The following is a 114989-nucleotide window of genomic DNA, read 5'->3' on the forward strand; positions in this document are numbered from 1 at the left end:
AACAGCGTGGCAGAGCTCACCATCGAGCACATATCCTCGAGACTTCGTGATGAAGCGGATGGAAAATTACAGGAGACGGCTGGCTACACGCGCAGGCGCATGCACAAGGAAACCACCGCCGACTAGGCGGTTTAGTTCAACAGTGTTTATACGGACAGCAACGCCCGCATATCAATTAATAATACTGACAGCAGTAATCATATCCTAACGGCATGATGCGCAAGAACTTTCTCATGCCAGTGTCCGTATAACAACCCCCCAATAATGGGGGCACCGTTACCGGCGTCGCTTCGTAGCGGTTGCGTAGACCTCGCTGTCGCGGCGCGCACCGACGGCGATGATGAGAACCTCGACTCTTTTACCGTCGACGTGGTAAACGATACGGATATCCTGGGTGCGGATGCGACGGTAGCCGCCGAGTTGATCGCGAAGTGCTGAACCTGCTTTGTCCGGCTCACCGTTCATGATGCGTTGTTCGATCACTTTGAGGGCGACTCTTGCCTTGGCCGGTCCAAGAGCCTCCAGGTCCTCAGTGACTTCTGGATGATAGATAACCGTCCAAGCCAATTATTTTCCCTCACCGCCGAATTTCTTTACCATTTCGTCGTGTGTGATCGCCTTGCTGCGATCGAAGTCGCGCATTCGCTTTATCGCGATGATCTCGATGCGCAGGTCCTCAACCTCTTCGATCAGCGCTTCGTAGGCATCAACCGGAAGCAGTACCGCGGCCGGTGCGTTGTTACGCATCACGACAAACTTGTCTTGCTTGCCCTTCTCCAGCTTGGTGAAAATCTCTTTCGCAGACCGGCTGACTTCTGTCACAGAAATAGCCTGATCTACTCTTTCAAGTAGAGAACTCATGTTCATTCCCCAGGTCCAGTTCGGCTTAAGCCCCTCAAGCAGGGAATTATCATACTTTTCTCTGTTTTATGTCAAGAAACAATCAAGGCCTCAGTCCGAGGGGCAGCGGGTAAACCGCGCTTCCTCAGCCTAACCGCCCCCCGCCGTTTCCCTTTAACCAGAAAGCGGTCTCGTGACGCGCGCCATTGACCAGTAGGTTAGCGGTGTCAATTACACGCGACAGTGGTTGAGACGTGGTTTGCAGCCGACCGGGGTTGCCGGTGACTCAGTATTCGCCCATGGCGGACACTCTCGCGACAGTATCAGCGACGAGTTCCGCGCGGCAGGAGTGACTTTTTATCCGGCGAAAAAAGCGGACTGGATTACCGGCTGGAACATCATGCGCCGTCTCCTACAGGACGCGGGTAGACCCGACGTTCCCGGTCTATACATCGCGCGGCACTGCGAGTATTTCTGGTCCACGGTGCCGTATCTGGGCAGAGACTTGAAACAGGTTGAGGATGTAGATTCGCGCGGCCCGGATCATGCGGCAGATTCGGTTCGGTACGGATGCCTTCGCGAGGCGCGGGAAATGTTGAGAGTGGAATCGGGTGGGGTGTAAGCCCGAAGCGACTTGAAATTCCATTCCTAAGTCATTACAACCATTAATAATCTAAGAATCGTGTTTAATAAAAAACTATACAATGCGATAGTTCAATAGGTTGCGCTCTCAATATGACCGATGTTTTCGAAGACTGGACAATCACTGAAGAAGGGGGACAATTGCGCCATTGACATCCCTGAGAGCGTTTTATGGGCAGGAAGAAACTCGTAGTGCCGATCAAACCAGCAGGCAACGAGAGCACGGTGCGCAAGAACCTGCTCCAAACCGACGTACCCTCCTACAGTCTTGCAGAAGCAATACGAGTCCCACAGGCCATTGCGGACAGCTATGGCAAAAATCCCACGAAGCCGCTACGTGTGGCGGAAGGGATGAACCTCTCTCCAGGTTCCAGTTTCTTCCGGGTGCTGACTGGCACAGCCATCGCCTACGGACTTACTGAAGGCGGTTACAACTCAGATGTAATTGCAATCACACCGCTGGGACGGCGGATCGTTGCGCCCACCAAGGAAGGGGACGATCTGGCTGCGAAACGAGAGGCGCTTATGCGGCCGCGCATCATCCGGGATTTTCTTACCCGGTATAACGAGAGTCGCCTGCCAACGGCAGCAATCGGAAAGAACGTATTAGAAGAACTCGGGGTTCCTGCCGACCGCGCTCCAGCCGTATTCGAACTAATAGTGGACACTGCCCGCAGTCTCGGCGTCCTGCGGGAGTTGAAGGGGCAGGCCTACGTGGATCTCGGGATGGACGGCAGTGCGCCGCCCGCCAAGATCGTAGGCGAAGGGAAAGTCATTGAAGATGACGACACCGTGGAGGCAACAGGCGCGGTGACACCTGCCGCTACCCCAGACGGCACGAGAGAAGGAACTGAACCTGCACGTAGGCGCACTGGAAGGGTCTTCATAACACATGGCAAGAATAAGGACATCGTCAGTCAGCTGAAGGACCTCCTAGCCTTCGGCGGCTTCACGCCGGTGGTGGCCATCGAGCAAGAAACGGTTTCCAAGCCCGTCCCCGACAAGGTGCTGGATGACATGCGCTCTTGCGATGCGGCGATCATTCACGTCGGGACGGACTTGAAGCTGTTGGACAGCGCTGGAAAGGAACACAAGATGCTCAATCAAAATGTCCTGATCGAGATCGGCGCAGCAATGGCGTTGTATGGCCGCAAGTTCATCTTGCTGGTCGAGAACGGAGCCACATTGCCGTCCAACCTTCAGGGCCTCTATGAAGTGCGGTACGAGGGTGAGAAACTGGATTACGAGTCGACGATGAAGCTGCTGAAAGCGTTCGCCGATTTTAGAGGATAGATCAATGCGAAACGATCATAAGGAAAAGAGGGCAGCGCAGCTTTGCTAGAGGTTCCCCGTAACTCGACGTCCAAAACCGATTTACGCTCGACACAATGCTACGTGTGGTCGACTCCACATCGACCACAGCCCTCTTCTATTTCTTAGCTTAGCCCAGGAAACCACGATGGCATATAACCCTCTTCTACTAAGCGCTTACTCTTCGCTTACTCGAAAGCGATGCAGATCCAGTTAGTCTTGTAAGTCAATGATTTTATGGTGGGCCCGGTGGGACTCGAACCCACGACCAAAGGATTATGAGTCCTCTGCTCTAACCGGCTGAGCTACAGGCCCGTTTGAAAACAGCTGCGGCACAAAAAAGGCCGGGTGAAGAACCCGGCCATTTTATGTCCCCTCGCGGGGAATTGCTGGTTAATTATTATCCAGAAAACTGCGCAAGCGCTCGGAGCGCGAAGGATGACGCAGTTTACGCAAGGCCTTCGCCTCGATCTGGCGAATGCGTTCGCGGGTGACATCGAACTGCTTGCCGACTTCTTCCAGCGTGTGGTCGGTATTCATCTCGATGCCGAAGCGCATGCGCAGCACCTTGGCTTCGCGCGGCGTCAGCGTATCCAGCACTTCCTTGGTGGCGTCGCGCAGGCTCGTATAGATCGCCGCGTCCGAAGGTGCCATGGTCGCCTGGTCTTCGATGAAATCGCCCAGGTGCGAATCGTCGTCGTCGCCGATCGGCGTTTCCATCGAAATCGGTTCCTTGGAGATCTTCAGGATCTTGCGGATTTTCTCCTCGGGCATCTCCATCTTGACCGCCAGCGTCGCCGGGTCCGGCTCCTGCCCGGTCTCCTGGAGTATCTGGCGCGAGATACGATTCATCTTGTTGATGGTCTCGATCATATGCACCGGAATGCGGATGGTGCGAGCCTGGTCGGCGATCGAACGCGTGATGGCCTGGCGGATCCACCACGTCGCATAGGTGGAAAATTTGTAGCCCCGGCGATACTCGAACTTGTCGACCGCTTTCATCAGACCGATGTTGCCTTCCTGGATCAGGTCGAGAAATTGCAGGCCGCGGTTGGTGTATTTCTTGGCAATGGAGATCACCAGGCGCAAATTGGCCTCGGTCATTTCACGTTTGGCGCGGCGCGCCTTGGCCTCGCCAGTGGACATCTGACGATTGATTTCCTTCAGGTCCTTGACCGGAATGCCAACGCGCTTCTGCAAGTCGATCAGTGCCTGCTGCTGCTCGAGGATTGCCGGCGCAAAACGCGAAAGGACTTCGCTATAAGGTTTGCGTCCGCCGACTTCGCGTCCGACCCAGTTCAGATCTTCCTCGTTGCCCGGAAAGGTCTTGATGAAATACGCGCGCGGCATTGCCGACTTCTCCACACACAATTCCATGATCGCGCGTTCGTACGAACGCACTTCTTCCACCAGACCGCGCAGGCCGTCGCACAAGGCTTCCACCTGCTTGGCGGAAAAACGGATGAACATGAGCTCGGCGGAAATTTCCTCCTGGGTCTTGAGATAAGACCGGCTGCGCGATCCGTTCTTGGCCAGCGCCTTGATCATCTTGTTGTACAGCACGCGGATCTTGGCGAAGCGTTCGAGCGAGTCGGCCTTCAGTTGCAGCATTGCCGCGTTTTGCACTGCGGCGCCGTCGTCGTCTTCGCCTTCCTCGGTTCCGAGGTCTTCCTCGAGCTCTTCTTCGGAGATTTCCTCGGCGAGCGCTTCTTCCGGCGCGTTCGGATCGATCAGGCCATCGACGACCTCATCGATGCGCATTTCTTCGCGTTCGATTTTTTCGGCGAGGGTCAGGATCTCGGCAATAGTCGTAGGACAGGCGGAGATCGCCTGGATCATGTGCTTCAAACCGTCTTCGATGCGCTTGGCGATCTCGATTTCGCCTTCGCGAGTCAGCAGTTCCACGGAGCCCATCTCGCGCATGTACATGCGAACCGGGTCGGTGGTGCGTCCGAACTCGGAGTCGACGGTGGACAGTGCCTGCTCGGCTTCTTCGACCACGTCTTCGTCCGGAACGATGGCCGGCGTGGTTTCGTTCATCAACAGGGTTTCCGCGTCCGGCGCTTCGTCGTAAACCTGGATGCCCATGTCGTTGATCATGCTGATGATGTTCTCGATCTGCTCGGCATCCAGCATGTCGTCCGGCAGATGATCGTTGATCTCGGCATAGGTCAGATAGCCGCGCTCCTTGCCGAGGACGATCAGGTTTTTCAGGCGCATGCGCCGGGCTTCAGCATCGATCGGCTGCTGAACCTGCACCTGCTCCTTGCTCTGTTCCTTGCGTCTTTCCCTAGCCATTTTCCTTATTCCCTCGAAAACAACCGCTTATGAACAGCCGGACAAAAAAGAACCGCGCATTATACCGGAGTCATCCGGGCGTTTCATTCGCGGCGCCCTGCTGAAGGCGGCGAAATTGTTCCTTTTCCTCGGACGTCCAGCTCTGCCGTTTGCTCTTTTCCAGCAACAACGTGATTCGCACGTGGCGAAAACGTTCGACCAGCCTCTCCCAGGCGCCGACAAATTCGGCCTGCAACGCCTCTTGATCCAGTTTTTCCCACTTCAAGCTGCCCACCTCGATCTCATGGGCAAGAAGCTCGAACTCGCCACCGCGAAAATGCTCGGCCACGCTACGTACATTGTTCTGGCTGACACAAAGCTCAAGCACTTTCGTCAGCAACACAACCTCGGACTGCGGGAGTTCACTAGAGGCAAGATCGGCGTTTTCACGAAGCCGGTCCGAATCCGCCAACGCCGCGAGAGAGGGCTGGAACGCGAGCATTTCCACCAGCGCTCGAATCAGGGAGGGCTTGATCGACTCACGCCGTTCAGTCGCGCGGGCGCGTGCTACTCCTTTGATTTCAAAACTGCGGTCGAGTTCGGCCTCGGACACGCCGGCCAGCTCGGCAATCTGCTTGCGCAACATCAGGGACAGCATGGGCGCAGGCACCTGTTTGACCAGCGGCTTGGTCTCCTGCAAGAACTTTGCCCGACCCTCCGCCGTGCGCATGTCGACGTGCGAGGTCAGTTCCTGCACCAGAAACTCCGACAGCGGCGGCGCCGCTTCGAGCAGGTTTCCGAAGGCTTGCTTGCCGTGAGCGCGCACGAAGCTGTCCGGATCATGCTCGGGTGGCAGAAAAAGAAAGCGCACCTGCTTTCCATCCTGCAATTGCGCCAGGCTGTTTTCCAATGCACGCCAGGCGGCACGCCGTCCCGCTGCGTCGCCATCGAAGCAGTAAATGACGTTGTCGGTCTGTCGAAGCAGTTTCTGCACCTGCCAGGGTGTTGTCGCCGTGCCGAGAGTCGCCACTGCGTAGCCGATGTCGTATTGGGCCAGCGCCACTACGTCCATATAACCTTCGACCACCACCACGCGCTCCGCGTCGCGTATTGCGCCTCTCGCCTGAAACAGTCCGTAAAGTTCGCGCCCCTTCTCGAAAAGCGGCGTTTCCGGTGAATTGAGATATTTCGGTTCGCCCTGGTCGATCACCCGTCCGCCGAAGCCGATGATCGCGCCACGCTGGTTGTGGATCGGAAACATGATGCGGTCGCGGAAGCGGTCGTAGCGCCGGCCTTCTTCGCTTGCGATCACCAGCCCGGCCTCAGTCAGCGATTTCGACTGGTATTCGGGGAAAACCGCTTCCAGGTTTTGCCATCCGTCCGGCGCGTAGCCCAGGCCATAACGCGCGGCGATTTCGCCGGTCAATCCGCGGTTCTTCAGATAGGCGACGGCTTTGTCGGATGACTTGAGCTGCGCTTTATAAAACTGGGCTGCTTTGAGCGTGACTTCCGTCAGGTCTTCGGCAGTCTCTGCCTTTTCCTTGCGCTGCGGATCCGGTGTCTGCTCGGGAACGACCATGCCGACACGGCCCGCCAGATCCCTGACTGCGTCGACAAAGCCCATGCCCTGATGCTCCATCAGAAAACTAATGGCGGTGCCGTGCGCTCCGCAACCGAAGCAGTGGTAAAACTGCTTGGTCTGGCTGACAGTGAACGACGGCGATTTTTCGCTATGGAACGGGCAACGGGCAGCGTAGTTGGAGCCGGCACGCTTGAGCGGGACATAAGACTCGACCACGTCCACGATGTCCACCCGGTTGAGAAGGTCCTGAATAAACGACTGCGGAATCATGCGTCGGGATATCTCGCGGTCAGTTCCTACTGGTTTCAGGCCCGGCCGCCGTCAGCAGGACATCCGGCAGCTTTCGAAGAATTATAGGTCAGTTTCCATGAATTTCCGGGAAAGCCGATCTTCCTTCACAAAGCCGCTTTTGTCCTCTGCGAGAACGGGTTAACGCCGGAAATACGAGTCGGGATTGCCGCCTCCGCTAGCCGGAAAGCCTGGTTTTCACCAGCGCGGACACCTTGCCCATGTCCGCGCGACCGGCCAGCCTGGGTTTCAACAATGCCATCACCTTGCCCATATCGGCCATGAGCTTGGCACCGCTGCTCGAAATGGCCTCGGTCACCGCCGCATCGACTTCGGCAGCCGACATCGCTGCAGGCATGTAGCCCTGGAGTACGGTGATCTCGAACTGCTCTTTGTCCGCGAGATCCTGGCGACCGCCCTTCTCGAATTGCTCGATGGAATCGCGCCGCTGCTTGATCATCTTCTCGATGATCGCCAGGACGTCGGTATCGGCCAATTCGATGCGCTCATCCACCTCACGTTGTTTGAGCGCGGCCAGCAGCAGGCGAATTGCCGACAACCGCGGCGCGTCTTTGGCGCGCATCGCGGTCTTCATGTCTTCAACGATCTGGGCTCTTAGAAGCATGGGAGTTGATATGGGGGTGAATTCCAGAAAAGCAAAACGGTGAATGGCATCCCATTCACCGTCTGAATCTTGAACTGCTGCCGGCTCAGTAAAGCTTCGGCGGAAGCAACTGGCTGCGAAGGCGCTTATGGTGGCGCTTGACCGCGGCCGCCAGCTTGCGTTTGCGCTCGGACGTGGGCTTTTCGTAGAATTCGCGCGCCCGCAACTCAGTCAGCAGACCGGTTTTTTCCACCGTGCGCTTGAAACGGCGCATCGCCACTTCGAACGGCTCATTTTCCTTGACACGAATCGTCGGCATAAAAAATACTGTCCTGGGAAGGTCGACAAAAACGAAGGGCCGAATTCTAGCAATAATCCCCTGATTTGCAAACACAAGCGGGAAGTCGCGTGGATTCCGTATCATGCACGGTCAGCGAATCCCCTTCCGAATCACCAGGCAAGCCCTAAAACTCAAGAACTTATGCTAGTCCTCGGCATCGAGACGTCTTGCGATGAAACCGGCGTTGCCCTGTTCGATACCCGGGCAGGCCTGCTTGGCCATACGCTCTTTTCGCAGGTCGCCATGCACGCGGAGTACGGCGGGGTGGTGCCGGAACTGGCTTCCCGCGATCACGTCCGCCGGCTGCTGCCGCTGATCCGCCAATTGCTCGGGCAAACCGGCCGAGCGCTGAACGATATCGATGGGATCGCTTATACCCAGGGACCGGGACTGGCCGGTGCCTTGCTGGTCGGAGCAAGCGTGGCGGCGAGCCTTGGTTTCGCCCTCGGCGTCCCGGTAATCGGACTGCATCATCTGGAAGGACATCTGCTGTCGCCATTGCTCACGACCCCGGCGCCTCATTTCCCTTTCGTGGCGTTGCTGGTTTCCGGCGGTCATACCCAGCTCATGAAGGTTGGCGCAGTCGGCGACTATGAATTGCTGGGAGAGACCGTCGACGACGCAGCGGGCGAAGCTTTCGACAAAACCGCAAAGCTGCTCGGCTTGCCCTACCCCGGCGGGCCAGCCCTCGCCGAACTTGCCGATTCCGGAAATCCGAAACGATTCAAATTGCCCCGACCCATGATTGCCAGCGGCGATCTGAATTTCAGCTTCTCGGGATTGAAGACCGCTGCGTTGACGCTTGCGAGCCGCGAGGACGCGACCGCACAAAACAAAGCCGATATCGCCGCTGCGTTTCAAAATGCAATCGTCGACGTGCTCGTGGCCAAATCGACCGATGCCGTATCGCGTACCGGACTGGACCAGTTGGTGGTGGCCGGCGGCGTTGGCGCCAACCGACGCCTGCGGGAGGCATTGGGCGCAAAGGCTGCATCGGAGGGATTCGAGGTGTTCTATCCGCCACTGGATTTGTGCACAGACAATGGCGCGATGATCGCCTATGCCGGCGCGCAGCGACTCGAGTCCGGCGTCAGCAAGTCTCGCGGCTTCTCGGTGCATCCGCGCTGGGAGCTGGAAGAACTCAGGCGCCCCGAGAAAGCCTGATGCGGCTTTCGGTGCCATTCATCAGACGCTCGATATTGCCGCGGTGACGCCAGAGCAGCAGCGCGGTCATGGCCAGCACCATCCAGACGAAGGGTCCCCAGCCGAGAAAATAAAGCGTCGCGACCGGTGCGGCCAGCGCAGCCACGATCGACGCCAGCGACGAATAGCGCGACGCCAGCACGGTCAACAGCCAGACCAGTAGCACGACGCCTGCAATGCGCCCATCCAGCGCCAGCAAGATGCCTGCGGCAGTCGACACGCCTTTGCCGCCCTTGAAGCGGAAATACACCGGAAACAAATGACCGATGAAAGCGGCGAATGCCACTGCAGCCAGCGTGATCTCACCCACCTCAAACTCCGGCGCCAATCGCCGTGCCAACCATAGCGCGATCGCCCCTTTGGCGGCGTCACCGATCAAGGTGAGCACAGCCGCAGCCTTTTTTCCGGTCCGCAATACGTTGGTTGCCCCGGGGTTGCCGGAGCCGTAAGTGTGCGGATCCGGGAGACCGAAACACCGGCTGACGACGACCGCGAACGAAATCGACCCGATCAGGTAAGCCACGACGACGAATACGATGGGCGCCATTGGAATCATTCTCCCCTGTTATCCCCGCGGATGATGCTTGGCATGCAACTGCTTGAGCCTTTCGCGCGCTACATGCGTGTAGATCTGTGTCGTGGAGATATCCGCATGACCTAGCAGCATTTGCACAACCCGCAAGTCGGCGCCGTGATTGAGTAGATGCGTGGCGAAGGCATGACGCAACGTATGCGGCGATATCCCCTTCCGGATGCCCGCCCGGTCGGCGTAGCGCCGGATCAGATACCAGAACGCCTGCCTCGTCATCGATGCCCCGCGCGAGGTGATGAATAACGCATCCGCCTGCCTGCCAGCAAGAATTTCGGGACGCGCGTTGTCCATGTAGCGCCGGATCCAAGTCAGCGCCTCCTCACCCACCGGAACCAGTCGTTCCTTGCTCCCCTTGCCAACGACTCGCACCACGCCCATGTCCTGGCTAAGCTGGGCAACCTGCATCGTCACCAGTTCGGACACCCGCAGCCCGCTGGCATAGAGCGCTTCCAGCATGGATTTGTCACGCAACCCGAGAGGCGTTTCGACATTCGGCGCGGCCAGCAGCCCATCGACATCTTCCTCGGTCAGTATCTTGGGCAGGCTGCGCGGCAGTTTCGGAGATTCCACCTGCAGCGTCGGGTCCCCTTGAATTCGATTCTCCCTGAGCAAAAACCGGTAGAACCGTTTGAGGCTGGACAACAAACGAGCCGCCGAGCGCGGCCTGGCCTTGCGCTGAAATTTGTAAGCCAGGTAGTCGAGAAGATCCACGCGCTGTGCTTGCAGCAGGGTCTTGCCACGATCCGCGGACAGCCATGCGGAGAAAAGCCGCAAGTCGCGCCGATAGCTCTCGAGCGTATTGCGCGACAGGCCGTCTTCGAGCCAGAGTGCATCGCAAAATTCGTCGAGCAAGGCCTCGTTCGTCGGCATCAGTAGGCGCCTGGATTTTCGTGATGCAGCAACCAGCGCTTGACGTCGATTGCAGCGCCGCGGCGGGCATTCATGAAGCCACCGATGCCCTGGCTGCCGACTACTCGGTGGCAGGGGATCAGGATTGGGATGTGATTCGCGCCGCAGGCTGTGCCGACCGGGCGCGGAGCCGAACCGACCCGCTTGGCTACCTGCAGATAGGAGAGCACAGCCCCCACGGGAATGGAGCGGACGGCCTTCCAGACCCTGGTCTGAAAATCGGTACCGTCGTAGTCGAAAGGCAGATCGAAATCGAAATTCGGCTCGTTGAGATACGCCTTAAGCTGCCGGCACACTTCTTTGGCGAACGGCGTCTGCGGCTTGAGCGGTGCCGCACCGCGCGGAAGATACTCGATGCGGACAAGTCGCTCGCCGATGGTACACACGCCGATCACTGCGAACGGTGCCTCGATCTTCGCCTGCCAGGATTCCAGCAGCGTATTCATGATTTGCGCAGTTTCTGCATCGCCACCACCGCAATCACCAAAAGCACAGCAGAGATTCGTTGTTCTGGTGCAGGCATTGTAGCAATGCGATGAGACGAGCAGGGAGTGGTCCGACTTGGCTATACTTTGCATTCGACAGACGCATCCGAGACAAAACAAGCCGGACGACTCAAGTGACTGATCTCGATCAATCGAAGGTTTCCACCTGCAGTTTCGAAGCAACGCAATTGCACGTGGGCGAACGCCTCCAGTTGGAGTTGGTCGCCGACAGTTCACGCAGCCATTACTACACGACCCTGATCGGATTCGTGCCCGGACACAGCGTATTGATACGCACGCCACTGGCTCAAAATCTGCCGATTCCGGTACCCGAGGGGGCAGCCGTTCTGGTCCGGGCTTTCTCGGGTCGCCATGCCTTTACCCTGGAGTCCAGGGTTGATCGCGTCTGCCGCTCGCCCTATCCTTACATCCATCTCGCCTATCCGGCTCAGGTGCAACAGACGCTGATCCGGGGCGCATTGCGTGTACGCGTCGCATTGCCGGGTACCACCTCGAACTCGCCCGGACAGGTCGATGCGCCGCCACGTGCAGTAACGCTTTCCGACCTCAGCGTCTCCGGAGCACAGTTGGACACAGGGCTCAGTCTCGGGGAGTTGGGAGAGAGGTTCGTGCTCACATTCAAATTCGTGGTCCAGCCCAACAACTACGAGGTAAAGCTGACAACGCCCGCGCAGATCCAGAGCGTACGCAAGATCAGAAAGGGAAATACCCCGGAAGAGATGTTCTCGCTTGGGGTGCGCTTCAACAAGCTGCACGCCACCGAAGGATTGCTGTTGCAGAGTTACATCCAGCAGGTATTGCTGTCGGATCGATCGCGCGTGGTTTAGGCGCCTGCCAAAAAAATAAGACGGCACCGGGCCGCCTTATTTTTTCATTCAGAAACCATTCTCTTACTCGCCTTCCGCCACCTTTTCGGTTTCGAGCTTTTCGCGGATACGCGCCGATTTGCCGGAGCGATCGCGCAGGTAGTAAAGCTTGGCGCGGCGCACGTCGCCGCGGCGCTTGAGTTCGATACTCGCGATCAGCGGAGAGTAGGTCTGGAAAGTCCGCTCCACCCCTTCACCCGACGACATCTTGCGTACGATAAACGAGGAATTGAGCCCCCGATTGCGTATTGCAATCACCACGCCCTCGTAGGCCTGGACGCGCTTGCGGTCGCCTTCCACTACGTTCACGTTGACTATCACGGTATCGCCCGGCGCAAAGTCGGGAATGTTTTTCCCGAGGCGGGCGATTTCTTCCTGCTCGATTTTCTGTATGAGATTCATTTGATCAGCTCCTGCGTTTCCTTCGATTCCAATTTGTATTCTTCCAACAAGTCCAACTGTTCGGCGCTCAGGGGCAAGTTGGCCAGCAAATCTGGGCGCCTGCGCCAGGTCCGCCCCAGCGACTGCTTCATGCGCCACCTCGCAATCTGCGCGTGGTGCCCCGACAACAAGACTGCCGGCACCGAATCACTTTCGTATACCTCCGGCCGGGTATATTGCGGGCAATCCAGCAATCCGTTCACAAAGGAATCCTGCTGCACCGACTCGGCATCGTTCAAAACGCCCGGAATACGCCTGATCAGAGCATCCATCAGCACCATTGCCGGCAACTCTCCACCCGACAGCACATAGTCGCCGATCGAAATCTGCTCTTCGATCTCGGCGTCCAACAGACGCTCGTCGACACCCTCGTATCGCCCCGCCAGCAAAACCAATCCCTCGTACTTGCCCAGTTGTTCGACAACCTGCTGCGTCAGTGGTCTGCCCTGAGGCGACAGATAGACTGTCCGGGTACGCTTCACGCCGCAGCTGACTTGTCGCTGCCGTGCCGCGCGCAACGCCTTTGCCAGCGGCTCCGCCATCATCACCATGCCCGGACCGCCGCCGTAAGGCCTGTCGTCCACGCTGCGATACGCGTTGCTGCTGAAATCCCGGGGATTCCACAACACCAATTCGTAGTGGCCGCTGCTCCGCGCGCGTTGTGTAATACCGCTGCCGGTCAGCGCGTCGAACATTTCGGGGAACAACGTGACTACGTCGAGATGCATCATCGCCGCAGGCGGATCAATTCAGTTCCCAATCTACTACCAGCTGCCGGGCCTTCAAATCCACGTTGACGATTACGTCCTGGATGAATGGGACCAGCAATTCCTTGTCGCCCTGCACTACTACGAGCACTGTATTGGCGCCCGTTTCGAGAATCTTTGCCACAAGTCCGAGCTTGGATGCATTCCGGTCGCTGACTTCCATTCCGAGAAGGTCGTTCCAGTAAAACTCACCCGCTCGATTTTCCGGCATGGCGGTGCGAGGAACAGCGACATCCCTTCCTCTTAACTCTGCGGCCGCATCGCGGTCGGTGAATCCGTCCAGCCTGGCAACGACCATTGATCCGTGCACCGCCGATTCCGCAATGCGATGCTGCTGCCATTGCCCTTCTGCGCCCAGCCACCACTCCGGGTAGTCGAGCAGTCCGTCGATTGCCTGCGTAAACGGCTGGATCTTGATCCAGCCCTTGAGACCGTGCGGGGCGCGTACGCGCCCCATCACCACCATTGTTTCAGGACTTGGACAACTCACCGAACTGCTTGACCAGACGTGCAGCAGTGTCCGAGAGCTTGGCGCCCTTGCCCTGCCAATAAGTAAGACGATCCATCTGTATGCGCAGCGTCTCCTGGCCTTCCGGAGCTTTGGGGTTATAGAAACCGACACGTTCGATGAAACGGCCATCGCGAGGGTTGCGCGAATCCGCCACGACCATGTTGAAGAACGGGCGCTTCTTGGCGCCACCACGCGAAAGTCGAATAACGACCATGTGCTATACCCTCAAAAGCGAAGCGCGCGATTTTACGCCCGTTTTCGCCGAGTCCGCAAGGTAAATGGGGGAATTGGGACAGACTATCCGGGATCAACCATGATGCGGTTAAAACATTCACGAACAACGCGACAACATGCCAAAGGTCATGTATTTTTTCAATTATGTCAATTAGTTGGAAGAAGTCGCCGCAGATTTGCCGACAACGAATCGACCATCCAGGAACTCCACCACGACTTTGACCAGATCGTCCTCCCGCCCTTCGAAAAAATGCTGCGCGTCCGGAACAACGACCTGATCGGATCCCTGGACTTTCTGAATTTGTTTTCTGCGCTCGTAGGCTCCAACCTGGGTGATCTCCCAGTCCTTGCTGCCGAACACGTCCAGCACCGGAATCTTGATACGGAACATCTCTTCAAGGCCGTTGATGATGCCAATGAACACCCAGGCTTTTATGGGGGTGGAATTCGCATGAATCAGATACTGATTCGCCATCGTCGCGCCGAGACTGTGAGACACGATCGCGATTTTGTCGAACCCCTTGTCCTGCAAAAACTTGGCGGCCAGTGAGTAGCGCTCTTCGGCATCGGGGTAGATCGGAAGGTAGTCGCCGACCTTCGCCCCTGGCCCCAGTACCGGCAATTGGATCGCCAGCGTGGTGTAGCCTTGCTCCGCCAGTTTGACACGCAATGCGCCATAGAGCTCGAAGTCGGGATTCCATCCTCGACCGTGGCCGATGATCACCGCACCACGCGGCTTTTCGGCCTGCGTATAGATCGCAAGAAAATCGTGGCCGCTTTTCTGTTTGATCCAAACCACGTCGCCGACGAGAACGGCCGGCACGATCTGATCCGACCATCGTTTCTCGCGCTCGTAGTCCGGCTGCTGCGCATGGACCGTCGCTGTAAACAGGACGGCGAGGAAGAAAGCTGCAAATAAGCGCATGCGGGGCACCTTAGAATGTTTGGCCCGGAATTAGACGAAGGGTCTGCGGACTCTACCCGGGTGTTCCTGACTTACGTTAAGACTGCTCGATCGCGCGGACGTTCCTGGCCTGTCAGCGCAAACCGGGAAATCCACCTTTGACCGAGCGCATCATTTTCTGCAATCCGCCCTTGCCTATCATTTTCATCATTTTCTGCATCTGCTCGAACTGATTGAGCAGGCGGTTGACTTCCTGCACCGTTACGCCGGATCCCGTCGCGATGCGGCGCTTGCGGGAGGCCTTGATGATCTCCGGCCTTGCACGTTCCTGAAGTGTCATGGAGTCGATAATCCCGACCGTGCGGCTTATCACACGGTCATCCACGGCGCCTCCCTGAGCCGCTTGTGCCAATTGCGTAGGCAGTTTGTCGATCAGCGCATTCAGGCCGCCCATCTTTTTCATCTGCCGCATCTGGTTCCGGAAATCATCGAGATCGAAGCCTTTTCCGGTCTTGACCTTCTTGGCCAGCTTCTCGGCTTCATCGAGATCGACACTCCGGCGCGCTTCCTCCACCAGCGCCAACACATCCCCCATACCCAGGATGCGCGCCGACAACCGCTCGGGATAAAACGGTTCCAGGCCTGATAGCTTCTCCGATACGCCGACAAATTTGATCGGCCGACCGGTTACCTGACGCACCGACAGCGCCGCGCCGCCGCGCGCATCGCCATCGAGCTTGGTAAGAATGACACCTGTCAACGGCAAGGCTTCCGAAAAAACCTTCGCCACATTGACCGCATCCTGACCCTGCATCGCATCTACCACGAATAATGTTTCGACCGGATCCAGCACTTCGTGCAATCGACGGATCTCCTGCATCATCGCTTCGTCGATGGCCAGGCGACCAGCGGTGTCCACGATCAGCACGTCGTGATAGTGCTTGCGTGCGTAATCCAGTGCGGCGAGCGCTATGTCTTCGGGCTTTTGTGTTGCAGTCGACGCAAACGCGTCAACGCCGACCTGGCGCGCCAGGGTTGCCAGTTGATCGATCGCGGCCGGGCGATACACGTCGCAACTCACTAGCAACACCTTTTTCTTCTGCTCCTCAAGCAGCTTCGCCAGTTTGCCGGCGGTTGTCGTCTTGCCCGCGCCTTGCAGACCCGCCATGAGGATGACCGCGGGCGGAACTGTTGCGAGATTGAGCGCGTCGTTGCGACTGCCCATCAATTCGGTGAGTTCGTGATGGACGACACCGACCAGCGCCTGACCTGGCGTGAGGCTTCCGAGCACCTCCTCTCCAATCGCCTTGTCCTTGATCCGGGCGATGAAATCTTTCACCACCGGAAGCGCGACATCGGCCTCCAGCAACGCAACGCGGACCTCGCGCAGTGCGTCCTGGATATTTGCCTCGGTCAGGCGTGCCTGACCGCGCAGCGTCTTGACGACACCGGCCAGCCGGCTGGTAAGGCTATCGAGCACGCGTGATGATCCCGGAATGTGATTCGGATGCGGATGTTGTAAACTTGGCCACGAGTTTCTCGCCGTGTTCTCGCCGCCCGATGAGCGACATTCTACTTCATCTCCTGGTCAGTCTCGGTTATGTGGGTCTGGCAATTTTCCTATGGCGCGCAGCGCTCACGCCAGCCGATGCGCGGCCGCGGGCATCGTGGGCGCACGCGGCGCTGATCGTGCCGCTGGCCTTGCATGCCGTGTTGCTAGCCCGCGCTGCTTTCGCCGGTGGTGGGCTGTATCTCGGTGTCGGGAATGCCGTTTCAGTGATCATCTGGCTGACGGTGCTCATCTACTGGACGGGCAGCTTCTTCTACAGGCTGGAAGGACTTCAGGTTCTGGTCGTGCCTACTGCAGCGGCACTCTCCCTGCTTCCGCTGGCGTTCCCGCCAGTGCATCCGCTGACCAATACCCACTTGGCCGCGTTCAAGGCCCACCTGGTCATATCGCTGCTGGCGTACAGTCTGTTCACTATTGCTTCATTGCACGTCCTGATGATGGCGATCATGGAGCGACGCCTGCATCGCGGCAACCTTCCGCAGTTCATGCAAAGTCTCCCGCCGCTGCTCACGATGGAACAGATTCTGTTCCAAATCATCTTTGCGGGCTTTGTTCTGCTCACTCTTACGCTGGCCAGCGGCATTCTCTTTTCGGAAGAACTGTTTGGCAAACCCATGCAATTCACTCAAAAGACGGTATTCGGCATTTTGTCCTGGATTATTTTCGGCGCCCTGTTGGCTGGACGTGCGCTCTACGGATGGCGTGGCCGCGTGGCTATGCGCTGGACCCTGGCAGGTTTCCTTTCACTCTTTCTCGCCTATATCGGCAGCAAGTTTGTTCTCTAAATATTACTGCAGCGCTAGCATCGCCGAAGTCTCGCTGCCGCTCGCTTGACACTGCGGTTTTCGCTCCCGATACTGATTTCATATCTACAAGCCGGTGGTGACCGCACTTGGATGAAATTCCTCTCTCTACGCTGCTGATCTCACTGATCGTACTCCTCGTCGTATCCGCATTCTTCTCGATTTCCGAAACCAGCATGATGGCGCTCAATCGCTATCGCCTGAGGCATCTGACCAAGACCGGTCATCGGGGCGCACGCCTTGCTTCGCAGCTTCTTGCCCGGGTGGACAGACTGCTTGGGGTGGTATTGCTCGGCAATACGCTGGTTAATGCGGGCGCTACGACACTTGCCACCGTTATCGCTATTCGCCTGTTCGGCGGGGGCGAGTTGGTGCTGTCGCTGAGCACTGCCACCGTGGCTTTCTTGCTGCTCGTGTTCAGCGAAATCACGCCCAAGGTCATTGGGGCGACGCGACCGGAGACGATCGCTTTTCCCGCAGGTTACATTCTGGCTCCATTGCTCAAACTCGCTTACCCGGTCACTTGGTTCGTCAACCTGTTCGTGCGCGGACTGTTATGGCTGCTGCGCTTGCAGCCGCATTCGAACCAAGCGCATACGTTGAGCATGGAGGAATTGCGCACCCTGATTCTGGAAGGCGGCAATTTTCTGCCGCAAAAGCATCAAAACATTCTGCTGAACCTGTTCGATCTGGAATCGATCACCGTGGAAGACGCGATGACGCCGCGCAATCAGATCGAAGCGGTCGACATCGAATCGTTGCCGGATGAGATCCGCCGCCAGATTGCGACCAGTAACCATACCCGGCTGCCCGTCTACCGCGAACGCCTGGACGACATCATCGGCATCGTGCATGTGCGCAAGGTGCTGAATCTTTCTGAAGGGGAAAACATCAACGCGCAAACCCTTACCGAAGTGCTGCGCGAACCCTACTTCATTCCCATTGGAACGCCGTTGTTGACGCAACTTCAGAATTTCCAGGAACAGCAAGATCGCATGGGTCTCGTTGTGGACGAATACGGAGAACTCAAGGGCTTGCTGACCCTGGAGGACATTCTTGAAGAGATCATCGGAGAATTCACGACCCAATCGCCGCTGCAAACGGGCCGATTCCGGCGGATGGAGGACGGCAGCATCATTGTCGAGGGCGGAACCCTGCTCCGGGACATGAATCGCAAGCTGGGTTACAAATTTCCCCTGGACGGTCCCAAGACCTTGAATGGGCTGATTCTGGAGCACTTTCAGGACATTCCCGAGCCAGGCACCAGCTTGAAACTCGCCGGCTACCCACTTGACGTCCTCCAGATCCAGGATCGCGTGATCAAATCCGTACGCATGCTTCCGCCCGATAAAGACTAAAAATCAGGGCTATTTATCAGATACTTCCATCTTTACTTTAACGACTGGCCAGTGCATTATTCGAGCTGATTAGTGGTCCTTCAAAGTGGCCACTAAACGAAATAGTGACGTGACGAGGTAACGCTATGGCTACCGCAGCGGCAACAAGGGATAGGGTCAAGGAATACACCTTTCTCTGGGAAGGCAAGGACAAGGCCGGCAAGCTGGTCAGAGGCGACATGCGAGCCGGTGGCGAACATGTGGTCCTGTCCCAGCTGCGCCGGCAAGGTATTGCGGTTCTCAAGGTCAAACGCAAGAGAGGGGGCATTGGCGGCAAGGTAACGCAAAAAGACATTACTCTGTTTACCCGCCAACTGGCCACCATGATGAAGGCCGGCGTACCACTGCTCCAGTCGTTCGACATCGTCGGCAAGGGCCACTCCAATCCTGCAGTCGGAAAGTTGCTCATGGATATCAAGAACGAAGTCGAAACGGGCAATAGTCTGAACGTTGCCTTTCGCAAATATCCACTGTATTTCGACGCTTTGTACTGCAACCTTGTGGGTGCTGGCGAGCAGGCCGGTATACTTGACAGCCTGCTCGATCGCCTGGCCACCTACAAAGAAAAGATCCTGGCGATCAAGGGCAAAATCAAGGCGGCGCTGTTCTACCCGATTTCGATCATCGTGGTGGCCTTCATCATCACGGCGATCATTATGATTTTCGTGATTCCGGCATTCAAGGATCTGTTCTCCAGTTTCGGCGCCAATCTTCCGGCACCGACCCTGTTCGTGATGGCGATCTCGGACTTCTTTGTCCAGTGGTGGTGGGCCATCTTTGGTGGCGTCGGGTTCGGTGTGTGGTTTTTCTTCTACACATGGAAACGATCAGTGAAGATGCAAAATGCATTGGATCGATGGTTCCTGAAGATACCCATATTTGGCCCGCTAATCCGCAAAGCCACGATTGCCCGCTGGACGCGAACTCTGTCGACCATGTTCGCAGCCGGCGTACCACTGGTGGAGGCGCTGGATTCGGTCGCGGGCGCTGCCGGCAATTACGTCTACTACGTGGCAACCAAGAAAATTCAGCAAGAGGTCAGCGCGGGTATAAGCCTGACCGTCGCGATGACCAATACCAATGTGTTCCCGAACATGGTTCTGCAGATGGTGTCCATCGGTGAAGAATCCGGCTCGCTGGACGGAATGCTGGGCAAGGTTGCCGACTTCTTCGAACAGGAAGTCGACGACGCCGTGGACGCGCTTTCCAGCCTGATGGAGCCGATGATCATGGTCGTGCTGGGGGTATTGATCGGTGGGATGGTCATCGCCATGTACCTTCCGATCTTCAAGATGGGTCAAGCGGTATAAATTTTTCGCTCATATGGTCGCGCGCCCGATGATCTCGGGCGCTTTTTTTATCGGCGGGAGTTGACACGTAGGGCGCGCAAATCCTCAGTTATGTCGCTCATCCAGGTACTGCAGAATCAAGCCGTGACGCTCGCCGCAGTATGCGGGCTGGTGGGGCTCATCGTCGGCAGTTTCCTCAACGTCGTCATCCATCGGCTACCAAAAATGCTGGAGCGGGACTGGGACGGCCAGGCGGCGGATCTGCTCGAACAGAAAGACCTGGTTGAAGTGGCGAAGAAACTGCGCGTCGGCAACGCGCAGCGCTACAACCTGATGACGCCGGCTTCGAATTGCCCACACTGCGGTCATAGTATCCGGGCCTACGAGAACATACCCATCGTCAGCTATGTATTCCTGCGCGGGCGCTGCGCGTCGTGCAAGTCGCCGATAAGCATCCGCTACCCCATCGTCGAGGCGATAAGCGGCATCCTTTCCGCATATATAGGCTGGCGATTCGGATTGACACTGGCGATGGCGGGGGCCCTTGTCTTCGCCTGGGCTCTCATCGCGCTCACCGTAATCGATATCGATACTCAGCTGCTGCCGGACGACATCACGCTGCCGTTGCTGTGGTTGGGCCTGCTTGTCAACCTGAACAACGGTTTTACGCCGCTCTCGTCAGCCGTGATCGGCGCGATCGCGGGCTATCTTTCACTCTGGGCAGTGTATTGGCTGTTCAAACTCACCACCGGGAAGGAAGGCATGGGCTACGGCGATTTCAAACTGCTTGGCGCTATAGGCGCCTGGCTCGGATGGAAGATGTTGCCCATCGTGATATTGCTGTCCTCGCTGGTGGGCGCAGTCGTCGGCATCGCTTTGATCGTATTCACTCGGCACGGCCGCAATACGCCAATTCCATTTGGACCCTATCTTGCCGCCGCCGGACTGATTGCCTTGTTCTGGGGCGAAACGATCAACCGGACCTACTTGCAGCTGTTCTGAGCATGGTGTTCGCTGTCGGCCTGACTGGTGGAATCGGCTCGGGCAAGACGACTGTAGCTGAATTGTTTGTGTTATACGGAGCCGGATTGGTGGACACGGATAAGATCTCCCGTCGCCTGACTGCACCGGGCCAGCCGGCGATCGCAGAGATTGCCCGCAGGTTCGGGCCGCGGTTTGTCGCTGCGGACGGCAGCCTAGACAGGGCGCAGATGCGCAATCTTGTATTCGCAGACCCGTCAGCCCGGAAAGATCTGGAAGCGATTCTGCATCCCTTGATTCGGCAGGAGAGCACAAGGCAGATCCGGGAGTCGACAGCACCGTACGTCATCGTCGTGGTACCGCTGCTGTTCGAAACCGGCACCTATCGGCGCGGGATGGGCCGCATACTGGTGGTGGATTGCCAACCGGAAATCCAGGTTTCCAGGGTGATGGCGCGAAGCGGACTTTCGCGTGATCGGGTCCTTTCAATCATTGCCTCACAGGTTTCCAGACAGGAGCGACTGCGCAGGGCCGACGACGTTATTCACAATGATGGCGACCTCGATGCGCTGCAAGCACAGGTGGTCCCGCTGCATCTTCGATATCTCGGGCTTGCGACAAGTGGCTGATCCACATTGGTTCGAAGAGCCAACAGCGGCCAGCGGCTTTATTTTTCTGGTCTTTTCGGCAATACTTGCCCCAACTCCGGTGGCCGCCCCCACATTGTGATCAGCTACGAGTTCCCGCTCAACGAGAGGATTCGCACCCTGCTGCGCCTGGAGGATTTGTACCAGCGCGCGCAGTACTTCGCCTTGAAAAACGACCCCGAAGAACACCATGTCGCGCTTACGTCGTTGTTCGAGATTCTCGATGTCGGCGGCCGGGCCGATCTCAAATCGGAGTTGATGCAGGTACTCGAGCGACAGAAGCAGCACCTCGATGCCCTGCGCAATAATCCGGCGATTTCCCAGGAAGCGCTGGCTACGGTACTGGCCGAGATCGAGAAGGCGGTTTCCGATCTGTTCCTTTCGTCCGGAAAGACCGGCCAGGAACTGCGCGAGAACGAATGGCTGATGGGGATCAAACAACGTTCCGCGATTCCGGGAGGTGTCTGCGAGTTCGATCTGCCCTCCTATCATTTCTGGCTTAACCAGAGCGCCGAGGTGCGCCGCCTCGATCTTGACGAATGGCTGGCCCCGTTCCTGCCGATCCGCAACGGCGTGCAGATCATACTGAAGCTGCTCAGGGAGAGCGGCAAGACCACCAGTCGTGTAGCGCATCAAGGCGTGTATCAACAGACAATGGCAGGAAGGCTCGCGCAGATGCTCCGCATTCGACTCGATAGCAATTACGATTGCGTCCCCGAGATCAGCGCCAACAAATATGCACTCAATGTACGCTTCACGACTGCGATCGGCACGCAGCGTCGTACCAGTATCGACGACGTCAACTTCGAGCTTACCTTCTGCAACTTGTGATGCCAACCGCCTTCAAGGAAGCGCGCAAGGGGCATTGCCCACAATGTAACGCCACAATACGGTGGAGCACCGACAATCCCTATCGACCTTTCTGTTCTGAACGCTGCAAACTCATCGACTTCGGTCAGTGGGCCACTGGCTCCTACCGCATTCCCCAGGAAAAGCCGGATACCGGCCAGACCGACGACGAGGAGCTATAACCCTATCCCCACTCCCACGCGCCTCGCACCATGGCGACACCATGTGCCCCGCATCTGCGCGCCGCATCGAGATTTACAGCCCGCATTCCTCCAAGAGCGAATACCGGCAAAGAATAGTCCCGAACCAGATCTGCGAATTTATTCCATCCGATTTCTGGCGAGCCGGCGTGGCCGGGCGTGAAATGAACCGGGCCGAGCAGCACGAAGTCCAGTGCTAACTCACGCGCCCTTTCTAATTCGACAGTGTCGTGGCATGAGGCGCTGCACCACTCGACTTCAGGGCGTGATTTTGCAGCCATCAACTCGCGTGACGGCAAGTGTAACCCCGCGCCGAGCATCGTTGCGAGTTGAACATCGCTATTAACCACTACGATGCCGCCAACTGCGCGCACCTCCCGCATGACTTGCGCTGCGAAAATCTTGCGGGCAGCGGGATCTAGATTTTTCTCCCTGACTTGCACCAACCGTAATCCGCGCTCGAGCGCGAGGCGAAGTTGCGCCAGAGCCACATCGATACCCGATTCCCATGCGCGAGTAATTCCCAGACTGGTGGGCAAGGACAATGCCTTAAGAACTGGGGCATTGGCCGGAAGCATGGGTGAAACCATAATTTCGGTACTTCGCTGCCAGGAAAGGGCCTGTCTCTCGTGGGGATGCGGTTCTCCGCGCCAGCGCACCACGCGGTGAAAATGCAACCGTACCGTTGCATGCGGATAGGGATAGACACGAGTAATCCAGGGGTAGGCGAGCTCGACGTCAATACCGAGCTCTTCGCGTAATTCTCGATCGAGCGCATGGGTGATCGGCTCACCTGACTCGACCTTGCCACCAGGAAATTCCCAATACCCTGCATAGACTTTGCCGGGCGGACGTTGTGCCAGAAGGAAGCTACCATCGGGGCGCTCAATTACTGCGGCCGCGACATCCAGCACGCGTTGCATCATGGGATAGCCAATGGCCGATCAGGATGTTTTGCGAGAGGGGCCGGATGTTATTCCATGGCGACCCGCCCAGTCGCGCGCAAAATGCCAGGCGACACGGCCGCTACGCGAACCGCGCGTCAGCGCCCATTGCAGTGCCTCGTTGCGGGCTTTGGCGCCCCTCTCCCGCTCCGGAACTCCCAGCTCGCCGAGCCAATAGTCGACGATAGTCAGGTATTCATCCTGGTCGAAGGGATAGAAGGATACCCACAGACCGAAACGTTCCGACAGGGATATTTTTTCCTCCACCGTTTCCCCCGGATGGATCTCCTCGCCAAAATACTTGGTCTCCAGATTTTCCTGCATGAATTCGGGCATCAGGTGGCGTCTGTTGGACGTCGCATAGATAAGCAGATTTTCCGAAGTTGCAGAAATCGATCCGTCCAAAATCACCTTCAACGCCTTGTATCCCGGCTCGTCGGCATCGAACGAGAGGTCGTCGCAAAACAAAATGAATTTGTGTGGAACATCGGCAATCAGATCGACGATGTCGGGAAGATCCACCAGATCCTGCTTGTCCACTTCGATCAGGCGCAAGCCCTTCGACGAAAATTTGTTCAGCAGCGCCTTTACCAGTGATGACTTCCCCGTACCGCGCGCACCGGTCAGCAAAACGTTGTTGGCCGTAAGTCCTTCGATGAATTGGCGGGTGTTCTGCTCGATCAGCTTTATCTGATCGTCTATCCCCTGCAGGTCCGATAGTCGAATCTTGTGCGGATGCGCCACCGATTGAAGAAAACCCGCGTTTCCACGCTTGCGCCAGCGGTAGGCCAGACCTTTCTTCCAGTCGAGCGCCGAGCGTGCCTGCGGTAGGGTTGCTTCAAAGCGCCCGAGCACCTGCTCGACGCGACTGATCAGACGTTCAAGGTCGCTGCTCATCGATGGTTAACTGCGATAATCGGCGTTGATACTCACATAGTCATGGGAAAGATCGCAGGTCCAGACCGTGCCGGATGAAGCGCCGCGGTTCAATCCTACCCGTACGGTGATCTCATCCTGCTTCATCACGCGCTGGCCGTCTTCCTCGCGGTAGCTTGGGGCGCGTCCTCCGGACTTCGCCACCATTACATCGCCAAGATGGAGGTCCACTTTCGAAACGTCGAGGTCATCGATCCCGGCATAGCCAATAGCCGCAAGAATGCGCCCGAGATTCGGGTCGGAAGCAAAGAATGCCGTTTTGACCAGAGGCGAATGGGCGATGGCATAGCCGACTTTCCGACATTCGGTTTCATTCATTCCTCCTTCGATGTGGATGGTAATAAACTTGGTCGCACCCTCTCCATCTCGGACGAGCGCTTGCGCAAGTACAGATGCAACCTCGGTTACCGCGTCGAGGAATAACTTGAATTCAACGGAGTCAGATTTGGAGATTTCCGGAGCCCCGCCTTGTCCGGTGGCAGCTACGATCAAGGCATCATTCGTAGAAGTGTCGCCATCCACGGTCACGCAGTTGAAAGTCCGGTCTGCTGCATATGTGGTCGCTTGCTGCAGCAGCTTCTGTTCCACCAACGCGTCCGTGGCGATGAATCCGAGCATCGTCGCCATGTTGGGACGAATCATTCCCGAACCCTTTGCGATACCAGTGACTGCAATCGAATGGCCGCCGATGTCGACTCGCGTGGAACACGCCTTTGCCATTGTGTCGGTAGTCATGATGGCGATCGCGGCGTCAGCCCAGTTGTTTTCACCGAGCCCGGCAATGCAACGCGGCAGCCCGGCAGCAATGCGATCGACCGGCAGCGGTTCCATGATGACGCCCGTGGAAAAGGGTAATACCTGCTCCGGTCCGCAATCGAGCAACTTCGACACGTCGGCGCATGTCTGCTTTGCCCGTGCAAAGCCATCTTCGCCGGTGCCGGCATTGGCGCAACCCGTATTCACTATCAGCGCGCGGATGCTGCCGCCCTGCAAATGCGCCTTGGCCACGATAACGGGCGCGGCGCAAAATCGGTTACGTGTAAAGACGCCGGCGACTCTCGTTCCAGCCGCAAGCGTCATCAGCAACAAATCCTTGCGATCGGCTTTGCTTACTCCGGCCTCGGTTACGCCGAGTCGAACTCCTTTGATCGCCAGCAGCGCGGACGGATCGGGGGCTATGAGATTTACCGCCATTCGAAAGTCTCTGCGCTTCTTTTCATGAGGCAAGTAGTGTCCGCGCGTATGGCTCCGAAATCAGCCGAGCTTGCCGTGGCATTGTTTGTATTTCTTCCCGGAACCGCAGGGGCATGGATCGTTACGCCCTACCTTCTGACCGCGAACGAAGGGCTGCACTTTCACATCGGCGTTCGCCTTCTCGAGCGCTTCGTCATGATCGGTGTTCTGGTGATACTGCACATTTTTTAGTTCCGTCTGTTGCTGCTTTTCGACCACCGCCTGCACCTCTTCCGCCGTGGGGATCTGCACGATCATCAATTGACGGGTTACTTCCGTGCGTACGGTATCCAGCATCAGCGAGAACAACTCGAAGGCTTCACGCTTGTACTCCTGCTTCGGGTTTTTCTGTGCATAGCCGCGCAGATGAATGCCTTGCCGCAAATGATCGAGCGCCGCCAAATGCTCGCGCCAGTGGCTGTCGAGGAAATTGAGCATTATGTCCCGCTCGTATTCGCGCACCCTTTTTTGATCATCCACGCGGGAAAATTTTTCCTCGTAATGTGCATTAGCGGTCTCGATGATGCGAGCACGCAGATGTTCCTCATCGAGATTCTCTTCCTGCTTGAGCCACTCCTGAAGTGGAAGTCGCAGACCGAACTCACCGGCAAGGGTTTTCTCCAGGGCGGGCACGTCCCATTGCTCCTCGACGCTGCCCAGCGGAATATGCTGCGAGGTCAGCGCGTCAACCGTTCCTTCGCGCATCGAGCGGATCGTGTCGGAGATATCCGTCGCTTCCAGCAATTCGTTGCGCTGCTGATAGATGACCTTGCGCTGATCGTTTGCGACGTCGTCGTATTCGAGCAACTGCTTGCGGATATCGAAGTTGCGTGCTTCCACTTTTCTCTGCGCGTTCTCAATTGCACGCGTAACCCAGGGGTGCTCGATCGCCTCGCCCTCGGGCATCTTGAGGCGATCCATGATGGCTGCCACGCGATCCGAGGCAAAAATGCGCAGCAATGGGTCTTCGAGGGAAAGATAGAAACGACTCGAGCCCGGGTCCCCTTGGCGCCCGGATCGGCCTCGCAACTGGTTATCGACGCGCCGGGATTCGTGGCGTTCGGTTCCGACAATATGAAGCCCCCCCGCACGAATGACCTGCTCGTGCAGCTTTTGCCACTGGGCACGCATCTCGGACACTCGCGCATCTTTGTCCTGATCCGAAATGGTCGAATCATTGCGGATCTTGTTGATGTCGGGCTCCGGATTTCCACCCAGCACAATGTCGGTACCCCTACCTGCCATGTTCGTCGCGATAGTGACCATTTTTGGTCTGCCTGCCTGGGCAATAATCTCTGCCTCGCGTGCGTGTTGTTTCGCGTTCAGAACCTGATGCGCCAGCTTCTCTTTCTCAAGCAACTTGGCCAGCAGCTCGGAATTCTCGATCGAAGTCGTGCCGACCAGAACCGGCTGGCCGCTCTGATGGCAAGCTCTGATGTCGTTGATCACCGCGTTGTATTTCTCCTGCGCAGTGCGGTAGACCTGATCGAGGCGGTCTTCGCGGATCATCGGCATGTGTGTCGGCATGATGACTGTTTCCAGCCCGTAGATCTGCTGGAATTCGTAGGCTTCGGTATCCGCCGTTCCGGTCATTCCCGCAAGCTTGCGGTACATGCGGAAATAATTCTGGTAGGTAATCGAGGCTAACGTTTGATTTTCCCGTTGTATGCGCACGCCTTCCTTGGCCTCTATCGCCTGGTGTAGTCCATCCGACCAACGACGTCCAGGCGTCAAACGGCCGGTAAATTCGTCGACAATGACGATCTCATCATTTTGCGCCACGTAGTGCTGGTCGCGATGGAACAGTGAGTTTGCGCGCAGTGCCGCGTACAAGTGATGCATCAGATTGATGTTGGCCGCGTCGTAGAGGCTGCCGTTTTCTGGCAATAAACCGGCGCGAGTCATCAGTTCTTCGGCGCGCTCGTGGCCGACTTCCGTGAGCAACACCTGGTGGGCTTTTTCGTCCACGGTGAAATCGCCCGGGCCATTTTCCTCTTTGACGCGGGTCAAGTTCGGCACGATTTCGTTCATGCGGTAGTACAGTTCGGTACTGTCTTCGGCTTGGCCGGAGATGATCAGCGGTGTTCTCGCCTCATCGATCAGAATCGAGTCCACCTCGTCGACGATCGCAAAAGACAATCCACGCTGTACACGTTCGGATGCCTGAAACACCATGTTGTCACGCAAATAATCGAATCCGAACTCGCTATTGGTGCCGTAAGTGATGTCGGCGGCATAGGCCTGCTGCTTCAGACCATGCTCCATTTGCGAGAGGTTCACACCAACGGACAAGCCGAGAAAACGATATAACCTCCCCATCCATTCCGCGTCACGACTTGCGAGGTAATCGTTGACCGTCACGACATGCACGCCCTTTTCTGCAAGCGTGTTCAGATAGGCCGGCAACGTGGCAACGAGCGTCTTTCCTTCTCCCGTGCGCATTTCCGCGATTTTGCCGTTATGGAGCGCAAGGCCGCCCAGCAGCTGCTCGTCGAAATGACGCATGTTCAGAACACGCCGGCTGGCTTCCCGCACGGTTGCGAATGCGTCGACCAGCAGATCATCCAGCGTTTGACCGTTGCTTGCGCGCTGCCGGAGGACTTCCGTGCGTGCGCGCAAATCCGTGTCGCTCAGCTTTTGCATCTGTGGCTCGAGCGCATTGATGGCATGCACTGCATGCGAATACATCCGCAACAGACGATCGTTGCGACTACCGAATATTTTTTTTAGAAGACTATTGATCATTGCTCTGGATGTCCTTAAAGCAAGAGGGGTGGGGACGCCTGCCCCCACCCCTCTGCTGGAATGCTAGTATGTTTCAGTTCAGCCCGGCACCTGAAGGAAGCGAGCGGGATTCTGTGGCGCTCCCCATTGACGCACTTCGAAGTGCAGATGCGTCCCTGTCGAACGGCCAGTGTTACCGACCTCGGCAATCTTCTGACCACGCAGCACCACGTCTCCGACCTTCGCGATGAGCTTCGATGCGTGAGCGTAGCGTGTAATCAAGCCGTTGCCATGATCTATCTCTATCATATTACCATACTGAGGATGAGGGTCCGCGTAGACCACTACACCTCCGGCGGCAGCGGTGATCGCCGCACCTTCTGCGGCCATGAAATCCATGCCTTCATGAAACGCATTCCATCCGGTGAACGGATCGATACGCCACCCAAAATTGGAAGAGTACCATCCGGTAGACACTGGCAGTTGCGTCGGCAGCAACTGCTTTTTTGCGTGAGATAATGTCATCATCGATTCAAGCACGCCAAGCTTGTCGGTGCGGTCGTCGACCTGAATGGCAAGATGATCCACCTTGTCGACCAGTTCGCTCATTGAAAGCTCTTGGGGAGGAATCGAAGAAACCGCACCACCCCGCCCCGGAACCTGATCGAACATGAACTCTTGCGGCTTGATGCCCGCGAGTTTTGTCAGGCGCTCCCCAAGCGTGTCTAGGCGCAGTAACTTGGCTTGCATCTCGCCAAGCCTGGCCGCCATGGTATTGAGGCTCTCACGCAGATACGACTGAGTCTTCCGCGTTTGTTCGGCCTGCACTGCTTCCAGCAACGACTGGAGGTAAGGGCTCTGATTGGTCACCGCATAGCGCAGCGAGAAATAGTTGAGCATTACGGCAAGGGATACAATCATCAGGCACATGAGCAACCCCAGAAATACAACCTGGGGCGTACTCAGCGTGAAGCTGCGCGCCTGTGACAATTTGTTGGAAACCAGAATAATATTCATCCGTTCCCCCTTACTAGACCTTCGTATTGACCAGCCCTATGTCCGAGAAACGCGTCGGCTTGCTAATCGACACACTTCCTGAATTGCAGGCCCTTAATCGGGAAATTCGGCAACTGGTGGCCCTGCAAAGCATTTTGGCGAAAGTACTGCCCGACAATCTGGCCCCTTTTGTGACTGTGGCTTCGATGAATGCCGGTGAATTGAACCTGTTCGCTGATAACGGCCCGGTCGCCGCCAAGTTAAGGCAGATGACCCCGCGAATGCTGACCTCTTTGCGACAGCGGGGATATGAGATTACTGGAATTCGCCTACAAGTGCAAGTAGGTATCCGCGATAACCCATTGCCACAAAAACAGATTTCCCTCAGTATCGAGGCTCGCAACGTGATTGACTCGCTAACAGATCGTCTAGACGCTTCCCCTTTGAAGTCGGCACTAAAACGTCTTAGCCGTCAGGGCTCATAGCTTAGATGGCGATCGCAAACCGCTCCAGGGCCAATAAAGATAGAAATATCAATATGATCAGATTCGCGCAGCAAGAAGGATGACCGCAGCACTAGCTCGAACCGGATTTCTCAAACGGTCTGCATTTGCAACCTGAGGAAGGCGGGCGCCTCCTCTGGCTTGAGGAAAGTGACGAACTCCCAGGACGATGCGTCTTCTATCAATTGTCGCAATAACCCGTTGTTGAGGGCGTGGCCTGACTTGTAGGCTGAATAGGCGCCTATGACCGGATGTCCGAGCAGGTAGAGGTCGCCAATCGCATCCAGTGCCTTATGCTTCACGAATTCGTCCTCGTAACGCAATCCGTCCGCGTTGAGCACCCGGTACTCGTCCATCACGATCGCATTATCGAGGCTACCGCCAAGGGCCAATCCCTGCGAACGCATGTTCTCGACGTCCTGCATGAATCCGAAAGTTCTCGCCCGGCTCACTTCTTTTACATACGACGTGTGCTCGAAGTCGACAATCACCCGCTTGTTGGAATGCGCGAATACCGGATGCCTGAAATCGATGCTGAAGTCCACGCGAAACCCGTTGTAGGGCTCGAATTTGACCCACTTGTCTCCCTGCTTTACTTCGACCGGTTTCTTGATGCGGATGAACTTCTTGGCAGCGGGTTGCTCCTCGATACCCGCCGACTGCAACAGGAATACGAAAGGAGACGCCGAGCCGTCCATGATGGGAACCTCACCCGAGGTCAAGTCGACGTAGACATTGTCGATGCCAAGTCCGGCCAGCGCCGACATCAGATGTTCTACCGTCTGCACGCGCGCGCCATCCCGTTCGAGACACGACGACAGTCGCGTATCGCCCACAGCATAAGGATCGGCCTTGATGTCCACGACAGGATTCAAATCCACACGCCGGAAAATGATGCCGCTGTTCGGCGCCGCCGGACGCAATGTCAGATAGACCTTCTCTCCGGTATGCAGGCCTACTCCGGTGGCACGAACGATATTCTTCAGCGTGCGTTGTTTGATCATGTCATTCGCTCAGGTAGTGCAAGGAATTGAGCCCTCATTACTGCTTTCTAAATTAAATATAAATGATTGATTAGATTACCATAGAGGCATTGTATTGCGCCAGCACAAAAAGATTGCTGTGACGCAGCAAGCAGTATGGCTTCCCTCAATCTAGTCAGCCTGTTTGCGCAAGAACGCCGGGATGTCGAGCATATCCACCCCCGACTGCTTCATCGCCTCGACAGCGGCATCACGTGAGCGCCGGCGCATAACTGCCGGAGTTTCTAGATCCCCGTAGTTCACATCGATAGACGTGGCATCGGTCCCGGTTTTCACCATGGTCAACGGCTTTTGCTGATGACGGTTGACCGCCCCACCCAAACCCGTAGCCACCATGGTCACTCGCAAACGATCTTCCATTCCCTCATCGATCACAGTACCGACAATCACGGTCGCATCTTCAGCGGTGAAACCTTTGATGGTATTCATCACTTCATGCACTTCTTTCATCTTGAGGCTGGAACTGGCGGTGATGTTCACAAGGACACCGCGTGCTCCTGCAAGATTGACATCTTCCAGCAACGGACTGGCCACAGCCTGCTCGGCCGCGGAATGGGCCCGATCGAGTCCCGCAGCCACCGCCGAACCCATCATCGCCATACCCATCTCCGACATCACGGTGCGCACGTCGGCAAAGTCCACATTGACCAGGCCGGGGCACTTGATCACTTCGGCGATACCGGCAACGGCGCCGTGCAAGACGGTGTTTGCCGCCTTGAATGCGTCGAGCATGCTGACGTCCTCGCCTAGAACCTGCATCAGCTTGTCGTTCGGAATCACGATCAGCGAATCGACGTGGCGGCAAAGTTCCTCTAGTCCCTGCTGAGCAATCTTCTGGCGTTTGCCTTCGAAGGCAAAAGGTTTGGTCACCACTGCGACAGTCAAAATTCCAAGCTCGCGTGCGGCCTCTGCAACGATCGGTGCAGCGCCGGTACCGGTACCGCCTCCCATGCCTGCCGTAAGAAACAACATGTCGGCACCTTCTATCAACTCGATGATGCGCTCACGGTCTTCCATCGCCGCTTCCCGACCGATATCCGGGTTCGCGCCCGCCCCCAGACCTTTGGTCACATTCGGTCCGAGTTGCAACAGCGTTTTGGACTTGTTGCGCTTCAGCGCTTGCGAGTCGGTGTTGGCGCAAATGAACTCCACGCCATCCACGCCTTCGTTGATCATATGATCGACCGCATTGCCGCCGCAGCCGCCGACACCGACTACCTTGATCACTGCTTCTTGAGGTTGTGTATCCACGATCTCGAACATCAGTCGCCTCCTGTGTAAATAGTTATGAACCGTTAAAAACCAAACTCCCTTGAATACCGCTTCCTAAAAATTGGTCTCGAACCATTTCCTCATGCGGCCGACGATCTGCTTGAAAGATCCGCTCTGCATCTTTTCGATCTGTTGCCGCTGATGCTGGCTGAATCCCGCCATCAACAGCCCTACGCCTGTTGAATATCGCGGGTTGCGGATGACTTCCGACAATCCACCTGCGTAACTCGGAAGCCCCAGTCGCACGGGCATGTGGAACACTTCCTCTCCCAATTCGACCATTCCCTGCATCGCGGCGCTGCCGCCGGTAATTACGATGCCCGAAGACAACAGCTCCTCGAAGCCGCTGCGGCGAAGCTCGGCCTGGACCAGGGAGTACAGTTCTTCCACGCGAGGCTCGATGACTTCGCCCAGGGTCTGACGCGACATCTTCTTGGAACCGCGCTCTCCCACTCCCGGCACTTCGACCATTTCCTGAGGGTCCGCAAGTTCACGCAGCGCGCACCCGTAGCGACGCTTGATCTCCTCGGCCTCTTTTGTCGGCGTGCGCAGCGCCATTGCAATGTCGTTCGTAATCTGATCTCCCGCGATCGGGATCACGGCGGTATGCCTTATTGCGCCTTGTGTAAAAACCGCAATGTCCGACGTCCCACCACCGATGTCGACCAGGCACACGCCAAGGTCCTTTTCGTCTTCCGAGAGGACCGCCATGGCTGATGCCAGAGGCTGTAATATGAGATCGTTGACTTCCAGGCCGCAGCGTCGCACGCACTTCATGATGTTTTGCGCCGCCGAAACGGCGCCGGTGACAATGTGCACCTTCACTTCAAGACGCACCCCGCTCATGCCGAGCGGCTCGCGCACATCTTCCTGGCCATCGATCACGAATTCCTGGTTCAGTACGTGCAGGATCTGCTGGTCGGTCGGAATCGAGATCGCTTTGGCGGTTTCCACTACGCGATCCACGTCGCTCTGCGCCACTTCGCGATCCTTTATCGCAACCATGCCATGGGAGTTGAAACTGCGGATGTGGCTGCCGGCGATGCCGGTCCACACGTCACGAATCTTGCAATCGGCCATCAACTCCGCTTCCTCCAGCGCACGCTGGATCGCATTGACGGTCGATTCGATATTGACTACCACGCCCTTCTTCAATCCGCGCGATGGCGAACTGCCCATTCCGATGACCTCGAAGCCGCCTTCCGGCTTCATCTCGGCGACGATGGCCGCAATCTTCGACGTGCCGATGTCGAGTCCGACAATCAGATTCTTGCTTTCTTTTCTTCCGCTTAACGCCATGTCTGTTTCATCGATCGCATTCAGGTCTTTTTTCCGTCCCACTTCAATCCCGGGCTGCGCACGGCGAACCCGTTCGTGTAGCGGAGGTCGATGTAAGTCGACGGCCTGGGCAAGCGCGCGACAGTACGTTCATATGCAGCGACGAACCCGGCAAGTCTGGACTCGAGATTGTCGCGCCCGAGTTCAAGCACCGTGCCGTCGTCGAGTTTCAACACCCAGGCCCGTCGAGCCGACATCGTTATCTGCACAATGCGCCTGCCGATGGGCTCAAGCACGCGCTCGAACTCTTGAAAATGCGAGACGACTTCCGGCGCAGCGCCCTCCGGGCCCTGCAGCACCGGCAACGTGGTGTTGGTCGCGGCTTCGAACACCTCGCCTTGCGCGCTGACCAGCGCGGTAGAACCCCACCGCGCAAGAGGCCTGTGCTCCTCGACCGCGACTTCCAGACGGTCCGGCCATTGCCGTCGCACATTGACTTTACGGACCCACGGCAGCTTTTCGAAAGCTGCGCGCGCCTGCGCGAGGTCCATGGTGAAGAAATTTCCGCGGAGTTCTCTGGTCACGACGGCTTCGACTTGTTCGTGCGTCACATGCACCACGTCGCCTGTGAGCTGGATGTCGCGCAGCGGAAAAACCGGCAGGTGAACCACGTAGTGCGCGGTGCCATACAGCAAGAGCACCCCGGCAATCGCATACAGCAGATTCGCGGTCATCCTCATCGCCGCCGCGTCATCCCACATGAGCACCCTCCAGAATTCGCACGACCAAATCGGGAAAGGCAAGCCCAGCCTGCCGTGCGGCCATCGGCACCAGGCTGTGGCCGGTCATTCCCGGTGACGTGTTCATCTCCAGAAACGAGAAAGTGTGGTCGGCTCGCATGATCAGGTCGGCTCGGCCCCAACCTTCGCACCCCAGGACCTGAAACGCGCGCAGTGCGACCGCGCGGATGCTGCGCTCCGCTTCGCTATCAATTCCGGCGGGGCAGTGGTATTTCGTCTCGTCGGTGAAATACTTGTTCTGGTAGTCGTAGTTCCCCTGCGGCGCCACGATGCGGATCAGCGGCAACGCGACATCGCCCAGAATCGACGCCGTGAGCTCCTGTCCGTCGATGAATTCTTCCGCGAGCACCAGTCGGTCGTAGCGCGCGGCCAGCTCGTAGGCCGCGGGCAACTTATTTGCCGTGCGAACCTTGGTTAGCCCGATCGTCGAACCTTCGTGTGCGGGCTTTACGATCAGGGGCAGCCCCAGCGTTCGCACGATCGCATTCCAGTCCGACGCCGCATCCACCAGCACATCTTTCGGAACCGGGATGCCGGCCGCCTGCCACATCAGCTTGGTGCGCCATTTGTCCATCGCTAGAGCGCTCGCCATGACTCCGCTTCCGGTGTAGGGGATCCCGAGCAGTTCGAGCGCGCCTTGCACGGTACCGTCTTCTCCGTAACGACCGTGCAGCGCGATGAACACGCGGTAGAAGTTCTCACGCTTGAGATCCGATATGTCACGCTCTTTCGGGTCAAAGGCATGCGCATCCACGCCGCGCTCGTGCAACGCGCCGAGCACTGCGTTGCCTGACAGCAGCGATATCTCTCTCTCGGCGGAGCGGCCACCCATGAGTACCGCCACTTTCCCGAACCGGTTACCGCTCATACTTTCGCCTTCATGCTTCACCCACGATCCGCACTTCGCGCTCCAGCATCACATCCGCTTCGCGCTTTACCGTTTCCTGCACGAGCACAATCAGCTCTTCGATGTCATGCGCCTTCGCCCCACCTTTGTTGACGATGAAATTGGCGTGCACGGTCGAAACCTCCGCGCCGCCTATGCGCTTGCCTTTCAGACCGCTTGCCTCAATCAGGCGCGCCGCGTAGTCGCCAGGCGGATTGCGGAATACCGAGCCCGCGTTGGACTCGGCAAGCGGCTGCGTGGCGATTCGCCTCGACAACAAATCCTTTATTTTCTGGCGTGCCTTTCCGCCGTTGCCTCGTGCAAAACGGAACCAGACGGCAACGAAGAATTCGTCGTGGGCCTGTACCGGAAGGACACTGCGATAGCCGACCGTGTACTCGTGAGGCTCGCGAATCTGCAGCCGGCCGGCGCGGTCTATGGTGCGCACTCGCGCAACCGCATTCCAGGTTTCGGATCCATAGCAGCCGGCATTCATTGCCAGTGCACCCCCCACGGTGCCGGGAATGCCGGCGAGAAACTCCGCGCCCTCGAGGTTATGAACTGACGCAAAGCGTGCGATTTTCGGACTGGCGACGCCCGCCTCCGCATAAATCTCGGCGTAGCCGGGACTTTCTTCCAGAAAGAAGCGCGCAAGGACGCGATGCGTAAACACGACTGTTCCGCGAAGACCTCCATCCCGGACCAGCAAATTGCTACCAAGCCCGACGAAGAGAACCGGTTCGTGTTCTGGGAGACGGCTGAGAAATACCCCAAGATCATCAAGATCTGCGGGCGCGTAAGTGCGATCGGCGACCCCGCCGGCTCGCCAGCTCACATGCCTGCGCATCGGCTCGTTGCGCCTGAATTCGCCACGCAATCCGCTGGTCTCGATCTGTCCGCGTTCTGCCATATCCATGCTTCTTGGCTCAGTTCCCTTTTGCTATTTTTCCGGGCACCGTCCCGATGGACCCGGCGCCCATGGTGATGACCACGTCGCCGCTCGTCGCCTTTGCGAGAATCGCAGCCGGCAAATCTCCAATTTGCTCCACGAACACCGGCTCGATCTTGCCGGCCACACGCACTGCGCGCGCAAGCGCGCGGCCATCTGCGGCCACGATCGGAGCTTCGCCGGCCGGATAGACTTCCGTAAGCAGCAGTGCGTCGACGGAGGAGAGAACCTTTACGAAGTCCTCGAAACAATCCCGGGTTCGCGTGTACCGATGCGGTTGAAAAACCAGGACCAGCCGACGGTTCGGGAAAGCCCCGCGCGCTGCGGCGATCGTCGCGGCCATCTCCGCCGGGTGATGCCCGTAGTCGTCGATCAGGGTAAAATTTCCGTGCGCCAACGTCACGTCTCCGTAGCGCTGAAATCGTCGTCCGACACCGCGGAATTCCGCCAGCGCTTTGACGATGGCCTCGTCGGGAGCGCCGATTTCCATCCCCACGGCAATCGCGGCAAGCGCGTTCTGCACGTTGTGCAAACCGGGAAGGTTCAGCGTGATGTTCAAATCAGCGGCGGCCCTCGAGTGCCCGTTTCTGCGCACTACCCGAAAACGCATCCGTGCGGCGTCGGCTTCGACGTCCATCGCGCGAATCTGCGCGCCTTCAGCCAAACCATAAGTCGTTACCTGCTTGGTGATGATCGGTAACAGGCTTCTCACGTTGGCGTCGTCCATACACAGAACCGCCATTCCGTAAAAAGGCAGGCGTTCAATGAATTCGAGAAAGGCTTGGCGCAAGCGGCCAAAGTCGTGCCCGTAGGTCTCCATATGGTCGGCGTCGATATTGGTGACGACCGCGAGCACCGGCTGAAGGTATAGAAACGATGCGTCGGATTCATCGGCCTCCACGACGATGAATTCCCCGGTACCGAGTTTTGCATGGGAGCCGGCGGCCTCAAGCCGACCACCGATGACGAACGTCGGATCCATCCCCGCCTCGGCGAGCACGCTGGCGACCAAGCTGGTCGTCGTGGTCTTGCCGTGGGTTCCTGCAATCGCAATGCCCTGCTTCAGTCGCATCAATTCCGCGAGCATCATCGCTCTCGGCACGACTGGAATGCGCTTGGCGCGGGCGGCGGCGACTTCCGGATTGTCCGGCCTGACCGCGGTAGACGTGACCACGGCATTGGCCCCGCTGACATTCGTTTCGTCGTGACCGATGTGCACTTTGGCTCCCTGACTCTTCAGTCGCAAGGTGGCAGCACTTTCCGAGATATCGGAGCCGCTGACCTCGAAACCCAGATTGAGCATGACTTCCGCGATTCCGCTCATCCCGGCGCCGCCGATACCGATGAAGTGGACATGTTTGACCTTGTGCTTCATGCCGCGAGCGCCATGCAACGCTCAGCAACGATTCGCGCGGCGTCCGGTTTGCCCAATGCGCGCGCGCGGTTGGCCATGTCCAGCAGCTTGTCCCTGGTGAAGCCAAGCAGCAGATCGGCGAGTTTGCGAGGGGTAAGTTCTGCCTGTGGGAGCAATACCGCTGCCGATTGATCGGCGAGATAGCGGGCATTGAAGGTCTGGTGATCATCGACCGCCGCCGGGAAGGGGACGAGCACGCTGGCGATGCCCGCCGCGGCAAGTTCGGAGACTGTCAACGCACCTGCCCGGCAGATCACCACATCCGCCATTGCGTAGGCGCTCGCCATATCGCGGATGAACGCCAGCGTCGTCGCGCTCACGCCCGCCTCCCGATATCCGCTCTCGAGCATGGCGAGGTGCTTCTCGCCTGCTTGATGCGTGACCTCGGGGCGTTGCGATTCAGGAATCAGTGCCAGGGCGCGCGGCACCGTCTCGTTAAGCGCCTGTGCACCGAGACTGCCGCCGACAACCAATACCTTCAGATTTCCGGCCCGATTGCGAAAGCGCTGCTCGGGAGCCGGCAATTGCGCGATATCACGACGCACCGGATTGCCGGTCCATTCGGAATTCTTCAACGCGTTGGGAAACGCAACCAGGATGCGGTCCGCGACGCGCGCCAGCACTTTGTTGGCCAGTCCCGCGATCGAGTTCTGCTCGTGCAGCACCAGCGGACGCGCCAGCAGGGTGGCCATTATTCCGCCGGGAAACGAAATATAGCCACCCATGCCAAGTACCACGTCAGGCCGCACGCGAAAAATGGCGCGGGCGCTTTGCCAGAACGCTATCAGCAGATTCAGCGGCAACAACACTACGCGCAGAAGACCCTTGCCGCGCAGGCTGGAGAAACGGACCCACTCGATTTCGAAACCGTAATGCGGCACCAAGATGCTTTCCATGCCCGCCTTCGAACCCAGCCATACGATTTTCCAGCCCTTGTCGCGCAACTGATCCGCAACCGCAAGCGCCGGAAAGATGTGACCGCCAGTTCCACCGGCCATAACCAGTATGGTCCGGCTCACAACGAATACCCCTTCATCATCTGCCTGTTCTCGTAATCCACGCGAAGCAGGATTGCGAGTGCGCAGCAGTTGGCGACGATTCCACTACCGCCGAAAGAAAGCAGCGGCAAAGTCAACCCCTTGGTCGGGAGTACCCCCATGTTCACGCCCATGTTGATGAATGCCTGGGCGCCGAGCCACAACGCGATTCCCTGGGCCACCAGTGCAGAGAAGCAGCGCTCCATGCGCGCAGCCTGGTTACCGATGGCGAATGCCCGCCAGATTAGCCACCCGAACAGGGCGATCACGGACAGCACACCGAAAAATCCGAGTTCTTCGGCAACAACGGCGAGCAAAAAATCGGTGTGCGCCTCGGGCAGATAGAAGAGTTTCTCGACGCTCGCACCCAAACCGACACCGAACCACTCACCGCGTCCGAAGGCGATCAGCGCATGCGACAGTTGGTAGCCCTTGCCGAACGGATCCGACCAGGGATCCATGAATCCGATGACGCGCTGCAGGCGATAGGGCGACGTCCAAATCAGCATAACGAATCCGAAGAGCAGCAGGACGATGAGCGTCGCAAACAGCTTCCAGTTCATTCCACCGAGGAACAGAATGGCCATGGCAACGGTGGTAATCACTGCAAAGGCGCCAAAATCCGGCTCTCGCAGCAGTAGTCCGCCGGTCAGCAGCATCACGATCAGCATCGGCAGGAAGCCTTTGCGAAAGCTGTGCATCAATGCCGCCTTGCGAACGGTGTAGTCCGCGGCATAGAGCACCGCGAACAATTTCATCAGTTCGGAGGGCTGCAGATTGAACAGGCCAAGCGACAGCCAGCGCCGACTGCCGTTGACTTCCCGTCCGACGCCGGGGATCAGCACAAGCATCAAGAGCAATACGCCCAGGCAAAATAGATAGGGTGCGGCCTGCTCCCAGAACCGCAGCGGTAACTGGAAGCAGATGAAACCGGACACCAGGCCGACGAACAGGAACACGCCATGCCGGATGAGGTAGTAGGTAGGTTGATTGCCGGTGATGCGTCCGCCTTCGGCTATGGCGATCGAAGAGGAGTAGACCATTATCAATCCGAGCGCCAGCAGAAGTCCCGCGATGCTGACGACCGCGTAGTCGAACTCCGCGATTGGTGCTGGCCTGGCCACTGCTCCGATGCCGAGAATGCCGTTCACTGATCGGCCTCCAGCGCCCGCACTTCTTCGATGAATACTTCGGCGCGATGTTCGTAGTTGCGGAACATGTCGAAGCTGGCGCATGCGGGCGACAACATGACGGCGTCGCCGGCTTGTGCCAGCGAGAGGCCGGCTCGTACCGCGTCGCGCATGGTGGCGGCGTGTAAGATCGCGACGCCCGAGGCCTCAATGGCCGAGGCGATCTTGTCGCCGTCGCGCCCGATGAGGACCACGCCTTTCGCTTTCTTTGCCACCGCGTCGCGCAAGGGCGAGAAATCCTGGCCCTTGCCTTCTCCGCCGGCGATCAGAACAATCCTCGAAGTCATGCCCATGAGCGCGGCCACGGTAGCGCCGACATTGGTGCCTTTGGAATCGTCGTAGAAGGCTACGCCCTTGACCTCAGCGATTTTCTGCACGCGATGCGGCAAACCTTCGAATTCAAAGAGCGCGTCGAGCAGTGGTTCGTAGGGCAGCCGGAGCGCGCGGCACAAAGCCAGCGCCGCCAGCGCATTCGCCGCGTTATGCAGGCCCGCCACTTTCAGTTCGGAAACCTTCATCAGGTTTGCGCGCCCCTCCGCAAGCCAGAGTTCGCCTGAGATATCGCGTAATCCCCAGTTGCCCTCGTTCCAGGACTCATCCAATCCAAAGGTCAATACCTTCCGTCCGGGGCCTATCATGCCGCGTGCCCAACCGTCTTCCCTGTTCACCACCTGGATGCCATCGCCGTGAAAAATGCGCGCCTTCGCGTCCGCGTAGTCGCGCATGCCCGAATAGCGATCGAGATGGTCTTCGCTCACGTTCAGAACGGCGGCCGTATCAGGATTCAGACTGCGGGTCGATTCCAGCTGGAAACTGGACAACTCGAGCACGAAGACGTCCGGACGGCGTCTTCGCCCGGCTTCGATCTCCGACAGGGCTTCCAGTATCGGCAAGCCGATGTTTCCTGCCACGAGTGTCCTTATCTTTGCGGCACGAACCATCGCACCGACCATTTCCGTAACTGTGCTCTTGCCATTCGATCCGGTGATCGCAATGACCCTGTTGCCGGGAAACTCTTCCCGGATCCTGGCGAACAATTCGATATCACCGACGACATCGATCCCTCGTTCCACTGCGGCGCGGACCAGCGGCTCGACCAGCGGCACGCCGGGACTGATGGCGATGAGGTCGACACCCGCGAAACTTTCTGCGCGAAATGCGCCGGTATGCAACTCGACTGCCGGAAGTTCGTTTTGCAATTGCGCAGCAAACGGCGGCGCGTCCCGACTGTCCGCAATGCGCACGGACGCGCCACGGGCCGCAAGCCAGCGCGCCATCGACAGTCCGCTTGCGCCAAGACCGAGCACGAGTGTGTGCCTATTCGTCAACTCGATTGGCACGCGTCTCCTTCATGGCGGCCTCGATTCGCGAAAGCCGCACCGAACCGACATCCTCGTTCTCCTCATAACGCATGTCCCCCAGAGCGAGTTGTTTGGGATCGGCTTGGGATGCGCGTACGCGCAGTGACTGCATGAACAATTCGAAGTGCAAACGGCTAGTCATGGTTTACCTCGTTATGACGACCTGATTTCCTCGCCGACATGGCGCTCCGCGACGCGAAGCGGATCTGTGCAAAAATCAAGTCGTCGTTCGTCTTCATTCGGGCTAGCGCAGCTTGAGTGTCGACAGGCCAACCAGCACGAGCATCATAGTGATGATCCAGAAACGAACGACGACTTGATTCTCCTTCCATCCCTTCAGTTCATAGTGATGATGCAGCGGCGCCATGCGAAATATGCGCTTGCCTGTCAATTTGAACGACGCAACCTGCAGCACCACCGATAGCGTTTCTACGACGAATACGCCACCCATGATGAGCAGCACAATTTCCTGCCGAACAATCACGGCGATGGTGCCGAGCGCCCCGCCAAGCGCAAGCGCGCCAACGTCGCCCATAAATACTTCCGCCGGATAGGCATTGAACCAAAGGAAGGCAAGGCCGGCGCCCGCCATTGACGCGCAAACCACAGTAAGTTCGCCGGCGCCCGGAATCAGGGGGAATCCCAGGTAGCGAGAATAGATGGCATTGCCCGCCACGTAAGCGAATACACCGAGCGCGCTGCCGACCATGACTGTCGGCAGGATTGCCAGCCCATCCAGCCCGTCGGTCAGATTGACGGCGTTGCTGGTGCCGACGATGACGAAGTAGCTCATCACCACGAACCCCACGATTCCAAGCGGATACGTAACCTGCTTGAACAGCGGTACGATTAATTCCGTCTGCGCGGGCAGCGTCGCCGAGGTGGCGATATAAATGGCGGCCGCCAGGCCGATGACCGATTGCCAGAAGAACTTCTTGCGCGCCGATAAACCCTTCGGATTTCGGTGGACGACCTTGCGGTAGTCGTCGATCCACCCGATGATGCCGAAACCGAGCGTCACCATCAGAACTACCCATACGTAGCGATTACGCAGATCGGCCCATAGCAAAGTCGTAATCGCGATCGAGATCAGGATCAGCGCACCGCCCATTGTCGGCGTACCTGCCTTCGTCAGATGGCTCTTCGGACCATCGTCGCGCACCGATTGGCCGACTTTGTAGACCGTCAGTTTGCGAATCATGATCGGGCCTACGATGAATGAAATCAGCAACGCTGTCAGGGTCGCAAGTACCGCCCTCAACGTGATGTAGTTAAAGACGTTGAACGCCCGAACGTGAACATCCTCTGCCAGCCATTGGGTGAGCGCCAGTAGCATCAGGCACTGCCTTTCACGGCCGATTCCCCGTTGACGGCGCCCAGTGCCTCGACTACTCGCTCCATGCGCATGAAACGCGAGCCTTTCACCAGCACCGTCGACCCATGCTCCAGACCACCAGCTAACGCGCCGACCAGTTCATCGATACTGGAAAAATGTCGCCCGCCTTCGCCAAAACTTCGCGCCGCTGCGGCACTCATCTCACCCAGTGCAAACATGGCGTTCACGCCCGCCCGCTTGGCGAATTCACCGATTGTTGCGTGCATCGCTTCAGCATTGTCGCCAAGCTCACCCATGTCACCCATGACGAAAATTGTGCGTCCCTGATACGCTGCCAGCACTGCAATCGCGGCTTGCATGGACTCAGGATTGGCGTTGTAGGTATCGTCGATCACCAGCGCGCCGGAAGCGTGGCGCTTGCGTTGCAGCCGCGATTTGAGTCCCGCATAGGAAGCGAGTCCGGCGGCGATCGCCGATTCAGGCACATCCAGGGCATAGGCACAGGCCACCGCCGCGAGCGCATTCTTGATGTTATGCAGTCCCGGTATGCCGAGCGTCGCGACAAACTGCTCTCGAGGCGTGCGGAACGTAACCAGGCTCGCGAATACAGTCAGTTCGTAACGAGCTGACACCGCCGCTTTCTTGTCGAGGCCAAAATCCACCATGCGTCGTCCACGCGCCAGACCGCGCCAGTAATCGGCGAAAGCGTCGTCGCTGTTGATGATCGCTGTGCCGTTTTTTTCGAGGCCTTCGAATATCTCCCCCTTGGCGCGCGCAATGGCATCGACAGAGCCGAGTTCGCCGATATGGGCAGTACCGGCGTTATTGATCAACGCTATGGTGGGCCTCGCCAGACGCGACAGATACGCGATCTCTCCGAGGTGGTTCATGCCCATCTCGACAACCGCGTATCGATGCCGGGCATTGAGTCGCAGCAGTGTCAAGGGCATGCCGATGTCGTTGTTCAAATTGCCGGCCGTTGCCAGAACACCTGACTCGCCTGCGATCTGACGCAGGATCGAAGCAAGCATTTCCTTCACCGTGGTCTTGCCATTGCTGCCGGTAACGGCGATCAATGGGGAGATAAACCGGCCTCGCCAGAAAGCCGCCAGCCTGCCAAGAGCAAGCCTTGAATCGTCCACTTCGATTACACGCGCATTCGGGGTAAGAATCTGCGCGCCCGCTTCCACCATCACAGCGGCCGCGCCGGCCGAAAAGGCCTGATCGGCAAACGCCTGTCCGTCGAAGCGCTCGCCGCGTATCCCGACGAACAGGTCGCCGGGGCGCAAATCGCGGCTATCGGTCGTCACCCGATCAAACACGGCATTGGCTCCGATCTGTCTGGCGCCAATTGCGTGCGCGGCGGTGGCGATATCAAGCATGACGCGGACTTCCGGTCAGACGGTTCAGCATCTCACGCGCGACCTCCACATCATCGAAGGGCAAACGTTGGCTGCCGACTTCCTGATAGGTCTCGTGGCCTTTGCCGGCGATCAGCACCACGTCGTCCGGCGCGGCCGACTGCAGCGCCTTGAATATTGCGCCGGAACGATCGACTTCGATCTCGTAATTGGGATGCGCCCCCGCGACGATGTCTTCGATGATGGCGCGCGGATTTTCGGAGCGCGGATTGTCGCTGGTGATGATCACGCGATCCGACAGGCGCGTTGCGACTTCCCCCATCAATGGCCGCTTGCCGGGATCGCGATCGCCGCCGCAACCGAATACGCAATGCAGTTTCGCGCCGGAAGGCAGCAGGTCCCGCAACGTCTGCAGCACTTTTTCCAGGGCATCGGGCGTATGCGCGTAATCGACGACAACCAGTGGCGCGTTCGGCAGCCTTACCATCTGCAGGCGACCGGGAACGGGCTCGACGTGCGCGAGCGCGTCGACAGCATCCCGGAGCGAAACCTCGGCTGTCATCAGCACGCCAAGGGCGCCGAGCAGATTTGTCGCGTTGAATCCGCCAATAAGCTGACTGATCAGGCGCGCAGACCCCCAGGGAGTGGTGATCTCGAGTTTCAGGCCGCGCGTCGAAAGATCCAGGCGGTGACCGGCGATTTCTCCTTTGCCAAAGCCGTAGCCGAGCACATTGATGCGAGACTTGTCGATCGATTCCGCGAGTTCACGACCGAACCGGTCGTCGACATTTACGACCGCGTGCTTCAGTTGCGGCCAACGGAAGAGCTTGGCCTTGGCGGCACCATAGTCTTCCATGGTCTTGTGATAGTCGAGATGATCGCGCGACAGGTTGGTGAAAAGCGCCACATCGAACTCGACGCCGTTGATGCGACCCTGATCGATGCCATGCGAAGAAACCTCCATTGCGCAACCCGTGCCCCCGCTGGCGCGCAATGCGGCTAACTGCGATTGCAAGGTGATCGCATCCGGCGTGGTATTGCCCGCAACGTCCAACTCTCCGGGGAATCCGCTTCCCAATGTGCCGATCACGGCGGTCTTGCGCCCCAGCCGCGTCAGCGATTGCGCAATCCAGTGCGAGCATGATGTCTTGCCATTTGTGCCGGTGACGCCGGCAAGCCACATGTGACGGGAGGGGTTGCCGAAAAAACGGCCGGCGATCTCTCCGAGATGCGAGCGCAGATCCGGAACGCCCAGATTGGGCACGCGCCAGGCCGCATCCCAATGAAAGCCTCGACTATCCCACAGCACGGCGCTGGCCCCCGCGGCGATCGCCTGCGGGATGTGGGCTCGCCCGTCTGCCCGCTGGCCCGGATAGGCGAGAAAGAGATCGCCGGGTTTTGTCTTGCGGCTGTCGATTGCGAGACCATCGATGCGCACTCCGAGCGCATCGATCGCGCCGATGTCGAACTCGGTACCACTTTCACGCGCAGAACTCGCCCCCGCGGTCATACTTCCTCCCTAACAACAGGCGCGGAATCGGGAGAAATCACGTTGTCGAGCGCGGCGTCCGGCTCGATGCCCAGGAGTCGCAACGCACCTGCCATGACGGTGCTGAATACCGGAGCGGCAACCTCGCCCCCGTAGTAGGACTTGCCACCGGGCTCGTCCAACATGACCGCAATGACCAAGCGCGGATTGGATGCCGGAGCAAATCCGACGAACGAAGAAATATAACGATCGGACGCATAGGTCACGCCTACGAGCTTGTGTGCGGTGCCGGTCTTCCCGGCGACCCGAAAACCGGCCACTTGCGCCCGTGTGGCGGTACCTCCCGGCTGGGTCACCATTTCGAGCATCTTGCGCACGGTCATCGCGGTGCGCGGCGAGATCACGGCTTTGCCTTCGACCGGCTGATCGCGCTTCACCAAGGTAAGCGGTTTGAGTTTGCCGTCGGTAGCGAATACCGAATAGGCCCTCGCCAACTGCAGGAGACTGACCGAAATGCCATGGCCATACGACATGGTTGCCTGTTCGATAGGCTTCCAGGTTTGGTACGCACGCAGCCGACCCGAAGCTTCTCCGGGAAACCCCACTTTCGTCTGCGTGCCGAACCCGACATCGGAAAGAATGGTCCACAGCTTCTGTGGGGCCATTGCCAGCGCCATCTTCGCCGAGCCGACGTTCGACGACTTCTGGATCACCTGCGCGACGGTGAGCAATCCCCCCGGATGCGCGTCATGTATGGTTCGGTTGCCAATAGTGTAATGGCCACCCTCCGTATCAATCATGCTTCCAGGGCCGACCAGCCCGGATTCGAGTGCCGCAGCCACCGTGAACGGCTTCAATGTGGAACCCGGCTCAAACAGATCGACCACGGCGCGATTGCGTGAACGTCCAACCTTTAACGTATCGCGGTTGTTCGGGTTGTAGGTTGGCCAGTTAGCCAGCGCCAGCACTTCGCCGGTATTCACGTCAAGTACTACCAGGCTTCCAGCCTTGGCTTCGTTCAGCGCAATTGCGCTCTTGAGTTCCCGGAATGCCAGATATTGAATGCGCTGATCGATCGACAGCGTCAGTTCCCGGCCTTGCTGTGGCGCGCGAATGCTTTCGATGTCTTCGACCACGTGGCCAAGCCGATCCTTGATCACGCGACGGCTGCCCGCCTTGCCCGTCAACCAGTCCTGATAAGCGAGTTCGATGCCTTCCTGCCCATTATCGTCCACGCCGGTGACGCCCACCACGTGCGCGGTCACTTCGGCTGCCGGGTAATAGCGCCGATATTCGCGCTGAAGAAAAACTCCGGGAAGGTTCAACTGCACGACTTTCGCTGCCTGCTCGGGTGGCAACTGCCTCTTCAAATAGACGAACTCGCGCTCTGACTCGGCAAGCTTTTTTTTCAATTCCGTCGCATCGATGCCGAGCAGTCGGGTCAACTTCTCGCGTTGCTCAACATTCAGGTCGGCGTCCGCCGGTGCCGCCCATACCGATTCCACCGGTGTGCTCAATGCAAGCGGTTCGCCGTTTCGGTCGGTCACCATCCCGCGGTGGGCCGAAATTTCGATTACGCGCGCATAGCGCGTCTCGCCCTTCTGCTGGAGAAAGTCGTTGTGCAGGCCCTGCAGATAAAGAGCCCGCGCCGCCAATACCAGGAACCCGAAAAACACCAGCAGCAAAAGCAGTCGCGCCCGCCACACGGGCAGGCGCACCGACAGCGCTGGATTAAGGGAGGGATTCATGGCTTGGCCGGCGCGGGAGGGGGAGGAACCAGATGCACGCGTGTGGCCGGCGGAACACGCATTTGCAAATTATTAGCTGCGATTTTCTCTACCCGGGAATGCATCGCCCATGTGCTTTGTTCAAGCTGCAGCTGTCCGTATTCAACTTCGATCTGCCTGGCCTGATCCTGCTCCTTCTGCAATTCGACGAACAGCTTCCTTGCCTTGTGCTGCGAGGTGACCAAGGCCAATGCGCACAGCACCAGAATTCCGGCCAGCACCACATTAAGCCTGATCATCCCGCGACTCTTTCAGCTACTCGCATCACCGCACTGCGTGCGCGGGGGTTCGCCGCCACTTCATCGGCAGTCGGATAGATCGGCTTGCCGGTCAATTTCATTCGCGGCTTCGGCAACTCGGCCGCCCGCACCGGCAAGCGGGCGGGCAGCGCACCGGGCTGCGCCTGCGTGCGCATGAAATGCTTGACGATGCGGTCTTCGAGAGAATGAAAGCTGATCACGACCAATCGCCCTCCCTCATTGAGCATTTCCAGGCATTGCGGCAACGCTATCTCCAACTCTTCAAGCTCCTGATTGACGTGAATCCGTATAGCTTGGAAGGTGCGCGTCGCCGGGTCCTGATGTGGCTCGCGCGTGGGAACGGCTTTTGCCACGATCTGGGCAAGTTGCCGTGCGCGGTCGACAGGCCCGCTCGATCGAGCCGCAACAATCGCTCTTGCAATCTGTTTAGCAAACCGTTCTTCGCCATGGCGCCTGATGACCTCCCCGATTTCCTGTTCCGAAGCTTGCGCAAGCCACTCGGCCGCCGTTTTCCCGTGGCCGGGATCCATCCGCATGTCGAGCGGTCCGTCGAAGCGGAAACTGAAGCCTCTGGCTGCCGAATCGAACTGGGGCGAAGAAACGCCAAGATCGAGCAACACGCCATCCACTCCCGCCACGCCCGCCTCTATCACAACCCGTCCAATCCGGCCGAATTCCATCTGGACTGCGACCAGCCGCGGATCAGATATCGTCGCTGCGGACTCGAGCGCTTCGGGGTCGCGGTCAATTGCGATCAACTTTCCCGAACTGCCCAGCCGCGCCAGAATCGCGCGGCTATGTCCGCCACGGCCAAAAGTCGCATCCACATACGTTCCATCGGCCTTGATGCGCAATGCTTCGACGGCTTCGTTGAGCAGCACGGTCTTGTGCAAGCCCGCGTCGTCTCGCGCGGGCGAACTGGAGGTCACAAGGCAAAGTTCTCCATTCCCGGTGGCAGTTTGTCGGAGCTTGTCGACAACCGATCGAGCTGTTTCTCCCAGGCTTCCTGGCTCCAGATTTCGAAATGGCTTCCTTGGCCAACCATCATTACTTCCTTCTCGAAGGAGGCGAATTTGCGCAATTCGGGAGAGATCAGCAGTCGCCCCGAGGCATCGAGTTCCACCTCTTCCGCAAAGCCGACGAGCAGTCGTTTCCACAAGCTGGTTTGCGCATCGAAACTCGAGAAGCTCATGATCCTGGCGCGGATCGGCTCCCAAGCTGGGGCCGGATACAACAGAATGCAGCGGTGAGGATGAGCTGTAAGCACTTGCTTACCCGCTGCCCCTGACTGCATGGCGTCTCGATGCCGGGTGGGGATCGCTAGCCGGCCCTTGGCATCAAGATTAAGCGCTGTCGCTCCCTGAAACATTTCTTATTCGCCGGAAGTGTTGGAATTTCCATGCTTTCCCACTTAAACCTACTTTTCCCCACTCTAGTAGAAAAAAAATGGAAGGTCAAGCTGCACCAGCACTTTTTTCAGTTGCGACAAAGACTTACGAGTGACTCCGGAGAAATGCGCGCTGTACAATTTATTATCGTTATTTTTTAATGGGATAAAAGATTTTATTAATTTTAATTCTAGAACTAAAAGATGGGAGACGTCGCGCCGCGAGTTTCCCGATGGGAAGAGAGAAGCTGGCCTGTAAGCCGGGTTCTGTCGAATACCTTGCGGCATTCCGGCAGTCATTCATCTGGGCCGGCAGTTACCTGCCGGCTCAAGCAACCTACCCGGGGACAGCGCGAGCCGCGCTATTGCCCCCCTATTTGGTCTTGCTCCGGATGGGGTTTGCCATGCCGCTTCTGTTACCAGAAGCGCGGTGGGCTCTTACCCGGACGGTCTTGCGACCGTCCGCGCCCCTTGCGGGACACGCACCGTTTCACCATCGCCTGATCCGACGCCCTTCTCGCTACGAGAGCGAGACTTTGCGGCCTCGCGGCCGCGAAGTCGGGCGGCGGCCATCGGCAGACTATTCTCTGTGGCACTTTCCATCGCCTCGCGGCGTCCGGTCGTTAACCGGCATCCTGCTCTGCGGAGCCCGGACTTTCCTCTGTACAAGCGAGTTGCACAGCGACTGCCCGGCCAGCTTCTCCGCGTATTCTACGCGTTGCATCGTCTGCTTCCGTGAATTCGAGTTGCTGATAGCCCCCAATCGGGCGGCGACAGCAAATGTCTTGCATGTTGATGCGCAGGACATTCATCGCCGTGCGGAACAGAACTAGACGGTTCAGATTGTGAATCACAATAAAAAAGAGGGGCTCCTCGCCCCTCTACATTTTCCCAGACCCCTGAATTTCATTTTCTGCCGTTAACAGCAGCCTTCAGTTTGGCGCCGGCGGCGAACTTCGCGGTCTTCGCCGCGGGGATCTTGATTGCTGCGCCGGTTTGCGGATTGCGCCCTGAACGCGCCGCCCGCTTGCCCTGAGAAAATGTCCCGAAACCGACCAACGTCACGTTCTCCCCCTTTTTTAGCGACCCGGTCACCGCATCGATAAATGCATCAATCATGATGTCGGCCATGGCTTTACTGCCACCCGCTTTTTTTGCAATGGCATCGACGAGTTCTGCTTTATTCATTTATCCCCCTGTCATCTAAACGAACGGTAACCGAATATAGAAATCCGGCCACCCCTCCGGTCTACGCGATGAATCGTACGGGACAGGCTGACGCAGCATTGCACCGCGCAGTACCACAGCCATACGATATCTCACGCGATCCCCCGATGCTCCCACACCTCCCCGAGCCATTATCCATGACTCGAGTGGCGCACCATAGCCTCAAATGCGACTCCGGGCGAAGCTGAATTACGAAGTCAGTTTCTTTCTGCGAACCTCGAGTTCAACCCGATTTTCAGTTGTGCAAATATCTTGACGAAAACACTCGGATTTCCGGCTTCAGTGCAATGCACCAAATTGCCGTCGGAGGAAGTCGGATAAATCTGACACCCGTCGCTTTTGATCGGGATGCCCGATCCGTCGCGGGAGAAATATCGATGTTGCGCTTTTGTGCTCGCCTTCTATTCGATCGTCCACGCAACCGTGGACCCGCCTCGCAGCGGGACCAGAGTGTCAGCGCCGTAGGAAATTTCTTCGGGTACCGACCAGGCGCTCCTGACAAGGGTAATTTTCTGACTCTTTCGCGCAAGACCGTAGAAATCGGCGCCGTGATAGCTGGCAAATCCCTCGAGCTTGTCCAGACTCCCGGCGGCATCGAACGCTTCGGCGTAAAGCTCGATGCCCGCATGCGCGGTGTAAATGCCCGCACAACCACAGGCGGTTTCCTTGGTGTGGCGTGCGTGGGGCGCACTGTCGGTCCCCAGGAAGAATTTTGGATTGCCGGAGGTAGCGGCCTTGACCAACGCCAGCCTGTGTTCTTCGCGTTTCAGGATCGGCAGGCAGTAATAATGCGGGCGAATTCCTCCGCGGAAGAGTTCGTTTCGGTTCAGTAGAAGATGATGCGCCGTAATCGTCGCCGCCACGTTGTCCGGTGCACTGAGCACGAACTTAACCGCATTGGCCGTCGTGATGTGCTCCATTACGATCCGGAGCCTCGGCAACTGCTGAACCAGGGCAATCATTGTCCGCTCGATGAAGACTTTCTCGCGATCAAAGACATCGACCTGTGCATCGGTGACTTCGCCATGAACCAGCAGAGGGATTCCCGTTTCTGCCATGGCTTCAAGCGTATCGACGCATTTTCGGATATCGGTTACACCGGAATCGGAATTTGTTGTCGCCCCTGCAGGGTAGTACTTCACCGCACTTACAATGCCGCTCGCCTTGGCCTTGTGTATTTCTGCGGGCTTTGTGTTATCGGTGAGGTAAAGCGTCATCAACGGCTCGAAATCACTGCCGGGCGGCAAGGCCGAGAGTATGCGTTCGCGATACGCCGCAGCAGCCGCAACCGTCGTCACCGGTGGCCTCAGGTTGGGCATGACGATTGCGCGGGCAAAGCGCCGCGCAGAATCCGCGAGCACCGACTTCAGCGCTTCGCCGTCACGCAGGTGAAGGTGCCAATCGTCCGGCCTGCTCAGGGTTACGCGGTCCATGTGAATACGCGCTCTGAAAAAAAATATTCTTCGCCGATCATTTCTTTTCGTCGCTGCTTTCTTTTTTCAGTTTCAGCGCTTTTTTGTACAGCGCATTTTTCTTTGTTCCCGTAATTTCGGCCGCAAGCCGGACTGCCTGCTTCAGCGGCAACTCCTGGAGTAGGATTTCAAGCACGCGCTGTGGGTCGGATTCGCCCTGCGGACCGGCGGCTTCGGGGCAACCTTCCACCAGAAGCACGAATTCTCCGCGCCGATGGTTCTCGCTCCGCTCCAGCCAGGCCACCGCCTCATCGAGGCGACACACATGCACTTGCTCGAAAAGCTTGGTCAACTCGCGCGCAATGCCGATGCGGCGATCGCCCCCAAACACGGCGGCGATGCTCGCAATGCACTCGACTATGCGATGCGGAGCCTCGTAGAACACCTGAAGCTCGTACTGCGCCTTCAGCGCGGCCAGCATTCTCTCGCGCTCACCTTTGCGGGCAGGAAGAAAGCCACGAAAACAGAATGACGCGCACTGCAATCCCGCGGCTGCGATCGCGGTGGTAATCGCACTGGGACCGGGTACCGAAACCACGCGAAATCCGGCTGCCCGCACCTGAGCGACCACGATTGCGCCCGGGTCGCTGATGGCCGGGGTGCCCGCATCCGATATCAGCGCCACCGATTTTCCCCGCGACAGCAATGCAACCAGCCGTTTTGCAGCATCGCGTTCATTGTGCTCATGTGCCGGAATCAGGTCCGCCTGTATTCCAAAGTGCGCCAGCAACTTCCTCGAGACCCGAGTGTCCTCTGCGGCAATCGCGTCCACCGACTTGAGCGTATCGAGAGCGCGCAAAGTGATGTCGCGAAGATTTCCGATCGGGGTGGCCACCACATATAATGTCGGTTCGGCCACTTCCGTGCTTTCGCTATGCAACTTCGCCCGGCCTTTTCTTCGTTGGTGTGGTCATTACTATACTGGGCGCTCCTCGCCTTATCCACCAGCTTCGCGGCCACCGAGGACACCGGCGACAAAATTGCGGTCGCCGAACCGCATATCGCAGTGATTCTTCCGTTGCAGTCCAATTCCTACAGCAAACATGCCGATTCCGTACGACTGGGCATTCTGGCTGCGGCGGGAAATGCCCAGCCAGGCAGCCTGAAGGTCAAAGTTTATGCGACCAGCGAAGATCCCCCGCAGATACTCGCCGCGTATCAGCGCGCTACGTCGCTAGGGGCTCGTGCCGTTATAGGCCCCTTGACTCGGAATGGCGTGACGTCGCTTGCCCAAAGCGGCATCGTGAGCGTGCCGACGCTCGCGCTGAACATACCTGAGGGAGAAATGTCGCTGCCACGCGACCTCTATGTGTACGGGCTGCAAGTCGAAGCCGAAACTCGGCAGATGGCGCAGTTCGCATTACGCCACGGCGGTACAAAAGCCTTCGTGATTGTGGGCGACACGTCTCTGGGCGGGCGCATAGCACAAGCATTCTCGGAGGAATGGAAAAAGCTGGGTGCGGAAGTGACCGGACAGTTCACCTATACGACCGATTCGGCATCCGTCGCCAAGTTACGCGAGCAGGTTGCGAATTCGAGAGCGGACATCGTGTTCATGTCGCTCGATGCTGCGCGCGCGCGGTTCATACGCTCCTATCTCGGGGCATCCACCCCGATCTATGCAACTTCGATGGTATTTACGTCCAATGCGGACGCACTTGCAAATTACGATCTGGACGGCGTGCGCTTCCTCGACATGCCGTGGCTGCTGCAGCCGGATCATCCCGCGGTCATAAGCTATATGCGCCCGGACGCGCAGCGCCCGGGGCTTGACCAGGAGCGTTTTTATGCGCTGGGAATCGATGCCTACCGCCTTGTCCAGGAATTGCTGCGTCCTTACGAAACCATGGAGCCGCTGGACGGCGTAACCGGAACGATCACCCTGAACAATGTCCATCAGTTCGTCCGTGCGTTGGTGCCCGCGCAGTTTTCCCAAGGCAGCGCCAAGGCGCTGGAAGGGTCGCAGGCCCGATGAGCGAACGCGGCGCAATGGCCGAGGAGGCAGCCGCGGACTTTCTCACCGGACGCGGGCTCCGGTTGCTGGAGCGAAACTACCGTTGCCGCTTCGGTGAGATTGATCTGATCATGGGTGACGGGCGCACGCTTGTTTTTGTCGAAGTGCGCTATCGACGCAACAAATCCTTTGGTGGCGCGGTCGAAAGCATAACCAGCGCCAAGCGCGAAAAACTATTGCGCGCGGCCCGGCACTACATGGCTGCCAGAAGAGAGTTTCCGGCGTGCCGCTTCGACGCCGTGTTGCTTAACGGCGACACAGAAGAACTCGAATGGATCGAAAACGCATTCGGCGAATAAACTACTGTTGGGCAAATCCGGGGAAGGCTTTGTGCAATAATCCGCCCGTTACGTAGACAACCGCCACCGATGGATCTCATCAGCCGAATCAATCAGCATTTCACCGACAGTGCCCAACTCAAGCTACAGGCGATGGAGCTGCTTGCGGAGCCGCTTGCCAGCGCTTCCGAACGCATGGTCCAGTGCCTGATGAAGGAAGGTAAAATTCTGTCTTGTGGCAACGGTGGATCTGCCGCAGACGCGCAGCACTTTGCGGCGGAGCTGCTGAATCGTTTTGAAATGGAGCGTCCGCCGCTGGCAGCCATGGCTCTGAGCACCGACACTTCTACCCTCACGTCGATCGCCAACGACTATAACTTCAACGACGTATTTTCGAAACAAGTGCGGGCGCTGGGCCAACCGGGCGATCTCCTGCTGGCGATATCGACCAGCGGCAATTCACCGAATGTGATGGAAGCCATACACGCCGCGCACGACCGCCAGATGGACGTTATTGCGTTGACCGGAAAGAAAGGCGGCAAGATTGCAGCCTTGCTCGGACCGGACGACGTGCAAATCTGCGTACCCGCAGACAGGACCGCGCGTATCCAGGAAGTTCATCTGCTATGCCTGCATTGCATGTGCGATGCAATCGATTGTTTGTTGTTAGGAGTGGAATGAATGAAATCGACTATTCGTCTCGTCGCGGTACTCGTTGCCCTTGTCCCTTCGCTTCAATCGTGCATTCCGTTGCTGGTCGGTGCCGGTGTGGGCGCCGGCGTCATGATGGCCGAGGACCGGCGCACGAGTGGCACAGTCCTGGAAGACCAGACCATTGAAATCAAAGCCAGGAATCGCATCTCGGAAAAGTATGGTGAGCAGGTCAACATCAGCGCTACCAGCTTCAACCGCTTTGTGCTGTTGACTGGCCAAGCCCCAACCGACGAGATCAAGCAGGATGTGTCTGTCCTCGTCCTCGAGGTACCGAACGTGCGGAATGTTCAGAACGAAATCATCGTCGGCGGCATCAGCTCGACAACTTCCCGCGCCGGCGACGTACTGCTGACAAGCCAGGTCAAGGGTCGGCTTGCACAAAACAAGGACGTTGGCGCCACCCATGTCAAGGTCGTCTCGGAAAACGGCGCGGTATTCCTCATGGGCTTGGTGACGCGCGCGGAAGCCGAATCGGCGTCGCAAACTGCTGCGACGACGAGCGGAGCACAGCGCGTCGTCAAGGTATTCGAGTATCTCGACTGATTGACGAAGCGCTGCCGTGAAAAAACCTCTGTTGGGGTTTTTTCATTTCTGATGCGCCCGGGTTCGTGGAAACCCATAGAAGGTGTTCAGACGGTCGTCAGCTTCGAACAGATGGTGGATCTGGTCGAACAGTGGCCGGCACCGAACGCCTGAGAGTAGTTAAACTCCGAAAATTAAGGGGGATTATTAAACGCGTCCACGCTGGCCGCCGCATAGGCTCCGCGCACGGCGCATCTGCGCGCCTGTATCATGGCGGCCAGCGCCATGAGCCACAGTCCCAGCTTCGAAAACAAGATCGTACCGCCCGAAAAGCTATCCGGACGGTTGCGTTCGCAAACTCGACCCCAGGTCTTCACCAATGGCGTCTTTGACGTGCTGCACCGCGGTCACGTCACTTATCTGGCCGAATCTCGGGCGCTCGGAGCAAGTCTGATCGTCGCGCTGAATTCAGATTTGTCGGTCAAAAGGCTCGGTAAAGGCGCCGACCGGCCGGTCAATCCGCTCGAAGACCGCCTGGCGGTGGTGGCGGCGCTGGATAGCGTGAGCCTCGTCACTTGGTTCGAAGAAGATACGCCGCTCTCCCTCATCCTGATTTGCCGGCCGGACGTATTGGTAAAAGGGGGGGACTGGCCTGTAGACCAGATTGTCGGGGCGCGAGAGGTAATGAACTGGGGCGGGGCGGTGAAATCGATCCCCTTTCAGTTCGAGCGCTCGACAACGGCCCTGCTGTCCCGCATTCGAAAATCCTGATTTCTTCCGTAAGGAACCTTCATGCCTGTTCGATTCAAATTCCTGCGTGATACCTGGCGCCTGATCAAGCCGTACTGGACATCGGAGGAGCGCTTCACCGCGTGGCTTCTACTCGGCGCGGTCATCGCCCTGACGCTCGCCATGGTCTACATGAATGTGCAGTTCAATTATTGGAATAATGATTTCTACAATGCGCTGCAGGAAAAGGACAAGGCGTCTTTCTGGAAGTTGATGGGGCGCTTCACCATGCTGGCGACCATCTATATCGCCATGGCCGTGTACGCGTTTTACCTGAATCAGATGCTGCAGATTCGCTGGCGACGCTGGCTGACGAACAGCTATCTCGACCAGTGGTTGAGCGACCGCGCCTACTACCGGCTGCAACTGAGCGGAAATCCCGCCGACAACCCGGATCAACGCATTTCGGACGACATGAAGATTTTCGTCGACCAGTCGCTGGAACTTGCCCTCGGCTTCCTCAACGCAGTGGTTACGCTGGGTTCGTTCGTCGGCATCTTGTGGGGCCTGTCCGGACCCCTCGAGATTCCCTACAACGGCGGCCAGATCGTCATTTCCGGCTATATGCTTTGGGCGGCACTGCTCTACGCCATAGTCGGTACCTGGCTTACCCACAAGATCGGCAAGAAGCTGATCGGGCTGAATTTCCAGCAGCAACGCTTTGAGGCGGACTTCCGCTTTGGACTGGTGCGTTTTCGCGAGAACACCGAAGGTGTTGCGCTCTACAACGGCGAGCGGGACGAAATGCGCAGCTTCCGCGCGCGGTTTGGCAGCGTCGTGGACAACTGGTGGCAGATCATGAGGCGCCAGAAAATCCTGAATACTTTCACCATCGGTTACAACCAGGCCGCCATCATTTTTCCGTTCGCCGTCGCGGGCAACCGTTATTTTGCCGGGACCATCCAACTGGGCGGACTAATGCAGATTTCCAGCGCGTTCGGACACGTGCAGGGATCGCTGTCCTGGTTCATCGGCGCGTACAACACTTTCGCAACCTGGAAGGCCACGGCAGATCGTTTGCTCGGATTCCATTACGCGATCGAGAATGCGCGCGCGGAAATGCGCAGCAAATCCGGCGTGCAGCAATCACAGGACACCGAATCCGAACTGGTGATTGACAATGTCTCGCTGACACTGCCCAACGGCTCGCCGCTGATGGCCACTTCCAGCGCAGTCATCAAGCCAGGCGAAAGTGTGCTGATCCGCGGCTTGTCGGGCGTCGGCAAAAGCACGTTATTCCGCGCCATCGCCGGAATCTGGCCATTCGGAGCCGGGCAAGTCCGGTTGCCGCGCAATCCTCGCGGGTTGTTTTTGCCGCAACGCCCCTACCTGCCAATAGGCACCCTTCGTGACGTGATTGCTTATCCCACGCGAGACGGCGGCTTTTCCGATGAAAATGTCAGCGACGCACTGACCGCCGTGGGACTGCAGCATCTGAATGCACGCCTGAACGAACAGCAGAACTGGTCGATGCAGCTATCGCCCGGCGAGCAGCAGCGCGTTGCTTTCGCTCGCGCAATACTGCAACAACCGGCTTGGCTGTTCCTCGATGAAGCGACCTCGTCGCTCGATGAGGACGCCGAGCAGCAACTTTACCAAATGCTGAAAGAGAGACTGCAGCAAACGACCATCGTCAGCATCGGGCATCGCCCGTCGCTGCAGGACTTCCATTCGCGCGTGCTGGAATTGAAAGGCGACGGACATGGATCGCGGGTGCTGACGCCAGCGTAGCACCGGTGTTCAGGACGGCGGGCAATCCACCGCCCGCAAGTCGGAGCCGGGATATTCGGTCTTGAGGTTCACCAGTTGCGCTGACTGTGCTTCGTTCGGGTCGCGCACGATGAAAGCCGTTTGAGTGACCCTCTGTTCGCGCTCGCCGATCTGCGCCGAACGCACGCCCTTTTGCCGCAGCAATCCAAGCTGCTTTTTCGCGCCGTCTTCATTGCGATAAACGCCCAGCGAAATCGCGTAGCGCCAGCGGCCGGCTTCCAGAATCGGGGAATAGTCGGTAACACCGCGTTCCTTCAGCTCGACCATCTTCCTGTCCATGTCTGGCTTCGATTTGAGTGGCGGAATGTAAATCCAATAACTGGTCAATACGCCTACTTCGGTTCTGCGGACGCGTTCGCCGAGCGCAAGCAAATCGAGGGCAGCCTGGACCCTGGGCAGATCGATAGCACCGAAGCTGCCCCACTCAAGGCACACGCCCGGACCCGGTGCCGAAGCAAGCGGAGTGGGCGCGGGCGTCGGTCTAGGCGCAACAATCTGGATCTGATCGGCATTCATCTGCTGCCTGACGAGTTGCGCGTCCGGATTCGGCAACCGATCCCGCACAGTGGTAATGGCGGCCAGTCCCAGGCTTGCAGCGAGCAGTACGAAGAATACCCACTTCATTGCGGCTCCAGCGCGATCTGCACGAGTCCCTCCAGAACGAGTTTGTCGACGACGCGTACCGGCCTGCCCATGTGGCGCGCGACAAGTTCGCCTGCGCCCCCGCTGAATATCAACACTGGTTCCCGGTTCCCCGCGGCCAGCATCGCGTCCCGCATGCGCTCGACCGTTCCGCACAACGCCTGAATTGCGCCGCTGGTGATTGCGTCGCGGGTCGTGCGGGGAAAGGACGTGAAATCGCCTCGCCCTGCGGATAGCCGCGCGGTATGGGCGGCAAGCGCTTCGTGCATCAGGTCGAAACCCGGAACGATGACGCCGCCGATGAACTCCCCTTTTGCAGTCAGCGCATCGACAGTCATCGCGGTACCGGCATTCACCACGACGCACGGATCGGACGAAAATCTGCGTGCGCCGATCAATGCCGCCCAGCGGTCGATGCCGAGCTGCGACGGTTCGTCGTACCGGTTGGAAACCCCTGCCTGCGACCGTGCGCTGGAAACCCATCGCGGCGCGGCCTTCCAGCGCTCCGAAGATTTCCGCAATCTCTGGCCTATGCCATCTCCGGCCACGTTGGCGATCACGATCGCCGACGGCGCCGGCAACGAAGACCACTGCGCGTCGAGCGCATCGAGATCGGCATGCAGGGCCCAGCCCTCGCGCACGAAACCGCGGCCGTCATGCAGCGCCCATTTCACCCGACTATTGCCGGCATCGACTGCAAGAATCAAGGTTGGCTCGATCCGTTTCCAGAATAAGCGTCAGGCGGCGCCGCGCAGGCTCATTTCCCCGCCGTAAAATTTGCGCGGTCCGGAGCGTGTATGCAGCAGCAATGCGCCATCGTCGGCTACACCCTGCACGCGGCCTTCTATTTCGGATTTATCCGGCATCCGCACGCGCACCATTTTATCCTGGTAGGCATGCAATCGGTCCCACTCTTCGCGAAACGGCGCAAATCCCTCCGCGGAAAATTTCCTCAATACGCTGTCCAGTTCACCGAGGATCTCGGCAAACAGGATGTTACGATCCTCCTCGACGCCGATTTTTGCTAGATCCACGACGGGCTGATCGATGCGCGCCTTCACTGACTCCGGCAGTCGCAGATTGATCCCTACGCCGATGACCGCGACGGTCGGGCCCATTACGTCACCGGCGAGTTCGATCAGGATGCCGGCCAGCTTGAGATGCCGCCAAAGCAGATCGTTCGGCCATTTCAGCATGACGTCCGCGGCACCGTGCTTCCTCAGCACGCGCGCGAGCGCAATGCCGACCATCAGGCTCAGTCCGCTGAGAAACCCGGCACCCTGCTCGAAGCGCCACAGGATCGAGAAGGTCAGCGCGCCGCCCGGGCTCGAGTGCCAGTCGCGTCCTCGCCGGCCCCGGCCCCGCGTCTGCAACTCGGCTGCCAGGACGCAGCCGGAACGGGCTCCGCGCGCCGCGCGATCGAGCATGTCGGTGTTCGTCGAACCGGTCTGATCGAGGACGTCAATGTCGAACCGGGCAGCCTGCCTGCCGAGATGACGGACGATGCGATCGCGCGAAAGCCATTGCACCGGCGTCACCAGCCGGTAGCCGCGACCATGCACTTTGTAGACTGTAAGACCGAGGGTATCGACATCGGCAAGGGCGTTCGACACGGAGCCGCGGGTGATGCCCAATGTCCTTCCCAGCGCCTCGCCGGAATGAAATTCTCCATCTTCCAGAAGCCGGAGAACTTCGAGCGTATGCGCAGTCAAAGTAATTAGAATCTGTGGAGGAGTTCGTCCGCACTATACCGCAAGCGCGCACCTCCGATGCGCAACGGTGGCGAACGCGACAGTATCGGACGTCAGGCGACCGGGAGTACATCATGTTCAAGAATATTCTGATTCCAACCGACGGCTCTGCCCTGTCGAGAAAAGCCATCAAGGCGGGCGTGGCATTGGCCCGGGCGGTCGGCGCCCGGGTTACGGGCTTCTATTCGCCCGAACCATACGAAATCCTGGCTTACGGTGAGTACTTTCCTCCGGACCTGATGTCGCGTGCGGAATGGGACAATCGATCGAAGAAAACCGCTGCACGCTTTCTCGCCGCGATCGAAAAGGAGGCACAGGCCGCGGGGGTAAAGTACAGCGGCCTTTTCCTGGACAGCGTCACGCCCTGGGAAGCCATCGTCGATGCCGCCAAAAAGAAAAAGTGCGACCTGATTTTCATGGCCTCGCACGGCCGCACCGGACTATCCGGGCTGCTGCTCGGCAGCCAGGCTGCTAAAGTCCTCGCGCATTCGAAAATTCCGGTGCTGGTCTACAAATAAACAGACGGAGCGAGCGTTGCGCTCGCAGACGGCGATTGGCGACCCCGGCAGGAGCAGCAGGATCCCGGATCGGAACCTGGCGGCCACCTGCTGTATGTACAGGAAATTCCACTGCGCCTAGAACGCCACCCGAGCCTGATATGCACTGATGACGCGAGCGGAGGCATGACGGGCACGCAGCGTCAGTCTTGCAGTCGTGTTGCCGATCGTCTCCACCAGCGTCACGCCATTGGTGACAATGCAAAGCGATTCGCCAGCAGATAAAAAATCGTCCCGCGCAAGGCCTTCCTGCGTCACCCACAACGTGCCGTTATCACAGTTGATTGCTGCGCCCACAGCCGCGCGCAGACGCAGAACCTGCGCCGGCAGAAGTTCGAGGACGGAATCTTTGGGGCCCGGTTTCATGCAACCATGTTAGGCGCCGGATCATGATCATTACAGATTCAGACAAACCAAATTGTTTACGTTACAGTTTGCCAAGCTGAAAACCGTTACGGTCCATTGCGCAGCCAGCTGTGCCGGTTCCGGCCGGCCTTTTCTTAAGTAGAGTGTGCCCATGACACAGCAAGTCGTGCTCTATGAAACAGTCGCCGATTCCATTTCGGGGATGATCTCCGTCGGCACGCTACGCCCCGGTGAACGGGTTCCGTCCGTGCGTCGCCTATCGACCCAGCGCAGGGTATCGATAGCAACCGTACTGCGGGCCTACGAAGTCCTGGAAAATCGCGGCCTGATCGAGGCACGGCCGAACGCCGGCTACTACGTCCGTCATCGCATGCCGGTCGCGGATGAGCCTTCGATTTCGAACCCTCCGGTCGCGCCGCGACTGGTGGGGATCAGCGCTCTCGTGCAGGAAGTTCTCGATGCACGCCGCCCGGATGTGGTGTCCTTCGGCGCGGCCTGTCCCGGCCCCGATCACATGCCGACCGCGAAATTGCAGCGGACGATCTCGTCAATCGCGCGTCGCAAGCCTCTGTCACTGACGCAATACGTGCTGCCGCCGGGCAACGAGGAACTGCGCCGCCAGATCGCGCGCAAATCGCTGGACTTCGGTTGCAGCCTTGCGGCCAAGGACATCATCGTGACTCACGGCTGCATGGAAGCCCTGAATCTCTGTGTGCGCGCAGTGGCAAAACCGGGCGATACGATCGCGCTGGAATCGCCGACCTATTTCGGGTTGCTGCAGATTCTCGAAAGTCTGCAGATCAAGGCGCTGGAAATTCCCACGCACCCGCGCGAGGGCATTTCGCTGGAAGCCCTGGAATTCGCGCTTGAGCGCTCGAAAATCGCAGCGGTGATTACGATGCCGAACGCGCAGAATCCTCTCGGCTTCACGATGTCGGACGAAAACAAGAAGCGCCTGGTAAAAATGCTCGACAAGCGCGGCGTGCCGCTGATCGAGGACGACGTGTATGGCGACCTCTACTACGGAGACGACAGGCCGTTGCCGGCCAAGGCTTTCGATCGCACCGGCAACGTGATGCTGTGTTCGTCGTTCACCAAAACCGTTGCGCCCGGGTTTCGCCTGGGCTGGGTGTCCCCTGGCCGCTGGCATGCGCAAGTGCAGATGGCGAAGTTCATCAATTCCGTCGGCAGCCCCGAAGTGCTGCAACTCGTTGTGGCGGATTTTCTCGCCAGCGGCGGATATGACCGCCAGTTGCGACATCTGCGGCGCGTATTCCGCGACCAGGTGTCGCTCATCTCCACGGCAATCACCGAGCATTTCCCGGCAGGCACGCGCATCACCCGGCCCGCGGGCGGCTACATCCTCTGGGTGGAACTGCCGGAAGGCTGCGACTCCGAGGAGTTGTTCCGCCAGGCGCTGCGCAACAAGATTTCGCTCGGCCCCGGCACGCTGTTCTCAGCAACCGACCGCTATCGCAATTGCATTCGCATGGGATGCGCGGAGCCATGGTCACCGCGCGTCCAGCAGGCGGTCGCCAAGCTCGGCGACCTGCTAAGAAAACAACTCTGACCCCCGCGTCCGCTTCGTTGTCCGGCATGGCCGTCGCCGAGAAACGACAAACCTCCTTGCGTGTTCCGGCGCTGGTTTCTAACGGAGAACTATTGCCGCCGAATTCCGACTAATGGCTTGAGCATTATCCAGTGCTCGCACATTCCGGAACAATCAGCAAAGAGGAAACTACATGAAGAAAATCTTGATGGCATTTGGACTGATCACTGCAGTGCTCTCCTCCGCGGCGATGGCGCAGAGCACGAATGGCCTCATGTTCGGTGGTACCGTCGGCTTCACAAAGCCGCATGGTTCGGACAATGATTCGGGCATGACCATCGGCGGCCGGCTGGGCAAACAAATCCAGGGGAATTTTTCCTGGGAAGCCGATCTGAATCTCGGCATCGTCGACGGCGCAATCGGCGCCAACAAGGACTGGAACATCAATTCGGTTGCGGCTTACGGCGTGTATCGCACCGACGGCGACATCCACCTGAAGGCAAAACTCGGGGTGGCCTACTGGGATGACGATTTTGACCACGACACCAGCCTTTCGGCGGGTATCGGTATCGGCTTCCGCATGGGGCGTGGCATCCTCGACGTCGAATACACGCAGATCAACAGCTACGTCGACTACTTCACGGTGGGCTACAGTCTGCCGTTCTGAATAAAGGAGTTTACGGTCGCAGGCAAGCCTGCATCCTGCCAATTCACGACATTAAAAAACCCGCACAGCTTGCGCTGTGCAGGTTTTGTTTTGCACCGGTCCTAGCTGACCGAAGCGATTGCTATCAACTGAGTGCGTGGCCGACCGCGTTAACGTAAAGCGCGTAGATCGACGTGCTGCCGCACATCATCAGACGATTGCGTTTGGTACCGCCGAACGTAAGATTGGCGATGACTTCCGGGGTATGCAGGAATGCCAGCAGTGAACCGTCGGGGTGATGCACGCGCACGCCGTTGGTATCCATGCCGCCCCAGCCCCAACTGCACCAGACGTTGCCGTCGGTGTCGCAGCGTACGCCGTCGGTGAAGCCCGGCGCGAAATCCGCAAATACCTTTGGGTTGGACAGCGCCGTTCCCTTGACGTCGAACACGATGATGTTGGCGGGATTGCCAGGCCCATCGGTCGCGCCGGTATCGACAACGTAGCAGCGCTTGAAGTCCGGCGAGAAACAGATGCCGTTCGGACGACGCATCGGTCCTTCCGCTGCGATCGTGACCTTGCCTGCCGGATCGATGCGATAGACCCGTGTCGGCAGCTCGAATTCGGCCTTGTGCCCTTCGTACGGTCCCATGATGCCGTAGCCCGGGTCCGTAAAGTAGAGGGAGCCGTCGTGGTGAGTCGCAACATCGTTCGGCGCATTGAGCTTCTTGCCATCGAAACTGTCGCACAGAATCGTCCATGTGCCGTCATATTCGCGGCGGCGCATCCGGCGGGTATCGTGCTCACATGCGATCAACCGGCCCTGGTTGTCGCGACCGTGGCCGTTCGAGTAACCGGACTCGGTCTGGTATACGCTGACATGACCGTCGTCTTCGTTCCAGCGCAGCACGCGGTGATTCGGAATGTCGCTCCACAACAGGCAACCCCAGTCACCCATCCACACCGGGCCTTCGCACCACAGAGCCCGGTCGTTGCCGCTGCCGTGCCAGATCCGTTGCAGCGTGGCGTTGCCTTGCCGTCCGCTGAAGCGCTTGTCCTTCACTTCGAATGCTGGCTCGGGGTAAGTTACCGGGTCTTCGCCGGTCCAATCGCGGTCCCGTCCGAACTTGTCGGTGCCCGCAAACGCCGAGGTTGCGGTTGCAGCGGCGGCCGCCGACGCGGCGGCAGTCGCCAGAAAACTGCGTCTGCTCATTCCCACCGGCTTTTCGACGCTCGCCTCGGCCGGCTTGGCGAGCTCGTGATCTTGTGCTCGTTCCATGTTGGTCTTCCTCCTAGTTGTTCAAGTTATTCACGTCACCTCCGCCTTTGATGACAAACGCCCCGGCGAGGTTATTGTGTTTGGCCGCGCCGCGAAAGGCTCGGACGCGACCACCGGGGTTCTCAGTTCCCCAGCGTCAAGAAACGACTCGCAAACCTTAGTCTTACGCAATGCGATTGGCAACCCGTCTCAATTTGAGACACCCCATGGGACGCCCGTCGTGGATTAAGATGGCTGGACAACCCGGAGCGCCCATGAAATTCGTCAGCCAGTTGTTGTCCGCCCATCTCGCCCGTTATCCCGCAATGCAACTTGATGACATTTACAAGCTGCTGCATCAGGCGGCGCTGGGTCCGGGCCATGCGGTGGACAATCCTGCTGCAACGCGCAAGCGACTGGACGAGGAGATCGCAGCATTGGGCGAGGCTCCTCCCGAATTATTACAAGATGTCATTTCCCCGGACGGACGGCTCGGCCGCGTTCACCTGCGATCCTACCTGGCGTCCGGCGGCAGTGCCGATGCACTCCATCGCGCCTTCGTTGAAACGGCGAACAGCTACCCGGCTTCACCCGACAAGCTGGCCAAGTTCTGCGGCTGCCTCGGCGATCTTGCCGCTGCCGGCGGCATCCCGTTTGCGCGCGAAAACGTCCTCGCCTACTTCGGGAAGATTGCTCGCGAGGGCTATCCGGCGGTTCATCATTCCGAGGCGTTCCGTCGCGCCTATCAGCCTGCATATCGCGTTGTGGACATCGTCCACCTCACCCCTTCCCTCTCCCCCTGAAGGCGGAGAGGGTGATTGACCCCGGGAGTTGTTGCGCTTCGGCAGTTTCGAGGTAAGGATTCCGGTACTTCTTCGTGTTGCTTCGTGTCCTTCGTGACTTAAGGTGAAACACTTACGGCTGAAGCTGTCGTGGTGAGATTTTGGTTTTGAATGTTTCAGGGAGAAATACAATGAGCGGCCTGTGCATCACCGACGTACGAGCGTATCCGACTTCCTTTCCGGTCGATCCGAAAGACAGCGTCACGCTCGGCATCGGTCGCACCGTCAAGCGCGACGCCGTCATCGTCAAGGTTTCCACCGAGGACGGCGTAACCGGATGGGGCGAAGCGCATCACGGCCGCTGCCCCGGCGCTGTCGCTCACCTCGTCAATACCACGATGAAACAACTCGTCGTCGGGCAGGACGCGAACGACATCACGGGCGTATGGAAGAAGGTGTACGACAAGCAACTCGCCAGTCACGGCATGGGAGCCGGCGCCTGTCTCGCACTTTCCGGCATCGACATGGCGCTCTGGGATATCCGCGGCAAGGCACTCAAGCTGCCGCTGTACAAGCTGCTCGGTGGACGCTCTAAGCCGATACCGGCTTACGCCGGCGGCGTGTCGCTCGGCTATCAGGATCCCAAGTTGCTTGCGGAAGAAGCGCGGCCGCATGTGCAGGCCGGATACAAGGCAATCAAATTGCGCATCGGCGATAGCGTCGCTCGCGACATCGAGCGCGTCGCCATGGTGCGGCAGACTTTCGGCGACGGCCTGGTGATTCTGACCGATGCCAACATCGGCTACACGGTGGCCGATACCCGGGCAGCGATGCCCGCGCTCGATGAACTGGACGTCGGCTGGCTCGAGGAGCCCTTTCCCGCCCACGATTACCTGTCATACCGCGAAGCAGCGCGGTACGGACGCGTGCCGCTTGCCGCGGGCGAAAACCATTACACCCGCTTCGAGTTCAATCGCGTGATCGAAGATGGGGCGATCACCATTTTGCAGCCGGATCTCTCCAAGACGGGCGGCATTACCGAAGCCCTGCGGATTGCGGCGCTGGCGTCGAGCTGGAAGCTGCCGATTCATCCGCACACCTCGATGACCGGACTCAACATGGCCGCGACCATCCATTTCCTGGCCGCGATCGAGAACGGGGGCTACTTTGAAGCGGACATATCGAAAAACAACCTGTTCCGCGACAAGCTGGTCTCGACGCCTTACAAGATAGACAAGGACGGCAACGTCCTGCCGCTGGAAGGAAACGGCATCGGTCTGGACCTCGACGAAGGCTTTCTGCAAGCCCATCCGGTGATCGAAGGTCCGGCTTACGTCTGACCTCGCGGAATCCTCAGATGGGAGACAGCGTCAAACTCGATCGCCGGGATTCGGTTGCGATTGTCATTCTCAACCGGCCGGAAGTCCTCAATGCGGTGAACATGGAAATGCGCGAGACGCTCGTTACGCTGCTCGCCGAGCTCAACAAGGCCGAGGAGGTGCGGGCGGTAGTTCTGACCGGCGCCGGCGACCGCGCCTTCTGTTCCGGCCAGGATCTGGAGGAAATCGTCCGTTACACGGTCGACCACATCGACTCATGGGTCACCCGGCAACATGCGATGTATGCGGCCGTGCGCGACCTGGACAAACCCTGCATCGTCGCGTTCAACGGCGTGGCGGCCGGCGCCGGATTTCAGATCGCCCTGTGCGCCGACCTGCGCGTCGGCTACCCGGAGATGAAACTTGGCCAGCCGGAGATCAAGGCCGGCCTTGCCAGCATCGTCGGCTCGTATCTGATGACCATGCATCTCGGGCTGTCAAAGAACATCGAACTGTCGCTGACGGGGGAGTTGATCTCGGGGGAAATTGCCCACGACATCGGGATCCTCAACCACCTCGTGCCACGCGAAGAAGTCATGGCCAAGTCCCTGGCGCTCGCCGCCGAGATATCGAAACTCGCGCCGACCGCGCTTCGGCTCACCAAGCAAAGCTTCCGCACGCTGACCCAGGCCGGTTTCGACGCCGCACTGGAAGCGGCAAAAGTGGCGCAGAAGGAAGCCTACGCCAGCGGCGAACCGCAGGAGGCGATGCGAAAGTTTCTCGAAGCCCGGAAATCAAAGCGCTGAAACTCATTGAACACGAATACCCTCGCGATAGCGTGGAGTACCCTTTTAGGGTCACGAAGGAAAACAGGAAGGGACTCGAGGGAAACCAGCGGCACCGGAAACGAGAGAAAGAACGTAGCGATGCGATTCCACCCGACACGCAGTTCCTCACCATTGATCTGGATCCCACACAACGGCGTAAGGTTCGATGCGACGGCGAGTTTATTTACGTATCTTTCTTTATTTCGATTTACCTTCGTGTTCCTTCGTGTCCTTCGTGTTGAGCATTTCTTCTTTCTCTTTGTCCTCTATGGCGCAACGAATTTCGCCTTTGCCGACACCTATCCCAACAAGCCGATCCGCATCATCGTCCCCTACCCGCCCGGCGGCTTCAATGACACCCTGGCGCGCACGCTTGGACTGAAGCTGACCGAAAAATGGGGACAACCGGTCATCGTGGACAACCGTCCGGGAGGCGGCACTACGATCGGCACCAATCTCGCCGCGAAATCCGCGCCGGATGGCTACACGCTGCTGATCGTCTCCTTCGCCTTCGCCGTCAATCCCGCGCTGTATGCTTCCCTGCCCTACGATACGGGCAAAGACTTCGTGCCGATCGTGTTTGCGGCCCGCACGCCGAATCTGCTGGTCGTCAATTCCGAATTGCCGGTGAAGTCGGTAATGGAACTGATCGCTCTCGCGAAATCAGAACCAGGAAAGTTGAATTACGCATCCGCTGGCAACGGCTCGTCGAATCATCTGTCGATGGAGTTGTTCAAGAGCCTGACCGGGGTGGACATCGTTCACGTCCCCTACAAAGGCAGTGCCCCGGCCGTGACCGATCTGATCGGCGGCCAAGTCGACCTGATGTTCGATAACGTCCCGAACGTGCTGCAACAGGTGAAGGCAGGCAAGCTGCGCGGGCTTGCGGTATCGAGCAAGGAACGTTCGCCCTTCATCAAGGAACTGCCGACCGTCGCGGAATCCGGTGTAGCTGGATTCGATGTATCAGTATGGTTCGGCGTCGTCGCGCCGGCCGGAACGCCGCAATCCATCGTCGCGAAACTCAGCGCGGAGATCAACAGCATCCTCAAGATCGCCGAGGTGAAGCAGGCGTTCAACAACCAGGGAGTCGAACCCTTGGGAGGGACGCCTCGGGAATTTTCCTCATTCCTCGTTGCGCAAACGACGAAATGGGCAAAGGTCGTCAAGGATTCAGGAGCCAAAGCGGAATGAGCCGGGTAAAAAGAACCTGTTTTACGTCGCAAACCAGTTCAGGAGGGTAAATGCTGAAATCCATGATCACGAGCACGTTCGATCTGCCTGGCCATGACATCGCGAAAAATATCGGAATCGTGCGCGGCATCACGGTCAGATCGCGTTCGATCGTCGGCAATTTCTTCGGGGCGCTGCAATCGCTGTTCGGCGGCAATATCACGATCTATACCAATCTTTGCGAGCAAGCCCGCACCGAGGCTTTCGATCTCATGTGCGAGCATGCGCAACAGCTCGGAGCCAACGCCATTGTCGCCGTGCGCTACGACGCGACCGAAGTCATGGCGGGTCTTACGGAAGTCTTGTGCTACGGCACCGCGGTCGTCGCGTCACCCAAACGCCCCTGAACTCCGCTCTTTCGTGCAGGATTCGTCATCTGAGTCAGCCTGCGTCAGCGTAGGCTACACTTTCGAATCAATCGTTCGCGAGGACTTCCAATGACGACACCCGGACTTCCGGCTTTCTACATTTCGCATGGCGGCGGGCCATGGCCATGGATAGAAGGCCGGATGCGCGATACCCACCGTAAGCTCGAGGCAGCACTGCAACAACTACCACAACTTGTGGGCGTGACGCCGAAAGCCGTGTTGATGATATCGGCGCACTGGGAGGAAGCAGACTTCACCGTGATGAGCCACCCCAGTCCTCCAATGATTTACGACTACACCGGCTTTCCAGAGAACACGTATCAGATCCAGTACGCCGCGCCCGGCGCGCCGAAACTAGCGGAGCAAGTGCATGGTCTGCTCCAAAGCGCGGGTATCGCCGCACGGCTCGATCCGGCGCGAGGCTTCGACCACGGAACATTCGTACCGATGGCCGTGATCTATCCCGATGCCAGCGTTCCAGTCGTGCAATTATCCCTCAAGCGCGGACTCGATCCGCAAGACCACCTGGCCGCCGGGCGCGCCCTGGCAACGCTTCGTAACCAAAGCGTACTCATCGTCGGGAGCGGGTCGAGCTACCACAATCTCAGGATGCTCGGCCCGGAAGCGAAAGTTCCCTCCGCTGCGTTCGACGATTGGCTTCAGCGCACGCTCGAAGGGACGCATTTCGAGGAGCGCGCCGCCGCGTTGGCCTCCTGGGAAGCCGCGCCCTCGGCGCGCGTGGCGCATCCCCGGGAAGAACATCTGCTGCCGCTGATGGTAGCCGTCGGCGCGGACGAGCGGGACGTCGCCACACGTTTCTATCACGAGAACACCTTTTTCGGCAGCGGCAGCGTATCGAGTTTCATGTTTACCAAAGGCTCTTGAATTCCATCTTTACTCCGCGCCCCTCTTTTTCGCCCGACGCCTTTAAGTTAAATCACCTGGAGCAAATCAGGTTCTGGCTTCCACTTTGTTCTCGGTATTCATGAGGTAGTGAAAATCCCGGAGTAGGATTGCATAAGGCGATCGTCGATCGCCATTTTGTTCTGCACCGCGGAGAGGGATGACAGTTTGCAATCGGGGCGGAGACGGTCTAAATTGGATCGGCATGCCGATTGCATTGAATCTAAATAATTAGACCTCCTAAGTGACAGGTTATAAAGTCTTTTAGGGAGGTCTACTTCACGTTTTCACCACTCCGAGGATCCGCACTTTGCAGATGAAGAACCTCTTGTTCGCTCTCGGAATTACGGTCGTCGCAGCACTAGCTGCGATCGGCGCTGGATCCGTTTCATGGGTGTTTTGGGAGGCGTGGCAAGGGTCCGACCGAGAAGCATTTCGTGCGCTGCTGGGCGCGTTCTCTGGAGCGTTCTTCGCGTTCTTGTTCGTTCGTTTCGGCGAAGGCCTCAAGCGAATTTATGAGCGCAAGGAGAAGCACCACACGTCACTGGTCCGGTTGCAGCACTACTTCAACGACTGCCTCAACATCACTGGAGACAACATCTTTATCGTCGTCAATTTCTTGAGTGTTTTCGATGAAAAGCGGCTTCAATCGAATGACCTACCGATCTTCATCAATCGATTTCACGAGTATCCAATAGATCGGGAATTAGTTATTGGGTTAACAAACCTCGATTTTGCCAACGACGTCTATACCCTCAACGTTGAACTTCGAAAATTGAACGACTCCTTAGTCACTATCGACCGGTCGTACGCGCGAATCGCGGAAGCATTTATATCTAAGAAGATCGATCCGGCGATGTATGTCGCTAACATTCGCCATTCTCGGGGGCGATATGTGGAGATGCGAGAGTTCCTTCTACAAGAGAAACTGGACCTCATTCGTTTATTCGCGAGTTCTAACCTTTTAACCAAGGACGCTCCATTCCTTGTTCGAGTAATTCGTGTGCTGACGAAATCCAGCTATTCCAGCAGGTTCAAGACGGACCTACCTACTGAAGTGAAGAGGGTTTCTGCGGAGATCGATGCAGGTGCTAAGAACAGTCGGTTAAGAATCGAAGAAGTTCAAGCACGTGCGGCCCAACCCGCCGCTTTAGGGGACGTTCCGCCCAAGGGCGTCCCGCCCTCGATCTAATTGGTTGGACAACTCGTGACGTCGAGAAATGAGCACGAAAGAGATTCCCCCCGGAACTGCGCTTGTTAGGACTGTCGCAAGCCGCGAACTCGGAGATATCGCGTTCGATTCGGCCGAGGTTGCTCTCGACAGCGTTTTAACCGAAGGGGTCCTCAGAGAGCTTCCCGTCGTCGGCATACTTGTTAAGCTTGCGAAGGCGGGCCAATCAGTTGCGGAAGAACTCTTCCTGAGGAAACTTCTTCGTTTCCTGCTCGAGCTTAGGAAAGTTCCCGTCGAAGAAAGAGCGAAGCTCTTGGCGAGACACCCTGACGGTACGGAAGAACAGAGTGGTCTGGGTGAAAATCTGTTGTTGGCGCTGGAACGCCTCGACAATATACATAAGCCAGCCCTGCTAGCACGCTTTTTCGCAGCGTATATTCGGGAGCAAGTGGACTATTCAACCTTCTCTCGCCTTGCCCAAGCACTGCAGCGCCTCAACTTTTCGCTGATACCGCACGTGCGTTGGTTCTATACGCGCGAAGGTCCGATGATGGACATTACTGAGGACATTGAGCACGAACTCAGTTTGGCCGGATTACTAACGGTGAGTTTGGAGGGCTCTGGGTCGGTCGGCGGGGGTGCAGGTTATCGCTATTCTCCAATCGGGAAGCTTTTTCTCGAAATAGGATATGGTGTACATGTCCGTCAATGAGTGGTCCAACAAGTGCGCCAACCGGACACGCAAACAGCGGCGCTACACTTGCTTTTGCATGCGAGTTAGGCCCAAGTGTTATGTCTCCTCCATCGGCCGATAAGCGCTTAACGAATGAACCAGCTCCTGGCAGCACTGCCCGGGTACTATGATGCAATTGTCGAAGACCTCGCGCGCGCGGACTGGCTGGTTCACAACTTCCGCAAACCGAATCCAGAAGGTCTCTACAATCCTGCAAACTACCTCCACAACAGGGAATTCGACGAAACCGAATACCGAGCCCTAATCGACCTCAACGTACTTCAGTTCATTGTCAATTGTCTGAAAAAGGGCAAACCGCACCAGAACTACCGAACCGCTTGCGCCCTTCTCGTTTTTTGTCGCCTGAGTGACATCCAGATAGAGCCGGCCCTGGCAGTCTATGAAAGGATCAACTACAACGCTGAGAACCTGGAGGAGGCACTCACAGAGGTCCAACTATTGCGATCGCTCGACAACGCAGATGTAGACTACCTAGCGCAGTATGCTCTGGGCGTCGTGGATAACCTTCTAGACATTGATCGTGTGCACGTCGAGCGAGAATCGCTGGCCGCAGGGCTTACACAATATAGGAGGTTGACACACTGGGACTCAGTTTACCTATTAGTTCTCGGGGCGATATCGGTGTACTGGGACGCCCACATCCCACAAAATCGGAAACTAGAAAATTATGTAGAGTGGATGTTGCGTGAGTACCGCTTATCGTTGCCGTGTGTAGTCTACGCAGTACGTCTTTTCGGCCAGAATCCCATGCCGAAGATGATGAAGTTCCGTCCAGACCGGCCCGAACACTTGAGACGTATCGCAGTTTTCAATATGACGTGGGACCTGTTTCACGTCGATCACTACTTCAAAATCTGGACTAATCCGCAAGAGAAATGGGAGGCGCTCTTCTTTACGCACGACCGAGTGTTGAAATCGGTAATGCGATTGGCTATCTCCGTTCAATATGCTGGCACCTTGGATCCAGTTCTTCAGTACCTCAGTGAACGACAGGCTGCAGCCTTGCGCTCGCTCATCGACACTCGCAGTGAGCGAACTGACCGTGTGTACGGTACGGATGCATGGACCCCTGAGCACAGATCTCGTGGTATCGCAGCAATCGAGGCTGCGCTGTTTCAATGACCGCGGACCAAGTGAAACATAACAGAATCTTTCCTCTGCAAACAAGTATCAGCTCATCAGTTCTTTTTCCTCCGCGCCCTCTCTTGCTTTTCCTCTGCGTCCTAAACGGGTACTCCGACGTGCCAGGCGGCACGTAGGGTATCTGCGTCAACGCTCCGGTCCCTGGCCGGCTAACAGTCACCAGGTATATCGAACCGTATAGCGCACCACCGCCTCCCCATCGGCAGCGACCGTCACCGGAAAGTGAATCGTGCGCGAGTCCTGTTTCTCGTACGACTGGTTCATCTGCGTGATCTTCCAGTTCGTCCAGCGGTAGAGGTTTTCCTTTACGATCACCCGCACCGGTTCGTCCTTGCGGTTGTGGATCTTGACCTCGATCTCCTCGGTCATGGTGTTACGGTTGGTGTCGACTTTGAAATCCACCTGGCGACGCTCGCCCACAACGTCGAAGGCGCTGCCGAGTTTGAGCTGCACGGTTTCGTTCTTCGGCGTGTGATCGATGCGATCTTCCCCGATGAACTCCAGGCTGCCATCCGCGCTGTCGAGCTTGGCTACTCTTATCCGACCCGACGGCAGTGGCACGCCCATGCCGTCCGCGGTGGCAGCCGCTTCCTTGCCCCATGCACCTTGCGTACAGGAATTGGGGCAGCGTTCGTGATTTATTACCCGGATCAAGATTGTCCCTTGACTCCACCGCGCTGGATGCGCCACTATTTAAGCCCTCAAGGGAAAATGGCAAATAATCTGGTTAGCCTAACCGTCGCGCGAAAATCCTTTTGACGACTTTATGTGCCTGTCCTCCATTCGAAGATCGCTCTTTACGTGTTCAACGTTTGCGAACTTGATTGTAACAATCTCAATTTCGATGGTCAGTACGCTTCCGAATTCCGCATTCGCATACGATCATAGGATTGCCTTGCTGATTGGGCTCGGAAAATATGAAAGTGGAGCAAGCAAAGGTTTATTTAGAGATCTCCCTGTTGCCGCCAACGACCTAGAGGCAGTCGCCAATGCGCTTGAGAGACTCGGGTTCGATCAGATCGAGATTTATTCGGATCTAATGCCGCCAATCGGTTCGCGGTTTGATTTTCGTAGCCTATTAATTCCCGGCGATAGTCCATCCTTGCCTATCAACTCGCTGCATGTGGATAGACTAATTAATGACAGGCTCATTGCTCTCGAGGAAACAGAGGAGAACGATTTATTACTAATCTACTTTACCGGTCACGGTGGAATCTTCGGGAAGGCTGACCGAGTGTTAGCTGTACCAGACAGTCGGGTCAGCACCCCGAATTCCTTCGTCCAAGTAAAGCACATACTCAACATCATGGCCGACAGGGCCAATTCTACTGACAAATTTCTTGTCGTCGATGCCTGCGCCGATCAACTGAAAAATAGCGCTGAACTGCAAGGAACAAAGACGGATGAGGAACTACCGGATTACTTGTATTCAAGCAAGCTTGGTGAAATGTCATTCTTCGATCGGCATCTGGGGATAAGCGTGTTTACGCACTATTTTGTCGAAGCGCTTGTGCGAGCTGACGAATTAGGGATTGGAGACGTAACAGGGAAGATCGAGTCACATGATATAAAGAATTATGTTCGTCGCTACGTGCCATTGCATACAGATATGGAACAAAAGAAACCGCAACGGCCCAAGAACGTACCACTTGTCCAACACCCTTTAGGTTCGGGCAGCCAGAACTTAGTTTTGACGCAATATAAAGTTGGTACAAAATCGCCACTACCAGACTCAGAAGCGACAGCTGCTCAAAGAGAAATCTACCTGCGAAGCATACAAGAAACGTACTACGGAGACGCCAAATGAACATTGCCGGCATCACGAGTAGGCTAAGCTTAATCTGTCTTGGGGCCCTAGTCTGTGCGGTCCCGGCCTATGTATCGGCGCAGAGCAAATCCGAAGACACGACGATTTCTCCTATATCGATGTCAGCGAATATTCCAGGCCTGGAAATTTCCCCAAATACCATCGAGCGCTGGGCGACTCAGGCAGAACTTAGTCTTCAGCAAGTTGAGAAGATGGGACTACGTCCCGGATATTATGACGAGATGGGAATTCGCAAACTTCGGAAAATTGGAGGTGATCAAGACCTTCGTCGATTTATTGAGTATTTTGACCTAGAATTTGGTAAGACTATCGACAACGTCAGCCTAGGGACTTGGGAGCGAGTGTCGACGCTAGACGCCTTTATCGAAGATGCCGTGACCTTTGGAGACTTTGATTCAAGGCGCGAGGCAGATCTTCGCAATTCACTGCGAGACGCGGCCAACGAGAAAATAGACGATGAAACCCGGATCAAAGCGCGCTCCGTCGCTTACCGAATACTTTCCGACGCGCGCCTGGCTGCTGTGCGAAAATCCCGTGGCTACCGGCTGTTAGCGGACGTGCTAAAACGGGAACTAGAAGGCCGTGAATTCGTGAAAAACATTGGAATGATCGTCGAAATCAGAACATCTGCAAAACAACCAACGATATCACCCGTATCCTTAGTCACTATGGAATGCGAGTCGTCGGATTCTGCGAATCGCGATCTCCCGACGTTAGTATTCACGCAACGGAAGCGTGATTGCAACGAGTTCGGCATTTGTCGCGTCGAGTCTATCGCCGAGGTTAGCAAGGGGCCTAGCTACAAGACGGTTTTTGAAGCGTTACAGATCGACGGTCGTAAGTATCTCGATGGATGCTCGCTTATTACAAAGATGTTAATAGACGGAGTGGAGATCACTAGGACACTTCCGGGATTATTCATTTCCCATACTGCGCCGCTGGTTCGATGAAACAATCGATACTGATTCTTTCTGCGATCGGTATTTTTCTGTTTGATGGAGCAATAGAAGCGGCGGCGGAACCTATAACCGAGACCTCAATCTGGAAAGTGAAGCTCCTGCCAGATGGAACCGGGAAATTCAAAGTCGAAGGGCCCTTTGCGATCGGAGATCCAGTACACGAAACCCTGACACTCAAAGCGCTTATTGACGGCGGCATACTTAAACAAACCACCAAGCGGAAGGATCATGATGCTGCACAGTTTATTCGTGGTGCATTCTGGAACGATGATCCCTGCGCGCAGCTCTTTGAAGAGAACGAATTTAGTCCACTAAAACCTTCATTCGGTATTGTTTGGTATTTAGACTTTAACGATGCAAAGCAGGCCACAAGTCAGGGCACAGATTTTCAAAATCTTAAATGTCCACTTCTCGGAAGAAGTCATTTTGGCGATCTTCAGTTCCTTCACGGAATGGCTGACCGGAATGGAGTGAAAGCGACCGAAACAGCTGAACGCGTACTAGCTTGGGCCAGTGTTTCCTACAGAATTGCGATTGGTGAAATTGATGCGCACAAACCGCTAGAGACAGATGCGACGGCAAAAGCCTTACTGAATTCAATTGCTAATCAGAATGCATTGAGTTTGATGCGCGCTAAGACAGCGACCGATACCCAAGCTCGCGCTCTAGGTAGCTTTTTACACATGATTCAGGATTCCTATGCTCACGGCCACGTAACTCGGGCGACCGCATACGAGCCTCGCTTAGGCGCCATTACGCAATTTCTTTCTTACGTTGACCAGAACTCGGATAAGCACGCCCATGACGATTCATGGCGTGATGGAACCAACGATCTTGAACGAACACTTAACATTCCGGGCGCCCGGGATGCTCTTTCTATCAGCACCGAAATTGTGAAGCTCTACAAATCGCGAGCGAGTTGGGCCAATGTCGAGGAATACCTGAGAAACGGGCCGCTGTACGTGATGCCTGACGCTCAAGATTCGGGCCCGGGCAATTATCAGTGAACCGACGAAAAAGTGAACTTTCCTAGTAATACGATGGCCGCAGTCCAAAGTTTCTAATTGGTTGCTTCAGTAAAGTGGGCGCACCCCTCAAGGGTCCCCCATAAGGTGGTATTAAACAGAAGGTATTGGAATGAATCGACGTTCCTGAATGCCGGACTTCGGCCGGCCCGTCTATGTTCGGCAGTCAATACCTCACGATCCGCAACTAACTCAAATGCTACCCTTATGCTTTCCTGTGCGTCCTTTCTTTTCCCTTGCGAACTTTGCGTCAACGCTCTTAGTGCCGGCCCCTGGCCAGCTACCCATTACCACGTATACCGAACCGTATAGTGCACCACCGCTTCCCCGTCCGCCGCGACAGTGATAGGAAAGTGAATCGTGCGCGAATCCTGCTTCTCATAAGCCTGGTTCGCCTGCGTAATCTTCCAGTTAGTCCAGCGGTAGAGGTTTTCCTTGACGATTACCCGCACCGGTTCGTCCTTCCGGTTGCGGATCTTGACCTCGATCTCCTCGGTCATGGTATTGCGGTTCGAGTCGACCTTGAAATCGACCTGCCGGCGCTCGCCCACTACATCGAAGGCGCTGCCGAGTTTCAGTTGTACCGTTTCATTCTTCGGCGTGTGATCGATGCGATCTTCCCCGATGAACTCCAGGCTGCCATCCGCGCCGTCGAGCTTGGCGACGCGCACCCGGCCGGATGGCAGCGGCACGCCCATGCCGTCTTCGGTGCGATTCTTGAACGACAAATAGGTGTCGACTTTCTTGTTGCCGGTAATGCCGTAGTTGCGGTCGGTCATCGGCCCGCCGCCATACCATTGCCCGGCCTGGCCGTAGTACACGAGCGTCTTTTCGCAGGCCACTCCCGCCACCTTGGGAAACAATTCGATCTGCTTGGTGGAATTGTCCGGTAGCGAACTCGGTCGCCCCAGGGTATAGAGGTGATACTCGAAGAAGGATTTTTCTTCGAATCCGCGCGCCTCGTCGGCCATCTCGCTCCGCATCGCCTTTGCCGCCATCGGCACCGCCTGCCCGGTGTGTTCGGCCCGATGCACGTCACCTGCGACGAGTTTTATTTTCGCGTCGGGATAACTGCCGCCCGATTGATTGAGGATGCTGACCCAGGCGCCGATGTCCACCTTGCAGGAGTTGGCATCCTTGCCTTCGGCAAAGGTCAGGTTGTAGTCCGCCCACCAGGTGATGCCGGTGGTTTGATAAGCAACGCGTGTCTTGTGCGTTCCGGCCTTGCCGGCAATCACGTCCCATACCAGAGTCGGCCGTGTAATCAGTCCGCCGGGAAGTGAAGGCAGTTTCACGCCGGCATTGTAAGGCAGCGTGCGCACCGACCCGTCCGCCTCCCGGATGACCATGCCGCCCTGAGTCGAGAGCAGCTTGCCTTCCAGCGTCTCGATCCGGTTGCCGACCATGCGCTCGACCGCGATGTCGCGATCGATGAAGCGCGTCAGCAGCTTTTCCGGACTCACCAGGTCGAACTGAAAGTTCTGCTCCATCACGCGCGTGCCAATGGGGTCGGTCAGCGAGGAAAACGACACGGTGGTCGGGTCGATGAACCCGGCGACATCGGTGAAGCGAACCGTATTGCGGCCGGGGTTCAGCGCGATTTCGCGCTCGTGACGAACGGTCGCGTAGCCGGGTAGACTGTTGCCGCCACCTCCGTTTCGATACTGGTCCGGCGATATCGAGCCCGGCGTCATGGTGCTGTAGATCGTAATGGCGTGGGTCCCTTCGTCCGCGGCAAAGGCGGCGAGCGAAGCGGTCAGAGTCAGCATGGCAAACGGGGCGCGCAGACGGCGGGAAAACATGAGCGTTCCTTTCCGGTTGAGTGGGTTGCCCTCCTGTAAACGGGCGTTGTCCGGAAACGGGGTTAAGCGCAAAGCGAAATCCGGCGAAATCCTTCGACTGTCCGCCCGCTGGTATGACTGTTTTATTGGATTGCTTCAGCGCACGGGATGAATAGACGAACGCTCCAACTTCTTTGCGCTTCCGGGCTGGCTGGGCTGCCGCTTGCCGCGGCAGCCCATTTGCTGGACGGGTCGCCCGACCCTTTGCCGCGCTGGGTTCCGATCGCCGGCCTGATCATCGCCGGGGTCATGGGCGGCGCCGTGGGTTTCGCCATCAGCAAGCACCGCCAGTCGATGGAACAACAAAAGAAACAGAGGTTGCAGCGCGCCGCGGAGGCCAGCGGTTCGCCGGCAACGGGTTCGCCGCCCCCTGAATCCGCGCCCTGAACGCCAGTTTCCGCCCACGAAAGGCTTTCGAGGCATTAAGATTGCGATTGCTTCGATAACGGCAACGGCCCCGATATTGCAACGGCCTCGTTCTCAATCATTCCGTCAGCCAGCGTGAACAAACCTGCAACCGGCGATAAGGCGCACCCGCACTCCGTCGCCCAAGTCACCAATTTCATCCGCAACATCATCGAAGCCGATCTCGCGCGGGGGAAAAACGCTGCGCGCAGGTGGGACGGCAAGCCCGGCCCGGCGTCGGCCCACGCTTCCGCGTCCGCCGATCCCGCGAAAATCCGCACGCGCTTCCCGCCCGAACCCAACGGCTATCTGCACTATGGGCACGCCAAGTCGATCTGCCTGAACTTCGGCGTGGCACTGCTGTACGGCGGATGCTGCCACATGCGCTTCGACGATACCAACCCGGTCACCGAGGACACGGAGTACGTCGACTCGATCCTGGACGCGGTGAAATGGCTGGGGTTCGACTGGGGCCCGCATCTTTATTACGCGTCGGACTATTTCGATACGCTTTATGAATTTGCGGAAGCCTTCATCCAGCATGATCTGGCCTATGTCGACAGCCTGTCCGCGGACGAGATGCGCGATTACCGCGGCACCCTGACCGAAGCCGGCAAGTCCAGTCCCTACCGCAACCGTTCACGCGAAGAGAACCTGGACCTGTTCCATCGAATGAAGGCCGGCGAATTTCCGGACGGCGCGCACGTGCTGCGGCTGAAGATCGACATGAGCTCACCGAACATCAACCTGCGCGATCCGGTGATCTACCGCATCCGCCACGCGCACCACCATCGCACCGGCGACAAATGGTGCGTATATCCGATGTACGACTACACGCATTGCATCTCCGACGCGCTGGAGAACATCACGCATTCGCTGTGTACGCTCGAATTCGAAGACCATCGTCCGCTGTATGACTGGGTACTGGAAAAGCTGGCGGGGTTCGGCTTGCTCGCGCGACCGCTGCCGCAGCAGTACGAATTCGCCCGCCTGAATCTGTCCTATGTCGTGCTCTCGAAGCGCAAGCTGATCCAGCTCGTCGAGGAAAAACACGTCGACGGCTGGGACGACCCGCGCATGCCGACGCTGGTCGGCGCGCGCCGTCGCGGCTTCATGCCGGAAGGTTTCCGCCTGTTCACCGAGCGCATCGGCGTGTCGAAATCCGACTCGTGGATCGATATGAGCGTGCTGGAAGACTGCATGCGCGAAACGCTGAACGAGAGCGCGCCACGGCGCATCGCGGTGCTCGATCCGATCAGGCTCGTGATCGACAACTACCCCGCCGACAAGGAAGAGGTATGCGAAGCACCCAACCATCCGCAGAAGCCGGATTGGGGCAGGCGCGCGCTGCCGTTCTCGCGCGAACTGTGGATCGAGCGCGAGGACTATATGGACGTGCCGAGCAAAGGCTACTTTCGGCTGTTTCCCGGCAACCAGGTGCGGTTGCGCTACGGTTTCGTGTTGAAGTGCATCGGCGCCGACAAGGATGCAGGCGGCAATGTCACGGCGGTGCATTGCGAGATGTTTCCCGATTCCAAGTCCGGCACACCGGGCGCGGATACTTACAAGGTAAAAGGCAACATCCACTGGGTGTCCGCGCGCCACGCGTACAAAGCCGACGTGCGGCTCTATGACCGGTTGTTCGCGGTCCCGCACCCCGGGTCGGAGCGCGATTTCCTCGAAGACCTGAATCCGGGTTCGAAGAAACTCATTCACGCCTATTGCGAACCCGCCCTGAAAGACGCGAAACCGGAAGAGCGTTTCCAGTTCGAACGTCACGGTTATTTCTGCGCGGACCGCAGCGACTCCAGGGCCGGCGCTCCGGTGTTCAATCGCACCGTCACGCTACGCGATTCATGGGGGAAACCGTCGACCTGAGCCCTTCTCCACGCAATGGGGAGGGCCGGCGCCGGGCTTGGCGGCCCGGCGTTGCAATCTGGCTCTCGGCCGGATTTCACATTTCGGCATTGATCACGCTGATCGCGCGGCCGCAGTGGTGGCCGTCTATCCTGACGGCAGTTGTGCTCAATCACGTCTTGCTCGCCTTGATCGGACTGTGGCCGAGGAGCCGTCTATTGGGTGCCAACATGCTGCGCCTGCCCGACGCCGCGGCGAGTCGGAAGGAAATCGCGCTGACGTTCGACGACGGACCGGACCCGGACGTGACCCCGAAGGTGCTGGATATTCTGGATTCGTATCATGCGAAGGCCAGCTTCTTCGTCGTCGGCGACAAGGCTGCGGCTCACCCCGATCTGATTCGTGAAATCGTGAAGCGCGGACACAGCATCGAAAACCACAGCCGGAAGCATTCGGGCTTCTTCGGATTTTTCGCATGGAGGGCACTCAGGGAGGACATCGGCACGGCACAGGAGATCATCGCCGCAATCACCGGACGACCGCCCGCGTTCTTCCGCTCTCCGATGGGGATACGCAGTCCCATGCTCGATCCGGTGATCGCGCGATTGGGATTGCGCTACATCACCTGGACACGGCGCGGTTTCGACACGGTCGCCGGCGATCCCACGGTCGTGCTGAATCGCCTTACCCGGAAACTATCGGCGGGCGACATCTTGCTGCTCCACGACCGCCGGACCCGCGCTCAGCGGGCCATCGTTCTCGAGGTCCTGCCCGCATTGCTGGACAGAATTGCCACCGCGGGACTGAAGCCGGTTTCGTTGCCGTTGGCTATGCAGTGATGCTAAATCCGGCAGTTCATTCACCGCTAAGGACGCCAGGGACGCAAAGGAAGGCGATAGGCGTGTCTGACCGAACTCACCCAAAGGGCTAAGGCGCTGATAAATCCATGCACTTGTTTTCCTTGGGCACTGTCGACACGGCGTTGGCGTAGCCATCCGGGGCGGGAGGCGGTGCTTCGGCGCACTTCCCGCAATCGGCCGACTACGTCGGTAACGTGTCCGTGTGCCGCTTTGCGTCCTTGGCGGTGCAACTGTTTTTTCTAGGATGATGCATCCGGAAATCGGCGCGCTGATCGAAGCTGCGTCCAGACCTTATCTTGCAGCCGGGCGCTACGCCTATTATTTTGTTCGCGGCAAGCTCACGCACGATCCGGTATTCATCGCGCTGCTGCGTTCGGGGTGCATCCCCGATCGGGCGCGGGTACTGGATCTCGGTTGCGGACACGCGGTCCTCTCTTCGCTGCTGCTGGCGGCGCGCGAAAGATTCGAAGCCGGACTCTGGCCTCCCGGATGGGTTGCACCGCCATTGGGGTTGCGACTGCTCGGCATCGAATCGGAACGCAGGACGGCGCAGCGGGCACAGATCACGCTGGAGAATCGCGCGACCATCCGCACCGCCGACTTGCGCGATGTGCCGCTACCGGACGCGGACGTCGTCGTTCTGATCGACATTTTGCATTACCTGGAGACGGACGCTCAGGTTTCCTTGCTCGAACGAGTCGCGCAATCACTGCGCGGTGGCGGGCTCCTGATCCTGCGGGTGGCCGACATTTCCGCGGGCTGGCGGTTTCACGTCGGGAAGGCCGCCGATCGTTTCGGTTCGCTGCTGACTGCGCGAGCCATGCCGAGGCATTATCACAGGCGCATCGACGAATGGTTGCATCTGCTCGACAGTTTGGGTTTCGAACCGGGCGTCGAGCCGAATGCCGCGGGCCAATCATTCGCCAACGTGCTGGTTTGGGCGGCAGCGCCGGCGATTGGGCAGGCTTGAGAACGTGCCGCCGACGCCGCACAATGGGACCTTCACGTCCCGACTTACCGGAACCTTTCACGTGGACCAAGCCCGGTTATCGTCCTTCGAGCAGCGCCGCACGGAAATCTGGCGGGTAAACCGGCGCATGGTATTCGGCTGCTTCGCGGCAATCGCGCTCCTGGCAATTGTGGTGAGCGTCCTGAACATGCCGGTGCAACTGTCCTGGACGGCGGCGATGGTGACCGCCGGACTGGTCGCGGTGACCATCATCCGCGTTGTACGGGCGCTGAATGCGCTCTATCGTTGTCCGAATTGCGGCGTGCTGCCCTACCAGACGCTGAACGAATACAAGTGCGGCGGGCTCGGCCCGACCCGGGCGAATTTCATGAGTCCGCGCGCTTGTCCGCACTGTGGGACGCGCATCCGATAAATCCCCGCTCTCGCCCTGCCCTAGACCCTATCCCCTATCCCCTAACCCCTAGCCCCTAGCCCCTAAAACGATGGATCGCTCCCCGCTTCCCCCGACTCTCACCGGCCGCACCGCTTTCACGAAACTGCTTGCACAGGAAGGCGTGACCCATTTGTTCGGCAATCCCGGCACCACCGAACTCGCCATCATGGAGGCGATGTCGCAACAATCGGCGATCAACTATGTACTCGGCCTGCAGGAATCGGTGGTGGTTGGCATGGCAGATGGTTATGCCCGCGCTTCGAACAAACTGGCCGCCTGTAACGTGCACGTAGCGCCCGGTCTGGGCAATGCGATGGGCGCGCTCTACAACGCGAAGTTCTACGGCTCGCCGGTACTGATCACTGCGGGCCAGCAGGAGCAGGGTCACGGACTGATGGAACCGATGCTCTACGACCCGCTGGTGCCGATCGCTCAGCCGATGGTGAAGTGGGCGGTCGACGTCGCGCGCGTGCAGGATCTGCCCCGCATCGTCCATCGCGCCGCGAAAGTGGCGCTGACGCCTCCGACCGGACCGGTGTTCATCAGCCTGCCGGGCGACATCCTCGACGCGGAAGCGCCGCTCGACCTCGGCCATCCGACTCGCGTGGATGCCGAAGTGCGGCCATCCGATAGTGCGCTCGAACGATTGGCGAATCGCCTGCTCTCCGCGCGAAATCCGGTGCTGATCGCCGGCCACGAACTGGCTACCCGCGATGCGTTGCAGGAAGCAGCACAGCTTGCGGAAACACTGGGCGTGGCCGTGTGGCAGCAGACCGTGCCCTACGCCGCACACTTCCTGTCCGAGCACCCCGCCTTCGTCGGCCAGCTCACGCGCAGCCAGACGCAGGTGCGCGGCTGGCTGCAACCTCACGACCTGCTCGTTTGTCTCGGCGCGGACGTGTTGCGCATGTCGGTGCACAACCCGATCGACGCATTGCCCGATGGCATGCCGATCGTGCAGATTTCCGAACGCGACTGGGAACTTGGCAAGAATTACCCAACCGAGATCGCGATCAGAGCCGACGTAAAAGAAACCCTGCGCGCACTCAATGCAGTGCTGCGTTCGCGCATGACGGCCGCCCAGAAATCCACTGCTTCGGCACGGCTCGCCGAAATCGCGAAAAACAACTGGAGCGTGAAGCGCGCGAAGGCGTGCGAGGAAACATCGAAACTCGAAAACATCCGACCGATGGATCCGAAAGTGCTAATGATGCGGCTCTCGGAAGCCGTGCCGAAGAATGCCGTCGTAGTCGAGGAAGGATTGACCTCGACGTTCCAGTTGCTCAACTACCTGCCGCTGCGCGATCACCAGGGTTTTTACGGTCTGGCGTCGGGCGGCATCGGTTTCGCCATGGCCGGAGCGGTCGGCATCAGCATCGCGCTGCCCGATCGCCCGGTGGTCGCCATCGTCGGCGACGGCAGTGCGATGTACACCATCCAAGCACTCTGGACCGCCGCGCATCTCAAGCTGCCGATCACCTATGTAATCCCCAACAACCGCAGCTACCGCATCCTGAAGGAGCGACTGGTTTCCTTCCGCAAGACGGACAAGTTTGTCGGCATGGACATGGACGATCCGCCAATCGACTTCGTGATGCTCGCGCAATCGATGGGCGTGCCGGCGCGACGCATCACCGATCCGCAGGATGTCGGTCCCGCATTGCGCGAGTCCATGCAAAGCGGTGGTCCGAGGTTGCTGGATGTGACGGTCGCGAATGGCTTCGGTGCGTGACAAAGCATCGGGTGCGGATACTGACAAGTTGCGCTTACAGGATCAAAGACGAATCAACCGGTCGGTGCACACGTGTTTCCGGACTGGCTGCCTTTGATCGTAATATGTGCAATAGAAGATGTTAACGAGATAATGTGTATTCCTAAGCCCCTGTGTTACTTGAACGGGGCTATGGCTTTGCTGGTCGAGCCAAAGGACGAGCTTCTTGTCCTGCTGGCGCCGGTTTTATATTCTTGACTAAGTGTCTTAATACCTCCATGGCCGTGTTTCGCCTCACGCGTGCAGTTTAAAAGCGAGTTAGACACCCCCGAGATAGCAAATGAATAAGCACGAAATCCTGCGCTCAATGACGTTTGGTCAACGAGTGGCTGAAGAAGAAACTGACGTCCTGGCAACCTACTTTGTCGAGACCGACCATTGGCAACGACTCTATGGCGGCGAAATTGACGTCGTATACGGACCGAAGGGCTCTGGCAAGAGCGCGTTGTACTCACTACTTTTATCCAAGAATACTGAGCTTTTCGATAGAAACATTGTTCTCGTCGCGGGCGAAAACCCAAGAGGCGCCACAGCATTTCGCGATCTTGCAACTGACCCTCCCGCTAGCGAACGTGAATTTGTGGGGTTGTGGAAACTCTATATTGCCGCATTACTGCATAGCGGTCTTGCTGAGTACGGAATTCGGAACGACTTCACCAATCAGCTCGAAGTGACTCTTGCTCGGGAAGGCTTAGTTAAGGGAAGCCTGTCCCTTAGCGGCCTACTACGTGCCGTCGTAGACTATGCGCGACGAGCGCTCCGGCCGCAGGCCATTGAAGGTGACTTGGAACTTGACCCCATTACCCAACTGCCAAAGGGCTTTAAGGGCAAGATCATATTTTCGGAACCAGGCCGGCAAGAATCTGACCCCGAACTCCGGTCCGTTGATCGGCTTCTCGAATTGGCAAACAACGCGCTGGCGAAGTCCAATTTTCAGTCCTGGATTCTTCTTGACCGCCTCGACGTCGCGTTCGCGGAAGAAAGCAATTTAGAAAACAATGCCCTCCGAGCGCTCTTCCGTGTATATCTAGATCTTCTTGCCCTTTCGAATGTAAAGCTAAAGATTTTTCTCCGAACAGATATTTGGACGCGGATCACTAGCGCTCAGGGATTTCGCGAGGCAAGTCACATCACTCGGCACGTCACAATAAGCTGGAATCGTGGCTCGCTCTTAAATCTTGTATTACGCAGGGCGCTTCACAATGCTTCGATTCGGGACGCGTACGGAATAAGTCAAGACCTTCCACGACAGAGCGTCGACGCACAAGAGAAGTTTTTCTATCGAATGTGTCCCGAGCAAGTCGACGTCGGCCCGAACAAGTCAAATACGTTCGACTGGTTGCTTACGCGGACGCGCGATGGAACAAAGGAAAATGCTCCTCGTGAGCTCGTTCATTTTCTCAATTCGCTACGTGAGGTTCAGGTGAAGCGTTTTGAAATAGGGCAGGATGAACCAGAAGGCGAGCAGCTTTTCGCTCGGCCTTCTTTCAAAGATGCATTACCTGAGGTCTCCAAAGTTCGACTTGAACAAACCCTCTACGCGGAGTATCCAGGTCAGAAAGATTGGATCGAGAAGCTTCGAACTGCGAAGACACTCCAGACTCCTGAGACTTTGGCCGGAATCTGGGGCATCTCTTCAGAAGAAGCATCGCAACAAGCTAGCGAGCTCGCAAATATTGGTTTCTTTGAGGCTAGGGGTACACGGCAGTCGCCTGAATACTGGGTACCTTTCATATATCGCGACGCTCTGGACTTGGTGCAGGGCGCAGCCGAATGAGCGGATGGTTAATAATATCTTGACGGAACAAAGCATGCCCTTTGCACTGTCATGACCAGAGGGCCCTCTGGCGCATTGACGGCATGCTCTAATGCCCATTAATATTAATGAGTCTCTTAGTTGGGCTTGTTCGGTTTTTAATTCGAATAATGCTCTTGGCCCGGTGTACCGCCAGGCCGAATTATATTGCGCGAGACTCTTTGGGCAGGTTTCCCAGCCCGAGAGCTCCTCGCTCTCGGGCTGGGAAACCTGCCCACGCTCTGAGTAAGAGACAAACGTGACACCCCAACTCTCCCATCCTAGCAGTAAGACGCTGATGGGGGAGTTGGTTTCTCTATTTCAATCTAAACGCATTTTTACCCGCAGAGATCGGCGCTTAATATTCCTTTGTGGCGGCCCCGTCGATTCAGGCAGACAATCATTCCGAAAGAAGCTTCTCAAATACGCACAAACGTCTCTACATGATTTTCGCTTCTTTCTTGCCGAAGATGCAGCCCGAGATATCTTTGCTCACGGGCATCCATTTTTTGTAAACATTGCCGAGTTTGAAACTCTCATCAGCGCCCTAGCTGATTGCGTAGTCGTTATTCCGGAAAGTCCAGGGTCAATTGCCGAACTAGGCTATTTCTCCGCATACAAATTGATCAGAGACAAGACTCTCGTTGTCAATGATCTGAAATTTCAAGGTGACCAATCCTTCCTCAACCTTGGTCCCATCGATCTCGTAAACCGTCATTCTGTGTACCGTGGGGCCCTTCATTTCGATTTGAAAGCGAAAGCCCCCAATTTCCGAGCGATTGTTAAGCAGTTAAGGCGATACGAACTCGAAATACGAGGGCATTTTGAATTCAAGAAATATCGTCAGCTACCGATCCCCCATCGACTCTTCGTAGTCTTCGAATTGATCTATCTATTTGGCCAAATCAGTCACGAAGCCCTAGAGCTGGCAATTGGTTTCGTATTTCAAGGAGGAAGATCCTTAAGCAGCAAGCAAAAGCGAGAGTTACGGCAACTTTTATCAATTCTCTGTGCGGGACAGTATGTCCAGCGTATCGAACATGGCTTCTTGTTGATGCCCGTGCCTAAAGTTAAGCCCTTTTTGGATATAGATGAATCTCTCAGGGACTCCCTGCGAGTCAAGATATCCGATTTTGTGCTACGGACTTCGACCCAAGATAGGGCTCAGCGCAAGGAGAACTCAACATGATTCTGCGAAGCATGGCAGCAGACATGCGAGTTCCCGTGGCTTATATTGAATTGATAGCTACGACCGCCAGTCATCGATACAAGATTTACCGAATTCGAAAGCGCACCGGGGGAACTCGGGAGATTTCACATCCTTCGAAGGAGCTTAAGGGCCTACAAAGATGGCTTGTGCTTCACGTGTTCTCACAATTGCCGATTCACGATTCGGTTTATTCGTATCGAAACGGACTTAGTATTCGCGATCACGCCGAGGTACATAAGAGGAACAACTACCTCGTTCGGATAGACTTCAAGGATTTCTTCCCCTCCATTACCGCAAAGGACGTGGCTCGTCTCCTGCTCGCGAATCGTCAGAATCTCCCACTGACCATCACGGCGGCAGACTTGAAGGCCATTTGCTGGATCGCCTGCCGTAATGGTCGCTTAACGATTGGAGCACCTTCGTCCCCTGTTATATCTAATGCTGTGCTTTATCCGCTCGACGAATATTGGTTTAACACCTGCGAGCAACGAGGAATTTCTTATTCTCGTTATGCAGATGACATTTACCTGTCAACTAACGCGCCGAATGTTTTGGCCACAATATACAAAGAAATACGCAAAGACCTCGAAGAGCGCGAATGGCCGAAATTGCAAATTAACCAGAGAAAAGTTGTCTTTACTTCCCGTAAACACAATCGAAACGTTACTGGCCTGATCCTCACGTCGGATCGACGTGTTTCGATCGGGCACAAGAAAAAAAGATGGCTCCGATCACAGGTGTTCAAATTTATGGAGGGTCAACTACCTGCGGAGCAGGTCTCCTATCTTCGTGGATATTTATCGTTTGCCAAATCGGTAGAACCAAGTTTTCTCACTAGACTCAGAAAAAAGTACGGCGCTAGCGTGATTCATCAAATCGCCAACATTCAACCGATGCAGCTCAAATTGGTTAAGGTACGAAAGAAGTGATTTCCAGATTCGTCCCGATCGGGGGTCGCCTAGCAAAGAGGTATCCGAGGAGATCTGGGATGTCCAGATTCGTTAGGATTGGGGACCCGTCAGTTCAGCGGCACCCCGAGCGACCAAGAGGTCCCAGATTTGACGGGGTTGGGAAGCGAAATAGGGTTCGTGCGCCTCAAGGGAGTTGAATATTCTCCAGCCAGTGCCCAGATTCATCCTGCCGGCACGCCCTAGCGCATTAGAGATATCGACCAGTGCCCAGATAATTATCCCCTCTGGCAAGCCAAAAAAACCGCGTCGCCAAAACACTCTGGTCGCTCCGACTTCAAAACGCTGAAAACAGCGTGACGACATTCGCGAATTTCGGCGTGCTTTGAGGTTCGACAAGCGCTCACCGCAGAGGATTCTTCACAATACCCCCTTGAGGGGTACGTGGGGACGCGGATACCCTCGCGATAGCGTGGAGTACCCTTTTAGGAAAAAGAAGTTGAATGCTCCACCCAACGCCCGCCTTGCGCGGGCGTTGTGATTTTAGCGGACGATCTTCGCAATCGTTGCTCTGAGCGTCTGCTGATCGTGTTGATTGAGTCTGCCGAAGCTATAGCTGGTCGTAGGCGGCATCGTCTTCGTTGTCCCAGACACGTCCGAAGGCGGCTTCCGAGGACTTCATCGCTGCGCGGGTGAGTCCACGTGCATCGTCCCGGCTTTGCAGGAAATCCACAAAGTCCTCCACCTCCGCAATGCGCTCCGGCGGCAGTCGTTTGAGTTTCTCGATGAGTGCTTGTTCATGCTGGCTGGTCATATTCATTCCCCTTCAATTGCCCCGAATTATCTACTTGTTTCGTTTGTTCTACAAAGGCCTGCGCATACCGACGTGATCCCCGATTTTAGTAGCGTTATGATTTGGAGTCCGATTCTCTCTTCGTGTCTTCGTGCCTTAAGGTGAAACACTCAAGGGAACACTTGGAGCTGAAGCTGTCGTGGTGATGCTTTCCGTGAAGAGCAACAACTCGTCATCTGACTGACAGTGTCTGTCATGTGAATTGTCGGTTTACTTCAAAATTACGGCTTCTTTGCTTTGTCAATATAAGGATCCACCAGGGCAGCCCGCGAGCGGATCGTCTTTCTCGCCTCTTCAGCCACTTCCTCCAGGTGCTGATGCACCAGGTTCACACCCTAGATCGCCATCATCTTGAAGTACTTGATGCCGGCCTCACTGCTGGCGAAGCGCATGGTGTTCTCGTATTTGGTGAGATCGTAGATCGGCGCGAAGTGGCTCTTCGCCTCGTAAGTCGCGACCTGTAGCTCGCGCATCTCCTGCTCCGAGCCCGGCACGCCGTATTTCAGCCGATCGGTGAAAGTGTAGGTCTGCAACGTCAGCTCGCCGACGAACCATTCGATGACACGCCGTTGCAGTTCGCCGCCTTCGCTGCGGAAGTGCACTGCGATCTCGTCGGCCTCTTCGCCATTGAAAATGGTTGCGACCTGTTCCGACCAGGCTTCCTGCACCCAGAAGCCGCTGGCGACCTTGCGCTGGATCAGCGCGTCCGTGCCCTGCATCAAGTCGCGTTCGGCGCCCTGCCATTGCGGCGCATCCAGGTTCCAGGTTTTTCTGTCCAGCCCGGCAGCCTTACCCTTTTCCGCAAGCAGGTCGCGCGCCGCGGTCAGGGCAGCCTGCTTGACGTAAACGCGGCCGATATAGACCGGCAGCGCCACATCGTGAGCCTCGACGAGCCGCGACACGGCGTCGCGCTTCAGTTCCTCTACGCTTTGATCTTCGGCAAGGGCGACCGACACAAAAAAACCCGCGACGACAGCCGCGGGCCAGATATTCCACTTCACTTCAATCTCCTTGGTAAGTTACCGGTAGCGTGTTGGATCCCGATCTGCAGGATACCCTCAAAGCGCTCACCCAAGAGGATGCATCCGCTTTGTGAAGGTAGTCTCGTCAAGAAAAATATTCACCGCAATGGACGCCAAGGACGCAAAGGAAAAACAGAAACGAGGAAAAATATGCGGGAGTGAAAAGTAGGCCCGGTGCCAAATTGACCACCAATCGCAGGTTTTATTACTCCCGATTGTTTTTCTGCCTTTGCATTTCCTTGGCGTCCTTGGCGTCCTTTGCGGTGAGTGCTTATCGGTCTTCAAACTCCCCAGCGTAGTGCGGCAGTATGCACCGGGGCATCCCAAAGGCGCTTGAGTTCGGTGTCGAGCATCGTCACGGTCACCGATCCGCCCGCCATTTCGAGAGAGGTCACGTAGTTCCCGACCAGCGATCGCGCCACGCGAACGCCGGCCTTGGCGAGAAGGCCGTGTGCGGCGTGATACATGATGTACAACTCCATCAGCGGCGTGCCGCCGAAGCCGTTCACGAGCAGGATCGCTTCCCCGTGCGCGGCGGCGCCGAGATCGCCGAGGATGGCGTCGACCATTTCCTGAACGATCGCGTCCGCGGGTTTGAGTTTCACCCGGCGACGGCCGGGTTCGCCGTGAATGCCGACGCCCATTTCCATTTCGTCCTCGCCGAGTTCGAACGTCGGCTTGCCGGCGGCCGGGACGGTGCAACTGGTTAGCGCCACACCCATCGAACGCGTCCGCGCATTGACTTTTTCGCCGAGGACCTTCAGCGCGCCGAGATCACGGCCCTCCTCGGCGGCCGCGCCGATCATTTTCTCGACGATCAACGTTCCGGCCACCCCGCGCCGGCCGGTCGTATAGGTGGAGTTGTCCACGGCGACGTCGTCGTTGGTGATGACGGTTTCCACGCGGCCCCCGGACATTTCCCTCGCCATGTCGAAGTTCATCACATCGCCCTCGTAATTCTTGACGATGAACAACACGCCCGCGCCGGTTTCCACGGCCTCGCTTGCGGCGAGCATCTGATCCGGCGTCGGCGAAGTGAACACCTGTCCCGGACAGGCGGCATCGAGCATGCCGCGTCCGACAAAACCGGTATGCAGCGGCTCATGACCGGACCCGCCGCCGGAAATCAGTCCAACTTTTCCTTTCTTGAGACTGGCGCGGCGCACGAACTTGGCCTCTCCGCCAAGCATGACGATATCGGCGTGCGCTGCGCAGAACCCGACCAGGCTCTGCTCGAGGATGCTGTCGACGCTGTTGATCAGCTTCTTCATCTTCTCTCCTTCCTGTCCAAGGACTGCGTGCGCCTTGCCCTTCACGACTCCCGCAGCACGCGTGCAATCTTTTCGGCAAATTCCGTGACGATCGTTTCCAGTTGTTTGTTCCTGCGTTCATCGCCGAGGTCGGGCAAAGTCAGCGCGACCCGGTGCACCCGATGGTGTCCTTTCAGCAACTGCAGACGGCGATGATGGGCATCGCGGTACGCGGTCAGGAACTGCTCCTTCTCGCGCGGGGAAAAGTGGCAGATCTCGAAAATGGCGTCGACGTGCTGCGCCGGGATCGGTGTCGGATAGGCGGGATTGGAGATCTGCGATATGAAGCTGCGGTTCTTGCCCAGCGCTTCCGCGAGGCGCTGCCGCATTCCCGAAGGCCGGCTGTCGAGGACCTTCTGCAGCATGCGCTTGTACGCGACCACATGCTCCAGTGCCACATCGGCTTTTGCGTTGCGACTCATCTTTGCAGCCTCAGCACTTTGCGATGGCCGCCTTGACGGCGGCCAACGCCGCGGGCGCCACCGACAGCGTGCGCAGCCCGCAATCCAGCAGCGCCGGTAGGTGCCGCGGATCGCTTGCCAGGTCGCCGCACAGGCTCACTTCCCGCCCTTCCCGGTTTCCATGTTCGCAGATGGCACGAATCACGCGCAGAAATCCGGTGCCGGGCAGCGCCACCGAGGTCAGTTCGGGTTCATCGCGACTCGCCGCGGACAGATACTGGATCAGGTCGTTGCTGCCGATGGAGTAAAAGGCCGCTTCGAATTCTTCGACGGCGAGCGCGGCCGCCGGCACCTCGACCATCATTCCCAGCGGCGGGGTCGCGGCCGGCGTGCCTTCCGAAATCAATTCCGCCACTGCCTGGGCCAGCATTGCGCGGCAGCGCTCGAGTTCCTCCGGCAGCGTGATCATCGGGATCATCACTTTCAGGTTTGCGCCGACCGCCGCACGCGCCAGTGCCCGCAACTGCACGCTCAACACCTGCGGATGGCGCAGAGACAGGCGTACGCCGCGCACACCCAGGAAAGGATTGGATTCGCGCTCGCGCGTCAGGCCCGGAATCGGTTTGTCGCCGCCCGCGTCCAGCGTGCGGATGGTGACCGGCTTGCCGGCCGCCCATTCCACGAGGCGGCGATAGACGCGGTACTGTTCCTCCTCGTCCGGCAGGCGGTCGCGGCCGTGAAACAGGAATTCGGTGCGCACCAGGCCGATGCCGTCCACATGGGCGGGATTCAGAGTCTCGACGTCATCGGGTCCCGCGACGTTGATCATGACGCGCACCCGCTCGCCGGAACCGGTGCGGGCTTCCTTCTCGAGATACCGGGCATCGGCAACCTGTTGCAATGCATATGTCGTGCGCTGGCGATCGAAAGCCTGGCGCGTAGTCGGATCCGGGTCGAGAATCAGCAGTCCGTTCTGCGCATCGAGCAGGGCCTGCGAATGGCCGGCGAGCTTCGCCGAGTCCACCCCCACCAGCATCGGTACGCCGCGCGCGCGCGCCAGGATGGCGACGTGGCTGGTAGCGCCGGCCCGATGCAATACCAGTCCGCCATTGCTCCAGTCCGTTGCCAGAAAGCGCGACGGCGCCAGGTCGTCCGCCACCACGATCGCGCCCCGCGGAATGGCTTCGACGAGTTTGCCGGCCAGTCGGCTCAGCACGCGTTCGCACAGATCGCGCAAATCCGCGGTGCGGGCGCGGAAATACTCGCTGTCGGAAGACCGGTAATCCTCGATCTGCAGATCCATGGCCGCGCGCCAGGCCGCATCCGCGGCTTCGCCCGCGTCGATCGCCGCATAGGCCGGATTGGTGAGTTCCTCGTCCTCCAGCAGCGCGATCTGAAACGCGACGATGCCCTCCTCGTCCGCGTTGCCGGTCCTGGCGACGAGTGCGACCAATTCTTCCTGCGCGGCCGCGATCGCCACAGCCAGAGCGTCCCGTTCCTCGGCAAGGGACCCGCGCGAGCGCGCCACTTGCGTGACCCCGGCCAACCGGACCAACGGTCCGACCGCCAGACCCGGTGCCACCGGCGTACCCGTCAGCAAGACCATTGCCGTCCCCATCTCAGGATTCGGTTTCGAAATCGCGCTCGACCAGCGCGATCAGCGCGCTCACCGCGGCTTGTGCATCCGTGCCTTCCGCGCGGAAATGCAGGAGTGCGTCCTTGGGCGTTTTGGTCTTCATTACCTTGACGATGCTCTTCACGTCCGTCCACGGTCCTTGGTCCGACGGTCCGAACTCGATCCTGGAACTGAAGCTTTTCGCCAACTGCGTGAGCCTGACCGATGGCCGCGCATGCAGCCCGACTTCGTGCAGCACGCGCACCACCCCTTTTGCACTCTGCGTCATCTATTGCGGCCTTATGCCGGTTTGAGTTCTTCGGCGGTGCGTCGCACTTCTTCGAGCGACGATCCGGCAGAGGCTTCGGTGGCCGCCATCACCGCACCCTCGACAATCGGGGCGTTGCACACTACCACACGGGTTTGCTGCTTGCCCGGCAACAGCTCGATGGCCATTTCGCTGTTGGTTTCCGCGCCGCCAAGATCGACCAGTACCGCAACACCGGCCTCCGACCACGCGCGGTTGATCGCCGCGAGAATCTCCTCGACATTGGTGCCCAGCCCGCCGCCCGGCGCACCGCCGCACCATGCCAGCGGCACATCGTCGCCGACCATCTGCCTGACCATATCGGCTGCGCCGCGCGCCACATCGGGCGAATGCGACACGATCACGATTCCGACGTTTGCATTCACGCCCTGCCCTCCATGACATCCACCACTGCACATACCATCAGCGCCGCAGAACGCGCGCCCGGGTCCATGTGACCGATGCTACGTTCGCCCAGAAACGAAGCCCGTCCGCGCTGTGCGCGCACCGGGATCGTTGCGGTCGCCGCTTCCTGCGCAGCCGAGCACAGACGCGCCGGGAGATCGCCTCCCGTCTCCTGCAGGATCGACAGTACCGGAACCAGCACATCGATCATCGTCTTCTGGCCAACGTCCGACTTGCCGCGCGCCTTCACCGCGTCCACGGCCGCGGCGAACGCCTGCGCCAGACCGGCGCGGTCCGCTTGCACAGGCAACGATTTGCCCAGCGCAATGAACAGCGAGCCGTACAACGGGCCCGACGCGCCTCCCACTTTCATCACCAGCGCCATGCCCACGCCCTTGAGCGATTCGTCCAACGGCATGGCGGAAAACTTGTCGAGGTCGACGAGTACCGCTTCAAACCCGCGCTTCATGTTCAACCCATGATCGCCGTCGCCGATGGCCTGATCGAGCGCCACCAGTTCGTCGGTGTGCAGGATGACCCGCTCGGCCACCGTCTTGATCAATCGTCTCTGCAGATCCGGGTCAATCATCACGCGTGTTTCCCCTCTTTGGCGTCAATGCGCACGCCGGCACCATTGAAATACAGCGGATCGACCAGCTCCAGCGATACGGCATCGCCCGCCTTCCAGTGCGAGTGCGGATCGGCCAGCGTAGTCAGTTTCTGCTCGCCGATTTCAAGATGCAGATGATTCTGGTCGCCCAGATGCTCGACCCAGCGCAGCAGCGCCCGATTGGCCGAACCGTTGGCGACGCCGATGCGCAACTGCTCGGTGCGAGCGCCGATCATGCGCGCTTCGCGCGGCGCTTGCGGCGCGGGCAGCAAGTCCACCGGGATCAGGTTGATCGGCGGCGTGCCGAGTTGCGTGGCCACGTACAGATTGCCCGGCTGCTCGTAAATTTCACGGGGAGTGCCGATCTGCACCAGCCGGCCCTCGGCGATCACGCCGATGCGGCTCGCCATCGTCATGGCTTCAATCTGATCGTGAGTCACGTAGAGGATGGTCGCACCCAGTTCGACCTGGATGCGCTTCAACTCGAGCCGCAACTCCGCGCGCAACTTGGCGTCGAGCGACGACAACGGCTCGTCCATGAGATAGATGGACGGCGCTCGCACCAGTGCGCGTCCGATCGCCACCCGTTGCATCTCGCCGCCCGACAGGCGCGTCGCCTTGTTCGCAAGTTTGCTCTCGATATGCAGCAGCGCCGCCACCTCCTGCACGCGCTTGCGGACCTGGTCCTCGGGCAGCCGCCGCGCGGGGGAGCGCAGCGGAAAGGCCAGATTGTCGAACACCGTCAGATGCGGGTAGAGCGAGTACTGCTGGAACACGAACGCCACGTCGCGTACGGCGGGCGGCTCAACGCTGACATCCTGCCCGCCGATCTCGACGCGGCCGGCGTCGGGGCGCTCCAGACCCGCCACCATGCGCAACGTGGTGGTCTTGCCTGCCCCGGTCGGGCCCAGCAGCACGAGGAGTTCGCCGTCGGCGATGTCGAGCGACAAATTGTCGATGGCGGCGACATCGCCGAAGCGCTTCGTCACACCGTGCAGGCGCACTTCAGCCATGGAGGGCGGCCTCGTGCAGCGCGCTGCGCAACGCGCGCCCGGAAGCAGCGTCGAACAGCGCGAGCCCCTCGGTGTGGAATCTGAGTCCGACGTTTTCCCCGAGCCGCACATTGACCGACGCCGGCAGACGCGCCTTGATCTGGCCGTGATGGGTGTCGAGCGTGACGATCTGCGTGGTGCCGAGGTACTCGGCGCCGAACACATGGCCGCGGATCGGCCCGTCGTCGGCCAGCGTGACGTGCTCCGGGCGGGCGCCGAGCGCGAGAGGCCCTTGCGCGCCCTCCTCACGCAGCTCGGGCACTCCGACCGTCGCTTCTCCGATGCGAACGCTGCGCTCGCCCCGCCGAACGGTGCCTTCGAAGCGCAGAAAACTCATCGGCGGCGAGCCAATAAAGTCGGCGACGAACATGCTGGCCGGCTGATCGTAGACCTCCTGCGGCGTACCGATCTGCTCCACCAGGCCCTGATTCATGATGGCAATGCGGTCCGCCAGGGCCATGGCCTCCAACTGATCGTGGGTCACGTAAACCGTGGTGGCGCCGATGCGGTCGTGAAGCTGGCGCAGTTCGCCGCACATGAGACGGCGGAATTCCGCGTCGAGCGCGCCGAGCGGCTCGTCCATCAGGAACGCCTTCGGCCTGCGCACGATCGCGCGGCCAAGCGCCACGCGTTGCCTGTCGCCGCCGGACAGCCCCGAGACGCTGCGCGACAGCAAATGCTCGATGCGCAGCAGGCGCGCGGTCTCTTCCACTCGCTCTTTGGTCTCCGCGCGTGACACGCCCTGACTGCGCAGGGGATAAGCGATGTTGCGGCGGACGTTCAGGTGCGGATACAGGGCGAACATCTGGAACACGAAAGCGATGTCGCGCTGTGACGCGCGCTGGAACGTCACCTCGTCGCCGTCCAGCAGGATGCGCCCGTCGGACGGCAACTCGAGCCCGGCGATCATGCGCAGCGTCGTGGTTTTGCCGCAGCCCGACGGACCCAGCATGACGAAGAAGAGGCCGTTGTCGACGGTGAACGTCGAATCCTTGACCGCGGCGAATCCACCGAATTGCTTGCGCAGGTTTTCGACCCGGATCTGTGCCATGTCGTCAGTCCGGAAAGTGGCTCACGATCACGAAGCCGAGCGTGCCGGCCAAGATCGTGACGAAGGAGTAACCGTAGAGGCTCAGGGAGAACGGCTGCATCAGCATGACCACACCGATGCCGATCAGCGCAATGGCGCCCGCCTCCCACGGCCCGCGCCGGAAGAAGCGCCGCTTGGCCGTCGCCGGAGTGTTCATGGCCGCGCTCATCGACGCAACGCTCCGAATGTGATCCCGCGCAACAGATGACGCCGCAGCATCACCGTGAACACGACGATCGGAATGAGAAACAGCGAGGTGCCCGCCGCGACCGCCGGCCAGTCCTGACCGCCTTCGCCGATGATGATCGGGATGAACGGCGGTGCGGTCTGCGCCTCGCCGGAAGTCAGCAGCACGGCGAAGGCATATTCGTTCCAGGCAAAGATCAGGCAGAAGATCGCGGTCGCGGCAATGCCCGTGCTGGCCTGTGGCAGCACCACTTTCCAGAAAGCCTGGAAGCGCGTGTAGCCGTCCACCATCGCAGCCTCTTCATACTCGCGCGGAATCTCGTCGATGAATCCCTTCAGCAGCCACACGGCAAGCGAGACGTTGACGGCCGTGTAGAGCAGGATCATGCCCAGCCATGTGTCCGACAACCCGAGCTGGCGGTACATGAGATAGATCGGGATGGCCACCGCGATCGGCGGCATCATGCGCGTCGACAAGATGAAGAACAGCAAATCGTCGCGCAGCGGCACTCGAAAGCGTGAAAAGGCGTAGGCCGCGAGCACGCCCAGGAATACGGCCAGGAACGTCGAGCCGAAGCCGATGATGAGCGAGTTGACATAGCGCTGGCCGAACTTCGACGGACCCGCGATCACCATGCCCTGAGAGCGTACCAGTCTGTCGTACCAGCTCGTAGCCGGCGGCAGGCTGTCGATGTACTCCGGCGTCTGCCGGCTGCGCGTGGTGAACAGATTCACATAGCCCTCGAGCGAGGGCTCGAACATGACCTTCGGGGGATAGGCGATGGAATCCGTCGGCGTCTTGAACCCGGTCAGCACGATCCACACCAGCGGGACCATGGACAACAGCGCGTAACACACGACGATGGCGCCGGCGAACCGCTTCGTCCAAGGCGAAGGTTCGACGACAGAGTGGGCGGCGGTGGGTGCGCTCATCGGTTCTTCACCGCGTTGAGGGCCTTGACGTAGATGTTGGCGGCGCCGAACACCGTCACGAACAGGATGATCGCGAGCGCCGACGAATAGCCGGTGCGCCACTTCTCGAACGCCTCGCGCTTGAGCGTGATCGACACCACTTCGGTGGTGGAACCCGGCCCGCCGGAGGTAAGCAGATTCACCATGTCGAACATCTTGAAGTTTTCGATCGCGCGGAACAGCACCGCCAGCATCAGGAACGGCAGCACCATCGGCAGGGTCACGGTCCAGAACTGGCGCCAGGTCGAGGCGCGATCGACCTCGGCCGCCTCGTAGATGCTGTCGGGAATCGAGCGCAGACCGGCCAGACAGATGAGCATGACGTAAGGCGTCCACATCCACGCGTCCACCAGCACGATGGCCCAGGGCGCAAGCGGGACATCACCGATCATCTGGAACGAACTGGGATCCACGCCGGACACGAGGGCGACGGCATGGTTGAACAGTCCGCTCTGCGGCTGGAACAGGAAGGTCCAGAAAGTCCCGACCACCGCGGGGGACAGCATCATCGGCAGAAGAATCACCGTGGTCCACAGGCTGTGGCCGCGGAAGCGTTTGTCGATCAGCAGTGCGAGAGCGAAGCCGAGCAGCACCTCGATCCCGATGGACCAGATGACGAAATGCGCCGTCACCTGCATCGAGTGCCAGATATCCGGATCGTCCAGCACGCTGCGATAGTTGTCGAGCCCGACCCATTCGGCTCCGCGGCTGGCCCGGTTCGCCTTGAAGTTCGTGAACGAAAGATAGATCGTCCAGATCAATGGAAAAATGTTGACCGCGAGCAAAAGCAGGATCGCGGGGGAGATGAAGAGCCACGTGATAGTGCGGTCCGACAGGCCGCGCAGTCGACGTCGGATCGAGTCCGGCGTGGCGTGCACCGCACGCTGCGCAATCCGGGGGGCTTCGGACGATGCGTTCATGTTTTAAGTCTGCGAGAAGCGGCGGGCGTGCCGGTCGATCGGCCGGGGCGGCCTCGTAGGCGCCGCCCGCCGGATGAGACTTTACTTGAGTTTGCCCTCTTCCTTGAACACCTTCTCCCAGTCGACGATGAGTTGGTCGAGCGCTTCCTTTGCGGTGCCCTTGTCGGCGACGACGTAGTCATGCACCCGCTTCTGCATGTCGAGCAGCAATTCCGCATACGCCGGCTCGGCCCAGAAGTCCTGCACCATCTCCATCGACTTCAGGAAGTCCGGTGCGAATGGTGCGCTCTTCGGGAAGCCCGGGTCCTGCAGCACGGCCTTGTGGCAGGAGTAGCCGCCGAGCGCCCACCACTTCTTCTGCACGTCGGGCTGTGCGAACCATTTGATGTACTTCAGCGCATCGTCCTTGCGCTCGGAGTAGGAAACCACCGAGATGCCCTGCCCGCCGAGCTGGACGCCCTTGCCCTTGGCGGACGGGTTGACGAAGAAGCCGATCTTGGCACCGCCGACATTCGGGTCCTTGTACAGGCCGGGGAAGAAGGCGAACCAGTTCATCATCATCGCCACCTGGCCCGACTTGAAAGCGTCCAGACCTTCTCCCATGTAGGCGTTCGTCATGCCGGGCGCCGTGCAGCACTTGTACAGGGACTTGTAGAACTCCAGCCCCTTGATGGCGTCCGGCGAATTCACGAAGCCCTGCATGTGGTAAGGATTCTTCGGATCGTCGTACTTGAATCCATACGGATAGAGCACGTTGGTCACGCCCATCGTGATCCCTTCCGAACCGCGCTCGGTGAAGATGTAGGCGCCATAAACCTTCTTGCCATCGATTTCTCGACCCTGGAAGAACTCGGCGACCTGCTTGAATTCGGCCCAGGTCTTCGGCGGAGCGAGATCATGTCCGTTCTTCTTCTTGAATTCCGCCATCAGTTCGGGACGCGAAAACCAGTCCTTGCGATAGGTCCAGCCCACCGAGTCGCCCATCGCCGGCAAGGCCCAGTAATTGGGACTGTTCTTGGGCCATTCCGAATAACCCAGCACGGTGGCCGGCATGAAGTCGCTCATCTTGATGCCTTCTTTGGCGAAGAAATCGTTGAGCTTGACGTAGTGCCCATTCTCGGCCGCGCCGCCGATCCACTGGCTGTCGCCGATCAGCAGATCGCACAGCTTGCCCTTGGAGTTCAGCTCGTTGATGAAGCGGTCGGCAAAGCTGGTCCAGGGGACGAACTCGAACTTCATCGCAATGCCGGTCTTGGTGGTGAAGTCCTTCGACAACTCGACCAGCGCATTGGCCGGATCCCAGGCCGCCCAGCACAAGGTTAGGTCTTTTGCCGCCGCCGTCCCGGATGCCACGGACGTTGCAAGCATTGCAATACCGAAAAGCATATTCCGCAGATTGCCCATCACTATTACCTCCTCTTCACTGACGTTCGGTTATCCGCGGCCAAGCTGCCGGAGCTGCGTGTCCCGGAGCGCGACGCGGCTACTCATTCCCTACGGGCACCGAAACGCCGGACATCTCAGGGCGGCGAACTATCGGTGTCTGAACGGGTTCTCGCATGTTTAGTATTATTGTTTAGTGATAAGGCTGTCACTAAACATTTTGCCTGTCAACAACCGGAATTTGCAGCTTCGGATTGCTGCGACGCAAAAATATTTTTGCCTCTCGATCAGAAAGATAAGCCTCAATTCCGCCAGTGGAGCGGCGCGCCGGCGATGCTGCAAAGCGGTAGTCCGATGTTTAGTGACGCCAAGCAAAAAAGCCGAGTGGGCCAAGCGGCGACCGGTTTAAAGTAGCTGACAAAATTAGTGTCAGTGGTTGGTGGTTGAATTCCGACCTTCACCCTTACCGGTCACCGGCAACCAGTCACTGCTTTCTCAGGGAGGAGAAAAACAATGAAACTCGGATTCATCGGCGCGGGATTCATCGCTCGATTTCAATCGGTCGCGATCAGCCAGGTGCGCGGGCTCGAAGTCGCAGGCATTCTCAAGCGGCGCGGCGCAGAGGCGCTCGGCGGCTTCTGCCGCGAGCAGCGGCTTGGCAACGCGAAAATCTACGACAGCATTGCCGAGCTGGCGAGGAACGTCGATGTCGTCGCGATCTGTGCGCCGAACTACTGTCGCGTCGAAGTCATGGAAGACATTGCCTCAGCGGTAAAGTCAGGCGCAAGGCTGAAAGGGGTGATCGTCGACAAGCCTCTGGCGCGCAACATGAAGGAAGCCAAGCGCATGGTGGAACTGGCGCGCGAAGCAAGGCTGTTGACCGCCTACTTCGAGAACCAGATTTTCATGAAGGCGATCCGGACCCAGCGCGAGCAGTTGCTGCCTGTCGCGCAGACCATGGGTCCACTGACGCTGACCCGCTCGGCCGAGGAACATGGCGGACCGCACGAACCCTGGTTCTGGGATCCGACCCGCCAGGGTGGCGGCGTACTGCTCGACATGGGGTGCCACAGCATCGCCGTCGGTCGTCATGTGCTGACCCCACCGGACAAGGATCTTCTGTTCCTGCAGCCGGTGTCCGTCAGCGCGGACCTCGGACTTCTGAAGTGGGGACAGAAGAAGTGGCGTGACAAGCTGCTGAAAGATCGCGGCGTGGACTATGCCAAGACACCGGCGGAAGATTTTGCGACCGGCATGATCACCTATCGCAATCCGGAAACCGGGCAAATCGTCAAAGCCCAGTTCACCGATTCGTGGATGTTCGAGAAGCAAGGCCTGCGCCTGTTCATGGACGGCATGGGGCCGGGCTATGCCTTCGAGATCAACACGCTGGTATCGCCGTTGAACGTGTTCATCGGCGACGTCGCGGCCGAAGCCATCGCCAACCAGGAAAGCGCGCTGGAGAAAGCCACGGCGAGTCGCGGCTTGCTGGCCGTGCAATACAACGAAGCGGACCTGTATGGCTACACGGACGAGAACCAGGACATGCTGGATTCATTCTCCGTCGGACGCAATGCCATGCTGTCCTGGGAGTACGGCCTCGAAATCCAACGGCTGGTCATGGCGAGTTATCTCTCGGCCGAGCGGGGCAAGACGATCGACCTCACCGACAAAACGATCTTCGCGGAACTGGATGCTTATATTCCCGCGATCCAGCAGGGCAGAGGAGCGGCGCAATTGCTACACGCGGGATAGATGGCTCTTGAACCACTCCTGCAATCTTTTCCATCCGTATCGACTGCATCCAGCCCCGGGCCCGCTATTCGAAAAACCGGCACCGCGCCAATGTTTACGAAGCAATCCTTCGAATCGCGTGGCCTGAACGAAAAATCAGCAATATTGGTGCCTGAGACGATAAATGCCCCCGGGATTCTCTTCAGGTGCAGGTAATGCCGGTCCATGTGCAGCGGGTTGGTTTCGGTTAGAGTAGAACTTTCTCAATATTTCCCTCTCCCCAGGGAGCAGTTCCAATGAAAACCGCAGCGCTGGCCCTTCTTGGCACCCTGTTGTGGATTTTCCATCCGTCGGAAACACCGGCTGCAGGGTTCCGGGGCGGCTTCACCGGCGAAGAAATGCTCGGCCATTGCAGAGCGGAAGAAAAAGACCCGGTGAAGGATTTCGGCCGCGGCATCTGCATAGGCTTCATCGATGGATTCGCCGCGGGACATTACGTCGCGGAGACCTACCATGCCTTCCATCATCGCGAGGAAAAGATCGACGACATCTACGGTCACCTTTGCATTCCGGACACCGTGAACCGGGGCCAACTGGTCAGGACGTTCGTGCAGTTTCTGGAGAAGAATCCGGAAAAGCTCAAGCTTCCGGCGGGACTGGTGCTGGAAGACGCGCTGCGCGACGCGTTTCCCTGTGCCGCAAAGTAGCGTCCGAATCTCCCCTCCCGGGGTTGTCAATCCTTGCGGACCCAGAATCCAAAACCGGCGGGGACCCTGCAATCCATGCTTCGCCTCGTGCGCAGCGTAGCGGCGCCGCTCCTGTTCGCAGCCGGCTGTAGCTGCGCTTTTTCAGCCCCTCCGGTGCGGATTGCCCTGCTAACCCCTCTTAGCGGCCCGATGGCGCTGCAGGGAGAATCGGTATCGCGCCAACTGCACGCCGCTGCCGACGATATCAACGTCCAGGGCGGTTTGTTCGGCGGCGCGAAGATCGAGATCGTGGATTTCGATGACCAGTTGAGTCCACAGCAAGGCCTGATTGCGCTGCAGTCCGCAATCAGCCGGGACATCCGCTTCGTGACCCAGGGGCTGGGGTCGAGCGTAGGGCTCGCGTTGAGCGACGGCGTCGCCAAGCACAATGTCCGCAATCCGGACAGACCCGTCCTGTTTCTCAATTACGGCGGACTCGATCCCGAAATGACCAACTCGAAATGTCACTTCTGGCATTTCCGTTTCGATGCGCATACCGACATGCGGGTCAATGCGCTAGCGGAGTATCTGCGCAAACAGCCCGCGATTCGAAAGGTCTATCTCATCAACCAGGACTACGCCTGGGGTCAGTCCGTCAGCCGCGCCGCAAAGGAAACCATCGTCATTCGGCGTCCCGACGTTTCCATTGTCGGCGACGATCTTCACCCGCTCGCAAAGGTCAAGGACTTCGCGCCGTATGTGGCCAAAATCAAAGCTTCCGGCGCGGATGCGGTGGTCACCGGAAACTGGGGAAGCGATCTGTCCCTCCTGGTCAGGGCCGGCAGGGAGGCCGGCTTGAACGTCCAGTATTTTGTGCTCGGCACTGCGCTGAAAGGTCTGCCGACAACCATCGGCCGCGCCGGCGAAGGCAATCTGAAAGTCCTGGTGCCGTGGGTCCGCGATGCGGCGGATGCGCGTAGCGCGCGATTCGCCGACGACTTCAAGGAAAAATCCGGCGACGACTGGAGTTTCGAGCAGTTCCGGCACATGTTGCGCATGCTGGTCGCGGCAACGAATCAGGCGCAGTCCGTCGAACCCCTGTCCGTGGCCAGGGCGCTCGAAGGCATGCGCATCGCCGGCGACACCGGCGAACTGTGGATGCGCCCGGAGGATCACCAGCTGTTCAATCCGATGTTCATCGCGACGCTCGCCCGATCCGGAACAAAGGGCGTGAGTCATGACTGGGAAAACAGCGGCTACGGCTGGCGAGCCGACGCAACGGTCAACCCCGGAACCTTCGACGTGCCGACAACTTGCAGGATGACAGCCCCCTAGCCGGAACTCACGGTCCTTTAACAAGGTTCGCAAGATCATCGAGCGCAATGGCGTAAAGGTAAAGATCCTCGGGTCGTGCCGTTGCCAAATTGCCCCCCCGGCGGACAACTCAAATCATGGATCGCACGCTGAAAATCCTGCTGATCGAAGATGCTGAGGCGGATGCCCAGCTTCAGTCCCGCGAACTGAAGCGATCCGGTCTCTCCTTCGACACGCGGCGGGTGCAAACCGAATCCGATTTTCTCATGCAACTCGCCGAGTACGGCCCGGACATCATCGTGTCGGATTATTCCATTCCCGGCTTTGGCGGCATGCGCGCGCTGGAGATCGCCAGGGAGCGCACGCCCGATCTTCCTTTTGTCTTCGTCTCGGGAGCCATGGGCGAAGACAAGGCGGTGGAATTGCTCAAGCGCGGAGCCACCGACTATGTGCTCAAGACCAACCTTACCCGCCTCGCCTCGGCGTTGACCCGAGCGATCGAGGAAGCCGAAGCAAAACGCGCGCGCCGCAAATCCGAGTTGCGCGTTCTCGATCTGGCCAATCTGTACGCCACGCTGTCGGAGGCCAACGCCACCCTGGCGCGCTCGCAGGCGCGCGATCAACTGTTCCAGGACATGTGTCGCATCGCGGTCACGCGTGGCGGCTTTCATTTTGCCTGGGTGGGTCTCAGCGACCACGACACCGGCATCCTGCGGCCGGCCGCCACCTATGGCAATGCGGACGGATTTCTCGACGGACTGGACATTCCGATTGAGGCGGGCAAACCGGGTGGGCACCAGCCGGCCGCCAGCGCCGCTCGTGAAGGCCGGGCCTGCGTATGCAACGACACGCTGGAGGATGAGCGCATCGCCGTCTGGCACGAAAGAATGCGCAACTGCTCGATCCGCTCCGCGGCTTCGGTTCCGCTGCTGCTGGAGGGAAAGCCGATCGGTTCGTTCAGCCTGTACGCGTCGGAGATCAATCATTTCGACGATGAGCGCATGCACCTGTTGAACGAACTCGCCGGCGACATCGCATTCGCTCTCGATCGTTTCGAACAGGAAATCCGCCGTCGGCGCGCGGAGGCGGAAATCCTGGAAGCGAGGCAGCAGTTGCAGGCATTGTCGACCCGCTTGCTCGAAGTGCAGGAACAGGAACGTCGCGATATTGCCCGCGAGCTGCATGACGAAATCGGCCAGTCCCTGACGCTGGTAAAGATAAAGCTGCAGATGGCGCTGCGTCGGGGTGGCAACGACAAGGGTCTGACCGAGGAATGCGTGGAGATTGCGAGCCAGACACTCGAGCAGGTGCGCACCATGTCGCTGAACCTGCGCCCGCCGGCACTGGATGACCTTGGCCTGGCGGCGGCGTTGCAGTGGGCGCTGGACCGGCAGGAAGCTGCTACTGGATGGGAAATCGAATTCGCTGCCGATCCGCTACCGGATCGGCTGGCTATGGAAACCGAAACTGCGTGCTTCCGCGTCGCACAGGAAGCGCTCACCAACGCAGCCCGACATGCGCAGGCGAAGAAAATTGCAGTACACCTGCGCATTATCGGCGGGCATCTTGAACTTGCCGTCAAGGACGACGGATGCGGTTTCGATCAGGAGGCGGTGCGCCACCGTCCGGCCGATCGCTCGAGCCTGGGATTGATATCGATGAAGGAGCGCGCCTCGCTTGCGGGCGGCAGCCTGAACATTCAATCGACAAGCGGCACGGGAACCACAGTGCTGGCGAAATTTCCGTTGCGCTGGCGCAGCCCGGCCGCATAAGCCGGACAAAACGGACAGACTACTGCACCGGGAAATCCACCCGTTTCATGAACACGATCTTGCCGCCCTCGTTCTTCACGATGTTGTAGCCGTGCAGACCATCGCCGTTCTGGTCGAACTCGTAAGTGCCTTCCAGTCCCTTGTAACCCTTGATCGCCAGAATCGCCGAGCGTACCGCCTCCGGTTCTGTGCTGCCGGCATCGCGGATGGCTTGCGCGAGAACTTGCGTCGCGTCGTAAGACCAGCTGGCGAAGGTGTCGGGATTGAGTCCGTATTTATCGCGATACTTTTTCATGAACGCGCGCGTCAGGTCGTTTGCGTCGGTGGTGAAATCGGTGATCGCATAGGTACCGTGCAGCGTCTCGCCGGCAAGTTTGAGAGAAGTCACCGCAATGATCGATGGCGACCCGACCCACGGGATCGTTACCCCAAGCTGCCGGAGTTGGCGCGCAAAGATGCCGACATCGGCCTCGTTCGTCATGTAAGTTGCGAGGATGTCCGCGTCGGACTTCTTGATCGAAAGCACAACGGCGGTGAAGTCCTGCGAGTTGTTCGTGTACCCCTGGTCCAGTACCGGCGTGATGCCCTGGGCGGCCAGCACCGCCGTCAGCGCCTTCGCACCGCCGGAACCGAATGCGTCGGTGGAATGGATGACCGCCCATTTCTTCAACTTGAGGGTGTTGACGCCGAAATCGGCGATGACGCGCGAGGAATAACTGTCGTTCGGGCGCGCGCGGAATACCCAGCGGTTGTTGACATGCGTAAGGCTGGTATCCGTGCCGCCGATCATCGTCGGAATGCCGGATTTGGCGATCGTCGGCGACGCGGCCTGGATCTGGGTGCTGCGGATCGGCCCGACGATTCCGGCGATATCGCCGCGGCCGCCGAGCTTGGAGAATGCAAGCACGGTTCCCGGATTCGAGCTCTGGTTGTCCTCGATCTGCAACTCGATGCGACGTCCCAGGATGCCGCCGGCATTGTTGATCTCCTCCTGCGCGAGCTTGATGCCGTTGACCGTAAATTCGCCGGCCTGCGCCTGCACGCCGGTGATCTCGTTGACAACGCCGATTTTGATGGGATCGGCCGCCACGGTTAAGTCGCCGGTGAACATCGCCAGAGCAAGAACCGCGATCATCCTGTCGACTACTTTCATTTCATCCTCCCTTGGCTGACAAAGCACCGATCGCCGACCGGTTGCCGTTCATCCTAGCACGATGCAAAAACGTGCGATCACGGCGGTGGATGGCGCACTGCAACCGGTAATGTTGCAATGGTCGAAACGCTTTTCACGATCGCATTGACACCATCAGGACGCGGCTTTACCGTTCGACTCCTATTTTTCACTGGCATGAGGAACTACCAATGAGCGCAAAGCGCATCGTGTTCGGCCTTGTATTCAGCATCGTTTTCTTGACGGCCGCCGGATCATGGGCGCAAGGGCTGCCTTCCGCTGCGCCCGAGTCGGTGGGCATGTCGGCGCAGCGGCTCGCCCGCATCGGCGACGCGTTCAAGAAGGAGATCGATCAGGGTAAATTGCCGAGCGCGGTGTTCCTGGTGGCCCGCAAGGGCAAGCTGGTGTACTCGGAAGCAATCGGTTTTCAGGACAAGGAGGCCGGCAAGCCGATCGCAAAGGATTCGATCTTCCGCATCTATTCGATGACCAAACCGCTCGTTTCGGTGGCGGCGATGATGCTGGTCGAGGAAGGCAGGATCCAGCTCACCGATCCGGTCTCGAAATATCTGCCGGTCATGAAATCCCTGAACGTCAGCGTGGCAAAGGCCGACGCCGAGTTCGCGAAAGTCACCTACGCACAGGTGCCGGCCGATCGCGAGATGACGGTGCAGGATCTGCTGCGCCACACGGCGGGCCTGGCTTACGGCGAAATCACGCAGAATGCGCCCGTGAAAGAGGCGCTCGGCAAGGCAGGTATCTACAAGAGCGCGATCGATTACGATGCGCGCGACCTGGCGCCGGCGGAAGAAGTCGAACGCCTTGCCAAAGTACCGCTCGCGCATCAGCCCGGAACGGTCTGGGAATACAGCCTCGCGAGCGACGTGCTCGGCCGGGTCGTCGAGACCGCCTCAGGAGAGCGCTTGGCGGATTTCCTCGACAAGCGCTTGTTCAAACCGCTGAAGATGAGCGACACCGGCTTCCGGGTGTCACAGGACAAAATCAATCGGCTGGCGGTGCCGTTGCCCACGGATATCACCAGCGGCAAGCCTAACAATCTGATCGACGTATCGGCTGCGCCGGCCAACGACTCCGGCGGCGCCGGCGGCGTGTCCACCGCGGCGGATTATCTTCGCTTTTCGCAAATGCTGCTCAATGGCGGGCAACTCGATGGCGCCCGCGTGCTGAGTCGCAGCTCGGTCGCCCTGATGACCGCCGATCATCTCGGACCACGCATCGCCGCGCCGGTCACGCCTGGAGAATTGCTGCTCGGCGTGCCGGGTTATACCTTCGGCCTGGGCTTCGCGGTGCGCCAGGGTCCGGGCGTGGCGGGGGTTCCCGGTTCGGCAGGCGAGTTCATGTGGGCGGGCTATGCCGGAACTTACTTCTGGGTCGATCCGAAAGAAGAGATCGTCGCGGTCTACATGACCCAGGCGCCGAGCCCGATCCGCGCCTACTATCGGCGGCTTTTCAAGCAATTGGTCTATGCCGCGATCGCCGATTGAGAGAGGCCGTGAATGCGTGTCCCTGAAGGGATACCGGGCTGGTGCCCATAAATGCCGTGAATGCAAGGAATACGAGTTCCTATGCCAATGCAAGTCAAGAATAGTTCAGGCTGGCCGTTCGAAATCAGGCCGCTGACGCAGAATCTTGGCGCAGAGATCATCGGCGTCGATCTTGCCGGCGGCGTGGATGACAAGCTATTCGTCGCGATTTACCAAGCCTTCCTGCGCTACCAAGTCCTGCTGTTCGGAACGCAGGACTTGCCGCCGGGCCGCCAGGTGGAATTTGCCCGGCATTTCGGACAAGTGCAGATCCACGTCATGAACCAGTATCACGCCGACGGTTATCCGGAACTCTATCGTCTGTCCAATCTGGACGAGAACGGCAATCCGAACGGCCAGCATCCCGACAAGGGTACGCTGGCTTGGCACACCGACGGTTCGTGGCAACGCATCACCGGCCAGGCCACCATCATCTATGCCGAAGTCGTCGCCGGCGAAGGTGGCGAGACGCATTTCTGTGACATGGTCGGCGCCTACGAACGTCTCCCGCCGACGTGGAAACGGCGCATCGAAATACTTCGGGCCGTGCACAACCTCGATTTTTCGCGCACCCGGCGCCACGGTGAAGAGCGGATGACCGAGGCACAGCGAAACGCGGTGCCCCCGGTCGATCATCCGATCGTGCGCACGCACCCGGATACCGGGCGCAAATGCCTGTTCCTGGGCGACCATGCCGAGTACGTGCTGGGGATGAATTATGACGACGGACGCGCGCTGATCGAGGAACTCAATGCGCTGGCGATCCATGCCGATCTGTCCTACGAGCATCATTGGTCGCCGGGCGAACTCATCGTCTGGGACAATCGCTGTGTTCTGCATCGCGCGACTTCTTACGACCCCGCGGTGCAGCGGCGGGTGATTCGCAGATGTACGGTACTCGGAGAGACGCCGCGATGAAACGGCGGAAAGGTTAGAGGTTAGAGTCGAAAGCCAGGAGGAAATCATGAATTTCAAATCGACTGTTGCAACCGTCATGGCATGCCTGTGGCTGAGCGCCGCGGCTTATGCCGCCGAACCCATCAAAATCGCCCACATCGACCCCATGAGCGGGCCTTTCGCACTGATCGGCGAGAGCGTCGGCAGGCACCTCGATGCGGCGGCGGCGGAAATCAATGCCAAGGGGGGCGTACTGGGCGGCACCCGATTCGAAATCGTGCACTTCGACAACAAATCGAGCCCGCAGGAAAGCGTGCTGCTGCTCAAGCAGATCACGGATTCCGGCATCCGCTATCTGACCCAGGGCGCGGGCTCCAATGTCGCCCACGCACTCTCGGAAGCCCTGTCGAAACACAATGCCCGCAACCCGGACGGGTCAGTGCTCTATTTCAATTTTGCGGCGCAGGATCCGGCACTGACCAACGACAAATGCAATTTCTGGCATTTCCGCTTCGATGCGCACGTGGACATGAAGCTCGATGCCATCACCAACTACATCGCCCTCCAGAAGGACATCAAGCGGGTCTATCTGCTCAACCAGGACTACGCTTTCGGCCAGGCCATCAGCAAGGCGGCTCGCGAGATGCTCGCGAAAAAGCGGCCCGACATCGAGATCGTCGGCGACGATCTTCACCCACTGGGCAAGATCAAGGACTTCTCGCCCTACATCGCCAAGATCAAGGCCTCGGACGCGCAAGCTGTCATCACCGGCAACTGGGGCCCCGACTACACGCTGCTGATCAAGTCAAGCAAGGACTCCGGATTGGGCGTGACCTACTACACGCTCAACGCACATAACGCGGGCGCCCCCACTTCTGTCGGCGCCGCGGGCGCCGACCACGTACGGCAGGTCTTCACCTGGCACGCCAACATAGCCGGCAACAAGATAGAGAAATTCGCCCTGGATTTTCGCAAGAAATACAATGGCGACTTCTACTACAACACCACCAAGACCGAACTGGAAATGCTGGCCAAGGCGATGAACGACGCCAAATCCATCGATCCGCTGAAAGTCGCCAAGGCGATCGAAGGCATGAAATACCAAAGCGACACCGGCGAGGTCTGGATGCGCGCCGACGATCATCAGCTCATGCAGCCGATCTACATCGCCACCTTCACCAAGGCCGGCGGCAAGGACGTAAAGATCGACGCCGAAGGCACCGGCTATGGGTGGAAGACCGACATCCGCATCGAACCGGCCGACACGGTGATGCCGACGACGTGCAGGATGGAAAGGCCATAACTCCAGGGGTCGGGAACCAGGACAATGCGGGAGGAGCCAAACCAAACCCCGCCTGCAAAAAACAACGGGCACCGATCGGTGCCCGTCGATTCGAACGCATACCTGGGCGTCGCGATTACATCTGACCGTATTTCTTCCTGGCCGCATCGACACACTTGGTCTTGTCGGTGCCGGTCAGGGGCTCGCACTTCTTAAGGGCCGCCAGATATTCCTGGTCGCGCTGGGAAGCGGTTGCGCCACCCGCGGCCGGATCCGCGGGTTGCTGGGCTTGCGGTTGCTGGCTGTTCTGATCCTTGTCGGCGGCAGCGGCGAATCCGCTCAGCGTCAAAGCCAGGGCAGCAGCGGTCAACATGGTAAGTAGCTTGCTCATCATCTCTCTCCTTTTTGCATCTTCGAATGTCATCAGGATGCACGACGATTTTCAACTTCGAGAAGCTGCGAAGCGAATGTCGTGAATGCCGAAGTCGTGGACCACGACACTACTTTAGTCCCGTCCGATGCAATCCGGTTCAAACAAAATGTGTCGCCTGACGGCGACGTTCTCTGATCATCGCAACAATGAACGCAACATGACTGACACCGGATCTCTTCGGCTTGAACGCCGGGAATGCAACGAGTTCGAATTTGCAAAGCAGTCCCCACCGAAAAAATATTGCAACAGTTTCCGGATCAGCTAAACATCTTCAGCCAGATCCAGCACAGGATCGCTGCGCTGCCCAGATAGACGATCAATCCGGCGGGTTTGGATAACACGATCCCGACATCCGCTTTCGATGGCACGCAGGAAACCGTGAGGCTCGCCGCAACGTAACTCCAGGCGAGTTCCCGCAACGACAGCGGAGGAATCTGGGCCGAACGGTAATACACGAGCCAAATTGCCGCAGGTAGTGCCAGCAATGGCGCGAAGCCCACCCAGAGCGCGTTGTACCAGCGGATATTGGAAAACATCACGTAGCCGAGCGTGGCCGAGCCGTCGCGATGGAATTTCGGAATCAGTGAAACTTTCACGGGCTTGGCCAGGGTAAGCGTGCCGACCAGAAAATGCAGCAGCTCATGCCCGACGGTGCCGGGAAGGGAAATCAGGCTGAAAAAGCGCGGCATCCGGCGCAGGTAATGCAGAAGTGCGGCGGTCGCAATCACGACCGCCAGATAGCCGCAAAACGACCATCCGATCGACAATCCGCGCCAATTCATTCCCGCGGCGGCTGCGTTCGGCGAACGCGCATCGCTTCCCCCGTCTCGAATACTCGCATCACTTCGCTGTTTGCAGGGACTGGTAAACTAGGTCGATGCGCTTTCGAATCGACTGCAGCGTCGCGGAATCACCGGCCGCTTCAGCGCGTTTGGCTTGAACGTTGAGGTAAGCCAGCAGCGGCCGGCGATAGCCCTGTGCCGAAGCCGTGTCGACGGCCGTGCCGAGTCCTTCCGGCGACAACTGCGCAAGTCGGAACAAAGCCCCCGCCGCTACCAGGCGCGAAACCGGGTCGGCGATCTGTTGCATTGCCTTATTGCGGGCGGCTTCGTCGCGGGCCGAAGCGACAGTGCGATACTGCGATGGCAGCCTCGCCACATCCTGCGCGCGCCACTGACCGCTGAGGAATGAGCCATAGGCCCGATCATCCGCAGTCGCCTCATTTCGCATCGAATCGAAATCCGCGCATGCACCGATATCCAGCGCTGCCGTTGCCAGCGCGCAGCGCACCAGTTCCGCGCGTGCCGCGAGCTCGGGCCTGCCGGTGGCCGCGACGGCGGCTTTCGCGTCCGTAAAACTGCGCTCCGCCAGCCGCGAATTGCCGTCGAGATATTGCTGCCTGAATCGTTCGAGGGAGGCGTGAGATTGCGATTGCCATTCCGGCGGCATCGGCCCGCCGGCACATGCCGCCAGCGACAGTACTGTCGAAAGAAGCACGCCCCTCACGGCAGCTTGATCTCCGTCTTGCGCGCAAATGGCCACTTGCGGTTGATTTCGTCGATCAGCCCGTTGACCTTGCGAATGCTGTCGTCCACCTCCACGCGCAGCGCACCAAGATCGGTGGTGGCATCTTTGACATTGGTGGCCGCGCTCTTGATTTCAGTGGTGCTGGCCTGCGCAATGGCAAGTACGGCATCGGCTTTCTTCAGGCTTTCGCGCGCCTCGGCGAGAATGGTGTTCAACTGCGCTATGGATTTTTTCGCCTCGTCCATCACTCCGCCTTGACCGAACATCTTGTCGTCGGTCTTCGCCAGCATGCCGTCCGCGCGGGTAGTCACGCCCTTCAGCGACGCGAGCAGCGCATTCACGCTGTCAACGGTATCGAGCACCTTTTTAGCCTGCTCCGGACTGCCGGTCACGCCGCCGAGCACGCCGTACTCGCCGGCCATGCGCTCGGTGACTGATTTCAGATTGGCCAGCGTCTGGTTGAAACCCGAATCGGGTCGGATGATTTCGTCCACGTTCTGCAGGATGCTGTTGGCGCGGGCGATGACCTGCGGGATATCCTGCGCAGCGTCTTTGCTGATCAGAACACGCTCCGAACCTGCCGGCAGCTCCGGATCCTGCAGCCTGGCGGAAACAGCGCGGATCTTCGCGCCGCCGAGGAGCTGCTTTTCCAGCGAGAACACGCTGCTGATGCGCAGCCAGCGCGCGTCCTTCTCCTTGATGTGCACTTCGATGCGCACGCGGCCGAGTTCGTCCAGCGCCATGCTGGAAACCTGGCCGATCGGAAACCCGGAGAACATGATCGGCATTCCCACCACCACCCCTTCCGCGTCCGGGGCGATCAGCGTCAGCGCCTGGGTGCGCTCGAACACGCCGCGCGCGTAGAGCGAGTAGAGCAACAGCCCAATCGCGATGACCGGGATCAGGGTCAGCACCGCCCCGACCTTGACGCCGAGATGCTTTACGCGCGGCTGTTGTACAGAGGGGCGTTCCATGCGTAATCCAGGATACAGCACTGCTCGAAGCGGCCTTCGAGCGCGAGTAGCACGCGATTGAGAAAGAAAGGATAGTTGGTGTCCGGCAGGAGTTGCGCCGGCCGGTCGATCAGGATTATAGGCGGAGACAACACGATCGCTCGCAGTAACTTGGCGACGAAGCGCTCCTCGTAGGTTAGATCGGGGTCGCGCTGCTCGGCGCAATCGGTATGCCCGACCTGCGTCAGCAGCTTCCATGCAATGTCGTTGGCTTCGCCGATATAAGTGTTGGTTCGAAACTGCAGCACCACGGTTATGTTCTCGAGCACCGACAGATTGGCGCGCAGTGGCAGACTGTCCGACACCAGCGCGGCCTGCGGATTGTCCTCGATGTACCGCCGGCGCTCGGCATCTCCCGCCAGCAGCACCACCCGCTTTTTCGCGGCGGATTTTTCGCTTGACTCGTTCATAGGATCATACGTAGACGATGGCGAGAGCCGCGGCCTCGATCAGCATCAGCGCGAAAAACAGCCGGACCATGCCGCGCAATACCGCGATCGGTGCATAGAACAGTTTCTGCGGCGTGTTCAGGCCTTCGGAAATCGGGATCACCGTCACGGCGAACCCGAAGGCAAGCGTCTTCGCCCACAGCACGAGGAGCGCCGGCATATCCAGCACCTTGCCGATCATGCGGGTGAAATCGCTGGTGGTCAGAGTCCAGGGATGGAAATCGACGATCAACAGGTTCGTCAGCCACAGCGCGACGACGATGTTGACCGCGGTCAGTGCCAGTACCGATATCGTGCCGCCCACCACGCGCGGCAGCAGTTCGAGGCGCATCGGGTCGATGCCGATGCGCTGCAGGGCATCGAGCTCGTTCTGAATTTTCATCAG

At 58.5% G+C, this 114989-nt stretch carries 118 protein-coding genes, 1 tRNA gene and 1 other RNA gene (1 of these 120 running past the window's edge); 49 read left to right on the plus strand and 71 right to left on the minus strand.

Translation table 11 applies throughout. From position 1 onward, the window contains the following. Window positions 1-276 precede the first annotated feature (276 nt). Both HY067_07425 and HY067_07430 read right to left on the minus strand, forming a co-directional pair. Window positions 277-567 carry a type II toxin-antitoxin system RelE/ParE family toxin gene (locus HY067_07425; GenBank protein MBI3527784.1) on the minus strand — a complete coding sequence of 97 codons (291 nt, stop codon included), beginning with the start codon at window positions 565-567 and terminating at the stop codon, window positions 277-279. After that, window positions 568-867, minus strand: a complete 300-nt coding sequence (locus HY067_07430; GenBank protein MBI3527785.1) for a type II toxin-antitoxin system Phd/YefM family antitoxin — start codon at window positions 865-867, stop codon at window positions 568-570. 786 nt (window positions 868-1653) lie between these two features. Here HY067_07430 and HY067_07435 point away from each other — a divergent pair. Next, window positions 1654-2775 carry a nucleotide-binding protein gene (locus HY067_07435; GenBank protein MBI3527786.1) on the plus strand — a complete coding sequence of 374 codons (1122 nt, stop codon included), beginning with the start codon at window positions 1654-1656 and terminating at the stop codon, window positions 2773-2775. 256 nt (window positions 2776-3031) lie between these two features. Here HY067_07435 and HY067_07440 read toward each other — a convergent pair. The 5 genes from HY067_07440 to HY067_07460 all read right to left on the minus strand — a co-directional run bounded on the left by HY067_07440 (window position 3032) and on the right by HY067_07460 (window position 7863). Next, window positions 3032-3108, minus strand: a tRNA-Ile gene (locus HY067_07440). 78 nt (window positions 3109-3186) lie between these two features. Continuing rightward, window positions 3187-5091, minus strand: coding sequence for an RNA polymerase sigma factor RpoD (gene rpoD, locus HY067_07445; protein MBI3527787.1), 1905 nt, complete (start codon window positions 5089-5091; stop codon window positions 3187-3189). A 70-nt stretch (window positions 5092-5161) separates the two neighbouring features. Then, window positions 5162-6922 (minus strand): DNA primase, encoded by a 1761-nt coding sequence (locus HY067_07450; GenBank protein MBI3527788.1) that lies wholly within the window; start codon window positions 6920-6922, stop codon window positions 5162-5164. Window positions 6923-7118: 196 nt separating this feature from the next. After that, entirely contained in the window at window positions 7119-7565 is a 447-nt protein-coding gene (locus tag HY067_07455; protein ID MBI3527789.1) for a GatB/YqeY domain-containing protein, read from the minus strand. Between the two features lie 85 nt (window positions 7566-7650). After that, entirely contained in the window at window positions 7651-7863 is a 213-nt protein-coding gene (locus HY067_07460; protein ID MBI3527790.1) for a 30S ribosomal protein S21, read from the minus strand. Between the two features lie 162 nt (window positions 7864-8025). Between HY067_07460 and tsaD the strand changes: the two genes are divergently transcribed. Next, entirely contained in the window at window positions 8026-9048 is a 1023-nt protein-coding gene (gene tsaD, locus HY067_07465; GenBank protein MBI3527791.1) for a tRNA (adenosine(37)-N6)-threonylcarbamoyltransferase complex transferase subunit TsaD, read from the plus strand. Here tsaD and plsY read toward each other — a convergent pair. From plsY to HY067_07480, 3 genes are read right to left on the minus strand one after another with little or no spacing between them, the layout of a single operon-like run. Continuing rightward, window positions 9026-9634 (minus strand): glycerol-3-phosphate 1-O-acyltransferase PlsY, encoded by a 609-nt coding sequence (plsY, locus tag HY067_07470; GenBank protein MBI3527792.1) that lies wholly within the window; start codon window positions 9632-9634, stop codon window positions 9026-9028. The genes tsaD and plsY overlap by 23 nt on opposite strands. 18 nt (window positions 9635-9652) lie before the next feature. Beyond that, window positions 9653-10549: a site-specific tyrosine recombinase XerD gene (gene xerD / locus HY067_07475; GenBank protein MBI3527793.1), complete on the minus strand. Its 897-nt coding sequence runs from the start codon at window positions 10547-10549 to the stop codon at window positions 9653-9655. Then, window positions 10549-11034: a methylated-DNA--[protein]-cysteine S-methyltransferase gene (locus HY067_07480; protein ID MBI3527794.1), complete on the minus strand. Its 486-nt coding sequence runs from the start codon at window positions 11032-11034 to the stop codon at window positions 10549-10551. Before HY067_07480 ends, xerD begins: the two co-directional genes overlap by 1 nt. Window positions 11035-11207: 173 nt before the next feature. Between HY067_07480 and HY067_07485 the strand changes: the two genes are divergently transcribed. Continuing rightward, window positions 11208-11921: a flagellar brake protein gene (locus HY067_07485; protein ID MBI3527795.1), complete on the plus strand. Its 714-nt coding sequence runs from the start codon at window positions 11208-11210 to the stop codon at window positions 11919-11921. A 63-nt stretch (window positions 11922-11984) separates the two neighbouring features. On the opposite strand, the gene rplS is transcribed toward HY067_07485, so the two are convergent. The 6 genes from rplS to ffh form a co-directional block, all read right to left on the minus strand. Next, on the minus strand, window positions 11985-12362 hold the full coding sequence (gene rplS / locus HY067_07490; GenBank protein MBI3527796.1) for a 50S ribosomal protein L19: 378 nt from the start codon (window positions 12360-12362) through the stop codon (window positions 11985-11987). Then, on the minus strand, window positions 12359-13129 hold the full coding sequence (trmD, locus tag HY067_07495; protein MBI3527797.1) for a tRNA (guanosine(37)-N1)-methyltransferase TrmD: 771 nt from the start codon (window positions 13127-13129) through the stop codon (window positions 12359-12361). The genes rplS and trmD overlap by 4 nt, the downstream gene beginning before the upstream one ends. Before the next feature lie 16 nt (window positions 13130-13145). Further along, entirely contained in the window at window positions 13146-13634 is a 489-nt protein-coding gene (gene rimM, locus HY067_07500) for a ribosome maturation factor RimM (protein MBI3527798.1), read from the minus strand. 4 nt (window positions 13635-13638) lie between these two features. Beyond that, complete coding sequence (gene rpsP, locus HY067_07505) at window positions 13639-13893, minus strand: 30S ribosomal protein S16 (GenBank protein MBI3527799.1); 255 nt, start codon at window positions 13891-13893, stop codon at window positions 13639-13641. Window positions 13894-14064: 171 nt separating this feature from the next. Next, the gene (locus HY067_07510) at window positions 14065-14838 is read right to left on the minus strand and encodes a DUF3530 family protein (GenBank protein ID MBI3527800.1); all 774 of its coding nucleotides are present in this window, start codon (window positions 14836-14838) and stop codon (window positions 14065-14067) included. Window positions 14839-14950: 112 nt separating this feature from the next. Beyond that, window positions 14951-16297: a signal recognition particle protein gene (ffh, locus tag HY067_07515; GenBank protein MBI3527801.1), complete on the minus strand. Its 1347-nt coding sequence runs from the start codon at window positions 16295-16297 to the stop codon at window positions 14951-14953. Window positions 16298-16377: 80 nt separating this feature from the next. Here ffh and ccsA point away from each other — a divergent pair, with 80 nt between their 5' ends. From ccsA to HY067_07550, 7 genes are all read left to right on the plus strand, one after another. Continuing rightward, entirely contained in the window at window positions 16378-17172 is a 795-nt protein-coding gene (ccsA, locus tag HY067_07520; protein ID MBI3527802.1) for a cytochrome c biogenesis protein CcsA, read from the plus strand. A 107-nt stretch (window positions 17173-17279) separates the two neighbouring features. Continuing rightward, a complete protein-coding gene (locus HY067_07525) occupies window positions 17280-18548 on the plus strand; it encodes an HlyC/CorC family transporter (GenBank protein MBI3527803.1) in 1269 nt (422 codons plus the stop codon). A 125-nt stretch (window positions 18549-18673) separates the two neighbouring features. Next, window positions 18674-19897 carry a type II secretion system F family protein gene (locus tag HY067_07530; GenBank protein MBI3527804.1) on the plus strand — a complete coding sequence of 408 codons (1224 nt, stop codon included), beginning with the start codon at window positions 18674-18676 and terminating at the stop codon, window positions 19895-19897. A gap of 90 nt (window positions 19898-19987) precedes the next feature. Continuing rightward, window positions 19988-20878: a prepilin peptidase gene (locus HY067_07535; GenBank protein ID MBI3527805.1), complete on the plus strand. Its 891-nt coding sequence runs from the start codon at window positions 19988-19990 to the stop codon at window positions 20876-20878. A gap of 5 nt (window positions 20879-20883) precedes the next feature. Next, complete coding sequence (locus tag HY067_07540; protein ID MBI3527806.1) at window positions 20884-21486, plus strand: dephospho-CoA kinase; 603 nt, start codon at window positions 20884-20886, stop codon at window positions 21484-21486. 96 nt (window positions 21487-21582) lie between these two features. After that, on the plus strand, window positions 21583-22335 hold the full coding sequence (gene zapD, locus HY067_07545; protein ID MBI3527807.1) for a cell division protein ZapD: 753 nt from the start codon (window positions 21583-21585) through the stop codon (window positions 22333-22335). Next, complete coding sequence (locus tag HY067_07550; protein ID MBI3527808.1) at window positions 22335-22535, plus strand: DNA gyrase inhibitor YacG; 201 nt, start codon at window positions 22335-22337, stop codon at window positions 22533-22535. Before zapD ends, HY067_07550 begins: the two co-directional genes overlap by 1 nt. A gap of 2 nt (window positions 22536-22537) precedes the next feature. Here HY067_07550 and HY067_07555 read toward each other — a convergent pair whose 3' ends face one another. The 5 genes from HY067_07555 to HY067_07575 form a co-directional block, all read right to left on the minus strand. Further along, window positions 22538-23476, minus strand: a complete 939-nt coding sequence (locus tag HY067_07555; GenBank protein ID MBI3527809.1) for a Nudix family hydrolase — start codon at window positions 23474-23476, stop codon at window positions 22538-22540. A 21-nt stretch (window positions 23477-23497) separates the two neighbouring features. After that, on the minus strand, window positions 23498-24394 hold the full coding sequence (locus tag HY067_07560; protein ID MBI3527810.1) for an ATP-binding protein: 897 nt from the start codon (window positions 24392-24394) through the stop codon (window positions 23498-23500). Between the two features lie 6 nt (window positions 24395-24400). Beyond that, window positions 24401-25627, minus strand: a complete 1227-nt coding sequence (gene argJ, locus HY067_07565) for a bifunctional glutamate N-acetyltransferase/amino-acid acetyltransferase ArgJ (GenBank protein ID MBI3527811.1) — start codon at window positions 25625-25627, stop codon at window positions 24401-24403. A 60-nt stretch (window positions 25628-25687) separates the two neighbouring features. Continuing rightward, on the minus strand, window positions 25688-28411 hold the full coding sequence (secA, locus tag HY067_07570) for a preprotein translocase subunit SecA (GenBank protein ID MBI3527812.1): 2724 nt from the start codon (window positions 28409-28411) through the stop codon (window positions 25688-25690). A gap of 78 nt (window positions 28412-28489) precedes the next feature. Next, window positions 28490-29407, minus strand: coding sequence for a M23 family metallopeptidase (locus tag HY067_07575; GenBank protein ID MBI3527813.1), 918 nt, complete (start codon window positions 29405-29407; stop codon window positions 28490-28492). Between the two features lie 38 nt (window positions 29408-29445). On the opposite strand from HY067_07575, the gene HY067_07580 reads away from it, so the two are divergent. Beyond that, entirely contained in the window at window positions 29446-29871 is a 426-nt protein-coding gene (locus tag HY067_07580) for a DUF721 domain-containing protein (protein MBI3527814.1), read from the plus strand. Window positions 29872-29981: 110 nt separating this feature from the next. Here HY067_07580 and HY067_07585 read toward each other — a convergent pair whose 3' ends face one another. The 22 genes from HY067_07585 to rsmI form a co-directional block, all read right to left on the minus strand. Beyond that, window positions 29982-30893 carry a UDP-3-O-acyl-N-acetylglucosamine deacetylase gene (locus tag HY067_07585; protein ID MBI3527815.1) on the minus strand — a complete coding sequence of 304 codons (912 nt, stop codon included), beginning with the start codon at window positions 30891-30893 and terminating at the stop codon, window positions 29982-29984. A 150-nt stretch (window positions 30894-31043) separates the two neighbouring features. After that, entirely contained in the window at window positions 31044-32195 is a 1152-nt protein-coding gene (gene ftsZ, locus HY067_07590; protein ID MBI3527816.1) for a cell division protein FtsZ, read from the minus strand. Between the two features lie 63 nt (window positions 32196-32258). Continuing rightward, a complete protein-coding gene (ftsA, locus tag HY067_07595) occupies window positions 32259-33503 on the minus strand; it encodes a cell division protein FtsA (protein MBI3527817.1) in 1245 nt (414 codons plus the stop codon). A 20-nt stretch (window positions 33504-33523) separates the two neighbouring features. After that, window positions 33524-34243 (minus strand): cell division protein FtsQ/DivIB, encoded by a 720-nt coding sequence (locus tag HY067_07600; protein MBI3527818.1) that lies wholly within the window; start codon window positions 34241-34243, stop codon window positions 33524-33526. Then, window positions 34233-35150, minus strand: a complete 918-nt coding sequence (locus HY067_07605; protein ID MBI3527819.1) for a D-alanine--D-alanine ligase — start codon at window positions 35148-35150, stop codon at window positions 34233-34235. Before HY067_07605 ends, HY067_07600 begins: the two co-directional genes overlap by 11 nt. A 10-nt stretch (window positions 35151-35160) precedes the next feature. Further along, complete coding sequence (gene murB / locus HY067_07610; GenBank protein MBI3527820.1) at window positions 35161-36084, minus strand: UDP-N-acetylmuramate dehydrogenase; 924 nt, start codon at window positions 36082-36084, stop codon at window positions 35161-35163. Between the two features lie 10 nt (window positions 36085-36094). Beyond that, on the minus strand, window positions 36095-37492 hold the full coding sequence (locus tag HY067_07615; protein MBI3527821.1) for a UDP-N-acetylmuramate--L-alanine ligase: 1398 nt from the start codon (window positions 37490-37492) through the stop codon (window positions 36095-36097). Continuing rightward, window positions 37489-38529: an undecaprenyldiphospho-muramoylpentapeptide beta-N-acetylglucosaminyltransferase gene (gene murG, locus HY067_07620; protein MBI3527822.1), complete on the minus strand. Its 1041-nt coding sequence runs from the start codon at window positions 38527-38529 to the stop codon at window positions 37489-37491. Before murG ends, HY067_07615 begins: the two co-directional genes overlap by 4 nt. A gap of 17 nt (window positions 38530-38546) precedes the next feature. Continuing rightward, window positions 38547-39803: a putative lipid II flippase FtsW gene (gene ftsW, locus HY067_07625; protein ID MBI3527823.1), complete on the minus strand. Its 1257-nt coding sequence runs from the start codon at window positions 39801-39803 to the stop codon at window positions 38547-38549. Further along, window positions 39716-41098 carry a UDP-N-acetylmuramoyl-L-alanine--D-glutamate ligase gene (locus HY067_07630; protein ID MBI3527824.1) on the minus strand — a complete coding sequence of 461 codons (1383 nt, stop codon included), beginning with the start codon at window positions 41096-41098 and terminating at the stop codon, window positions 39716-39718. Before HY067_07630 ends, ftsW begins: the two co-directional genes overlap by 88 nt. Then, window positions 41076-41261 (minus strand): hypothetical protein, encoded by a 186-nt coding sequence (locus HY067_07635; protein ID MBI3527825.1) that lies wholly within the window; start codon window positions 41259-41261, stop codon window positions 41076-41078. The genes HY067_07630 and HY067_07635 overlap by 23 nt, the downstream gene beginning before the upstream one ends. 102 nt (window positions 41262-41363) lie before the next feature. Continuing rightward, window positions 41364-42455 carry a phospho-N-acetylmuramoyl-pentapeptide-transferase gene (locus HY067_07640; GenBank protein MBI3527826.1) on the minus strand — a complete coding sequence of 364 codons (1092 nt, stop codon included), beginning with the start codon at window positions 42453-42455 and terminating at the stop codon, window positions 41364-41366. After that, window positions 42455-43837, minus strand: coding sequence for a UDP-N-acetylmuramoyl-tripeptide--D-alanyl-D-alanine ligase (locus tag HY067_07645; GenBank protein MBI3527827.1), 1383 nt, complete (start codon window positions 43835-43837; stop codon window positions 42455-42457). Before HY067_07645 ends, HY067_07640 begins: the two co-directional genes overlap by 1 nt. Continuing rightward, window positions 43830-45326 carry a UDP-N-acetylmuramoyl-L-alanyl-D-glutamate--2,6-diaminopimelate ligase gene (locus HY067_07650; GenBank protein ID MBI3527828.1) on the minus strand — a complete coding sequence of 499 codons (1497 nt, stop codon included), beginning with the start codon at window positions 45324-45326 and terminating at the stop codon, window positions 43830-43832. Before HY067_07650 ends, HY067_07645 begins: the two co-directional genes overlap by 8 nt. Then, window positions 45323-47053 (minus strand): penicillin-binding protein 2, encoded by a 1731-nt coding sequence (locus tag HY067_07655; protein ID MBI3527829.1) that lies wholly within the window; start codon window positions 47051-47053, stop codon window positions 45323-45325. The genes HY067_07650 and HY067_07655 overlap by 4 nt, the downstream gene beginning before the upstream one ends. Then, on the minus strand, window positions 47050-47331 hold the full coding sequence (gene ftsL / locus HY067_07660) for a cell division protein FtsL (protein MBI3527830.1): 282 nt from the start codon (window positions 47329-47331) through the stop codon (window positions 47050-47052). Before ftsL ends, HY067_07655 begins: the two co-directional genes overlap by 4 nt. After that, entirely contained in the window at window positions 47328-48281 is a 954-nt protein-coding gene (gene rsmH / locus HY067_07665; GenBank protein ID MBI3527831.1) for a 16S rRNA (cytosine(1402)-N(4))-methyltransferase RsmH, read from the minus strand. Before rsmH ends, ftsL begins: the two co-directional genes overlap by 4 nt. Continuing rightward, window positions 48278-48721 carry a division/cell wall cluster transcriptional repressor MraZ gene (gene mraZ, locus HY067_07670; GenBank protein ID MBI3527832.1) on the minus strand — a complete coding sequence of 148 codons (444 nt, stop codon included), beginning with the start codon at window positions 48719-48721 and terminating at the stop codon, window positions 48278-48280. Before mraZ ends, rsmH begins: the two co-directional genes overlap by 4 nt. Window positions 48722-48979: 258 nt before the next feature. Then, an RNA gene (gene rnpB, locus HY067_07675) (RNase P RNA component class A) lies at window positions 48980-49440 on the minus strand. Window positions 49441-49645: 205 nt separating this feature from the next. Then, window positions 49646-49927 (minus strand): HU family DNA-binding protein, encoded by a 282-nt coding sequence (locus tag HY067_07680; protein MBI3527833.1) that lies wholly within the window; start codon window positions 49925-49927, stop codon window positions 49646-49648. Between the two features lie 440 nt (window positions 49928-50367). Next, entirely contained in the window at window positions 50368-51399 is a 1032-nt protein-coding gene (gene pyrC / locus HY067_07685; GenBank protein ID MBI3527834.1) for a dihydroorotase, read from the minus strand. Between the two features lie 37 nt (window positions 51400-51436). Beyond that, window positions 51437-52297 carry a 16S rRNA (cytidine(1402)-2'-O)-methyltransferase gene (rsmI, locus tag HY067_07690; protein ID MBI3527835.1) on the minus strand — a complete coding sequence of 287 codons (861 nt, stop codon included), beginning with the start codon at window positions 52295-52297 and terminating at the stop codon, window positions 51437-51439. A 45-nt stretch (window positions 52298-52342) separates the two neighbouring features. Between rsmI and HY067_07695 the strand changes: the two genes are divergently transcribed. From HY067_07695 to HY067_07720, 6 genes are all read left to right on the plus strand, one after another. Next, window positions 52343-53413, plus strand: coding sequence for a penicillin-binding protein activator (locus HY067_07695; GenBank protein ID MBI3527836.1), 1071 nt, complete (start codon window positions 52343-52345; stop codon window positions 53411-53413). Beyond that, on the plus strand, window positions 53410-53751 hold the full coding sequence (locus HY067_07700; protein MBI3527837.1) for a YraN family protein: 342 nt from the start codon (window positions 53410-53412) through the stop codon (window positions 53749-53751). The genes HY067_07695 and HY067_07700 overlap by 4 nt, the downstream gene beginning before the upstream one ends. Window positions 53752-53820: 69 nt before the next feature. After that, window positions 53821-54411 carry a phosphoheptose isomerase gene (locus HY067_07705; protein ID MBI3527838.1) on the plus strand — a complete coding sequence of 197 codons (591 nt, stop codon included), beginning with the start codon at window positions 53821-53823 and terminating at the stop codon, window positions 54409-54411. Then, window positions 54412-54987, plus strand: a complete 576-nt coding sequence (locus HY067_07710) for a BON domain-containing protein (GenBank protein ID MBI3527839.1) — start codon at window positions 54412-54414, stop codon at window positions 54985-54987. A 264-nt stretch (window positions 54988-55251) separates the two neighbouring features. After that, a complete protein-coding gene (locus HY067_07715; protein MBI3527840.1) occupies window positions 55252-55737 on the plus strand; it encodes an adenylyltransferase/cytidyltransferase family protein in 486 nt (161 codons plus the stop codon). A 21-nt stretch (window positions 55738-55758) separates the two neighbouring features. Beyond that, window positions 55759-57486: an ABC transporter ATP-binding protein/permease gene (locus tag HY067_07720; GenBank protein MBI3527841.1), complete on the plus strand. Its 1728-nt coding sequence runs from the start codon at window positions 55759-55761 to the stop codon at window positions 57484-57486. Window positions 57487-57495: 9 nt separating this feature from the next. Here the strand turns inward: HY067_07720 and HY067_07725 are convergent, their stop codons facing one another. Genes HY067_07725 through HY067_07735 form a run of 3 tightly spaced genes read right to left on the minus strand, consistent with a single transcriptional unit; the run spans window position 57496 to window position 59879 of the window. Continuing rightward, window positions 57496-58149 (minus strand): SPOR domain-containing protein, encoded by a 654-nt coding sequence (locus HY067_07725; protein ID MBI3527842.1) that lies wholly within the window; start codon window positions 58147-58149, stop codon window positions 57496-57498. Continuing rightward, window positions 58146-58874, minus strand: a complete 729-nt coding sequence (locus HY067_07730) for a type III pantothenate kinase (protein ID MBI3527843.1) — start codon at window positions 58872-58874, stop codon at window positions 58146-58148. Before HY067_07730 ends, HY067_07725 begins: the two co-directional genes overlap by 4 nt. A 30-nt stretch (window positions 58875-58904) precedes the next feature. After that, window positions 58905-59879, minus strand: coding sequence for a biotin--[acetyl-CoA-carboxylase] ligase (locus tag HY067_07735; protein ID MBI3527844.1), 975 nt, complete (start codon window positions 59877-59879; stop codon window positions 58905-58907). Window positions 59880-59992: 113 nt separating this feature from the next. On the opposite strand from HY067_07735, the gene HY067_07740 reads away from it, so the two are divergent. Beyond that, window positions 59993-60436 (plus strand): universal stress protein, encoded by a 444-nt coding sequence (locus HY067_07740; GenBank protein ID MBI3527845.1) that lies wholly within the window; start codon window positions 59993-59995, stop codon window positions 60434-60436. 117 nt (window positions 60437-60553) lie between these two features. On the opposite strand, the gene HY067_07745 is transcribed toward HY067_07740, so the two are convergent. Beyond that, window positions 60554-60841, minus strand: coding sequence for a DUF2917 domain-containing protein (locus tag HY067_07745; protein ID MBI3527846.1), 288 nt, complete (start codon window positions 60839-60841; stop codon window positions 60554-60556). A gap of 151 nt (window positions 60842-60992) precedes the next feature. Here HY067_07745 and HY067_07750 point away from each other — a divergent pair, with 151 nt between their 5' ends. Both HY067_07750 and HY067_07755 read left to right on the plus strand, forming a co-directional pair. Continuing rightward, entirely contained in the window at window positions 60993-62411 is a 1419-nt protein-coding gene (locus tag HY067_07750; GenBank protein MBI3527847.1) for a PLP-dependent aminotransferase family protein, read from the plus strand. A gap of 172 nt (window positions 62412-62583) precedes the next feature. Continuing rightward, a complete protein-coding gene (locus HY067_07755; protein MBI3527848.1) occupies window positions 62584-63057 on the plus strand; it encodes an outer membrane beta-barrel protein in 474 nt (157 codons plus the stop codon). Window positions 63058-63181: 124 nt separating this feature from the next. Here HY067_07755 and HY067_07760 read toward each other — a convergent pair whose 3' ends face one another. Further along, window positions 63182-64249, minus strand: a complete 1068-nt coding sequence (locus HY067_07760) for an SMP-30/gluconolactonase/LRE family protein (GenBank protein ID MBI3527849.1) — start codon at window positions 64247-64249, stop codon at window positions 63182-63184. A gap of 320 nt (window positions 64250-64569) precedes the next feature. Here HY067_07760 and HY067_07765 point away from each other — a divergent pair, with 320 nt between their 5' ends. The 9 genes from HY067_07765 to HY067_07805 all read left to right on the plus strand — a co-directional run bounded on the left by HY067_07765 (window position 64570) and on the right by HY067_07805 (window position 72773). Beyond that, a complete protein-coding gene (locus HY067_07765; protein MBI3527850.1) occupies window positions 64570-65097 on the plus strand; it encodes a hypothetical protein in 528 nt (175 codons plus the stop codon). Between the two features lie 179 nt (window positions 65098-65276). Further along, window positions 65277-66416, plus strand: a complete 1140-nt coding sequence (locus HY067_07770; protein ID MBI3527851.1) for a mandelate racemase/muconate lactonizing enzyme family protein — start codon at window positions 65277-65279, stop codon at window positions 66414-66416. Window positions 66417-66433: 17 nt separating this feature from the next. Continuing rightward, window positions 66434-67201, plus strand: a complete 768-nt coding sequence (locus tag HY067_07775) for an enoyl-CoA hydratase/isomerase family protein (protein ID MBI3527852.1) — start codon at window positions 66434-66436, stop codon at window positions 67199-67201. Between the two features lie 120 nt (window positions 67202-67321). Then, on the plus strand, window positions 67322-68416 hold the full coding sequence (locus HY067_07780; GenBank protein MBI3527853.1) for a tripartite tricarboxylate transporter substrate binding protein: 1095 nt from the start codon (window positions 67322-67324) through the stop codon (window positions 68414-68416). A gap of 50 nt (window positions 68417-68466) precedes the next feature. Then, a complete protein-coding gene (locus tag HY067_07785) occupies window positions 68467-68802 on the plus strand; it encodes a YbjQ family protein (protein ID MBI3527854.1) in 336 nt (111 codons plus the stop codon). 90 nt (window positions 68803-68892) lie between these two features. Continuing rightward, on the plus strand, window positions 68893-69708 hold the full coding sequence (locus HY067_07790) for a dioxygenase (protein ID MBI3527855.1): 816 nt from the start codon (window positions 68893-68895) through the stop codon (window positions 69706-69708). Window positions 69709-70042: 334 nt separating this feature from the next. Next, complete coding sequence (locus HY067_07795; protein ID MBI3527856.1) at window positions 70043-70918, plus strand: hypothetical protein; 876 nt, start codon at window positions 70043-70045, stop codon at window positions 70916-70918. A gap of 28 nt (window positions 70919-70946) precedes the next feature. After that, window positions 70947-71609: a hypothetical protein gene (locus HY067_07800; protein ID MBI3527857.1), complete on the plus strand. Its 663-nt coding sequence runs from the start codon at window positions 70947-70949 to the stop codon at window positions 71607-71609. Between the two features lie 114 nt (window positions 71610-71723). Beyond that, window positions 71724-72773 (plus strand): hypothetical protein, encoded by a 1050-nt coding sequence (locus tag HY067_07805; protein MBI3527858.1) that lies wholly within the window; start codon window positions 71724-71726, stop codon window positions 72771-72773. A 177-nt stretch (window positions 72774-72950) separates the two neighbouring features. Here HY067_07805 and HY067_07810 read toward each other — a convergent pair whose 3' ends face one another. Continuing rightward, window positions 72951-73448 (minus strand): hypothetical protein, encoded by a 498-nt coding sequence (locus HY067_07810; protein MBI3527859.1) that lies wholly within the window; start codon window positions 73446-73448, stop codon window positions 72951-72953. A gap of 241 nt (window positions 73449-73689) precedes the next feature. Between HY067_07810 and HY067_07815 the strand changes: the two genes are divergently transcribed. The 3 genes from HY067_07815 to HY067_07825 are packed head-to-tail and all read left to right on the plus strand — an operon-like array spanning window position 73690 to window position 76588. After that, a complete protein-coding gene (locus tag HY067_07815) occupies window positions 73690-74601 on the plus strand; it encodes a caspase family protein (GenBank protein MBI3527860.1) in 912 nt (303 codons plus the stop codon). Next, complete coding sequence (locus tag HY067_07820) at window positions 74598-75572, plus strand: hypothetical protein (GenBank protein ID MBI3527861.1); 975 nt, start codon at window positions 74598-74600, stop codon at window positions 75570-75572. The genes HY067_07815 and HY067_07820 overlap by 4 nt, the downstream gene beginning before the upstream one ends. Beyond that, entirely contained in the window at window positions 75569-76588 is a 1020-nt protein-coding gene (locus HY067_07825; GenBank protein MBI3527862.1) for a hypothetical protein, read from the plus strand. Before HY067_07820 ends, HY067_07825 begins: the two co-directional genes overlap by 4 nt. Before the next feature lie 305 nt (window positions 76589-76893). Here the strand turns inward: HY067_07825 and HY067_07830 are convergent, their stop codons facing one another. After that, the gene (locus HY067_07830; protein MBI3527863.1) at window positions 76894-78408 is read right to left on the minus strand and encodes a DUF4139 domain-containing protein; all 1515 of its coding nucleotides are present in this window, start codon (window positions 78406-78408) and stop codon (window positions 76894-76896) included. 147 nt (window positions 78409-78555) lie between these two features. On the opposite strand from HY067_07830, the gene HY067_07835 reads away from it, so the two are divergent. From HY067_07835 to HY067_07875, 9 genes are all read left to right on the plus strand, one after another. Further along, entirely contained in the window at window positions 78556-78834 is a 279-nt protein-coding gene (locus HY067_07835; protein MBI3527864.1) for a hypothetical protein, read from the plus strand. 114 nt (window positions 78835-78948) lie between these two features. After that, a complete protein-coding gene (locus HY067_07840) occupies window positions 78949-80730 on the plus strand; it encodes a glutamine--tRNA ligase/YqeY domain fusion protein (protein MBI3527865.1) in 1782 nt (593 codons plus the stop codon). Beyond that, window positions 80709-81548, plus strand: coding sequence for a polysaccharide deacetylase family protein (locus tag HY067_07845; GenBank protein ID MBI3527866.1), 840 nt, complete (start codon window positions 80709-80711; stop codon window positions 81546-81548). Before HY067_07840 ends, HY067_07845 begins: the two co-directional genes overlap by 22 nt. 268 nt (window positions 81549-81816) lie before the next feature. Next, the gene (locus HY067_07850; protein ID MBI3527867.1) at window positions 81817-82539 is read left to right on the plus strand and encodes a class I SAM-dependent methyltransferase; all 723 of its coding nucleotides are present in this window, start codon (window positions 81817-81819) and stop codon (window positions 82537-82539) included. Between the two features lie 61 nt (window positions 82540-82600). Next, window positions 82601-82951 (plus strand): hypothetical protein, encoded by a 351-nt coding sequence (locus HY067_07855; protein ID MBI3527868.1) that lies wholly within the window; start codon window positions 82601-82603, stop codon window positions 82949-82951. A gap of 70 nt (window positions 82952-83021) precedes the next feature. Then, window positions 83022-84704 carry a thiamine pyrophosphate-binding protein gene (locus HY067_07860; protein ID MBI3527869.1) on the plus strand — a complete coding sequence of 561 codons (1683 nt, stop codon included), beginning with the start codon at window positions 83022-83024 and terminating at the stop codon, window positions 84702-84704. Window positions 84705-85023: 319 nt separating this feature from the next. Beyond that, complete coding sequence (locus HY067_07865) at window positions 85024-86520, plus strand: hypothetical protein (protein ID MBI3527870.1); 1497 nt, start codon at window positions 85024-85026, stop codon at window positions 86518-86520. Between the two features lie 277 nt (window positions 86521-86797). Continuing rightward, window positions 86798-87727, plus strand: coding sequence for a hypothetical protein (locus HY067_07870; protein ID MBI3527871.1), 930 nt, complete (start codon window positions 86798-86800; stop codon window positions 87725-87727). Then, window positions 87724-88677 (plus strand): RNA-directed DNA polymerase, encoded by a 954-nt coding sequence (locus HY067_07875; GenBank protein MBI3527872.1) that lies wholly within the window; start codon window positions 87724-87726, stop codon window positions 88675-88677. Before HY067_07870 ends, HY067_07875 begins: the two co-directional genes overlap by 4 nt. A 589-nt stretch (window positions 88678-89266) precedes the next feature. Here the strand turns inward: HY067_07875 and HY067_07880 are convergent. From HY067_07880 to HY067_07945, 14 genes are all read right to left on the minus strand, one after another. Further along, window positions 89267-89476, minus strand: a complete 210-nt coding sequence (locus tag HY067_07880) for a DUF2281 domain-containing protein (protein ID MBI3527873.1) — start codon at window positions 89474-89476, stop codon at window positions 89267-89269. 368 nt (window positions 89477-89844) lie between these two features. Further along, the gene (locus tag HY067_07885) at window positions 89845-90510 is read right to left on the minus strand and encodes a hypothetical protein (GenBank protein MBI3527874.1); all 666 of its coding nucleotides are present in this window, start codon (window positions 90508-90510) and stop codon (window positions 89845-89847) included. Window positions 90511-90812: 302 nt separating this feature from the next. Beyond that, entirely contained in the window at window positions 90813-91802 is a 990-nt protein-coding gene (gene dhaK, locus HY067_07890) for a dihydroxyacetone kinase subunit DhaK (protein ID MBI3527875.1), read from the minus strand. Between the two features lie 41 nt (window positions 91803-91843). Next, on the minus strand, window positions 91844-92263 hold the full coding sequence (locus HY067_07895) for a hypothetical protein (protein ID MBI3527876.1): 420 nt from the start codon (window positions 92261-92263) through the stop codon (window positions 91844-91846). 10 nt (window positions 92264-92273) lie between these two features. After that, entirely contained in the window at window positions 92274-93860 is a 1587-nt protein-coding gene (ptsP, locus tag HY067_07900) for a phosphoenolpyruvate--protein phosphotransferase (GenBank protein ID MBI3527877.1), read from the minus strand. Window position 93861: 1 nt separating this feature from the next. Then, entirely contained in the window at window positions 93862-94146 is a 285-nt protein-coding gene (locus HY067_07905; GenBank protein MBI3527878.1) for an HPr family phosphocarrier protein, read from the minus strand. Between the two features lie 11 nt (window positions 94147-94157). Then, complete coding sequence (locus tag HY067_07910) at window positions 94158-94583, minus strand: PTS-dependent dihydroxyacetone kinase phosphotransferase subunit DhaM (protein MBI3527879.1); 426 nt, start codon at window positions 94581-94583, stop codon at window positions 94158-94160. Then, window positions 94547-95155, minus strand: a complete 609-nt coding sequence (gene dhaL / locus HY067_07915; GenBank protein MBI3527880.1) for a dihydroxyacetone kinase subunit L — start codon at window positions 95153-95155, stop codon at window positions 94547-94549. Before dhaL ends, HY067_07910 begins: the two co-directional genes overlap by 37 nt. A gap of 2 nt (window positions 95156-95157) precedes the next feature. After that, the gene (locus HY067_07920; protein ID MBI3527881.1) at window positions 95158-96192 is read right to left on the minus strand and encodes an ABC transporter ATP-binding protein; all 1035 of its coding nucleotides are present in this window, start codon (window positions 96190-96192) and stop codon (window positions 95158-95160) included. After that, on the minus strand, window positions 96185-97282 hold the full coding sequence (locus HY067_07925; protein ID MBI3527882.1) for an ABC transporter ATP-binding protein: 1098 nt from the start codon (window positions 97280-97282) through the stop codon (window positions 96185-96187). The genes HY067_07920 and HY067_07925 overlap by 8 nt, the downstream gene beginning before the upstream one ends. Window positions 97283-97286: 4 nt before the next feature. Further along, the gene (locus HY067_07930) at window positions 97287-97478 is read right to left on the minus strand and encodes a hypothetical protein (GenBank protein ID MBI3527883.1); all 192 of its coding nucleotides are present in this window, start codon (window positions 97476-97478) and stop codon (window positions 97287-97289) included. Window positions 97479-97486: 8 nt separating this feature from the next. Beyond that, window positions 97487-98440, minus strand: a complete 954-nt coding sequence (locus tag HY067_07935) for a carbohydrate ABC transporter permease (GenBank protein MBI3527884.1) — start codon at window positions 98438-98440, stop codon at window positions 97487-97489. After that, the gene (locus HY067_07940) at window positions 98437-99399 is read right to left on the minus strand and encodes a sugar ABC transporter permease (GenBank protein ID MBI3527885.1); all 963 of its coding nucleotides are present in this window, start codon (window positions 99397-99399) and stop codon (window positions 98437-98439) included. Before HY067_07940 ends, HY067_07935 begins: the two co-directional genes overlap by 4 nt. 81 nt (window positions 99400-99480) lie before the next feature. Beyond that, window positions 99481-100803 (minus strand): carbohydrate ABC transporter substrate-binding protein, encoded by a 1323-nt coding sequence (locus HY067_07945; protein ID MBI3527886.1) that lies wholly within the window; start codon window positions 100801-100803, stop codon window positions 99481-99483. 135 nt (window positions 100804-100938) lie between these two features. On the opposite strand from HY067_07945, the gene HY067_07950 reads away from it, so the two are divergent. The 5 genes from HY067_07950 (at window position 100939) to HY067_07970 (ending at window position 106288) form a co-directional block, all read left to right on the plus strand. After that, window positions 100939-101196 carry a hypothetical protein gene (locus HY067_07950; protein ID MBI3527887.1) on the plus strand — a complete coding sequence of 86 codons (258 nt, stop codon included), beginning with the start codon at window positions 100939-100941 and terminating at the stop codon, window positions 101194-101196. 99 nt (window positions 101197-101295) lie between these two features. Continuing rightward, window positions 101296-102537 carry a Gfo/Idh/MocA family oxidoreductase gene (locus tag HY067_07955; protein MBI3527888.1) on the plus strand — a complete coding sequence of 414 codons (1242 nt, stop codon included), beginning with the start codon at window positions 101296-101298 and terminating at the stop codon, window positions 102535-102537. A 275-nt stretch (window positions 102538-102812) separates the two neighbouring features. Further along, complete coding sequence (locus HY067_07960) at window positions 102813-103223, plus strand: hypothetical protein (GenBank protein MBI3527889.1); 411 nt, start codon at window positions 102813-102815, stop codon at window positions 103221-103223. Window positions 103224-103298: 75 nt separating this feature from the next. Next, window positions 103299-104537 carry a branched-chain amino acid ABC transporter substrate-binding protein gene (locus tag HY067_07965; protein ID MBI3527890.1) on the plus strand — a complete coding sequence of 413 codons (1239 nt, stop codon included), beginning with the start codon at window positions 103299-103301 and terminating at the stop codon, window positions 104535-104537. Window positions 104538-104653: 116 nt separating this feature from the next. Beyond that, the gene (locus HY067_07970) at window positions 104654-106288 is read left to right on the plus strand and encodes a GAF domain-containing protein (protein ID MBI3527891.1); all 1635 of its coding nucleotides are present in this window, start codon (window positions 104654-104656) and stop codon (window positions 106286-106288) included. A 19-nt stretch (window positions 106289-106307) separates the two neighbouring features. On the opposite strand, the gene HY067_07975 is transcribed toward HY067_07970, so the two are convergent. After that, entirely contained in the window at window positions 106308-107441 is a 1134-nt protein-coding gene (locus tag HY067_07975; protein MBI3527892.1) for an ABC transporter substrate-binding protein, read from the minus strand. Window positions 107442-107650: 209 nt separating this feature from the next. Between HY067_07975 and HY067_07980 the strand changes: the two genes are divergently transcribed. From HY067_07980 to HY067_07990, 3 genes are all read left to right on the plus strand, one after another. Further along, entirely contained in the window at window positions 107651-108964 is a 1314-nt protein-coding gene (locus tag HY067_07980; protein MBI3527893.1) for a beta-lactamase family protein, read from the plus strand. Window positions 108965-109051: 87 nt separating this feature from the next. Continuing rightward, the gene (locus HY067_07985; protein ID MBI3527894.1) at window positions 109052-109921 is read left to right on the plus strand and encodes a TauD/TfdA family dioxygenase; all 870 of its coding nucleotides are present in this window, start codon (window positions 109052-109054) and stop codon (window positions 109919-109921) included. 46 nt (window positions 109922-109967) lie between these two features. Continuing rightward, the gene (locus tag HY067_07990) at window positions 109968-111203 is read left to right on the plus strand and encodes a branched-chain amino acid ABC transporter substrate-binding protein (GenBank protein ID MBI3527895.1); all 1236 of its coding nucleotides are present in this window, start codon (window positions 109968-109970) and stop codon (window positions 111201-111203) included. Window positions 111204-111318: 115 nt separating this feature from the next. On the opposite strand, the gene HY067_07995 is transcribed toward HY067_07990, so the two are convergent. The 6 genes from HY067_07995 to HY067_08020 all read right to left on the minus strand — a co-directional run. After that, a complete protein-coding gene (locus HY067_07995) occupies window positions 111319-111573 on the minus strand; it encodes a hypothetical protein (GenBank protein ID MBI3527896.1) in 255 nt (84 codons plus the stop codon). Between the two features lie 299 nt (window positions 111574-111872). Beyond that, on the minus strand, window positions 111873-112397 hold the full coding sequence (locus tag HY067_08000) for a hypothetical protein (GenBank protein ID MBI3527897.1): 525 nt from the start codon (window positions 112395-112397) through the stop codon (window positions 111873-111875). Between the two features lie 58 nt (window positions 112398-112455). Beyond that, window positions 112456-113112, minus strand: a complete 657-nt coding sequence (locus tag HY067_08005; GenBank protein ID MBI3527898.1) for a hypothetical protein — start codon at window positions 113110-113112, stop codon at window positions 112456-112458. Between the two features lie 5 nt (window positions 113113-113117). Next, a complete protein-coding gene (locus HY067_08010) occupies window positions 113118-114116 on the minus strand; it encodes an MCE family protein (protein MBI3527899.1) in 999 nt (332 codons plus the stop codon). Further along, on the minus strand, window positions 114083-114565 hold the full coding sequence (locus tag HY067_08015; GenBank protein MBI3527900.1) for a hypothetical protein: 483 nt from the start codon (window positions 114563-114565) through the stop codon (window positions 114083-114085). The genes HY067_08010 and HY067_08015 overlap by 34 nt, the downstream gene beginning before the upstream one ends. 4 nt (window positions 114566-114569) lie before the next feature. Continuing rightward, on the minus strand, window positions 114570-114989 hold the 3' portion of the coding sequence (locus HY067_08020) for an ABC transporter permease (protein ID MBI3527901.1). It continues 381 nt past the right edge of the window; 420 of the gene's 801 nt are visible here — the last part of the coding sequence; its start codon lies off the right edge, out of view; its stop codon occupies window positions 114570-114572.

This window comes from Betaproteobacteria bacterium (assembly GCA_016194905.1).
Taxonomy (GTDB): domain Bacteria; phylum Pseudomonadota; class Gammaproteobacteria; order Burkholderiales; family JACQAP01; genus JACQAP01.

Bases quoted from the DNA above. Each gene is read 5' to 3' on its own strand.
- HY067_07430 (MBI3527785.1), bottom strand. From the start codon at position 867: ATGAACATGAGTTCTCTACTTGAAAGAGTAGATCAGGCTATTTCTGTG.
- HY067_07435 (MBI3527786.1), top strand. From the start codon at position 1,654: ATGGGCAGGAAGAAACTCGTAGTGCCGATCAAACCAGCAGGCAACGAG.
- rpoD (MBI3527787.1), bottom strand. From the start codon at position 5,091: ATGGCTAGGGAAAGACGCAAGGAACAGAGCAAGGAGCAGGTGCAGGTT.
- HY067_07450 (MBI3527788.1), bottom strand. From the start codon at position 6,922: ATGATTCCGCAGTCGTTTATTCAGGACCTTCTCAACCGGGTGGACATC.
- HY067_07455 (MBI3527789.1), bottom strand. From the start codon at position 7,565: ATGCTTCTAAGAGCCCAGATCGTTGAAGACATGAAGACCGCGATGCGC.
- HY067_07460 (MBI3527790.1), bottom strand. From the start codon at position 7,863: ATGCCGACGATTCGTGTCAAGGAAAATGAGCCGTTCGAAGTGGCGATG.
- tsaD (MBI3527791.1), top strand. From the start codon at position 8,026: ATGCTAGTCCTCGGCATCGAGACGTCTTGCGATGAAACCGGCGTTGCC.
- plsY (MBI3527792.1), bottom strand. From the start codon at position 9,634: ATGGCGCCCATCGTATTCGTCGTCGTGGCTTACCTGATCGGGTCGATT.
- xerD (MBI3527793.1), bottom strand. From the start codon at position 10,549: ATGCCGACGAACGAGGCCTTGCTCGACGAATTTTGCGATGCACTCTGG.
- HY067_07480 (MBI3527794.1), bottom strand. From the start codon at position 11,034: ATGAATACGCTGCTGGAATCCTGGCAGGCGAAGATCGAGGCACCGTTC.
- rplS (MBI3527796.1), bottom strand. From the start codon at position 12,362: ATGAATCTCATACAGAAAATCGAGCAGGAAGAAATCGCCCGCCTCGGG.
- trmD (MBI3527797.1), bottom strand. From the start codon at position 13,129: ATGCATCTCGACGTAGTCACGTTGTTCCCCGAAATGTTCGACGCGCTG.
- rimM (MBI3527798.1), bottom strand. From the start codon at position 13,634: ATGGTGGTGATGGGGCGCGTACGCGCCCCGCACGGTCTCAAGGGCTGG.
- rpsP (MBI3527799.1), bottom strand. From the start codon at position 13,893: ATGGTCGTTATTCGACTTTCGCGTGGTGGCGCCAAGAAGCGCCCGTTC.
- HY067_07510 (MBI3527800.1), bottom strand. From the start codon at position 14,838: ATGCGCTTATTTGCAGCTTTCTTCCTCGCCGTCCTGTTTACAGCGACG.
- ccsA (MBI3527802.1), top strand. From the start codon at position 16,378: ATGAGCGACATTCTACTTCATCTCCTGGTCAGTCTCGGTTATGTGGGT.
- HY067_07530 (MBI3527804.1), top strand. From the start codon at position 18,674: ATGGCTACCGCAGCGGCAACAAGGGATAGGGTCAAGGAATACACCTTT.
- HY067_07535 (MBI3527805.1), top strand. From the start codon at position 19,988: ATGTCGCTCATCCAGGTACTGCAGAATCAAGCCGTGACGCTCGCCGCA.
- HY067_07550 (MBI3527808.1), top strand. From the start codon at position 22,335: ATGCCAACCGCCTTCAAGGAAGCGCGCAAGGGGCATTGCCCACAATGT.
- HY067_07555 (MBI3527809.1), bottom strand. From the start codon at position 23,476: ATGCAACGCGTGCTGGATGTCGCGGCCGCAGTAATTGAGCGCCCCGAT.
- HY067_07560 (MBI3527810.1), bottom strand. From the start codon at position 24,394: ATGAGCAGCGACCTTGAACGTCTGATCAGTCGCGTCGAGCAGGTGCTC.
- argJ (MBI3527811.1), bottom strand. From the start codon at position 25,627: ATGGCGGTAAATCTCATAGCCCCCGATCCGTCCGCGCTGCTGGCGATC.
- secA (MBI3527812.1), bottom strand. From the start codon at position 28,411: ATGATCAATAGTCTTCTAAAAAAAATATTCGGTAGTCGCAACGATCGT.
- HY067_07575 (MBI3527813.1), bottom strand. From the start codon at position 29,407: ATGAATATTATTCTGGTTTCCAACAAATTGTCACAGGCGCGCAGCTTC.
- HY067_07580 (MBI3527814.1), top strand. From the start codon at position 29,446: ATGTCCGAGAAACGCGTCGGCTTGCTAATCGACACACTTCCTGAATTG.
- HY067_07585 (MBI3527815.1), bottom strand. From the start codon at position 30,893: ATGATCAAACAACGCACGCTGAAGAATATCGTTCGTGCCACCGGAGTA.
- ftsZ (MBI3527816.1), bottom strand. From the start codon at position 32,195: ATGTTCGAGATCGTGGATACACAACCTCAAGAAGCAGTGATCAAGGTA.
- ftsA (MBI3527817.1), bottom strand. From the start codon at position 33,503: ATGGCGTTAAGCGGAAGAAAAGAAAGCAAGAATCTGATTGTCGGACTC.
- HY067_07600 (MBI3527818.1), bottom strand. From the start codon at position 34,243: ATGTGGGATGACGCGGCGGCGATGAGGATGACCGCGAATCTGCTGTAT.
- HY067_07605 (MBI3527819.1), bottom strand. From the start codon at position 35,150: ATGAGCGGTAACCGGTTCGGGAAAGTGGCGGTACTCATGGGTGGCCGC.
- murB (MBI3527820.1), bottom strand. From the start codon at position 36,084: ATGGATATGGCAGAACGCGGACAGATCGAGACCAGCGGATTGCGTGGC.
- HY067_07615 (MBI3527821.1), bottom strand. From the start codon at position 37,492: ATGAAGCACAAGGTCAAACATGTCCACTTCATCGGTATCGGCGGCGCC.
- murG (MBI3527822.1), bottom strand. From the start codon at position 38,529: ATGGCCGGTGGAACTGGCGGTCACATCTTTCCGGCGCTTGCGGTTGCG.
- ftsW (MBI3527823.1), bottom strand. From the start codon at position 39,803: ATGCGCCAGCTTCGACATGTTCCGCAACTACGAACATCGCGCCGAAGT.
- HY067_07635 (MBI3527825.1), bottom strand. From the start codon at position 41,261: ATGACTAGCCGTTTGCACTTCGAATTGTTCATGCAGTCACTGCGCGTA.
- HY067_07640 (MBI3527826.1), bottom strand. From the start codon at position 42,455: ATGCTACTGGCGCTCACCCAATGGCTGGCAGAGGATGTTCACGTTCGG.
- HY067_07645 (MBI3527827.1), bottom strand. From the start codon at position 43,837: ATGCTTGATATCGCCACCGCCGCGCACGCAATTGGCGCCAGACAGATC.
- HY067_07650 (MBI3527828.1), bottom strand. From the start codon at position 45,326: ATGACCGCGGGGGCGAGTTCTGCGCGTGAAAGTGGTACCGAGTTCGAC.
- HY067_07655 (MBI3527829.1), bottom strand. From the start codon at position 47,053: ATGAATCCCTCCCTTAATCCAGCGCTGTCGGTGCGCCTGCCCGTGTGG.
- ftsL (MBI3527830.1), bottom strand. From the start codon at position 47,331: ATGATCAGGCTTAATGTGGTGCTGGCCGGAATTCTGGTGCTGTGCGCA.
- mraZ (MBI3527832.1), bottom strand. From the start codon at position 48,721: ATGTTTCAGGGAGCGACAGCGCTTAATCTTGATGCCAAGGGCCGGCTA.
- HY067_07680 (MBI3527833.1), bottom strand. From the start codon at position 49,927: ATGAATAAAGCAGAACTCGTCGATGCCATTGCAAAAAAAGCGGGTGGC.
- pyrC (MBI3527834.1), bottom strand. From the start codon at position 51,399: ATGGACCGCGTAACCCTGAGCAGGCCGGACGATTGGCACCTTCACCTG.
- HY067_07700 (MBI3527837.1), top strand. From the start codon at position 53,410: ATGAGCGAACGCGGCGCAATGGCCGAGGAGGCAGCCGCGGACTTTCTC.
- HY067_07705 (MBI3527838.1), top strand. From the start codon at position 53,821: ATGGATCTCATCAGCCGAATCAATCAGCATTTCACCGACAGTGCCCAA.
- HY067_07710 (MBI3527839.1), top strand. From the start codon at position 54,412: ATGAAATCGACTATTCGTCTCGTCGCGGTACTCGTTGCCCTTGTCCCT.
- HY067_07715 (MBI3527840.1), top strand. From the start codon at position 55,252: ATGAGCCACAGTCCCAGCTTCGAAAACAAGATCGTACCGCCCGAAAAG.
- HY067_07720 (MBI3527841.1), top strand. From the start codon at position 55,759: ATGCCTGTTCGATTCAAATTCCTGCGTGATACCTGGCGCCTGATCAAG.
- HY067_07725 (MBI3527842.1), bottom strand. From the start codon at position 58,149: ATGAAGTGGGTATTCTTCGTACTGCTCGCTGCAAGCCTGGGACTGGCC.
- HY067_07740 (MBI3527845.1), top strand. From the start codon at position 59,993: ATGTTCAAGAATATTCTGATTCCAACCGACGGCTCTGCCCTGTCGAGA.
- HY067_07745 (MBI3527846.1), bottom strand. From the start codon at position 60,841: ATGAAACCGGGCCCCAAAGATTCCGTCCTCGAACTTCTGCCGGCGCAG.
- HY067_07750 (MBI3527847.1), top strand. From the start codon at position 60,993: ATGACACAGCAAGTCGTGCTCTATGAAACAGTCGCCGATTCCATTTCG.
- HY067_07755 (MBI3527848.1), top strand. From the start codon at position 62,584: ATGAAGAAAATCTTGATGGCATTTGGACTGATCACTGCAGTGCTCTCC.
- HY067_07760 (MBI3527849.1), bottom strand. From the start codon at position 64,249: ATGAGCAGACGCAGTTTTCTGGCGACTGCCGCCGCGTCGGCGGCCGCC.
- HY067_07765 (MBI3527850.1), top strand. From the start codon at position 64,570: ATGAAATTCGTCAGCCAGTTGTTGTCCGCCCATCTCGCCCGTTATCCC.
- HY067_07775 (MBI3527852.1), top strand. From the start codon at position 66,434: ATGGGAGACAGCGTCAAACTCGATCGCCGGGATTCGGTTGCGATTGTC.
- HY067_07780 (MBI3527853.1), top strand. From the start codon at position 67,322: ATGCGATTCCACCCGACACGCAGTTCCTCACCATTGATCTGGATCCCA.
- HY067_07785 (MBI3527854.1), top strand. From the start codon at position 68,467: ATGCTGAAATCCATGATCACGAGCACGTTCGATCTGCCTGGCCATGAC.
- HY067_07790 (MBI3527855.1), top strand. From the start codon at position 68,893: ATGACGACACCCGGACTTCCGGCTTTCTACATTTCGCATGGCGGCGGG.
- HY067_07795 (MBI3527856.1), top strand. From the start codon at position 70,043: ATGAAGAACCTCTTGTTCGCTCTCGGAATTACGGTCGTCGCAGCACTA.
- HY067_07800 (MBI3527857.1), top strand. From the start codon at position 70,947: ATGAGCACGAAAGAGATTCCCCCCGGAACTGCGCTTGTTAGGACTGTC.
- HY067_07805 (MBI3527858.1), top strand. From the start codon at position 71,724: ATGAACCAGCTCCTGGCAGCACTGCCCGGGTACTATGATGCAATTGTC.
- HY067_07820 (MBI3527861.1), top strand. From the start codon at position 74,598: ATGAACATTGCCGGCATCACGAGTAGGCTAAGCTTAATCTGTCTTGGG.
- HY067_07825 (MBI3527862.1), top strand. From the start codon at position 75,569: ATGAAACAATCGATACTGATTCTTTCTGCGATCGGTATTTTTCTGTTT.
- HY067_07830 (MBI3527863.1), bottom strand. From the start codon at position 78,408: ATGTTTTCCCGCCGTCTGCGCGCCCCGTTTGCCATGCTGACTCTGACC.
- HY067_07835 (MBI3527864.1), top strand. From the start codon at position 78,556: ATGAATAGACGAACGCTCCAACTTCTTTGCGCTTCCGGGCTGGCTGGG.
- HY067_07845 (MBI3527866.1), top strand. From the start codon at position 80,709: ATGGGGGAAACCGTCGACCTGAGCCCTTCTCCACGCAATGGGGAGGGC.
- HY067_07850 (MBI3527867.1), top strand. From the start codon at position 81,817: ATGCATCCGGAAATCGGCGCGCTGATCGAAGCTGCGTCCAGACCTTAT.
- HY067_07860 (MBI3527869.1), top strand. From the start codon at position 83,022: ATGGATCGCTCCCCGCTTCCCCCGACTCTCACCGGCCGCACCGCTTTC.
- HY067_07865 (MBI3527870.1), top strand. From the start codon at position 85,024: ATGAATAAGCACGAAATCCTGCGCTCAATGACGTTTGGTCAACGAGTG.
- HY067_07875 (MBI3527872.1), top strand. From the start codon at position 87,724: ATGATTCTGCGAAGCATGGCAGCAGACATGCGAGTTCCCGTGGCTTAT.
- HY067_07880 (MBI3527873.1), bottom strand. From the start codon at position 89,476: ATGAATATGACCAGCCAGCATGAACAAGCACTCATCGAGAAACTCAAA.
- dhaK (MBI3527875.1), bottom strand. From the start codon at position 91,802: ATGAAGAAGCTGATCAACAGCGTCGACAGCATCCTCGAGCAGAGCCTG.
- HY067_07895 (MBI3527876.1), bottom strand. From the start codon at position 92,263: ATGAGTCGCAACGCAAAAGCCGATGTGGCACTGGAGCATGTGGTCGCG.
- ptsP (MBI3527877.1), bottom strand. From the start codon at position 93,860: ATGGGGACGGCAATGGTCTTGCTGACGGGTACGCCGGTGGCACCGGGT.
- HY067_07905 (MBI3527878.1), bottom strand. From the start codon at position 94,146: ATGACGCAGAGTGCAAAAGGGGTGGTGCGCGTGCTGCACGAAGTCGGG.
- HY067_07910 (MBI3527879.1), bottom strand. From the start codon at position 94,583: ATGTGCAGTGGTGGATGTCATGGAGGGCAGGGCGTGAATGCAAACGTC.
- HY067_07920 (MBI3527881.1), bottom strand. From the start codon at position 96,192: ATGGCTGAAGTGCGCCTGCACGGTGTGACGAAGCGCTTCGGCGATGTC.
- HY067_07925 (MBI3527882.1), bottom strand. From the start codon at position 97,282: ATGGCACAGATCCGGGTCGAAAACCTGCGCAAGCAATTCGGTGGATTC.
- HY067_07930 (MBI3527883.1), bottom strand. From the start codon at position 97,478: ATGAACACTCCGGCGACGGCCAAGCGGCGCTTCTTCCGGCGCGGGCCG.
- HY067_07935 (MBI3527884.1), bottom strand. From the start codon at position 98,440: ATGAGCGCACCCACCGCCGCCCACTCTGTCGTCGAACCTTCGCCTTGG.
- HY067_07940 (MBI3527885.1), bottom strand. From the start codon at position 99,399: ATGAACGCATCGTCCGAAGCCCCCCGGATTGCGCAGCGTGCGGTGCAC.
- HY067_07945 (MBI3527886.1), bottom strand. From the start codon at position 100,803: ATGGGCAATCTGCGGAATATGCTTTTCGGTATTGCAATGCTTGCAACG.
- HY067_07955 (MBI3527888.1), top strand. From the start codon at position 101,296: ATGAAACTCGGATTCATCGGCGCGGGATTCATCGCTCGATTTCAATCG.
- HY067_07960 (MBI3527889.1), top strand. From the start codon at position 102,813: ATGAAAACCGCAGCGCTGGCCCTTCTTGGCACCCTGTTGTGGATTTTC.
- HY067_07965 (MBI3527890.1), top strand. From the start codon at position 103,299: ATGCTTCGCCTCGTGCGCAGCGTAGCGGCGCCGCTCCTGTTCGCAGCC.
- HY067_07970 (MBI3527891.1), top strand. From the start codon at position 104,654: ATGGATCGCACGCTGAAAATCCTGCTGATCGAAGATGCTGAGGCGGAT.
- HY067_07975 (MBI3527892.1), bottom strand. From the start codon at position 107,441: ATGAAAGTAGTCGACAGGATGATCGCGGTTCTTGCTCTGGCGATGTTC.
- HY067_07980 (MBI3527893.1), top strand. From the start codon at position 107,651: ATGAGCGCAAAGCGCATCGTGTTCGGCCTTGTATTCAGCATCGTTTTC.
- HY067_07985 (MBI3527894.1), top strand. From the start codon at position 109,052: ATGCAAGTCAAGAATAGTTCAGGCTGGCCGTTCGAAATCAGGCCGCTG.
- HY067_07990 (MBI3527895.1), top strand. From the start codon at position 109,968: ATGAATTTCAAATCGACTGTTGCAACCGTCATGGCATGCCTGTGGCTG.
- HY067_07995 (MBI3527896.1), bottom strand. From the start codon at position 111,573: ATGAGCAAGCTACTTACCATGTTGACCGCTGCTGCCCTGGCTTTGACG.
- HY067_08000 (MBI3527897.1), bottom strand. From the start codon at position 112,397: ATGAATTGGCGCGGATTGTCGATCGGATGGTCGTTTTGCGGCTATCTG.
- HY067_08010 (MBI3527899.1), bottom strand. From the start codon at position 114,116: ATGGAACGCCCCTCTGTACAACAGCCGCGCGTAAAGCATCTCGGCGTC.
- HY067_08015 (MBI3527900.1), bottom strand. From the start codon at position 114,565: ATGAACGAGTCAAGCGAAAAATCCGCCGCGAAAAAGCGGGTGGTGCTG.